The sequence below is a fragment of the Lacinutrix gracilariae genome (genome assembly GCF_042684485.1).
Taxonomy (GTDB): domain Bacteria; phylum Bacteroidota; class Bacteroidia; order Flavobacteriales; family Flavobacteriaceae; genus Oceanihabitans; species Oceanihabitans gracilariae.
Genome location: NZ_JBHULM010000009.1, coordinates 1 through 115,343, shown reverse-complemented (window position 1 = coordinate 115,343; position 115,343 = coordinate 1). Strand labels below are relative to the sequence as shown.

Annotated in this window: 93 protein-coding genes and 2 tRNA genes (1 of these 95 running past the window's edge); 39 read left to right on the top strand and 56 right to left on the bottom strand. The window is 31.8% G+C overall.

Annotated elements, in window-relative coordinates; genetic code table 11:
- The 4 genes from secA to ACFSSB_RS06690 form a co-directional block, all read left to right on the top strand.
- On the top strand, positions 1-2,968 hold the 3' portion of the coding sequence (gene secA / locus ACFSSB_RS06705) for a preprotein translocase subunit SecA (protein WP_379902332.1). It extends 383 nt beyond the left edge of the window; only the last 2,968 of its 3,351 coding nucleotides appear in the window; the start codon falls outside the window, past its left edge; it ends in the stop codon at positions 2,966-2,968.
- A gap of 655 nt (positions 2,969-3,623) precedes the next feature.
- On the top strand, positions 3,624-4,028 hold the full coding sequence (locus tag ACFSSB_RS06700; protein ID WP_379902330.1) for a hypothetical protein: 405 nt from the start codon (positions 3,624-3,626) through the stop codon (positions 4,026-4,028).
- A 234-nt stretch (positions 4,029-4,262) separates the two neighbouring features.
- Positions 4,263-10,346 (top strand): HYR domain-containing protein, encoded by a 6,084-nt coding sequence (locus ACFSSB_RS06695; protein ID WP_379902328.1) that lies wholly within the window; start codon positions 4,263-4,265, stop codon positions 10,344-10,346.
- Between the two features lie 10 nt (positions 10,347-10,356).
- Entirely contained in the window at positions 10,357-11,130 is a 774-nt protein-coding gene (locus ACFSSB_RS06690) for a T9SS type A sorting domain-containing protein (RefSeq protein ID WP_379902326.1), read from the top strand.
- Here ACFSSB_RS06690 and ACFSSB_RS06685 read toward each other — a convergent pair.
- From ACFSSB_RS06685 to ACFSSB_RS06670, 4 genes are all read right to left on the bottom strand, one after another.
- Positions 11,108-11,815, bottom strand: coding sequence for a peptidoglycan DD-metalloendopeptidase family protein (locus ACFSSB_RS06685; protein ID WP_379902324.1), 708 nt, complete (start codon positions 11,813-11,815; stop codon positions 11,108-11,110). The two genes, ACFSSB_RS06690 and ACFSSB_RS06685, sit on opposite strands and share 23 nt — an antisense overlap.
- 79 nt (positions 11,816-11,894) lie before the next feature.
- Complete coding sequence (locus ACFSSB_RS06680; protein WP_379902322.1) at positions 11,895-13,355, bottom strand: hypothetical protein; 1,461 nt, start codon at positions 13,353-13,355, stop codon at positions 11,895-11,897.
- Positions 13,356-13,368: 13 nt separating this feature from the next.
- Positions 13,369-13,935: a hypothetical protein gene (locus tag ACFSSB_RS06675; RefSeq protein ID WP_379902320.1), complete on the bottom strand. Its 567-nt coding sequence runs from the start codon at positions 13,933-13,935 to the stop codon at positions 13,369-13,371.
- Positions 13,919-14,470 (bottom strand): RNA polymerase sigma factor, encoded by a 552-nt coding sequence (locus tag ACFSSB_RS06670; RefSeq protein WP_379902318.1) that lies wholly within the window; start codon positions 14,468-14,470, stop codon positions 13,919-13,921. Before ACFSSB_RS06670 ends, ACFSSB_RS06675 begins: the two co-directional genes overlap by 17 nt.
- Positions 14,471-14,649: 179 nt before the next feature.
- On the opposite strand from ACFSSB_RS06670, the gene ACFSSB_RS06665 reads away from it, so the two are divergent.
- From ACFSSB_RS06665 to ACFSSB_RS06650, 4 genes are all read left to right on the top strand, one after another.
- Positions 14,650-15,204: a DUF2911 domain-containing protein gene (locus ACFSSB_RS06665; RefSeq protein ID WP_379902316.1), complete on the top strand. Its 555-nt coding sequence runs from the start codon at positions 14,650-14,652 to the stop codon at positions 15,202-15,204.
- Between the two features lie 98 nt (positions 15,205-15,302).
- Positions 15,303-16,376: a methylmalonyl Co-A mutase-associated GTPase MeaB gene (gene meaB, locus ACFSSB_RS06660; RefSeq protein WP_379902314.1), complete on the top strand. Its 1,074-nt coding sequence runs from the start codon at positions 15,303-15,305 to the stop codon at positions 16,374-16,376.
- Positions 16,377-16,601: 225 nt separating this feature from the next.
- The gene (locus ACFSSB_RS06655; RefSeq protein ID WP_379902312.1) at positions 16,602-17,561 is read left to right on the top strand and encodes a nucleoside hydrolase; all 960 of its coding nucleotides are present in this window, start codon (positions 16,602-16,604) and stop codon (positions 17,559-17,561) included.
- 12 nt (positions 17,562-17,573) lie between these two features.
- A complete protein-coding gene (locus ACFSSB_RS06650) occupies positions 17,574-18,572 on the top strand; it encodes a phosphotransferase (RefSeq protein WP_379902310.1) in 999 nt (332 codons plus the stop codon).
- A gap of 113 nt (positions 18,573-18,685) precedes the next feature.
- Here ACFSSB_RS06650 and ACFSSB_RS06645 read toward each other — a convergent pair whose 3' ends face one another.
- On the bottom strand, positions 18,686-19,627 hold the full coding sequence (locus ACFSSB_RS06645; RefSeq protein WP_379902307.1) for an NAD-dependent epimerase/dehydratase family protein: 942 nt from the start codon (positions 19,625-19,627) through the stop codon (positions 18,686-18,688).
- A 95-nt stretch (positions 19,628-19,722) separates the two neighbouring features.
- Here ACFSSB_RS06645 and ACFSSB_RS06640 point away from each other — a divergent pair, with 95 nt between their 5' ends.
- From ACFSSB_RS06640 to ACFSSB_RS06630, 3 genes are read left to right on the top strand one after another with little or no spacing between them, the layout of a single operon-like run.
- Positions 19,723-20,436 carry a glycosyltransferase family 2 protein gene (locus ACFSSB_RS06640; protein ID WP_379902305.1) on the top strand — a complete coding sequence of 238 codons (714 nt, stop codon included), beginning with the start codon at positions 19,723-19,725 and terminating at the stop codon, positions 20,434-20,436.
- Positions 20,436-21,068: a lipid-A-disaccharide synthase N-terminal domain-containing protein gene (locus tag ACFSSB_RS06635; protein ID WP_379902303.1), complete on the top strand. Its 633-nt coding sequence runs from the start codon at positions 20,436-20,438 to the stop codon at positions 21,066-21,068. The genes ACFSSB_RS06640 and ACFSSB_RS06635 overlap by 1 nt, the downstream gene beginning before the upstream one ends.
- Entirely contained in the window at positions 21,052-22,683 is a 1,632-nt protein-coding gene (locus ACFSSB_RS06630; RefSeq protein WP_379902301.1) for an ArnT family glycosyltransferase, read from the top strand. Before ACFSSB_RS06635 ends, ACFSSB_RS06630 begins: the two co-directional genes overlap by 17 nt.
- A 92-nt stretch (positions 22,684-22,775) precedes the next feature.
- On the opposite strand, the gene ACFSSB_RS06625 is transcribed toward ACFSSB_RS06630, so the two are convergent.
- The 15 genes from ACFSSB_RS06625 to bshC form a co-directional block, all read right to left on the bottom strand.
- Positions 22,776-23,198 (bottom strand): response regulator, encoded by a 423-nt coding sequence (locus tag ACFSSB_RS06625; protein ID WP_379902299.1) that lies wholly within the window; start codon positions 23,196-23,198, stop codon positions 22,776-22,778.
- 2 nt (positions 23,199-23,200) lie between these two features.
- Positions 23,201-25,069 (bottom strand): PAS domain-containing sensor histidine kinase, encoded by a 1,869-nt coding sequence (locus tag ACFSSB_RS06620; protein ID WP_379902297.1) that lies wholly within the window; start codon positions 25,067-25,069, stop codon positions 23,201-23,203.
- A 308-nt stretch (positions 25,070-25,377) separates the two neighbouring features.
- Entirely contained in the window at positions 25,378-25,956 is a 579-nt protein-coding gene (locus ACFSSB_RS06615; protein WP_379902295.1) for a phosphatase PAP2 family protein, read from the bottom strand.
- Positions 25,957-26,113: 157 nt separating this feature from the next.
- On the bottom strand, positions 26,114-26,341 hold the full coding sequence (locus tag ACFSSB_RS06610) for a hypothetical protein (RefSeq protein WP_379902293.1): 228 nt from the start codon (positions 26,339-26,341) through the stop codon (positions 26,114-26,116).
- Positions 26,328-27,713, bottom strand: coding sequence for an MATE family efflux transporter (locus ACFSSB_RS06605; protein WP_379902290.1), 1,386 nt, complete (start codon positions 27,711-27,713; stop codon positions 26,328-26,330). The genes ACFSSB_RS06610 and ACFSSB_RS06605 overlap by 14 nt, the downstream gene beginning before the upstream one ends.
- A gap of 48 nt (positions 27,714-27,761) precedes the next feature.
- Positions 27,762-28,724, bottom strand: coding sequence for an NAD(P)H-dependent flavin oxidoreductase (locus ACFSSB_RS06600; protein WP_379902553.1), 963 nt, complete (start codon positions 28,722-28,724; stop codon positions 27,762-27,764).
- 134 nt (positions 28,725-28,858) lie between these two features.
- Entirely contained in the window at positions 28,859-30,046 is a 1,188-nt protein-coding gene (mnmA, locus tag ACFSSB_RS06595) for a tRNA 2-thiouridine(34) synthase MnmA (protein WP_379902287.1), read from the bottom strand.
- 330 nt (positions 30,047-30,376) lie between these two features.
- A complete protein-coding gene (locus ACFSSB_RS06590; protein WP_379902285.1) occupies positions 30,377-31,075 on the bottom strand; it encodes a toxin-antitoxin system YwqK family antitoxin in 699 nt (232 codons plus the stop codon).
- 98 nt (positions 31,076-31,173) lie between these two features.
- Entirely contained in the window at positions 31,174-33,075 is a 1,902-nt protein-coding gene (gene yidC / locus ACFSSB_RS06585; RefSeq protein WP_379902283.1) for a membrane protein insertase YidC, read from the bottom strand.
- A gap of 101 nt (positions 33,076-33,176) precedes the next feature.
- Positions 33,177-34,793 (bottom strand): CTP synthase, encoded by a 1,617-nt coding sequence (locus ACFSSB_RS06580; RefSeq protein WP_379902280.1) that lies wholly within the window; start codon positions 34,791-34,793, stop codon positions 33,177-33,179.
- Positions 34,794-35,179: 386 nt separating this feature from the next.
- Entirely contained in the window at positions 35,180-35,413 is a 234-nt protein-coding gene (locus ACFSSB_RS06575; RefSeq protein ID WP_379902278.1) for a DUF3820 family protein, read from the bottom strand.
- Between the two features lie 2 nt (positions 35,414-35,415).
- Positions 35,416-35,952 carry a DUF922 domain-containing protein gene (locus ACFSSB_RS06570; RefSeq protein WP_379902276.1) on the bottom strand — a complete coding sequence of 179 codons (537 nt, stop codon included), beginning with the start codon at positions 35,950-35,952 and terminating at the stop codon, positions 35,416-35,418.
- 1 nt (position 35,953) lies between these two features.
- Positions 35,954-37,891, bottom strand: a complete 1,938-nt coding sequence (locus ACFSSB_RS06565; RefSeq protein ID WP_379902274.1) for an amino acid ABC transporter substrate-binding protein — start codon at positions 37,889-37,891, stop codon at positions 35,954-35,956.
- 228 nt (positions 37,892-38,119) lie between these two features.
- The gene (gene guaA, locus ACFSSB_RS06560; RefSeq protein WP_379902272.1) at positions 38,120-39,655 is read right to left on the bottom strand and encodes a glutamine-hydrolyzing GMP synthase; all 1,536 of its coding nucleotides are present in this window, start codon (positions 39,653-39,655) and stop codon (positions 38,120-38,122) included.
- A 203-nt stretch (positions 39,656-39,858) separates the two neighbouring features.
- Positions 39,859-41,466, bottom strand: coding sequence for a bacillithiol biosynthesis cysteine-adding enzyme BshC (bshC, locus tag ACFSSB_RS06555; protein ID WP_379902270.1), 1,608 nt, complete (start codon positions 41,464-41,466; stop codon positions 39,859-39,861).
- Between the two features lie 158 nt (positions 41,467-41,624).
- Between bshC and ACFSSB_RS06550 the strand changes: the two genes are divergently transcribed.
- Positions 41,625-42,380, top strand: a complete 756-nt coding sequence (locus ACFSSB_RS06550; RefSeq protein ID WP_379902268.1) for an SGNH/GDSL hydrolase family protein — start codon at positions 41,625-41,627, stop codon at positions 42,378-42,380.
- 1 nt (position 42,381) lies between these two features.
- Here the strand turns inward: ACFSSB_RS06550 and rimO are convergent, their stop codons facing one another.
- The gene (gene rimO / locus ACFSSB_RS06545) at positions 42,382-43,683 is read right to left on the bottom strand and encodes a 30S ribosomal protein S12 methylthiotransferase RimO (RefSeq protein WP_379902266.1); all 1,302 of its coding nucleotides are present in this window, start codon (positions 43,681-43,683) and stop codon (positions 42,382-42,384) included.
- A 130-nt stretch (positions 43,684-43,813) separates the two neighbouring features.
- Here rimO and ACFSSB_RS06540 point away from each other — a divergent pair, with 130 nt between their 5' ends.
- Positions 43,814-44,890, top strand: a complete 1,077-nt coding sequence (locus tag ACFSSB_RS06540; protein ID WP_379902264.1) for a serine hydrolase domain-containing protein — start codon at positions 43,814-43,816, stop codon at positions 44,888-44,890.
- Positions 44,891-44,986: 96 nt separating this feature from the next.
- On the opposite strand, the gene ftsY is transcribed toward ACFSSB_RS06540, so the two are convergent.
- The 8 genes from ftsY to ACFSSB_RS06500 all read right to left on the bottom strand — a co-directional run bounded on the left by ftsY (position 44,987) and on the right by ACFSSB_RS06500 (position 50,154).
- Entirely contained in the window at positions 44,987-45,961 is a 975-nt protein-coding gene (ftsY, locus tag ACFSSB_RS06535) for a signal recognition particle-docking protein FtsY (protein ID WP_379902261.1), read from the bottom strand.
- Positions 45,962-46,257: 296 nt separating this feature from the next.
- Positions 46,258-46,410 carry a DUF4295 domain-containing protein gene (locus ACFSSB_RS06530; protein WP_215967106.1) on the bottom strand — a complete coding sequence of 51 codons (153 nt, stop codon included), beginning with the start codon at positions 46,408-46,410 and terminating at the stop codon, positions 46,258-46,260.
- A 38-nt stretch (positions 46,411-46,448) separates the two neighbouring features.
- A complete protein-coding gene (gene rpmG / locus ACFSSB_RS06525) occupies positions 46,449-46,631 on the bottom strand; it encodes a 50S ribosomal protein L33 (RefSeq protein ID WP_379902258.1) in 183 nt (60 codons plus the stop codon).
- Positions 46,632-46,656: 25 nt separating this feature from the next.
- Positions 46,657-46,893: a 50S ribosomal protein L28 gene (gene rpmB, locus ACFSSB_RS06520; protein WP_072351244.1), complete on the bottom strand. Its 237-nt coding sequence runs from the start codon at positions 46,891-46,893 to the stop codon at positions 46,657-46,659.
- 75 nt (positions 46,894-46,968) lie between these two features.
- A complete protein-coding gene (locus tag ACFSSB_RS06515) occupies positions 46,969-48,222 on the bottom strand; it encodes a competence/damage-inducible protein A (protein WP_379902255.1) in 1,254 nt (417 codons plus the stop codon).
- A complete protein-coding gene (locus ACFSSB_RS06510; protein WP_379902253.1) occupies positions 48,222-48,563 on the bottom strand; it encodes an Hpt domain-containing protein in 342 nt (113 codons plus the stop codon). The genes ACFSSB_RS06515 and ACFSSB_RS06510 overlap by 1 nt, the downstream gene beginning before the upstream one ends.
- Positions 48,564-49,175 carry a fumarylacetoacetate hydrolase family protein gene (locus ACFSSB_RS06505; protein WP_379902251.1) on the bottom strand — a complete coding sequence of 204 codons (612 nt, stop codon included), beginning with the start codon at positions 49,173-49,175 and terminating at the stop codon, positions 48,564-48,566. It abuts the gene before it with no gap.
- A 202-nt stretch (positions 49,176-49,377) separates the two neighbouring features.
- A complete protein-coding gene (locus ACFSSB_RS06500; RefSeq protein WP_379902249.1) occupies positions 49,378-50,154 on the bottom strand; it encodes an exonuclease domain-containing protein in 777 nt (258 codons plus the stop codon).
- 69 nt (positions 50,155-50,223) lie between these two features.
- Between ACFSSB_RS06500 and ACFSSB_RS06495 the strand changes: the two genes are divergently transcribed.
- The gene (locus ACFSSB_RS06495; RefSeq protein ID WP_379902247.1) at positions 50,224-50,841 is read left to right on the top strand and encodes a glutaredoxin family protein; all 618 of its coding nucleotides are present in this window, start codon (positions 50,224-50,226) and stop codon (positions 50,839-50,841) included.
- 338 nt (positions 50,842-51,179) lie between these two features.
- Here the strand turns inward: ACFSSB_RS06495 and ACFSSB_RS06490 are convergent, their stop codons facing one another.
- From ACFSSB_RS06490 to recR, 3 genes are all read right to left on the bottom strand, one after another.
- Complete coding sequence (locus tag ACFSSB_RS06490; RefSeq protein WP_379902245.1) at positions 51,180-52,505, bottom strand: dihydrolipoamide acetyltransferase family protein; 1,326 nt, start codon at positions 52,503-52,505, stop codon at positions 51,180-51,182.
- 102 nt (positions 52,506-52,607) lie between these two features.
- A complete protein-coding gene (locus ACFSSB_RS06485; RefSeq protein ID WP_379902243.1) occupies positions 52,608-53,705 on the bottom strand; it encodes a glycosyltransferase family 2 protein in 1,098 nt (365 codons plus the stop codon).
- Between the two features lie 8 nt (positions 53,706-53,713).
- The gene (gene recR, locus ACFSSB_RS06480) at positions 53,714-54,331 is read right to left on the bottom strand and encodes a recombination mediator RecR (RefSeq protein ID WP_379902241.1); all 618 of its coding nucleotides are present in this window, start codon (positions 54,329-54,331) and stop codon (positions 53,714-53,716) included.
- Between the two features lie 83 nt (positions 54,332-54,414).
- On the opposite strand from recR, the gene ACFSSB_RS06475 reads away from it, so the two are divergent.
- The gene (locus ACFSSB_RS06475; protein ID WP_379902239.1) at positions 54,415-55,851 is read left to right on the top strand and encodes a sodium:solute symporter; all 1,437 of its coding nucleotides are present in this window, start codon (positions 54,415-54,417) and stop codon (positions 55,849-55,851) included.
- A gap of 21 nt (positions 55,852-55,872) precedes the next feature.
- On the opposite strand, the gene ACFSSB_RS06470 is transcribed toward ACFSSB_RS06475, so the two are convergent.
- A complete protein-coding gene (locus ACFSSB_RS06470) occupies positions 55,873-56,235 on the bottom strand; it encodes a CoA-binding protein (protein ID WP_379902237.1) in 363 nt (120 codons plus the stop codon).
- A 517-nt stretch (positions 56,236-56,752) separates the two neighbouring features.
- Entirely contained in the window at positions 56,753-57,763 is a 1,011-nt protein-coding gene (locus tag ACFSSB_RS06465; RefSeq protein WP_379902235.1) for a 3-oxoacyl-ACP synthase III family protein, read from the bottom strand.
- Between the two features lie 215 nt (positions 57,764-57,978).
- On the opposite strand from ACFSSB_RS06465, the gene htpG reads away from it, so the two are divergent.
- From htpG to ACFSSB_RS06400, 13 genes are all read left to right on the top strand, one after another.
- The gene (htpG, locus tag ACFSSB_RS06460) at positions 57,979-59,889 is read left to right on the top strand and encodes a molecular chaperone HtpG (RefSeq protein WP_379902233.1); all 1,911 of its coding nucleotides are present in this window, start codon (positions 57,979-57,981) and stop codon (positions 59,887-59,889) included.
- Positions 59,890-60,122: 233 nt separating this feature from the next.
- A complete protein-coding gene (locus ACFSSB_RS06455) occupies positions 60,123-62,351 on the top strand; it encodes an ATP-binding response regulator (RefSeq protein WP_379902231.1) in 2,229 nt (742 codons plus the stop codon).
- A 97-nt stretch (positions 62,352-62,448) separates the two neighbouring features.
- Positions 62,449-63,396 (top strand): tRNA dihydrouridine synthase, encoded by a 948-nt coding sequence (locus tag ACFSSB_RS06450; RefSeq protein WP_379902229.1) that lies wholly within the window; start codon positions 62,449-62,451, stop codon positions 63,394-63,396.
- A 245-nt stretch (positions 63,397-63,641) separates the two neighbouring features.
- Positions 63,642-64,703: a hypothetical protein gene (locus ACFSSB_RS06445; protein ID WP_379902227.1), complete on the top strand. Its 1,062-nt coding sequence runs from the start codon at positions 63,642-63,644 to the stop codon at positions 64,701-64,703.
- A 103-nt stretch (positions 64,704-64,806) separates the two neighbouring features.
- Positions 64,807-68,259, top strand: a complete 3,453-nt coding sequence (locus tag ACFSSB_RS06440) for a pyruvate carboxylase (protein WP_379902550.1) — start codon at positions 64,807-64,809, stop codon at positions 68,257-68,259.
- Between the two features lie 211 nt (positions 68,260-68,470).
- Positions 68,471-70,303, top strand: a complete 1,833-nt coding sequence (locus ACFSSB_RS06435; RefSeq protein WP_379902225.1) for a Xaa-Pro dipeptidyl-peptidase — start codon at positions 68,471-68,473, stop codon at positions 70,301-70,303.
- 1 nt (position 70,304) lies between these two features.
- Positions 70,305-70,886 (top strand): tRNA-(ms[2]io[6]A)-hydroxylase, encoded by a 582-nt coding sequence (gene miaE / locus ACFSSB_RS06430; protein WP_379902223.1) that lies wholly within the window; start codon positions 70,305-70,307, stop codon positions 70,884-70,886.
- Positions 70,887-70,909: 23 nt separating this feature from the next.
- On the top strand, positions 70,910-71,470 hold the full coding sequence (locus tag ACFSSB_RS06425) for a hypothetical protein (RefSeq protein ID WP_379902221.1): 561 nt from the start codon (positions 70,910-70,912) through the stop codon (positions 71,468-71,470).
- A 117-nt stretch (positions 71,471-71,587) separates the two neighbouring features.
- On the top strand, positions 71,588-72,265 hold the full coding sequence (locus ACFSSB_RS06420; RefSeq protein ID WP_379902219.1) for a carboxypeptidase-like regulatory domain-containing protein: 678 nt from the start codon (positions 71,588-71,590) through the stop codon (positions 72,263-72,265).
- 15 nt (positions 72,266-72,280) lie between these two features.
- The gene (locus ACFSSB_RS06415) at positions 72,281-73,288 is read left to right on the top strand and encodes a transglutaminase domain-containing protein (protein WP_379902217.1); all 1,008 of its coding nucleotides are present in this window, start codon (positions 72,281-72,283) and stop codon (positions 73,286-73,288) included.
- A 75-nt stretch (positions 73,289-73,363) separates the two neighbouring features.
- A complete protein-coding gene (locus tag ACFSSB_RS06410) occupies positions 73,364-75,622 on the top strand; it encodes an FUSC family protein (protein ID WP_379902214.1) in 2,259 nt (752 codons plus the stop codon).
- A gap of 109 nt (positions 75,623-75,731) precedes the next feature.
- Positions 75,732-76,973 carry a DEAD/DEAH box helicase gene (locus ACFSSB_RS06405; protein WP_379902212.1) on the top strand — a complete coding sequence of 414 codons (1,242 nt, stop codon included), beginning with the start codon at positions 75,732-75,734 and terminating at the stop codon, positions 76,971-76,973.
- A 154-nt stretch (positions 76,974-77,127) separates the two neighbouring features.
- Positions 77,128-78,114 carry a hypothetical protein gene (locus ACFSSB_RS06400; protein WP_379902210.1) on the top strand — a complete coding sequence of 329 codons (987 nt, stop codon included), beginning with the start codon at positions 77,128-77,130 and terminating at the stop codon, positions 78,112-78,114.
- A gap of 1 nt (position 78,115) precedes the next feature.
- On the opposite strand, the gene ACFSSB_RS06395 is transcribed toward ACFSSB_RS06400, so the two are convergent.
- The gene (locus tag ACFSSB_RS06395; RefSeq protein ID WP_379902208.1) at positions 78,116-78,781 is read right to left on the bottom strand and encodes a M15 family metallopeptidase; all 666 of its coding nucleotides are present in this window, start codon (positions 78,779-78,781) and stop codon (positions 78,116-78,118) included.
- A 59-nt stretch (positions 78,782-78,840) separates the two neighbouring features.
- On the opposite strand from ACFSSB_RS06395, the gene ACFSSB_RS06390 reads away from it, so the two are divergent.
- From ACFSSB_RS06390 to ACFSSB_RS06375, 4 genes are all read left to right on the top strand, one after another.
- Positions 78,841-79,434, top strand: a complete 594-nt coding sequence (locus tag ACFSSB_RS06390) for an alpha-ketoglutarate-dependent dioxygenase AlkB family protein (protein ID WP_379902206.1) — start codon at positions 78,841-78,843, stop codon at positions 79,432-79,434.
- Positions 79,435-79,804: 370 nt separating this feature from the next.
- Positions 79,805-80,728, top strand: a complete 924-nt coding sequence (locus tag ACFSSB_RS06385; protein ID WP_379902204.1) for an alpha/beta hydrolase — start codon at positions 79,805-79,807, stop codon at positions 80,726-80,728.
- A 280-nt stretch (positions 80,729-81,008) separates the two neighbouring features.
- Positions 81,009-82,319 carry a DUF819 family protein gene (locus ACFSSB_RS06380; RefSeq protein WP_379902202.1) on the top strand — a complete coding sequence of 437 codons (1,311 nt, stop codon included), beginning with the start codon at positions 81,009-81,011 and terminating at the stop codon, positions 82,317-82,319.
- A 98-nt stretch (positions 82,320-82,417) separates the two neighbouring features.
- Positions 82,418-83,110 carry a DUF4369 domain-containing protein gene (locus ACFSSB_RS06375; protein WP_348305174.1) on the top strand — a complete coding sequence of 231 codons (693 nt, stop codon included), beginning with the start codon at positions 82,418-82,420 and terminating at the stop codon, positions 83,108-83,110.
- Between the two features lie 327 nt (positions 83,111-83,437).
- On the opposite strand, the gene ACFSSB_RS06370 is transcribed toward ACFSSB_RS06375, so the two are convergent.
- The 13 genes from ACFSSB_RS06370 to ACFSSB_RS06310 all read right to left on the bottom strand — a co-directional run bounded on the left by ACFSSB_RS06370 (position 83,438) and on the right by ACFSSB_RS06310 (position 92,414).
- Positions 83,438-83,511: transfer RNA gene (locus ACFSSB_RS06370), tRNA-Thr, on the bottom strand.
- A 58-nt stretch (positions 83,512-83,569) separates the two neighbouring features.
- The gene (locus tag ACFSSB_RS06365; protein ID WP_215967074.1) at positions 83,570-83,839 is read right to left on the bottom strand and encodes a hypothetical protein; all 270 of its coding nucleotides are present in this window, start codon (positions 83,837-83,839) and stop codon (positions 83,570-83,572) included.
- A 27-nt stretch (positions 83,840-83,866) separates the two neighbouring features.
- Positions 83,867-84,832: a type I phosphomannose isomerase catalytic subunit gene (locus ACFSSB_RS06360; RefSeq protein WP_379902199.1), complete on the bottom strand. Its 966-nt coding sequence runs from the start codon at positions 84,830-84,832 to the stop codon at positions 83,867-83,869.
- A gap of 9 nt (positions 84,833-84,841) precedes the next feature.
- Entirely contained in the window at positions 84,842-85,252 is a 411-nt protein-coding gene (locus tag ACFSSB_RS06355) for a 6-pyruvoyl trahydropterin synthase family protein (RefSeq protein ID WP_348305170.1), read from the bottom strand.
- 1 nt (position 85,253) lies between these two features.
- The gene (gene idi, locus ACFSSB_RS06350; protein ID WP_348305168.1) at positions 85,254-85,775 is read right to left on the bottom strand and encodes an isopentenyl-diphosphate Delta-isomerase; all 522 of its coding nucleotides are present in this window, start codon (positions 85,773-85,775) and stop codon (positions 85,254-85,256) included.
- Positions 85,776-85,834: 59 nt separating this feature from the next.
- Positions 85,835-86,110, bottom strand: a complete 276-nt coding sequence (locus ACFSSB_RS06345) for an ATP-dependent Clp protease adaptor ClpS (protein WP_348305166.1) — start codon at positions 86,108-86,110, stop codon at positions 85,835-85,837.
- A 54-nt stretch (positions 86,111-86,164) separates the two neighbouring features.
- The gene (prmA, locus tag ACFSSB_RS06340; RefSeq protein ID WP_379902196.1) at positions 86,165-87,001 is read right to left on the bottom strand and encodes a 50S ribosomal protein L11 methyltransferase; all 837 of its coding nucleotides are present in this window, start codon (positions 86,999-87,001) and stop codon (positions 86,165-86,167) included.
- A 46-nt stretch (positions 87,002-87,047) separates the two neighbouring features.
- Entirely contained in the window at positions 87,048-87,848 is an 801-nt protein-coding gene (locus tag ACFSSB_RS06335; protein ID WP_379902194.1) for a class I SAM-dependent methyltransferase, read from the bottom strand.
- On the bottom strand, positions 87,849-88,598 hold the full coding sequence (gene tpiA / locus ACFSSB_RS06330; RefSeq protein ID WP_379902192.1) for a triose-phosphate isomerase: 750 nt from the start codon (positions 88,596-88,598) through the stop codon (positions 87,849-87,851).
- Positions 88,599-88,715: 117 nt separating this feature from the next.
- Complete coding sequence (locus ACFSSB_RS06325; RefSeq protein ID WP_379902190.1) at positions 88,716-89,207, bottom strand: TlpA family protein disulfide reductase; 492 nt, start codon at positions 89,205-89,207, stop codon at positions 88,716-88,718.
- Between the two features lie 86 nt (positions 89,208-89,293).
- On the bottom strand, positions 89,294-90,370 hold the full coding sequence (locus tag ACFSSB_RS06320; protein WP_379902548.1) for an ABC transporter permease: 1,077 nt from the start codon (positions 90,368-90,370) through the stop codon (positions 89,294-89,296).
- A gap of 96 nt (positions 90,371-90,466) precedes the next feature.
- Positions 90,467-91,789: a BT_3928 family protein gene (locus ACFSSB_RS06315; protein ID WP_379902188.1), complete on the bottom strand. Its 1,323-nt coding sequence runs from the start codon at positions 91,787-91,789 to the stop codon at positions 90,467-90,469.
- A gap of 88 nt (positions 91,790-91,877) precedes the next feature.
- Positions 91,878-92,414: a DUF1599 domain-containing protein gene (locus ACFSSB_RS06310; protein ID WP_379902186.1), complete on the bottom strand. Its 537-nt coding sequence runs from the start codon at positions 92,412-92,414 to the stop codon at positions 91,878-91,880.
- Between the two features lie 106 nt (positions 92,415-92,520).
- On the opposite strand from ACFSSB_RS06310, the gene folP reads away from it, so the two are divergent.
- Genes folP through ACFSSB_RS06295 form a run of 3 tightly spaced genes read left to right on the top strand, consistent with a single transcriptional unit; the run spans position 92,521 to position 94,861 of the window.
- Positions 92,521-93,342, top strand: a complete 822-nt coding sequence (gene folP / locus ACFSSB_RS06305) for a dihydropteroate synthase (protein WP_379902184.1) — start codon at positions 92,521-92,523, stop codon at positions 93,340-93,342.
- A gap of 2 nt (positions 93,343-93,344) precedes the next feature.
- The gene (locus ACFSSB_RS06300) at positions 93,345-94,040 is read left to right on the top strand and encodes a hypothetical protein (protein WP_379902182.1); all 696 of its coding nucleotides are present in this window, start codon (positions 93,345-93,347) and stop codon (positions 94,038-94,040) included.
- 35 nt (positions 94,041-94,075) lie between these two features.
- The gene (locus ACFSSB_RS06295; RefSeq protein ID WP_379902180.1) at positions 94,076-94,861 is read left to right on the top strand and encodes a diadenylate cyclase; all 786 of its coding nucleotides are present in this window, start codon (positions 94,076-94,078) and stop codon (positions 94,859-94,861) included.
- 80 nt (positions 94,862-94,941) lie between these two features.
- Here ACFSSB_RS06295 and ACFSSB_RS06290 read toward each other — a convergent pair whose 3' ends face one another.
- Positions 94,942-96,711 (bottom strand): ABC transporter ATP-binding protein, encoded by a 1,770-nt coding sequence (locus ACFSSB_RS06290; RefSeq protein WP_379902178.1) that lies wholly within the window; start codon positions 96,709-96,711, stop codon positions 94,942-94,944.
- On the bottom strand, positions 96,701-97,450 hold the full coding sequence (gene truA, locus ACFSSB_RS06285) for a tRNA pseudouridine(38-40) synthase TruA (protein ID WP_379902176.1): 750 nt from the start codon (positions 97,448-97,450) through the stop codon (positions 96,701-96,703). Before truA ends, ACFSSB_RS06290 begins: the two co-directional genes overlap by 11 nt.
- 143 nt (positions 97,451-97,593) lie before the next feature.
- On the opposite strand from truA, the gene ACFSSB_RS06280 reads away from it, so the two are divergent.
- Positions 97,594-98,085: a metallophosphoesterase family protein gene (locus ACFSSB_RS06280; RefSeq protein ID WP_379902174.1), complete on the top strand. Its 492-nt coding sequence runs from the start codon at positions 97,594-97,596 to the stop codon at positions 98,083-98,085.
- A gap of 53 nt (positions 98,086-98,138) precedes the next feature.
- Here ACFSSB_RS06280 and ACFSSB_RS06275 read toward each other — a convergent pair whose 3' ends face one another.
- Positions 98,139-98,549, bottom strand: a complete 411-nt coding sequence (locus tag ACFSSB_RS06275; protein WP_379902172.1) for a DUF4293 domain-containing protein — start codon at positions 98,547-98,549, stop codon at positions 98,139-98,141.
- Between the two features lie 197 nt (positions 98,550-98,746).
- Here ACFSSB_RS06275 and rho point away from each other — a divergent pair, with 197 nt between their 5' ends.
- Entirely contained in the window at positions 98,747-100,402 is a 1,656-nt protein-coding gene (gene rho, locus ACFSSB_RS06270) for a transcription termination factor Rho (protein WP_379902170.1), read from the top strand.
- A 548-nt stretch (positions 100,403-100,950) separates the two neighbouring features.
- Here rho and rpsT read toward each other — a convergent pair.
- The 3 genes from rpsT to proS all read right to left on the bottom strand — a co-directional run bounded on the left by rpsT (position 100,951) and on the right by proS (position 102,961).
- Positions 100,951-101,202 (bottom strand): 30S ribosomal protein S20, encoded by a 252-nt coding sequence (gene rpsT / locus ACFSSB_RS06265; RefSeq protein ID WP_379902168.1) that lies wholly within the window; start codon positions 101,200-101,202, stop codon positions 100,951-100,953.
- A 32-nt stretch (positions 101,203-101,234) separates the two neighbouring features.
- Positions 101,235-101,306: transfer RNA gene (locus ACFSSB_RS06260), tRNA-Glu, on the bottom strand.
- Between the two features lie 176 nt (positions 101,307-101,482).
- Positions 101,483-102,961, bottom strand: coding sequence for a proline--tRNA ligase (proS, locus tag ACFSSB_RS06255; protein WP_379902166.1), 1,479 nt, complete (start codon positions 102,959-102,961; stop codon positions 101,483-101,485).
- Positions 102,962-103,062: 101 nt separating this feature from the next.
- Here proS and ACFSSB_RS06250 point away from each other — a divergent pair, with 101 nt between their 5' ends.
- Positions 103,063-104,046 carry a hypothetical protein gene (locus ACFSSB_RS06250; RefSeq protein WP_379902164.1) on the top strand — a complete coding sequence of 328 codons (984 nt, stop codon included), beginning with the start codon at positions 103,063-103,065 and terminating at the stop codon, positions 104,044-104,046.
- A 90-nt stretch (positions 104,047-104,136) separates the two neighbouring features.
- A complete protein-coding gene (locus ACFSSB_RS06245; RefSeq protein ID WP_379902162.1) occupies positions 104,137-105,675 on the top strand; it encodes an OmpP1/FadL family transporter in 1,539 nt (512 codons plus the stop codon).
- 81 nt (positions 105,676-105,756) lie between these two features.
- Here the strand turns inward: ACFSSB_RS06245 and ACFSSB_RS06240 are convergent, their stop codons facing one another.
- On the bottom strand, positions 105,757-111,204 hold the full coding sequence (locus ACFSSB_RS06240) for a T9SS type B sorting domain-containing protein (RefSeq protein ID WP_379902160.1): 5,448 nt from the start codon (positions 111,202-111,204) through the stop codon (positions 105,757-105,759).
- Positions 111,205-111,453: 249 nt separating this feature from the next.
- Positions 111,454-115,343 (bottom strand): T9SS type B sorting domain-containing protein (locus tag ACFSSB_RS06235; protein WP_379902158.1); only part of this gene is annotated, 3,890 nt, incomplete at its 5' end.

Below are 115,343 nucleotides of genomic sequence, written 5' to 3'. Positions count from 1 at the left end.
TATTACGGTTACGGCAAATGAATTTGATAGAGTAATTTCTGGAGAGCATGATTATGTTACCCTTGAAGGAGACCAAGCTACTTGGGCAAACTCTTGGGATGCTGCAGGAAAACCTATTACTTGGGACATGATTCATTATGATGTACAATTAATTGGTGGTATTGCTATGCATCAAGGTAAAATTGCCGAAATGCAAACCGGTGAAGGTAAAACATTAGTAGCTACGCTTCCTGTATACCTTAATGCCTTAGCTGGTCGTGGTGTACACTTAGTAACTGTAAATGACTACTTAGCAAAAAGAGATAGCGCATGGATGGCACCTCTTTTTGAGTTTCACGGTTTAAGCGTAGACTGTATTGATTATCACCAACCTAATTCTGCAGCACGTAAAAAAGCGTATAATGCAGATATCACTTATGGTACCAATAACGAGTTTGGTTTTGACTACCTACGTGATAACATGGCACACAATCCTAATGATTTAGTGCAACGTCCGCACCACTACGCTATTGTAGATGAGGTTGACTCGGTATTAGTAGATGATGCAAGAACCCCTTTAATTATTTCTGGTCCTATACCTAAAGGAGACCAACATGAGTTTGACGCCTTAAAACCTAAGGTAGATGATATTGTTTCGGTACAACGTAAATACCTAACTGGTGTATTAGCAGAAGCTAAAAAGTTAATCGCTTCTGGCGATGAAAAAGAAGGAGGTTTTCAATTACTACGTGTATATAGAGGTATTCCTAAAAACAAAGCATTAATTAAGTTTTTAAGTGAAGAAGGCGTAAAACAACTGCTTCAAAAAACAGAAAACTATTACATGCAAGACAACAACAGGGAAATGCCTAAGGTAGATGCCGAGCTGTACTATGTAATTGAAGAAAAAAACAACCAAATAGAACTTACAGATAAAGGTATTGAATACCTTTCTGGAAAAGATAGTCCTGACTTTTTTATAATGCCAGAAATTGGTGTTGAAATTGCTAAAATTGAAGCCAAAGGATTAAGCAAAGAAGAAGAAGCAGAAGAAAAAGAAGAATTATTCCGTGACTTCGGAATCAAATCGGAACGTATACATACCCTTAACCAATTACTAAAAGCTTATGCTCTTTTTGAAAAAGATGTACAGTATGTAGTCATGGATAACAAGGTAATGATTGTAGACGAGCAAACGGGTCGTATTATGGATGGTCGTCGTTATTCTGACGGTTTACACCAAGCCATTGAAGCTAAAGAAAATGTAAAAATTGAAGACGCAACGCAAACTTTTGCAACGGTAACGCTTCAAAATTACTTTAGAATGTACAGAAAGCTTTCTGGTATGACAGGTACTGCTGTTACAGAAGCTGGTGAGTTCTGGGAAATATACAAATTAGATGTTGTAGAAATTCCTACTAACAAACCTATTGCACGTGATGACAGACAAGATTTAGTGTACAAAACCAAACGTGAAAAATACAATGCGGTTATTGATGAAGTAACCAAACTATCAAAAGCAGGAAGACCTGTTTTAATTGGTACTACTAATGTTGAAATTTCTGAGCTATTAGGAAAAATGCTTTCTATACGTAAAGTACCTCACAATGTATTAAATGCGAAGCAGCATAAAAAAGAAGCAGAAATTGTAGATGAAGCAGGTAGAAGCGGACAAGTAACTATTGCAACCAATATGGCTGGTCGTGGTACAGATATTAAATTAACAGACGAGGTAAAAGCCGCTGGTGGTTTAGCAATTATAGGTACAGAACGTCATGATTCTCGTCGTGTAGACAGACAGTTACGTGGTCGTGCTGGTAGACAAGGGGATGTTGGTAGCTCACAATTTTATGTGTCTTTAGAAGATAATTTAATGCGTCTTTTTGGTAGTGAACGTATTGCCAAAATGATGGATAGAATGGGATTAGAAGAAGGAGAAGTTATACAACACTCTATGATTTCTAAATCTATTGAAAGAGCACAGAAAAAAGTAGAAGAAAACAACTTTGGTGTACGTAAACGTTTATTAGAGTATGATGACGTTATGAACTCACAACGTGAAGTAGTTTACAAACGTAGACACCATGCTTTATTTGGAGAGCGTCTTCGTGTGGATATTGCCAATATGGTTTATGATACTTCTGAAAATATAGCAGAAAGCAATAAAGCGGCTAGCGATTATAAAAATTTCGAGTTTGAATTAATTCGTTATTTCTCTATGAGCTCACCAATTACAGAAGCTGAATTTGCTAAACTTTCTGTACAAGATATTGCACAACGTGTATATAAAGCAGCTTTTGATCACTATAGAGCTAAAATGGAACGCAATGCAGAAGTTGCTTTTCCTATTATTAAAAATGTATACGAAACCCAACGCGATAAATTTAAAAGAATTGTAGTGCCTTTTACAGATGGTGTAAAATCTCTACAAGTAGTTACAGACCTTGAAAAAGCATACGAATCTCAAGGAAAGCAACTTATTACAGATTTTGAAAAAAATATTACGCTAGCTATTATTGATGATGCTTGGAAAACACATCTTCGTAAAATGGATGAGTTAAAACAATCTGTACAATTAGCAGTTCATGAACAAAAAGATCCTTTATTAATTTATAAATTTGAAGCTTTTGAGTTATTTAAAGCTACTATAGACCAAGTTAATAAAGATGTAATTTCTTTCTTATTTAAAGGAGAATTACCAACGCAGGAATCTAATATTCAAGAAGCAAAAGAAACGCGTAAAAAAGAAAACTTACAAACGCAAAAAGAAGAGATTCCTAATCTTGATGAACGTTCTGCTCAAAACAGAGCCGCTAGTAATACGCAACGTCAACCAGAAGTAGTAGAAACTATTGTACGTGATAAACCAAAAATTGGACGTAATGATAAAGTTACTATTAAACACGTAATGAGTGGCGAAAACAAAACCGTTAAATACAAACAAGCAGAACCTTTAATTGCTAAAGGAGAATGGGTTTTAGTAGAATAAAACGGCTTTGAAATAGATGCTAAATACATAGTAATTACAAGTCTAAGCATAGACATTGAATATATAAATAAAATCCTGATGTTAACCTATCAGGATTTTTTTTATGTATACGTGAGCGTTTTCATTAATAAACTTAAAACTCTTTATCTTATGAAAAACTTAGTATCCATTGTAGCTTTTATTGTAAGCATCAAAGTATCTGCGGAAACTACCTGAAAGAATGCAACCTTCCATACTATTCCTTTTGATGCAAACAACACGTTATTCTTTTAATTTTAGGTTTACAAACCTAGACATTTTTTTTCAGCAATACTTTCTTTACTAGAAAACTACGGCAAAAAAGAAAAACTTATTTTATTTAAAGGACCTATAGACGAACAAGCAAACCATTTTAAATTCTATAGCAGAAGAAAATAAGTAAAGACTCTAAAAGACAAATAACACCTGTAATTAGTCTATCTGCAAACTTTATTTATTTAAATACCAGCATGGTAACACTAGATCTTTCATGGAATAAAACCTTACGCTCTATTTCTATAAGCATTAAATACATTTTATTTACGCTTAGGCCATTAAGAGATGAAAATTAAAATATCACAATTTTTTAACAACATTTTTTTTGTATATTTAAAAAACCCTAACCAAAATTGAAGATATGAAAAATGTATTTGCCGTTACTGTTGGTCTTGTTGTTGCTGGATTAGTAGTGTTTTTATTATATATTTTAGGACCACAGTTTTTTACTTTTCCGCAAGGAGCTAATCCTATGGACCCAGAATCTATTAAGCAAAATATGCACTTAATACCTAAAGGAGCAATGATTTTAGTTATTGTTGCACATTGTTTTGGTATTGTTGGTGGTATGATAGCATCTACAGCTGTTTCAGAAAACTCATTAATTCCTGCGTATATTGTTTCAGGAATTATCATTTTAGGTACTATAGGTGGCTCTTTAGCAATGTCGCATCCTACTTGGTCTATCATTTCAGGGATCCTTTCTGTTATTGCTGCATTTTTTATTGGCAGATTAGCTGCCATTCATAAATTAAACGAAGAATAAAAACATATTTTCTTACCTTATTAACTATCGTTTTACAAAACACCCCTTTTTTTTTCCATTTCAACGAAAAAACCACCACTACCCACTTATTCTAAGCATTATTATTTATTTTTAATACATTGCTAACAAGCAACTTACATCCTATTTCTTTTTTTTTGATTAATAGCACTTAATAAAACAAAAAAAAAACAAAAAAAAATGATGCAGCTTTACTTTACAATAAAGCGAAATTTTGTGCTATGTCTCTTAATTTCTACCTTACACTTTACTTTAAACACCAATGCCCAAACTATTAGCTTTGGAGCTTCTAGCTTGGTTGGTGAATCTGTGCTTAACCCTACTTCGTTAGAATTTGGGCCAGACAACAGACTATATGTTGCCCAACAAGATGGTAAAATATGGGCATATACCATAAGCCGAGATGCCGCAACATCAGGAAACGGTACCTATACCATTACAGGTACAGAAGCAATTACCACCATACAAACAGGTATTGTAAATCATGATGATTCTGGTATTTCTAATCCCACACAACAACGTTTAATTACAGGAATTGTTACTGCAGGTACGCCAACCAATCCTATTTTATACGTTACCTCATCAGACTTTTTATTTGGTGGTGGTGGTGCTGGTAGTGATACCAACCTAGATACCAATTCTGGTATTCTATCTAAATTAGAATGGAATGGTACTTCTTGGGATAAAGTAGACCTTATTAGAGGTTTACCTCGATGTGAAGAAAATCATGCTATTAATGGTATGGATACCTTTGAACGCGCAGGAAACAAATATTTATTAATTGTACAAGGTGGTAATACAAACAAAGGCGCACCAAGTAATAACTTTGCAGGTACGCCAGAATATTTTCTTTCTGCTTCTATGCTTATTGTAGATTTAACCCAGTTAGAAGGTATGCCTACCTATACAGACCCAAGAAATAATACCGATTACGTATATGATTTGCCTACGCTTAATGATCCTACAAGATTAGACATAGACAAAACACATCCCGATTTTCCGTATCCTGTTGGTCATCCTTTACGAGATGCAACAATAGATGTTAATGATCCCTTTGGTGGAAACAATAGTTTAAACCAAGCTTTTCCGGAAGCAGGAGGTCCAATACAACTATTTGCTCCTGGTTTTAGAAACGCTTATGATGTTGTGGTTACTGACAACGGAAGAATCTATACTTCAGATAATGGTCCGAACTCCCTTTGGGGAGGAGTTCCTAAAATTTATGATAGCGCTACAGATGCCTTTTTAGGAGATGAAAGTACTGTTACTTATGATCCATTGAATCATTATATAAAAAATGAAATGAATGAATCTGGAAGTAGTTTAATTGGAGACCCTCTACACTTTGTAGGTACCATAAACGACCCAAATAAAACGTATTATGGAGGACACCCAATTCCTATTAACGCATTTCCTTCTCGTGCTGAAGTAATTGCTTATAAAAAAATTAATGGTTCTTGGGTTGCTACTAATACCAACACCTTACAATCTTTATTAACGGGAACTTCCGGGTATTTTAATACTTCTTTTAGTATTAGTGATTTTCCTGACGATCCTCGTTTTGGAGAATATCTTGTTGACGAACCTGTTGGTAGTACTAAAGTAAATATTTTAGATGTAAGACCTTCTTCAACCAATGGTATACTAGAATATAAAGCAACCAACTTTAGTGGTATTATGCAAGGGAATATCTTAACCGCTTCTTTTAATGGAGACATTAATAGATACGTACTAAATGCTGCTGGAGATACTGTTTTAGAACAAGAAATTATATTTAGTGGTTTTGGCGCTTTACCATTAGATATTACAGCCCAAGGAGACTCTGATATCTTTCCTGGTACTATTTGGGCTGCAACCTATGGCGCCAATAACATTACTATTTTTGAGCCTTCTGATTTAGATTGTGCACAACCTGGAGAACCTGGTTACGATCCGCTTGCAGATAATGATGGAGATGGCTTTTCTAACCAAGATGAAATTGATAATGGTACCAATATTTGCTCTCAAGGAAGCAAGCCTAATGATAATGATGGTGATTTTATCTCCGATTTAAATGATCCAGATGATGACAATGATACTATACTAGATGTTAATGACGCATTTGCTCTAGATGCTAACAATGGTTTAAACACGAATCTTCCGGTTCATTTTGCTTTTTGGAATAACGATCCAGGCACTGGTTTTTTTGGCTTAGGTTTTACAGGCTTAATGCTAGATCCTTCTGGTACCACAGACTACTTAACCCAATTTGATGAAGCAGACCTCTCTTTTGGTGGTGCTGCAGGTAAGGCTACTGTAGATTATGTAACTATTGGTGATGCCACAACAAATAATCAAGATAATGGCTTTCAGTTTGGTGTAAATGTAGATACCAACTCTAACCCCTTTACTATTCAAACTAAAGTAGAATCACCTTATTTTGGTATTAATGGTTCGCAAACACAACCTGTAGATTTTCAATCTTGCGGAATTAGTTTTGGTAATGGAGATCAAGACAACTACTTAAAACTTGTTTTAATGAATGGCGTTAGTAATTCCGATTCTGTTAACGGCTTACAAGTAGTACTAGAAAGTAATGGTGTTACAACCATAGACAACAGCTATGATGTTCCTAATATTTTAGATGCTGGTTCTGTAAACCTATATTTTAGTATAGATCCTTCTGCAAATACTGCACAACCCTTTTACTCTATTGATGACGGACAAACATTAATTGTTTTAGGAAGTCCGATAACATTACCTCTAAATTTCTTAGATGCTACAGACAATAAAGGTTTAGCCATTGGCATCATCTCTACTGCTAGAGATGCTAGTTCCTCTTCAAACCCTTTTACTGCTACTTGGGATTATATTGAGGTTTATGAAAACCAAAATGGCATATTGGCAGCTACTCCTACTCCTTTAGATTTTGGATTAACTCCTACCACAAACTCTTTAAGAACAAAACAGCTTAATGTTAGTAATGCTGGAGGACCAACAGATGATGCCATAACCATAACAGCTCTTAATTTTACTGGGGCAGATGCAGCTATGTTTACTACAGATATAACTTTACCACTTACCATTAATGCAGGTACTAATGAAGATATTCCTATACATTTTATTTCTAACAGTAGTGTAGGTATTAAAAATGCTTCTTTAGAAATTGTACATTCTGGAAACAATTCTCCTATTCCAGTAAATCTTACTGGTGAAATTACAGATTCCTATTCGCCTTTAGTTAGAATAAATGCAGGAGGACCTTTAATAACAGCTTCTGATGCTGGCCCAGATTGGGAAGCAAACGATACCAACGGAACATTTACAGGTACATCTTATGCCGTTTCTTCTGGATCTAAATACGCAATTACTACACTAGACTACACTGGTAAAGATGCATCTATACCTTCGTATATAGACCAAACCACTTATGAGACTGTTATGAATTCGCAACGTAGTATTAGCGAAACTTCCATTCCTATGATCTTTTCTATTCCTGTACCAAACGGAGATTATATAGTTAATTTTTATGTCGCTAATTTATACAATGGTACTTCAGATCCTGGAGAAAGAATTTACAGTGTAGATATTGAAAATCAACGTTTTTTACAAAACTTTGACTCTTCAGAAACCTATGGACATCGTGTTGCTGGTATGATACAACAAAATGTACTTGTTTTAGATGGTATTTTAGAAATTGAGTTTTTTAGAGATATTGAAAACCCAATGGTAAATGCTATTGAAATTTTAGCGTTACAAGGTTCTGATATTATTATAGATCCTATTGCAGATATTACAAGTTGTGCCTCCGAAATCTCTGATTTTTCAGCTATTGCTAATGGTGGAGATCCTAATGAAAATTTCACTTATGCTATTAGTGGGCAACCTAGCGGATTACAAATTGAACCAACTAACGGACTTATTTTTGGTACCATTAACCCTAGTGCTATTACTGGTGGTTTAAATAGTGATGGTGTACACCAAGTAACTGTTACGGTTTCAAAAACAGGAAGTACAGATGCTATTGAAACTTTTATATGGACTGTTATTGAAGATACAGAAGTACCTGTAATTACATGTCCTGCAAACATCACGCAAGCAGCAGACACAGGAATTTGTGAAGCTACAGTAACGATAATAGAAGCAACTGCTACAGATGATTGTTCGGCAGGTATTACCTATTCTGGTGTTCGTGATGATGCTTTATTATTAACCGATCCTTATCCTGTTGGTGTTACAACCATTACCTGGACAGCAACAGATGCTGCAGGAAATGACTCTATTACTTGTGACCAGACCATAACTATTACGGAGGATGAAATCCCTGTAATTACATGTCCTGAAAATATAACACAAGCAGCAGACACAGGAATTTGTGAAGCTACAGTAACGATAACAGAACCAACTGCTACTGACAATTGTTCTACAGGAATCACCTATTCTGGTGTTCGTGATGATGCCTTATTATTAACAGACCCTTATCCTGTTGGTGTTACAACCATTACGTGGACTGCTACAGATGCTTCTGGTAATGATTCCGTTACTTGTGAGCAGACTGTAACTATTACAGAAGATGAAGTACCTGTAATTACATGTCCTGAAAACATAACGCAAGCAACAGACACAGGAATATGCGAAGCTACAGTAACAATAATAGAACCAACAGCTACTGATAATTGTTCTGCAGGAATTACCTATTCTGGTGTTCGTGATGATGCTTTATTATTAACCGATCCTTACCCTGTTGGTGATACAACTATTACTTGGACTGCTACAGATGCTTCTGGTAATGATTCCGTTACTTGTGAGCAGACTGTAACTATTACAGATGATGAAGTACCTGTAATTGTATGTCCTGAAAACATCACGCAAGCCACAGACACAGGAATTTGTGAAGCTACAGTAACAATAATAGAACCAACTGCTACTGATAATTGCTCTACAGGAATTACCTATTCTGGTGTTCGTGATGATGCTTTATTATTAACCGATCCTTATCCTGTTGGTGTTACAACCATTACTTGGACTGCTACAGATGCTTCTGGGAATGATTCCGTTACTTGTGACCAAACCATAACTATTACAGATGATGAAGTCCCTGTAATTACATGTCCTGAAAATATAACACAAGCAGCAGACACAGGAATTTGTGAAGCTACAGTAACGATAACAGAACCAACTGCTACTGATAATTGCTCTACAGGAATTACCTATTCTGGTGTTCGTGATGATGCCTTATTAATAACAGATCCTTATCCTATTGGTGTTACAACCATTACTTGGACTGCTACAGATGCTTCTGGTAATGATTCCGTTACTTGTGAGCAGACCGTAACTATTACAGAAGATGAAGTACCTGTAATTACATGTCCGGAAAACATAACGCAAACAGCAGACTCTGGTTATTGTGATGCTATTATAACAATTATAGAACCAACAGCAACCGATAATTGTTCGGCAGGAATTACCTATTTTGGTGTTCGTGATGATGCTTTATTATTAACAGCTCCTTATCCTGTTGGTGTTACAACCATTACGTGGACTGCTACAGATGCTTCTGGTAATGATTCTGTTACTTGCGAACAGACCATTACAGTAACGGATGATGAGATTCCTGTAATAACTTGTCCTACAGATATTGTTGAAGCCATACCAAATGGCACAACAGAGGCTTCTATAACCATTATAGAACCTACAGCTACAGAAAATTGTACAGGAATAATTACATATACAGGTGTTCGAGACGATGCTTTATTACTTACAGATCCATATCCTTTAGGAGATACCATTATAACTTGGACTACTACAGATGCTTACGGAAACGTATCTGCTTCCTGCGATCAAACTATAACAGTAAAATCTACTTATAGCTTACACTTAAATGTTTCGCTACAAGGAAGAACAGATTATACAGGTAATTATACGGTTATTATTTATGATGAAAATGACTTAGTAAATCCTGCCTACAGTTTAAATGCTACAGCTAATCCTGTTGGAGCACTAATTTTAGGCACAGAAATTCTGCCTGGGAATTATAAAGTATTAGTAAAACACCCTATGTATTTACAAGGTCTTTTAAATGTAAGTTTAACAGGAAATCAAACAGAAACAGTAAACACCTTGTTAGCTGGAGATGTTAATAACGATAACACGGTTACCTTTTTAGACTATGGTATATTAGCTAGCACTTACGGATTAAATTCTTCACAAACGGGCTACGACAGTCGTGCCGATTTTGATAATAATTTAACTATCAACTTTTTAGACTATGCGATAGTTGCTGGTAACTATGGACTATCTGGTGAAACACAAAACGATTAAAACTATAATTATGAAAAACATTCTAAAACTCAAACAAAAAATAGTATTCATACTAGGATTATTTATTTGCTCCTTCAACTCATTTTCACAAACCGTTGACGTAGTTGCAAATGTAGATGCTGTTCCTCCTTTAGAGGTTGGTGAAACTTTTTCTTATACACTTCAAGCTGTTGCAGGAACGACACCTTACAGAGTGGTACAAGTATATTTAAACTACAATACTTCTGCTATACAATTAAACAGTTTTACACCTGATAATACTGATTTAGATGCAATACAAACTATTACTTCTGAACCTGGAGTAATAAAATATTCTGCTGGTTCTTTAACCAATGACGTAACAGGAACTACCACTGTATTTACTGTTATTTTTGAAGTGGTTGGAACTGCAGAAAACATAATGATTACTCATGACATAGCATCTAACGGAAACCCTAATGGTACTGGAGTAGGAAACACTAGTGGTCAAGATATTTTAGGAACAGCAAATGACATTATATTAGCTACACTTGCTACAGAAGAAAACACTTTTAACACCAATATTTCAGTATTTCCAAACCCTGTAAGTGATGTGATGTATATAAAAACGAATACCGTTTCTAATATTAAAGACATAAAAATACACACACTAGATGGTAAACTTATACAACAAATTAAAAACAAGCATATGGAAGGCAATCAAATAGCTATTCCTATAAAGCATTTAGAAGAAGCTTTATATTTTGTGACTATTACCTCTACGCAAAATGAAATTGCTAGATTTAAAGTATTAATCCAGAATTAAGCTTCAGCAAAGTATTAGGATCTGGGCAGTTTGTTTTCAATCTGTCCAGATTTTTTTTGCTACAAACACCAGGATAATCGCCTACATTATTTTGTAAATCTCTAATAATTTGAAAGTGTAGATGCGGTGCATAATCTCCATTAACAGAAGCATCTCCTAAAGTTGCAATATCCTCTCCTGCTTTAAAAGTCTGTCTTACTTGCAATTGTTGTATAGATGCTGTACTTAAATGCCCATAAAGGGTAAAAAATTCTTCTCCTTTAATTCTATGTTTTAAAATTATGGTTGGTCCATAATCACCAAAATTGGTATTGTTTTTAAAGCTATGTACTGTTGCATCTAAAGGAGTATATATTTTAGTTCCTGCTGCTATCCATAAATCAAGCCCTAAATGTATATTTCGCTCTTCTTCTATATTTTTCTGATTAAAATACTCGCTGCGTTTATAAATATTTCGCTGTTCTAAATACCCTCCAAAAGCTACTTTTTTTTGATGCTTTTTAAGGTAGCTATTTATATATTCTTGCCATGCTTGCGAAGAGGCAGTATTAAAATTTTGTAAGTCGGAATTATTTTCACTTAGATCTATAGGAATATATTCAGAATCTGAAAAAGAGGAACGCAATACACGAAGTGGTTGCTTTGAAATATTATTTAGAAATAGGAGAAATTCTTCAGAATGCATTTTATACAAAACTATGTGTTTTCAAAAGTACGTATAAATGAATAATATTTTTAATAAAAATCAAGTCCAATTTAAAGGTTTATTTTTTGACAATAACATTACTATATTTTGCATTAATAACAATGGTTTTATTGCTATCACTACTTATTGTTTTACTAGATGCACTTTCATTATTATATAAAGATTTTGTGCCTTTATAAAACAAGTTATAATCCCCTTGAGGCAATTTTACATTAGCTTCACTATTTTCAAGAACAAGATTTATATTTTTAAAATCATTAGAGATATTTCCAATAACCAAATCCCCAAAACTTCCATCAATCATGGCATTACTTTCTATATTTTTAATAGATACGTTAGATGAATTTGCACTTAAAATTAGACTTTTAGCCTTTTCTACTCTAGCATGATCTACATAATTAAGTTGCAATTCTCCAGCCATCCAGTTGTTAATTTTTACTGGAGAATAAGACACATTGATGGAAGAATTGCTTCCATCAATGGTGTTTGCTGTAAAATTAGAATGTGAAATATCTGCTTTAACATTATGAATAGTAGTTGCTAAAATTAATTCGCCATGTCTTACATTCATTTTTAGTTTTCCTTTTTTTGGCATTTTAATTTTAATGGTCTTTTTGACTTTAAGGTTTGATTTTTTAGAAATAGACAATAAATCATCCGAAGTATCCTTATGGTTATTTTCTTCACCAAAAGCTCTTTCTAAAGAAGCCTCAATACGTTTACCAAATGCTTCTCCCCATGCTTCCATATTTTCTTCAAAGTCACTTTCTTCTATTGATCTTTCTAAATCTTCACCCCATTTTTCCATTCTTTTTTCAAATTCTTTCCCAAAATTCTCTTCAAAATTATTGCCGAAATTTTCTCCCCAAGCTTCCATTTTCTTTTCATATTCTTTCCAGTCTTTTTCTTCAAAATTCTTAGCCCAATTTTCCATTTTATCCGAATATTCCTTGCCATATTTCTCTTCATATTCTTTGCTCCATTTTTCTAAATAAGCCTCTCCTTCTTCTTGATATTTTTCATAATCAAAATTTGAAGTATTCATTCCATCTGGCAAATTAGGAAGATTAGGCATTTTTGGCATGTCTTGCATATTTAAAGATTCCATTAAATTTTCAACCAAAGGCATTACAGGTAAATCTGCTAATTTAAATTCTAATTCTTTAAGCGCATCTAATGCGTTATCATCAAAAACAGCTATACTTTCTTCATTCCATGCGTGCGAAGCATCTTCTGTTATAATAGAAATTAATGATTTAGAAGTTTCTACTTGTACTTGCCAAGCATCATACATTTTCTGTAGTTCTTCTTTAGATAAAATATCACTTTCTATAGAAGCTTCAATTTCAACAATATCTTTGTTCCATGTTTCCACCTCTATATTAGTGTAACTTGTATTTAATACCAGCTCAACGTCATTATCCACATTTATAGATTGTGATATTTTTTCTAATTTTTGTTGTGCCATACTACTAATGGTAACAAAAAGCAGGAGTATTGTTATTTTTAAATTTTTCATTTTAGTATTTTTTTTAAATGACCTCTTGATTTTTAGATTCAAGTGTACTTAATGTTTTTAATTGTTCTTTTAAACGGTGTAATAAGTTTAACCTAAATTTTAAATTATCTATAAGTGCATTAACGGTTTGCTCATTGGGCCCAATTTGCGTTAGCTCTACAGATAGCTTACTGTATTCCTTCTTTAAATCTTCTAAGCGTTGTATATAACCATCAAACATTTCTTTATTTTCTGGAGTAAGTTTAACTTTAGAAAGTTCTAGATTAATATTCGCTAAATAATAATCTTCTACCTTTTTTAAATCTGGTGAAACATCTCCTAATGTTTTGGTATTAACCACTGTATTTTTACTATTATCTTTAGGTATTACAGGAGAATTAAAATAGGTGTAGGTACCAAAACTTAAACCTACAAACAAAGCTATACTTGCAGCAATCTGCAACCAATTAAATCTTGGTTTTTGCTTTTCTGGCAATGCTTTGTTAAGCTTATCAAGAAATCTAGCTTCATGATTTTCTGGCATTTTTTTATTTTGCTCTTGCAAATCTTGTTTTAATAAATCTCTAATGTCTTGTGCCATTTTTTCTATGTTTTAATAATTCTTGCAATTTTTGTTTCCCTCTAGATAATTGCGTTCTAGATGCAACTTGAGTAATATTTAAAATTTCTGAAATCTCTTGATGATCATAGCCTTCCATTAAAAAAAGCATCACTACATACTTGTATTTTTCTGGTAATGTGTTTATTGCATTTTTAACTTCTAAACATGTTATTTTTTCATCTACTAACCACTTGTCATCATTAGCAGCATCAACTACTTTTAAGTGCACTTCTTCTAATGCAACTACTTGTTGCTTTTTAGATTTTAAATAATCGATACTTTTATTAACAACAATTCGTTTTAACCAAGCACCAAAAGTAACTTCCCCTTTATATTGATGTAGTTTTTGAAATGCTTTAATAAAAGCTTCTTGTACTACATCTTCTGCTTCTGCTGCATCCTTAACAAATCGATTAGCAACAATATACATACCATTGCAATACTGGTTGTACAACTGCATTTGTGCTAGTCGGTTGTTTTGTTTGCATTTTTCAATTATATCGGTTTGAAACACGCTTTTTCGTTTTGGTTTTTGGTTCGTTCACTTTAAAGACGATGAAAAAAAAATAGTGTTGCAAAAAAGGTTATTTTTTTTTAAAATCTTGGTAAGATTTTTGTGCAACATTATTAAAGATGCTTAGTTTAAAGTATCTTTACATTTTTAAATTTAGATATAAAAAAAACAGAAAAAAAATGAATAGGTTTTTAAAGTGGCTTATAGGGATATTAACTATTGCTTTAGTTGCAATTTCTATATATTCATATAAAAACGATGGTTTATTTAGCGAAAAATTAAGCCCTGAAAAGACAGTAAGTTTTCAGGTAGAAGATATTAAACTACGTGTATTTTACAACCGACCATCTAAAAGAGATCGTGAAATTTTTGGCGCACTAGTACCTTATGATCAAGTTTGGCGTACAGGAGCCAATGAAGCGACTACCTTTGAAACCAATAAATCTTTAAGAATTGGTAAAGATTCTCTTCCTGCAGGAAAATATACAGTTTGGACCATACCTCATGACTCTACTTGGAATGTGATGTTTAATTCTAAACAATATCCTTGGGGAGTAGATATGGAAATGAATCCTATGCGTGTTCCTGAATTTGACGTGGTTAACATTAGCGTTCCTGTAAAAAAGATAGACACTACTGTGGAACAGTTTACTATTGGATTTGATAATTCTACAGACAACCTATCTTTAACAATGGCTTGGGATGACACCATGGTTGTGGTACCATTGAAATAAGTATTCTGTAGCAGTTTTGATATGTCCTTTTAATAATTAGTTATACATTTATAGAACTTCTACAGCATTTAAGTTTAGCGTTTTAAAATAACAAGTTCGTGACCAAACAAAAAAAATCTGCATTAAAAGAACAAGAAGGAGTTTCAGCTAGTGAAATTACCAACATTTCTTCTATTCAAAAAATTAAACAAAAACGAAAAGCACAACCTAGTGCTGCAGATTTAGTTTCGCAAATTTTAAACGGAAACATTACCGCATTAAGTAGAGCAATTACTTTAGTAGAGAGTAAAAACACAGCACATTTAAAGAAAGCTAACACTATAATTAAAGCCTGTTTACCACATGCTAATAAATCTATTCGCGTTGGTATTACAGGAGTTCCTGGTGTTGGCAAAAGCACCTTTATTGAAGCCTTTGGATCTTATTTAACTGGACAAGGAAAAAAAGTTGCTGTATTAGCAATTGACCCAAGTAGCTCACTAACCAAAGGAAGTATTCTTGGAGACAAAACGAGAATGGAAGACTTGGTAAAAGACAAAAACGCTTTTATAAGACCCTCTCCTTCTGGTGAATCTCTTGGTGGTGTTGCTAGAAAAACACGCGAAACTATTATTCTTTGTGAAGCCGCTGGTTTTGACACTATTATTATTGAAACGGTTGGTGTTGGCCAAAGCGAAACTGCTGTACACAGTATGGTAGATTTCTTTTTACTATTAAAACTTGCAGGTGCTGGAGATGAGTTACAAGGTATAAAACGAGGTATTATTGAAATGGCAGATGCTATTGCTATTAATAAAGCAGATGGTGAAAATGCCAAAAGTGCAAAGCTTGCTAAAGTAGAATTTAACAGAGCACTACACCTCTATCCTGAAAAAGATTCTGCTTGGAAACCCAAAGTTACTTTATGCAGTGCTTTACACAACCAAGGAATTGATACTATTTGGCAAATAATTCAAGACTATATTAAAATTACTACCAAAAACAACTACTTAAAGCACAACCGAAACGAACAAAATAAGTTTTGGCTCATTCAAACTATTGAAATGCGTTTGAAATCGAATTTCTTCAACAATGAAAAGATAAAAAAAGAACTCAAAAATCAATTACAACTTATTGAGGAAAATAAAACCACTCCTTTTGCTGCTGCAGATTACTTATTGGCCTTAAAATAAAACCACTTACTACAGGTTTAAAACTTCTATTTACCTTCAAGCAGTAGTTTTTATAAAAAAACACCCCTTAATTAGTAATATACTGTAGTTTTTACGACTCATACTCCTAATGTGCTTTTACTACCAATTTTACAGATAGTAACTACAAGTAGTATATAGTATATTGCTAGCTAAAGACACATCCCTTTTAATGAAGCAACAACATAAAAGCAATACGACCTTTTTATGAATTTTTACAAGTATTTAAACCTAAACAGACGCACAAAAAAAGCTAGATTTTATTTATTACCTGTTCTTTTGCTTTTTTGTTTTCTTTCTATACAAGCACAAGATACTAACAAATTAAATTTAATTATTGATGCAGATACTGCTAATGAAGTAGATGATTTATATGCTATTGTTAGTGCTATTTTAGAACCTACCTTTAACCTACTAGCAATAAATTCAGCACAATTTCACACCTCTCCATTAGCTTCTGAAAACACAGTACTTGAAAGCCAAAAAATTAATGAAGAGATTATAGAATTGATGCATGTTAAAGGAATTGCCCTTCCTTTAGGAAGTAATATGCCTTTAAAAGAATATGGCAAACCAATGCCTTCTGAAGCTTCTCGATATATCATTGAGACAGCTCATAAAATGAAAAACAATCAAAAGTTACATGTGGTTATTTTAGGCTCATGCACAAATGTAGCTTCTGCTATTTTAGAAGATCCTTCTATACTTTCTAAAATAAAAGTACATTATCTTGGCTTTTGGCACACTCCAGATACCAATGTGTATAATAAAAAAGAATTCAATTCTGGCAATGATGCTATTGCTGTAGAAGTTTTACTGAACACCAAAAACTTGGATCTAAATGTCATGACAGCGACTACCAGTCAGCATTTAGTATTTACAAAACAAGAAGTAGATAGCCATTTAAAAAACAAAAAAGGGATTGCTAATTATTTAGTAAATAGATGGGAAACGTATACGCGTTGGTGGACTAAAGAAGATCCTGAAAAAGAAAAATGGATTATGTGGGATGTAGCTATTATTGAAGCCTTAGCGCATCCTGAATTAACTACTATACAATATTTTTTAACACCTCCTGAAAATACACAACGTACCATTGGTATACATACTAAAATAGATGTACATACAATGAAAACTCATTTTTGGAATACTTTAAAAAACCTTTAACCACAAGCTTTTATGTTTATTGACTTGCAAACTCCTAAGGAGGATATTCAAAAATTATTACAAGAAATTGACTTTTTTAAAACTACTAATGAACACATAACAAATGTTACCAAACCAGGAGAAGGTAATATGAATGTGGTTTTGCGTATTGAAACCAATATGCGTTCTTTTATTGTAAAACAATCACGTCCTTTTGTTCAAAAATACAAGGATATTGAAGCACCAATACAACGTATTGATGTAGAATATCAGTTTTATAAAACCATTGCAAACAATAGCTTACTGTGCCAACATTTTCCTAAGGTTTTAAAATATAATGCCAAAAACCACCTGCTCCTTTTAGAAGATTTAGGTCATTGTGAAGACATGACATACTTGTACCAAACCCATACAATAACACCACAACAAATAGAGTTACTTGTTGGTATAGTTGCTAATATTCACAATTCAAAAGTAACTAGCAATTACCCTAAAAACAAAGAATTACGTGTATTAAATTACCAGCATATTTTTGAACTTCCTTTTATAGAAAACAACGGTTTTTCGTTAAATGAAATACAAGAAGGATTACAAACACTTTCGTTACCTTATAAAAAAGACGCAGCACTTAAACAGAAAATCAAAGAAATAGGAAGTCTGTATCTATCTGACGGAACTACCTTAATACATGGTGACTTTTATCCTGGTAGCTGGATGACAAAAAACAATCAAATTTATAGTATTGATCCTGAGTTTAGTTTTTTAGGCTTTAAAGAATTTGATCTTGGTGTTCTTGCTGCGCATTCTATATTAATATTACAGAATAAAAGTGCTCTTGCCATTATTGAAAAAAACTACCCAAATACCATAAACACTACACTTTTAGAACAAGTTACAGGTATTGAAATAATGCGTCGTTTAATTGGTTTGGCACAACTACCAATTACATTATCCTTAAAAGAAAAAGAAGATTTACTGCAATTAGCTTATGGTTTAATAATGAACTTAGACACTAACACCATTGCAAATTAGCCTTAAACGCTATTATTACATTTTAAATAAAAAAAGCACAGTCATTACACTGTGCTTTTTTATTTTTTAAAAGGTAAAACCTTTATATAGTAGTTTGTTTTGTATACTAAAGCCTATAAAAAATTCTCTTTATACCAATTTACTTGTGCTTCTACACCTTCTAACAAAGTAGTTTGCGGATTGTAATTTAATAAGGTTTTTGCCTTTTCTATATTTGCTTTTGTACGTAATTGGTCTCCTACTCTAGCTTCAACATGATCTATCTTGATAGATTTTCCTATTACTTTTTCAACAGCTTCAATACCTTCTTGTGTAGTATGTTCTACTTCTGTACCAAGATTAATAATTTCGCCATCTACTTTTTCTTCCTTGCTAACAACAGCTACAACACCATCTACAATATCACCAACATAGGTAAAGCTACGCAAGTGACTAGCACTACCACTGTATAAAGGAAAAGCATCTTCTTTATACGCACAAGCAATTAACTTGGTGTACATTTTTTCTGGTCTTTCACGAGGTCCAATTACAGAGTACAAACGCAAAGAACATGCTTTAAACACTTTTTCTCTACTTTTTTGAAGCACTAACTGCTCTGCTGTTAATTTAGTAACTCCGTAATGCGAAGCTGGTTTTGGTGCTACATCTTCAGGAAAAGTAGCTTCTAATCCGTAAATAGAAGAAGTTCCTATATTTACAAACAACTCTAAATCAGTTAAAGTAAGTGCATAATCTATCAGGTTTTTAGTTGCAATTATATTGTTACTAAAATAATCTTCAAACGTAGATGTTTTAGATATTCCTGGTTGTGCTGCGTAATGAAAGATATAGTTAATGTCTTTTGGTAAAACTTCTGCTAAATCCGTTTCACGTAAATCTTTATTTATTATTGTAATACCTTTTTCTGCAAGGGCTTTTTCATTTAACCTTTTTAGTTCTAAACTGTAGTATGGCGAAAAATTATCTACACCAATAACTTCATGTCCTAGATCCTTTAAACGTTCTGCTGTATGTGAGCCGATAAAACCTGCTGCTCCTGTTATTAAAATTTTCATATAAAAGTATTATACTACAAAGAAACAGATTTTTTTTTACAAAGAATTTCTATTGACAAAAAAAGAATACATTTGCACTAATAAGTTTCCATGATATGAATTTTGTATTTACCATAGTTGTTCCTGTTTATAATGAAGAAGATAATTTATTACGCGTAGAAAAAGAATTACTCGCCTATACCAAAATTGCTATAAAACCTACAAAAATTCTATTTGTTAATGATGGCTCTAAAGACAAAAGTCAAGAGATTATTGAAACCATTTGCAACAGAAACACCGAATTTTCTTTTATTTCTTTTAAAGAAAATCGAGGCTTAAGTGCTGCTATTAAAGCTGGTTTTGATTATACTAACACAGAGCTAGTTGGTTATATAGATAGTGATTTACAAACTGCACCAGAAGATTTTAATTTGCTTTTAGAACATATTGGCACTTATGATTTAGTTACAGGTGTACGCGCTAACCGTAAAGATAGTCTGGTAAAAAACATGTCTTCTAAAATAGCAAACGGAATTAGAAGAAGTTTTACTCATGATGGTATGGATGATACTGGTTGCCCTTTAAAGGTTATAAAAACCGAATATGCCCAACGCATACCAATGTTTAGAGGTTTACACCGATTTTTACCTGCTATGATATTATTACAAGAAGGTAAAATAATACAAATTCCGGTTCAACATTTTCCTAGAATTGCTGGTCAAGCAAAATTTGGTGTGTGGAATAGATTACTTGGTCCTTTAGCAGATTGTTTTGCTTATTTATGGATGAAGAAAAAATACATTAATTACACCGTTTCAAAACAAGGATAATGAGTAATTGGATAATATATAGTATTGGGTTTGCTGCACAAATATTATTTTCATCCAGACTAATTATACAATGGATAACTAGTGAAAAACAAAAAAAGGTAATTACACCAACCTTATTTTGGACACTTAGCCTATTTGCCTCTTTTTTACTATTTGTATATGGTTATTTACGTGACGACTTTGCCATTATGCTTGGGCAAGGACTTACCTATTTTATTTATATAAGAAATTTACAACTACAAAACCAATGGCAAAAATTTCCTAAAGCTTTTCGTTGGTTCTTACTTTTTGTTCCTGTTTTTATTTCTATTTTTTATTTTAATAATAACACCATAGATGTAGAACGTTTATTTAAAAACGATGCTATTCCGTTTTGGTTATTGCTTTTAGGTATTGTATCGCAAATAGTTTTCACCTTGCGCTTTGTGTTTCAATGGTTATATTCTGAGAAACAAAAAGAATCTTCATTACCATTCGGTTTTTGGCTTTTAAGCTTAATTGGTTCTTCCTTAATTTTAATTTACGCGATTATTAGAAAAGATCCTGTTTTATTTATAGGTCATGTTTTAGGTGCTATTATTTACAGCCGAAATTTAATATTATTAAAAAAAGACCATGCTAAAAACACTTGAAAAACACCCAATAATTAGCATTTGTATTTTGGTTGCTTTCATGCTTTTACCAAATTTAGATGCTATTCCTGTTTCTATTATGGAAGCGCGTAACTTTATTACTGCGCGTGAAATGGTGCAAGATAACCATTGGTTATTAACTACCATGAATGGAGAAGCTCGTTATCAAAAACCACCTCTACCAACATGGCTAGCCGCTATTTCTAGCTTTGTTTTTGGAATTAAAAGTGTTTTTGGTTTGCGTTTTCCTGCTGTACTTATGGTTATGCTTATTGGTAGCTTTATTTATAAACTTTCGCAATTAACACTTAAAAGCAAAACGCATTCTTTAATTAATGCACTAATTACAGTAAGCTCTTTTTATGTAATAGGAATAATTATTGAAGCACCTTGGGATATTTTTACGCATGGCTTTATGCTAATAGCCATTTACCATTTATTCTTACTATTTACTAAAGAAAAAAACTACTGGAAAAACACCATACTTGCAGGTGTATTTATTGGTTTATCTTTTATGTGCAAAGGACCTGTATCTATGTACGCATTAATGCTTCCTTTTTTAATTGCTTTTGGTATAACCTACAAATACAGTAATTTTAAAAGAAAAGCATTTTCTTATTTTAGTATTTTACTACTTGCTTTATCTATTGGCTCTTGGTGGTTTATATATGTACGCTTACAAGATCCTGCTACATTTGAAGCTATCACTAAAAAAGAAACAGGCAATTGGTCTAGCTATAACGTAAGACCTTTTTACTACTATTGGAGCTTTTTTACACAAAGTGGTTTATGGACAATTCCTGCTTTTATTAGTTTATTATATCCTTATTTAAAAAATAAAGTAAGCAATAAAAAAGCATATAGATTTTCTTTTTTATGGACAATTCTAGCGGTTATTTTACTATCTATAATCCCAGAAAAGAAATCGCGATACCTAATGCCTGTATTAATTCCGTTATCTATAAATATTGGTTTTTATATAGAATACATCCTTAGAAAATTTAAAGACTTAAAAGATAAAAAAGAAACCATTCCTGTGTATTTTAACTTTGGTCTTATAGGTTGTATAGGAATTATATTTCCTGTAGTTGCTTATCTATTTTTAAAAGAAAACATAGCAGGTTACTGGTTTTGGTACCTAGCAGCTTCTGCTATTTTAGTAACACTTGGTGTTTCAATTATAATACAATTAAAAAAGAAAAACCTACAACAGGTTTTTATATATACAGTACTTTTCTTTGCTTCGGTTTTACTTACCGTTTCTCCTTTAAGCAAAGCACTAACGAGTAGTAATTATAAACCTATTTTTAATTTATATAAAGAAGCATCTGCAAAACAAATGCAAGTTTATGGTTTTAATTATGTTGCTCCAGAAATGATATGGCAGTTTGGTAATAAAGTACCTGAAATTAAAAAAGACGATACTTTTCATTTTCCTAAAGAAAACACCTTTGGTATGTTAGCTAATGGAATAAACCCAGATGATCAAGCTGTGTTGAGTAGCTTATATACAATTGAAAAAGTTGCTACCTATGATTTAAATACAGCATCAAAAGATGCTAGAAAGTATAATGGTAGGCTTATGTGTAATTATTATGTATTGACTAAAAAATAAAAAACTTTAATTTTGTTTTTACTGATAACAAAAGCTAAATTTTAAGGCTAATAAAAAACCTCACAAGTATATTCTTTGTGAGGTTTTTTATTTTACTCTGTTTCTTCTTTATCATTAAGATATACCTCAATGATAGATTTTATTTTGCCTTGTTTAATAGGCTTAATAATATAATCTGATATTTCACTTATTTGATGCGCTTTTTTAATATCTGTTTCATCTACAGATGAAGACGCCATATAAATGGTTATTTTTTTACTTAATTTAGGTTTAATCTTTATGAATTCATCCATAAACTGAAACCCATCCATAATTGGCATATTTATGTCTAATAAAATAATATCAGGAAGATCTTCTTCATTAGAAATATTATCCATCATAAACTGCAAAGCTTCTTCACCATCAGAAAAGGCAAGCACACTTTTTGCATAGTTTAAAGATTGTATAGTTTTTTTTATAGTAAATTGATAGATATCATCATCATCAACAATACAAAAATTAAAATTTTTCTTCATTCTTATTCTTTAAAATTAACACTGAAAGTAGAACCTACATTAACTTCACTTTCAACAGTAATTGTACCTCCAAGAGATTCAATCTGTACTTTTGTCATAAACAAACCTACTCCGTTTGCATCAGGATGTCTATGAAAAACTTTATTTAAACCAAATAGCTTATGGCCATGTCGCTCTAAATCAATACCTAAACCGTTATCTTTAAACTTAAGCTTTACAGCTCCATCTTCTAAAACGGAATAAACGTAAATTTCCGGATCCTTATCTTCAGATTTATATTTTATAGCATTACTCAATAAATTAAGAAAAATACTTTCTAAATACGCCTTATTATAGTTAATATTTGTGACATTCTCAAAATTACTACTTATTTTAGTATTTGTACTAATTATTTGACCAGAAAGAATTTGAACTGTTTTATTTAAAATTTCATTAAAATCAAGCTTTTCAACAGGTATTGAAGTTCTATTTTTTGCTTTTAATGCTTCAATTAGAGTATTTAGCGTATCTGTAAGATGATGTATAACAATTTCAAATTTTTCAAAGGCAAGAATTTTCTCTTCTTCGGTTTCTGCCATTTTATAAAATCCCATTAAGGAATTTAAATTACTCACAGGAGCGCGTAGATTATGAGAGGTTATCTGTGCAAAATCTGCTAATTGTGTATTTTGATCGGTAAGTTTATTGGCTAAAACTTCTAACCTTTCATTAGCTTCTAATATTTTATTTTCTGCCTTTTTTTGAACAGTAATATCTCTAATTGCTGCAGATACTAGTAAGCCTTCTTCGGTTTTAAGCGGACTTAAACTTATTTGTATAGGTATTTCTTTTCCAGCTTTATTAATTCCATAAAGCTCTCTTCCCTCTCCCATTTTTCTAGCTATAGGTGCACTAAAAAACAAATCACGATGCGTACTATGTTTATCCTTATATCTATTTGGTATTAATAATTCTACAGGTTTATTAATTAATTCTTCAGAGGTGTAACCAAATAATTTTTCGGCTTGCTTATTGATTAGTTGAATAATTCCAAAATCATTTACAATAACCATAGCATCAGGAGCAGACTCTAGTAAACCTCTAAACTTAATCTCTGCCATTCTTTGTTCTGTAACATCTTGACAGGTTCCTATTAGTTCTATTACTTCTCCAGTATCTTCATCTAAAACAACTTCACCAAGTAATTGTATGGTTTTCGTTTTTCCGCTTTTTAGTTTAATACGATGCAGAAGATCATAAAACTTTTTATCTTTTATAGATTTCTCAAAAGATATACTCACTTTTTCCTTGTCTTCAGGATGCACAAAGCTAAAATAGGTCTCGAAGTTTAAATTTTCTTTAGGATCCACTCCAAAAATATTAAATAAGTTACTAGACCATTCGACCTTATTTATAACAGTATCCCATTGCCAATTACCCATCATGGTAATTTTTTCTGCAGCATTTAAAACTTGGTTTTTTCTTAACAGGTCGTTTTCTATTTTTTTTAGATCTGTTATATTTTTTAATATTCGCATAAAACCAACATTTTCTCCCTTATCACTTTTTAAAGGAATTAATGTGGAGTGTGCTATAAATCTAGTACCATCTTTTTTAACAATAGTCCATTCACGCGCATCATAATCATCATTTTGGGCTAATATTTTATACGGATTGAAATCGGAAGTTTTTATTTTGTACTTAGAAGCAATATCTTTTTTAAATTTTTCATACTCTTCATCTAGAATAAAAAAATTAGACTTTTTTTTCCCTAGTAATTCAGAAGCAGAATAGCCTAATAGTTTTTCGGCACCTTCATTAAATTGATAAATAACATTATCATTATTTATTGCTATTATAGCTATAGTTACAGGATTTAAATTCGCTTTCATAAGACTCAAATAATAAACACATTTGCTTTAATAGCAATAAAAATCACATAAAGAAGTGTTAGCAATTATGCTAAGTTAACTTAATTTTAACGAACTTTTTAGTACTTATACATTAAAAAAACAACAATATAAGCAACAAATAACCACTTCTATTGTAGTTTACTAAATACTAAGTAATTATCATTTTGGAGTTTTCTTACAAAAAAGAACTCGTGCTCAAAATAAAACAACAGTGGAACAAAAAAATATAAAAGTACCGTTTAGTACAGTAGTGTTTTAAGTTATAATGTACAAGCAACACCAATACATTAATGGCTTTTTTCTAGAACATAACGCTTAATTACGTAGCGTAATATTTTGTAAAACATAAAGCCAGAAAGTGCGCCAAAGGTCATACCACAAACAACATCTAAAGGATAATGTACACCAACATAAATCCTGCTATACGCTACTATAACACTCCAAAAAAGTAAAATAAAAATAAGGTTTTTGTAATACGGTTTTAGTAATAAACCAGCAAAAACTGCAGCTGCCATAGTATTAGATGCATGCCCAGAAAAGAAACCATACTTACCACAGCGCACTGCAATAAAACGCATTTTTTCCATAACGCCTTCTTGTCTGCAAGGTCTTGCTCGTTGAAAACCATCTTTAAAAAGGTTGGTAATTTGGTCTGTAAAAGTTACCATAAGCACAATTAGAAGTACAGAAAACGCAAGGGTTTTCAGCCCAAATTTCTTATAAATAAAAAATAACAACAAGGCATATAAAGGAATAAAAGTAAGCTTATTGGTAATTAACAACCAAAAAGCGTCCCAAGTTGGTGTTCCTAAATTATTTAAAAACAAGAAAAGCTCCTGATCGTTTAGTATAAGTTGGTCTATCATTTTTTATTTTTTGGGTGTTACTTTTTGCGTATTGTATATAATTAGACACCCAAACAAGTTGAGTACAAAGCTTGTAGTACAGCAAAAAGTCAGGCTTTACATTACAATCTTTTTTATGAAAAATAAAAAAGGATTTTCATTGCAATCCTTAACACAATTACTCTTCATAACGAGCCACTTCTCTATCGTAAAAAGCAGTAGCCTCTTTAATTAAATTTTCTGTTTCTAGTTCTAATTCTTTTTGGTCATGTTGGTCAAAATCTTCAAACCATTCTACTTCATCATCTTCTAGATTAATAATAAATCTAGGAAAATCTGTATGTATAACAAAAATAGCATTAGGATGATCTGTATTGTCACCAAGAATAAATTTAGGTAGCGTCATGTTTTGAATGAATTAATTTTTTAGTCAAATAATTAAAGCGAATATACAATAAAATGGCTGCTGTTGTTAGTCCTGCTAGAAGTCCTAACCAAATACCAAAGCTAGCATAAGCCTCTTCTTTACCTAAAAACCAACTTACAGGAAAACCTACTAACCAATAAGAAACAAAGGTAATAATTGTTGGAATTTTTACGTCTTGTAAACCACGTAAAGCTCCTAAAACTACTACTTGAATACTATCACTTATTTGAAAAACTGCTGCTGCAAGCATTAATTTAGAAGCTATAGCAACTACTTCTGTATTATCTATAAGGTTTTCTGCATCATCAAAATCTACATATAATTTAGGTAACTCACTATGAAATACAAAAAAGAGCAATGCAAAGCAAGTTGCAAAAATAGTACCTAATAAAAACAATGAAAACGCAATGCGACGTAGCTCTATATAATTTTGTAATCCTTTTTGGTTACCAACACGTACCATAGATGCTACACTTAAACCCATAGCTACCATAAAGGTCATAGAGCTCAAGTTTAAGGCTATTTGGTTTGCTGCCTGCGGATTTTTACCTAACAAACCGCTTAACCATATTGCAGCAGTAAAAATAGCTACTTCAAAAAACATTTGCATAGCACTTGGTGCACCTAAACCTATTAGTTTTTTTAACATGCTACGTTCTAGCACAAAAAACTTGATATTAGTTACATAGTTTTTAGATTTTTCTTTCCCTTTTAATAACCACCAAATATAAAGTACCATAACTATACGTGAAGCTAGTGTACCATAGGCTGCACCAATAATACCTAATTCTGGAAAGCCCAACTTCCCGAAAATTAGCAAGTAGTTTAAAACCACATTGATAACATTGGCTAAAATAGTAGCATACATTGGGTATTTAGTCATAGACAAACCATCACTAAACTGTTTAAAAGCCTGAAAAATAATTAAAGGAATTAATGAAAAAGCTACTAAATCTAAATACGGAATAGCAAAGGCAACCACTTCTTCTGGCTGTTGCATTAAGTACATAAGTGGTTTAGCAAAATACACCATAAAGAAAAGTGAAATTCCTAAAACAGTACACAAAAACAAGCCATGTTTAAAGGCTAGCTTTCCTTGTTTAAAATCATTAGCAGCATCTGCTTCTGCTACTAAAGGCGTAATTGCAGTACTAAAACCAATACCTAAAGACATAGCAATAAAAATAAAGCTATTACCAAGAGAAACTGCAGCTAATTCTGCAGTACCTAATTGGCCAACCATAATATTATCTATAAACTGAACAAAGGTATGCCCTAGCATACCAAGCATAACTGGAGCTGCTAGCCTCCAGTTATATTTAAATTCTTTAGTGTAATCACTTAAAACCATTTGGCAAAAGTAATATTTCGGTTGTTGTTATGCGAATAATACGTTAAATTAAAAACTAGAAACTTTTGTCTTTGCTTCTTCAAACTCTTGCATCATATCTTTTACAATTTGTGCTGTTGGTTTTATGTCATGTATAAGTCCTGCTATTTGACCAATTTCTAATTCTCCATCTTCTAAATCGCCTTCAAACATACCACGTTTTGCTCTTGCTCTACCTAATAGTTCTTTAAGTTGTTCTGGCGTTGGTGCTGTTTTATATAATTCTTGTAATTGGTTATAGAATTTATTTTTTACTAAGCGTACAGGAGCTAATTCTTTTAAAGTAAGTTGCGTATCTCCTTCTTTAGCATCTACTACTATTTTTTTAAATGCTTGATGTGCTGAGCTTTCTTCACTAGCCACAAATCTGCTTCCTACTTGTACAGCATCTGCACCTAAAACCATAACTGCTAACATGGCTTGTCCTGTTGCAATACCTCCTGCTGCAATTAGTGGTATTTGTAACTGCTCTTTAACCATTGGTAGTAATGTTAATGTTGTGGTTTCATCTCTACCATTATGTCCTCCTGCTTCAAAACCTTCGGCAACTATAGCATCTACACCTGCATCTTGGGCTTTTAATGCAAATTTTACACTACTCACTACGTGCACTACAGTAATTCCTTTTTCTTGTAACCATTTGGTCCATGTTTTAGGGTTTCCTGCAGAAGTGAATACAATTTTTACACCTTCGTCTACAATAATATTCATGATTTCTTCAATGTTAGGATATAACATTGGTACGTTAACACCAAAAGGCTTGTCTGTAGCTTTTTTACATTTCTGTATGTGCTCACGTAAAACATCAGGATACATACTTCCTGCACCAATAAGTCCTAAAATTCCAGCATTACTTGCTGCAGATGCTAGTTTCCATCCTGAATTCCAGATCATTCCTGCTTGAATGATTGGATATTGAATATTGAATAATTTTGTGATTCTATTTGCCATAAAAAGTTTCTGTTTTAAAATGGTAATTTAAGAATTTGATTACACTCTACCAATAGAAACTTACAGAGGACACAAAAGGTTTCTATTTTAAAATGTTTCCATAAAAAAAGCCTTTCTTCTATTGAAAAAAGGCTTTAAACATATAGTATTTTTATCTATGAAATTACTCCAGAACCTAAAAGTTCTTCGTCTTGATACCAAGCAACAAATTGTCCTTCTTGTATTGCAGATTGTGGTTTTTCAAACTCTACATACATACCAAAATCAACTTGGTGTAAGGTAGCTTTTTGTAATTCTTGACGATATCTTATTCTTGCCGATACTTCCATACTTTGGTCTACTTGTAATGCTAAGTCTTCACGAATCCAATGTACTTCTTCATTAGCTACAAAAAGTGCTTTTTTATACAAACCTGGATGATTTTTACCTTGTCCTGTATAAATTACATTTTCGGTAACATCTGTATCTATAACAAATAAGGGTTCTATTGTACCACCAACAGCTAGCCCTTTACGTTGTCCTTTAGTAAAATAATGTGCTCCTTGATGTTTACCTACTACCTTACCATCTGTTAAAGCGTAATTTGATTTTTCTGCTAGGTATGCCAATTCTTCTTTTTTAGTAGAAAAAGCAGGTGTTGTTTTATGATAAGCTTGATTGCTTTCTGGAACTTCTACAATAACACCTTCTTTAGGCTTTAATTGTTGTTGTAAAAATTCTGGAAGACGTACTTTACCAATAAAACACAACCCTTGAGAGTCTTTTTTATCTGCAGTAATTAAATCTTGTTCAGCTGCTATTTTTCTAACTTCTGGTTTTTGTAATTCGCCTACAGGAAATAATGCTTTTGCCAATTGTTCTTGTGATAATTGACATAAAAAATAAGATTGATCTTTATTATCATCTGCTCCTGCAAGTAATTGATAGGTTTCCTTTCCGTTCTTTTCAATAGTTCCTTTTCTGCAATAGTGTCCTGTTGCAACATAATCTGCACCTAGCTCTAAGGCTATTTTCATGAATACATCAAACTTTATCTCTCTATTACAAAGTACATCTGGATTAGGAGTTCTTCCTTTTTCATATTCATTAAACATATAGTCTACAATACGTTCTTTATATTGCTCGCTTAAGTCTACGGTTTGAAAAGGGATTCCTAGTTTATCTGCTACAAGCATAGCGTCATTACTATCATCTAACCAAGGACATTCATCAGAAATGGTTACAGAATCATCGTGCCAATTTTTCATAAATAAGCCAATAACTTCATAGCCTTGCTCTTTTAATAAATATGCAGCAACACTTGAATCTACTCCTCCTGAAAGTCCTACTATTACTCTTTTCATCTCAATTTATTGTTTTTATTTTGGGGACAGAAGTAATTTATAAAAAAATGCATTAGAATGCATGCTTTTAAGCTCCCTTTTTAAAGTGCAAAATTACAAATAAAAAATATGGAAAGCAGTTAAAAATATAATGCTTTGTTAAAAAAACATGCACTTCATCGAATAAGTTATGTAAAACCTTTTCTGTCTTTAAAATTATTTTAATTTAGCTACCATAATTTAGGTACCCCTTTCATTTAGATTGATTAATAGCTTATTCATAAAAAAATGATTACCTAAAACAAACTCCTTACCTTGGTAAGGAGTTTTATATTTTAAAGCAGTTTGTAATTAATTTTTATAAGGATTTTTACTTTTTCTAGTAAAGTCTTTTTCTTTTACAAGCTTTCCGTTTTCATAATATTTCCAGACACCATGCTTTTTATCGTTTTTATATTGTCCTTGTAAAATGATCGTTCCGTTTTTATCATAAAAGGTTGCTGGACCATGTAATTCGCCTTGATTATATACGTACTCTTTTACCACAACACTTTTTTGAGTGTACCATACAGAAGGACCATGAAGCTTTCCGTTTACGTAGGTTTCGGTTTGCGCTAAAACTCCATCGTCATAATACACGAAACGTTCTCCATGCAATTCGCCTTGATCATTATAAGTATCTTTACTTAAAATATTTTTGGTTTTGTTCTGGTAGTAAATCCAAGTACCAATAAACAATTTTCCATTCATTTGTCCTTCACTAATTAGCTTTCCTGTTGACGAATAAAAAGAAACTTGTGCAATATTATTTTCTTTATTGAATTGCTTATTGGCAGCTAAAACAGCTTTACCATTTACATTTTTATAAAATTTAAAAACACCTATTTCTTTACCATGAAAAAACTCTCCTTGGTAACGTAAAACATCTGTGTTTTCATAATTCTTTTTCCATATACCATGACGTTTACCTTCTGCATCTAATTGATTAACTTCTTGAGCAGAAGCCATAAATGGTAGAAATAAAACAAATAGTAATACTATATTTTTCATAATGTAATAACGTAATTAATTAACCCAAATTGTAATAACAAAAAAGCTGCCAAAGTTTTAAAAACAAATAGCAGCTTTTTAATTTATAAGAAGAAATATTACTTCTTTTTTTGTTGTGCTTGTTTTTGTTTTTCAGCTTGCTCCATCATTTCAGCCATTTTCTTCTGGAACTTATTTTCTTTTTTAGGCTTCTTTTTATTTTCTTGAATTTTAGCATGTATTTTCTCTTCATCAAGAATATAGTTTTTAATAACTAACATGATACCAATACTAATAACATTAGAAATAAAGTAATATAAACTTAATCCTGAGGCATAGTTATTAAAGAAAAACAACATCATTAATGGCGAAAAGTAAATCATATACTTCATCATTTTTGCCATATCAGGCATACCTTCTTGCGTAGGTTGCGTAGCCATTTGTTGTCCTGTAGTCATTTTCATGTAGAAGAAAATTGCTATAGATGCTAATATTGGAAACAAACTTACGTGATCTCCATAAAAAGGAATATGAAAAGGAAGTTCTGCAATTACATCATAAGACGATAAATCATCTGCCCAAAGGAAACTTTTTTGTCTTAAATCAAAAGCCGAAGGGAAAAATTGAAATAAAGCATAAAACACAGGAAGCTGTATTAAAGCTGGTAAACATCCACTTAATGGACTAGCACCTGCTTTAGTTTGCAAGGCCATAGTTTCCTGTTGAATTTTCATTTTATTGTCTTTGTACTTTTCTTTTATAGCATCTAACTCAGGCTTAATAATTTTAAGCTTTGCTTGCGATAAAAATTGCTTGTACTGTACAAAAGATAATAGTAATTTAATTAATACAGTCATTACTACAATTGCTATTCCGTATGGTAAAAACGAACTTAGCATAGAGAATAATGGAATAAATAAGAAACGATTTATCCATCCAAAAATTCCCCATCCAAAAGGAATACTGTCTTCTAAACCAATATCGTATTTTTTTAATGTATTATTATCTGTTGGACCAAAATAAAACTTTAATGGTTGGCTAAACTCACCTGCTTGAAGTTCTAATGGTATTCTTGAAGTAAATATTTTTGTAGAAACCGTATCTATTTCTTCGTCTAAAACTAAATTTTTAGATGTAATATCTACTTTTTTCAAAGGGTTCTCTGATACTAATATAGAACTAAAAAAGTGTTGTCTGTACGATAACCAGCTTACATCTTCTATAGCGTCATCATCATCACCTGAAGGACTTAATTTATCAATTTTATCCTCTTCATGTTGGTAGGTTAATCGCGTATATCTATTTTCATAAGAGATACTTTTATCGTGTCTAAACGTTTTTAGTTTCCAGTCTAAATTAATTGCTTGCGAACCGTTAACTACAGAGCTTAACCCTTGTGATTTTATGGTAAAATCTACCATATAATCGTTAGGTTTTAATTCATATCTGTACTCTAAAAATTGTGTAGGAGAAACTTTAAGTTTCATAGAAACTATTGTGTTTTCTCCATTTTTAGTTACACTAGGCTCAAAAAATAAATCTTGTGTATTTAAGTTTCTATTGTCTGCTGTATTAAAACTAATATTAAAATTAGTATTTCCTTCTTTAATTAAATAAATAGGAATAGAGTCATAATCAACAAACTCTTTTAATTTAACCTCACTAAGATAACCACCTTTATTACTAAACTTTAAAGAAAACTTTTCGGTTTCTACTACTGTTTCTTTATTGGTTGCAGAAGGTAAAGTAGATGCATAAGCAAAAGCACCTAGTTTATTTTTTAAAGCTACTAATTGTAAAGAATCTGTTGTAGAAGTTACTGAGTAATCTTCTGCAGTTGTTACCAAAGTACTTTCTTGGTTTTCTACTTCTTTTGTAGCTTCCACCTGTTCTTGTTTTGCTTTTTCTTGCGCTTCAAGTTCTTCTGGTGTTGGTTGGTTGGTGTACATCATGTACACTAAAATCCCGAATATTAGGATGAATCCTATTATTGAATTAAGGTCTAATTTTTTTTCTTCCATATTTAATTAATTAAGCCTAGAAGGTGTTAAAAACTTTTCTAGACTAGAAAGCAGATTACTCAAAAAGCAATCCAATCTTACTTTTGTGCCATAGTGACACTTTACTTACTTTTTTTATGCTTTAATGCAGCTTTTATAAATGCTACAAATAAAGGATGCGGATTAGAAACGGTACTTTTATATTCTGGATGATATTGCACACCAACAAACCAAGGGTGTTCTGGTATTTCAACAATTTCTACCAAATTAGTTTCTGGGTTTAATCCTGTTGCTAGCATTCCTGCTGCTTCTATCTGATCTTTATATTCGCTATTAAACTCATAACGATGTCTATGTCTTTCTTTAATCGCTTCGGTTTTGTACACATTAGCAACAATACTGTCTTTTTTAAGGTTACAATCCCAAGCTCCTAAACGCATAGTTCCTCCTTTATCTGTAATGGTTTTTTGTTCTTCCATTAAGCTAATAACAGGATGTTTACAAGTTTCATCCATTTCAAAGGAATTAGCATCTTCTAATTTTAGTACATTTCTAGCAAATTCAATAACTGCCATTTGCATACCTAAACAAATACCAAAAAATGGTATATTATTTTCACGTACAAATTTAACTGCAGCTATTTTACCATCTATACCACGCTCTCCAAAACCTGGAGCTACTAACACACCATCTAGATGCGAAAGTTTCATTTTTACATTATCTTCTTTTAAATACTCAGAATGTATAGACTCTATATTTACTTTTACTTCATTTTCTGCTCCTGCATGAATAAAGGCCTCTAAAATAGATTTATACGAATCTTGTAACTCTACATATTTACCAATTAAACCAACAGTTACTTCGGTTTTAGGGTTTTTATGACGTTGTAAAAACTTATTCCATTGCGTTAAATCTGGAGTATGGTTTTCTAAAGCTAATTTTTTTAAGACTACTTTATCTAAGCCTTGCTCTAGCATAAGGTTTGGCACATCATAAATAGTAGAAGCATCAATAGATTGTATTACAGCTTCTTCTCTAACGTTACAAAACTTTGCTAATTTACTACGTAAATCTGTTGGTAGCTCGTGTTCTGTTCTGCAAACTAAAATGTCTGCCATTACACCACTTTCCATCAGCGTTTTTACACTGTGTTGTGTTGGTTTTGTTTTTAATTCACCTGCAGCAGATAAAAATGGCACTAATGTTAAATGAATAACGATGGCGTTATTATCTCCTAAATCCCATTTAAGTTGACGTACAGCTTCTACATAAGGTAGTGATTCTATATCACCTACAGTTCCTCCTATTTCGGTAATTACAACATCAAAATCACCAGAATTACCAAGAATTTGAATTCTGTTTTTAATTTCGTCTGTAATATGCGGAATTACTTGAACGGTTTTACCTAAAAACTCACCTCTACGTTCTTTTTCTATTACACTTTGGTAAATACGACCTGTAGTAACATTATTTGCTTGACTAGTAGGTACGTTTAAAAAACGCTCGTAGTGTCCTAAATCTAAATCGGTTTCTGCTCCATCATCAGTAACATAACATTCGCCATGTTCATACGGATTTAATGTTCCTGGATCTACGTTGATGTAAGGATCTAATTTTTGAATTGTAGTTCTGTAACCTTGTACTTGTAAGAGTTTAGCTAATGATGCAGCTATAATGCCTTTTCCAAGCGAAGATGTTACTCCTCCTGTTACAAATATGTATTTTGTTGTAGTTGTCATATTGCGGTGTTAAACGCGAGCAAATTTACAATTTTAAGTTTGAAAGTTTAAGTGTTTGGGTGTTTATTTTTAGAGGAATTAACACCTCGTTTTTGTTAATATTTAGACTGTAATTATAAAAAAATCAAACTAAATTAGGTTAACGCTTGCTATAAATACAACAGACCAACATGATTGAACAATAAAAACGAATAGTAAAATGGTATATACTGAAAAAAGAACTGTGCATTACACAAAATTATACCTTGAAAATTCTTTAAAACACTTTACCCTAAATACAAAAAAACAACAACGCACCATACAGAGCATTTACAAACTATAAACAACTAGTTTTTTTTTAGAAAAGGTTAGTTAACTAAAGACTTATAGTAGTTACTTATACAAGACTATTTTTCAGGAAAATTCTTTTGTATGTTTCGTATTAAGTTTTCTAAACCATTTAGTTTTAAGGTGTAAACGGTTTCTAGCATTTCGCCAAGTTTTCCTTTAGGAAAGCCTTTATTGTGATACCATACCACATAGTGTTCTGGCAACTCAATTAAATACCTACCTTCATACTTACCAAAAGGCATTTTTGTATGTGCTAATTTTATAAGAAACTCTTTATCTGGCTGCAACATACTTATAATTTGTATTTATCTAGTTTGGCTAATTCTTCTTCAATATGGTTTTGCCATTGCAATTGAAGCTTTTTATTTCTTGAATAATCGGTTTCTGCATCATACAGTTCTTGGTAATCTGCAAGCTCTTGATTTATTTCTTGATGTATGGTATCTAGTGCTACACTTACATTTGGAGACACTTGTAATTGTGCTACTCTTTGTCTAAACTTTCTTGCAAACAATTCTGTAATATTAAAATGAAATTGCTCATGTGCTAATATATGGTTGTCTGCTTGTTCTATTTTAACCCAGGATTTATTAGGATAAAAATGAGCTTCTATTTTAGTATGAAAACCCACTACTTCATCATTCCTTTTTTTTATAGAATAGCCAAAGGTAATACCAGAAGCAGTAATTGCTACAGCTTTTGAATCTGTTTCTACTGCTGCTTTAAAATCTGTCCATGAAAGTGTATTAGACGCACTCCAATTTATACTTGGCTCCTTTTTTTGAAGCGGAAGTATACTTATGCAAATAAGAAAGATTCTTAAAAACATGTTATTGCGCGTCTACTATTTGTAAATCCTTATATTTTACAACGTAAACCGTATTATTATAATATCCTCCAAATAGGTTTTTATGGTAAGCAAATTTGTTTTCTAAATACTCGGTTAACGGAAACTCGTTTACCGAATTATACATGCTTTCTGAAGCGGAAAGACGTAAAACAACATCTAGCATTAAATCAAAACCTCTAACTGCTGTTTTGTTTGGTGTATCACCATATTTTTTCTTGTATTCTTTAACAAAACCATTACTATTCTCTTCGTTATAGGTTTTTGAAACACTAGGAAAATGAAAGTTTAGGTTAGACAAGTGGTAGTTAGAAATTTCATCATTTTCAAAAGCACTATTCATATCTGTTGTGGCTAACACAATTTTATTCTCGTCACTGTTTAACGAGTTTAAAATACTAGTAACGTTAGATACAAAAGTATAGTTTTGGGTTTCTAAAAAGATGATGTTTTTTCCAGGTTTTAGTTTACCTTCAATATCATCTTTTAATACATAATACGAATCTTTTCCGTCTTTATCTTTTCTAGAATGTATTTGTGATGCTGTAGTAAACACTCTTTTTAAACCATTACTTGTTGCAGCATTTTTAGCATCTGCAATAATAATTACATGACTTTTTGTGCTATCAGACTTTACAAAATCAATCATTTTTGTTTTTAATAATGCCGAAGAAGGCATCGATTGAAAAACGTTTTCTGATAATTTTAAATCTTTTAAATTAGGAGAAATTACAGGAACATTATTTTCTTCTAGCTGAGAAGCTACGTATTCAAAGTTTTTAGGCATTAGTGGCCCAATTACTGCATCTGCATTTTCTAAATTTTTAGAACGTACTAAATTAGAAACTTCGCTTAATTGGTTTTTGGTATCATACACATCTAACTTTAAAGAAACGCCTAGCTTTTGTAAAGAATCTACAGCCAATAAAACTCCTGAGTAAAAATCTAATGAAGTACTTAAAAAACGATCACTTTGCATTTGCTTTTTAGCATCATATACAGAATCTGCATTTACTCTATTTAATCTAAAAGGTAATAGTATGGCAATATTTTTGGTTTCAAAGTTTCTAATATTGTTCACTAAACTTGAAGTAGCTACAGTAGTTGTAATACTAGCACTAGTTACTTCTCCTGTTTCTGTTGTAGTATTAGAATATGGTATTTTTAAAACCATACCAGATTTTAAACCCGTTTCTTTAAGTGAAGGATTAAGAGCTTCTAGTTCTTCTTGTTCTAATTTTAGTTTTAATTTTAAACGATAAAACCCTTCTTTTGGTAAAACAGTATAATACGAATATCTATCATCTATTTGTTTTACTTCTGTGGTTTTTAGATTAGGTACTTGTATTACTTGCCCAACATTAAGTGTTGCTGGCATATTTGGGTTTAATGCTTCTAGCTCTTCTACAGTAATACCATATTTATAAGCTATTCGCCATTTTCCTTCTTTTGGTAAAACAGTATAGTCACTTGTTGTTTTTACAGTTTCAACAACTGTTTTTGTTTTATAAACAGGAATTTTAATTTTATCTCCTTTACGCAAGTTGTTTGCGTATAATGAAGGATTATGTTTTTTAATTTCGTCCTGCTCTACATTGTATTTTTTTGATAAACTGTAAAGGGTTTCTTTACGTTTTACTTTATGCTCTATAAAACGTTGAAACTCTTTAACTGTAGTGCTTGTAGTTTGTGGTGTTGCTATTTTAGACTTAGGAATAATAAGAACTGCATTTTCTTTTAGTTCTTTTTTAGCATCTGGATTTAAACTATAAATATCATAAGGAGTTACGCTGTATTGCTTTGCAATGCTTTCAATAGTTTCTCCTGATTTTACTCTATGTGTATCATAGTTTTGTGCTTGTGCTTTTGTTACACAACTGAATACTAAAACTAAACTAAATATGTATATTAAATTCTTCATATATTACTTATACGTTCTTAATTGCGTTAAGGATTGCAGTGTAAATCCTTTTTTATTTTTCTTAAAAAAGATTGCAACGTAAAGCCTGACTTTTTGTGCTTCTGTAAGGTTTTTTAACCTTGTAGAAGCACAAAAAGGAACGCCCAAATAAGCATAACCCTTATTGAACGTGGCTCATTTTTAGATACATTTTTTGTAGTTTAAAAAAACACTAAAAATATTTCTTTTTTATTCCCACTCAATGGTTGCTGGCGGCTTGCTACTAATATCGTACACTACTCTATTAACGCCTTTTACTTTATTTATTATTTCGTTGGAGGTTTTTTGTAAAAAATCATACGGTAAATTTACCCAATCTGCGGTCATACCATCTGTACTTTCTACTGCACGAAGCGCTACACATTTTTCATAGGTACGCTCATCTCCCATAACTCCCACACTATTTACTGGTAGCAAGATTGCTCCTGCTTGCCAAACGCTATCATATAGATTCCATTTTTTTAAGTTGTCTATAAAAACAGCATCTACTTCTTGTAAAATGCGTACTTTTTCTGGAGTAATATCTCCTAAAATACGTATTGCTAGTCCTGGTCCTGGAAATGGATGACGACCTAATAAGGCTTTGTCCATATGCATAGATGCACCTACACGACGTACTTCATCTTTAAACAATGCTTTTAGTGGCTCTACAATTTTAAGTTTCATAAAGTCTGGTAAACCACCTACATTATGATGACTTTTTATAGTAGCACTTGGTCCTCCTGTTGCAGAAACACTCTCAATAACATCTGGATAAATGGTACCTTGTGCTAACCATTTTACGTCTTCTATTTGGTGTGCTTCATCATCAAAAACCTCAATGAACACGCGACCTATTGCTTTACGTTTTTTCTCTGGATCGCTTTCTCCTGCAAGTGCATCCAAAAAGCGTGCCGAAGCGTCAACTCCTTTTACATTTAAGCCCATGCCTTGGTATTGGTCTAATACACTTTGGTATTCGTTTTTACGTAATAAACCATTATTAACAAAGATGCAGTATAGGTTTTTACCTATTGCTTTATGTAGTAACATTGCTGCTACAGATGAGTCTACTCCTCCTGATAAACCTAAGACTACTTTATCGTCTTTTAATTGGTCTTTTAAGTCTTGAACCGTTTCTTCTACAAAAGAATCTGGTGTCCAGTCTTGATCAAGATTGGCTATATTTACTAAGAAATTTTCTAATAATTGTTTTCCGTCTGTAGAGTGATATACTTCTGGGTGAAATTGTATAGCGTAGGTTTGCTCGCCTTCTATTTTATAGGCTGCATTTTCTACATCATGTGTACTTGCTAAAAGCACTGCATTTGTTGGCAATGTTTTAATAGTATCACTATGACTCATCCAAACTTGACTTCCTTTAGAGATGATACCAAAAAAAGGATCGTTTTCTTTTACATAGCTTAAATTGGCTCTACCATACTCTCTAGTATTTGAAGGAGCAACCTCACCACCAGAAAAATGTGCTAAGTATTGTGCACCATAACATACTGCTAATAATGGTTTTTTACCTCTTATTTTAGATAAATCTGGATGTAAAACATCTTCTCCTCTTACAGAGTTTGGACTACCAGAAAGAATTACTGCTTTGTAATCTTCTACGTTTGACGGAATTTTGTTGAATGGATGTATTTCGGATAAGATGTTAAGCTCTCTAACTCTTCGCGCAATAAGCTGTGTGTATTGCGATCCGAAATCTAATATAAGTACCTTGTTGTGTTGCATGCGCAAAAATAGCAATTGATTTTTGAATGACGAATTACCATTTAGTATTTTTTAAAAAATTTTTTAAAAATCTAATTTTTAGAAAATGAAAGGGATGTTTTTAAAAATTGCAGTCCCTTTTTTTACTAGTAATGTTGTAAATTACAACACCAATATTATTCTTTTTTTGTTTAAAAACTATAAGTCTGCAACTTACAATACCTTTACATGGTTAATATGGTAAAATCGCCTTGTAATGGGTTTAATTCTGCAATTAGTTTTGGTACTAGTTGCTCACCAAATTCTAAATACAACTCTGAAAAATTAGTGTTACGTTCTTGCAAGCTAGCATTAGGAAACAGCTGATTTTGTAATTCTGTCATACGTGCTACCTGATCTTTTAATTTGCGTTTTTGTGCAGTAAGCAATCGTTTCTCTAAATGTTGTAAACCGTTTATTTGTTTTTTTTCTTGTGCTGCAACTGCACCTATAAATGATTTGTCTGTTTGCTCGGCCAATTGGTATAAGTCTTTAAATTGTTCTTGCAGTTGTTTTAACTGTTCAGAAAAATCAATATCGATATTTGATATTTGTCTTACTTTTTTATTTATAAATGTATCGCGCTTTAAAAAGAGATCTTGATTTGTAATTTGTAGCTTATTTAGTTTTTCGGCCTGTTTTTGTGTTTTTATTAAAACAGAATTACGTAATAACAACATAGGAAAAGGAACCTGTACTGCTTTAAAATTATCTTTTAATTGCAACCAATAGGCTAACTCTCCTCCTCCACCTATATAACAAAGGTTTGGCAAAAGAACCTCTTGATACAAAGGTCTCAAGATTACATTTGGGCTAAAACGCTCTGGATGTTCTTTTACTTCTTTTATTATTTCTTCTTTACTAAAAGAAATGTTGGTGTTAAGCACTTTATACGCTTGGTCTTCAAAAACAATACGTTCACGAAGGTTTTTAGTTAAATAAAATAAATTTATTTCTCTTGGGTTAACTTGTATCTTGCTAACACTTGCTAACTGGCTTAACTTTTCATTGGTTTTAGATACTACATTAAATGAAGTTTGTTTTACTAATTCTTCTTCTATATAAGGAACAAATAATTGTTTTAAATTTTTATTATTCGCTTCAACTATTACCAAGCCATAGCTTGCAAATAATGCATTTGCTAAATACAAAGTAGCATCAGCAAGATTATTGTTTTTTAAATATGCCGATTGAAATAAATCTCTTAGTGTATCTGCATTTTTTCCTGCACCTAATTCTTTGGTAAAAACATCAAACACTTTGTCTAAACCTTGCGTAGAAAGTTCTCCTACTGCTCCAGAGGCCTCTCTATTCCATTGTACTTTTTTACCTTTAAAGTTGAAATAATTTATTTCATCAAAATCATGATCTTCGGTTGCCATCCAATAGATTGGCACAAAATTACAGTCTGGATATTCTTGTTTTAATTGCGAAGCTAAATTTATAGTAGAAACAATTTTGTATAAAAAATACAAAGGACCTGTAAAAAGATTTAGTTGATGTCCTGTGGTTATGGTAAAGGTATTTTCTAATTTTAAATCTTCAATATTTTGAAGCGTTTTTGAAGAAGCTTCCACATTTTTGTATTGTTCTTTTAAGGCTTGTACTAAAATGTTTCGGTTTTGTACAGAAACCGTTTTAGATGCACGTTTTTCTTCTATCTGTGCTTTAAAATTTTCAAGCTTAGGAAAGTTATTATAAAACGGTTGTAGTTCTTTTTTTTCCTCTAAATAATCGCAGATTAAGGCTGAAAAATAATTCGTTTTTTTAAAAGTAATACATTCTGTTGGCATAGCTACCTTCAATATTTTTATGTAAAGATACAGTGATTAATTATTTGTTTATAGATATTCTATCTTCACTTTTACATTTTTTTAATCAAAATAAAAAGTAAATACCTTATCTTTAGTCTTTTATAAACCCTAAAAACTGTTATAGCAAAATATTTTTCATGAAAAAAACAGCAATTCTTTTCCCTTTTCTTTTTTTAGCAACAGTATTGGCTTTACAAGATTGTAACAAAAGTGATGAAAAATCTAATACTTTTATACAAAATAATGTTAATACTAATACAATAACCATTTTACCTTTAGGAGATTCTAGAGTAGAAGGTGCTACAAGCAACTCTGTAAGCTATAGGTATGATTTATGGAAAAACTTAATATCTAATCAATGGAATTTTGATTATATAGGTACACAAAACGACAATACGACTTACCCTTTACTATTAGGAAAATCTTTTGATCCTGATCACGAAGGTATTGGAGGCTCTGAAACCGAAGACATACTAGAAAACATAGATGAAGTTCTTGAAAGCTCAGGAACACCAGATGTGGTATTATTAGGTATTGGCGGAAATGATTTAGTTAGAAATACTCCTGTTACAGAAATAGTAGACAACCTTAATCAAATTATAGATATTTTACAGAATGACAATACTAATGTTACTATTTTTTTAGAACGTATTGCTCCTGGAAGATCTAATGTCATGACAGATGAAGCCACAGAAAGCTATAATTTATTTTTAGAAAACCTAGCTGTTTTATCTTTAGAACAAAGCAATGAAACCTCTAAAGTCATTCTTGTAGATATGGCTAGCAATTGGACAGATGCTTATATGGCAGATAATTTACACTACAACCAATTAGGCGCAAAAGAAATTGCAGACCGATATTTTCAAGCTATTGTTAACTATTTAGAAAAGTAACTTAAATCACCTCACCATAAAGGTCAAAGTCTTCTGCTTCTGTAATTTTTACAGTTACAAACTCTGCTGTTTTTAAATAGGTTTTACTTGCGTCTATAAGCACTTCATTATCTACATCTGGACTATCAAACTCGGTTCTACCAACAAAATAGTTTCCTTCTTTTCTATCGATAACTACTTTAAATTCTTCGCCTATTTTTTGTTGATTCAATTCCCAAGAAATTTGCGATTGAATTTCCATAATTTGGTTGGCACGATCTATTTTCACTTCTTCTGGTACATCATCTTCTAAATTAAAAGCATGTGTATTTTCTTCATGCGAATAGGTAAAACAACCCAAACGCTCAAAACGCATGTCTTTGACCCATTGTTTTAATTCTTGAAAATTTTCTTCGGTTTCACCAGGATAACCAACAATTAAGGTAGTTCTTATGGTCATATTTGGTACAGCTTCTCTAAACTGTCCAATAAGTTTTGTGGTTTTTTCTTTAGTAGTACCACGACGCATACTTTTAAGAATATTGTCTGAAATATGTTGCAACGGAATATCTAAATAGTTACAAATTTTTGGCTCACGATTCATAACATCTAGCACGTCTAACGGAAATCCTGTTGGAAATGCATAATGTAAACGTATCCACTCTATACCTTCTACTTTTACTAAAGCTTCAAGAAGTTCAGCAAGGTTACGTTTTTTATATAAATCTAAACCATAATACGTTAAATCTTGTGCTATAAGAATAAGTTCTTTAACACCACTTGCTGCTAATTTTTCTGCTTCAGTAACAAGATCTTCAATAGGTGTACTTTTATGTTTTCCGCGCATTAAAGGAATGGCACAAAAACTACAAGGTCTATCACAACCTTCGGCTATTTTTAAATAGGCATAGTTTTTTGGTGTAGTTGTTAAACGTTCACCAATTAGTTCATGCTTATAATCTGCGCCTAAAGCTTTTAACAATTGAGGTAACTCTGTAGTACCAAAGTACTCATCTACATTAGGAATTTCTTTTTGCAAGTCTGGCTTATACCTTTCAGAAAGACAACCAGTAACAAATACCTTATCTACCTCTCCTGCTTCCTTTTTTTGCATGAAATCTAGAATGGTATTTACACTTTCTTCTTTTGCATTATTAATAAAACCACAAGTATTAATTACAACAACATTTCCTTCTTCTTCATGTACAACTTCTTTGCCACTAGCTTTAAGTTGTCCCATTAACACTTCACTATCATAGACGTTTTTACTACATCCTAAAGTAACCACGTTGATTTTATTTTTTTTAAGCGACTTTGTTCTCATATATACCTTCAAGAAAATGTTCCCGAAATTATGGGATCATTAATTATACTTCTTCTAAAATTCAGGCTGCAAAGATACAACCTTAATTAAACCTTTTATATATTTAAGCATCTTAAATTAAAACAAGCGTATGAAAACTAAAGGATATTTATTATTATTTACACTATTTGGTCTTTTTGCTTGTGCTACATCAGACGAAGTTGTAGAAGAAGATAATAACGATGTGGCTTCTATTTACTTTCCACCTATAGCATCTAATACTTGGGAAACCACTTCTATTTCTGAAATTGGTTGGAATGAAAACAAACTACAAGAGCTACTACAATTTTTAGAAGAAAAAAATACCAAAGGTTTTATCATGCTTTACAACGGAAGAATTGTTGTTGAAGAATATATGAATGACCACACAGCTACTTCTTCTTGGTATTGGGCTAGTGCAGGAAAAACATTAACAGCAACACTAACAGGTATTGCAGCAGATGAAGGTTTGCTAGACATAAACAATAAAGTATCTGATTATTTAGGTATTGGTTGGACGAGTGCTACTACCGAAAAAGAAAATTTAATTACCAACAAACACCTGTTATCTATGAATTCTGGATTAGATGATAGCTTAGGAGACAATGTTGCACCAGAAAACCTACAATACATTGCAGATGCTGGACAACGTTGGGCTTACCATAATGTATATGTAAAACTGCAAGATGTGGTTGCACAAGCAAGCAACCAAACATGGGCTTCTTATTTTAACCAAAAATTAAAGGATAGAATTGGCATGTCTGGAAGCTGGTTACCATTAGCAGACTTAAATGTGTACTGGAGCAACACAAGAAGCATGGCACGTTTTGGTTTACTTATTTCTGCTAACGGAAAATGGAATGACACAGAAATAGTATCGCAAAACTTTTTACAAGAAGCTACCAACACATCACAAAACATCAATAAGGCTTATGGTTATTTATGGTGGCTCAACGGAAAAACAAGTTTTCATTTGCCATCTACACAATTAGAGTTTACAGGTTCTTTAATACCAAATGCACCAAATGATATGTTTGCGGCTTTAGGTAAAAACGATCAAAAAATATATGTAGTACCTAGTAAAAAACTAGTGGTTATTAGAATGGGAGAAGCTGCAGACGACTCTAATTTTGCTCTTTCAAATTTTGATAATGAACTTTGGGAAAAGATAAACGAAGTAACCAATTAAGTTTACATCTACCTTTTATAAACATCTATGAAATAAACACAAAAAAGCCTCAAGAAATTCTTAAGGCTTTTTATTATATCTATTTTAAGTATCTTTTTATTTGAAGAAAGAATCTACAAATTCAAATTTATTAAAGACTTGTAAATCTTCAATACCTTCACCAACACCAATATATTTTACAGGAATTTGAAATTGATCAGAAATACCAATAACCACTCCACCTTTTGCAGTACCATCTAATTTAGTTACTGCTAAACTTGTTACCTCTGTAGCTGCTGTAAACTGTTTTGCTTGCTCAAAAGCATTTTGTCCTGTAGAGCCATCTAATACTAAAAGCACGTCATGAGGAGCATCTCCTACAACTTTTTGCATGACACGTTTTACTTTAGTAAGCTCATTCATTAAGTTAATTTTGTTGTGTAAACGTCCTGCAGTATCTATAATAATAACATCTGCATCTTGATTAACACCAGACTCTAAAGCATCAAAAGCAACAGAAGCAGGATCACTACCCATTTCTTGACGTATCATTGGTACATCTACACGATCTGCCCAAACTTGTAACTGGTCTATTGCTGCTGCTCTAAAAGTATCTGCAGCACCTAAAACAACTTTTAGTCCTTGCTTTTTAAATTGGTAAGCCAATTTACCTATGGTTGTAGTTTTACCAACTCCGTTAACACCAACTACCATTAATACGTATGGTGTTTTACGACCATTTTCTTGTTTTGGTAATTGCGGAATTACGTATTCTGTTTCTTCTCCAGAATTAGTTTCACTTAATAATGCAGCAATTTCTTCACGAAGAATTCTATTTAGCTCATCTGTACCTAAATATTTATCTTTTGCTACTCTTGCCTCTATACGTTCTATAACTTTTAATGTAGTATTTACACCTACATCACTAGAGACTAATACTTCTTCAAGATTATCTAACACAGCATCATCTACTTTAGATTTTCCTGCTACTGCTTTACTTAGTTTACCTAAAAAGCTTGTGCTAGATTTTTCTAAACCTTTGTCTAGAGTTTCTTTTTTATCTGAAGAAAATATTTTTTTAAAAAAGCTCATACCTATTTTATTGTTTGTTATTTAGTTATGAAGTTGTTACTTCATCTATTTCTGCGTTAAGGGTTACTGCCATTCAACTATACTTCCATAGTCTTCCTTTATACTTTTTCTATAAAAGGATATAGCGGAAAGCCTGACTTCTCGATGGTAATCAAGAATATAACGCCATAATTATTATAACAATAGTCGCGCCTTTTTTAGGTTACTGAAAAATTGTCATTATTATGAAATGTAAATATAAAACAAAAGCCGCTTTCTTTATGAAAGCAGCTTTAAAATATCTTTTTAAAGTAAACTTATTTTTTTGCTAAAAAATCGTTTACTAAATCTGGTGCCATTACAGACTCAACAAACATGTAAGCTCCTGTTTTTGGAGACTTAACCATCTTTATTGCTTTTGTTAATCTTTTAGATCCTGTTTGTAATGATGCTACGGATTTCTTTGCCATGACTTAATGCTTTTATAAGATTTATAAAAAATCTTTAATTATTTAATCTCTTTATGAACAGTCATTCTCTTTAAGATAGGATTGAATTTTTTAATTTCCATTCTATCCGGAGTGTTCTTTTTATTTTTTGTTGTAATGTAACGAGAAGTTCCTGGTTTACCAGACTCCTTGTGCTCTGTACACTCTAAAATTACCTGTACTCTATTGCCTTTTCTTGCCATTTTCTTAAACTTTTAAATGAGGCTATTATTTAATAAAACCTTTGGTTCTTGCTTCTTTTAATGCAGCAGATATACCTATTTTATTAATAGTTTTTAATGCTGATGTAGATATCTTTAATGTAATCCACTTATCTTCTTCAGGAATAAAGAAACGTTTTTTGATTAAATTAGCATCAAACGTGCGTTTAGTTTTATTCATTGCGTGAGACACGTTGTTTCCAACCATTGCCTTCTTCCCTGTAAGTTCACAAACTCTTGACATTGTTCTAAATGTATTATTGTTATTTCAAAACGAGGTGCAAATATACAAAATCTTTACGTTTAGACAATCATATTTTTATCTATTTTTAAAAATTTCTTTTTTTAACAGCTCTAAAGCCTTATTCACGGCTCTATTTATCACCTTTTCTCTAGGTTTACCAAATGTAAATTTTTGAGAATAAACGGTATTTTTTGTTGCAATTGCAATAAAAACAGTCCCAATTTCTTCTTTGGTATTGTCTTTTGTTGGTCCTGCATTTCCTGTTGTTGCTATAGCAAAATCTGTATTAAAAATTTGTAAAACATTTCTTGCCATAGTTTCTGCTACTTCTGCACTTACTACGGAATGTTTTGCTATAAGCGTTTCTGGCACCTTTAAAACGTTTATTTTTATTTCTTCGGTATAACTAACTATACTTCCTTTAAAGTACGAGGAAGCACCTGCATGCGCTGTAATGTTTTCTGCTATTTTTCCGCCAGTACAACTTTCTGCTGTTGCCAATGTTAGCTTAGCTGCACTTAATTTTTTAGCTATTAAAGCTTCAAGAGATTCTTCTTGATCTTCATAACCTGTAAAATACTCTTGTATTTGCGGAAGTAGTAAATTAATTTGATGGTCTACTTCTTTTGTTATTTCTTCTTTTACATTTCCTTTTGCTGAAAGACGCAAGCGCACTTTTCCTAAATTAGGTAAATACGCTAATTTTATATGTTTTGGTAAATTATCTTCCCAAGTTTCTATTTTTTCAGCTAAATTACTTTCTCCTATTCCGTAGGTAAGTAAGGTTTTATGAAGAATATACGGAAACTTATATTTTTTACGAAGTCTTGGTATTACCTCTTCCTGTATTAAGGCTTTCATTTCAAAAGGTACTCCAGGAAGCGAGATAAACGTTTTATTTTCTTTTTCTAGCCACATTCCTGGTGCACTACCCACTTTATTCATTAAAGCTGTAGCCTTGCTTGGTATTAAGGCTTGATCAATATTAAGCTGCGAAAGTGGTTGTTTTATATAGTTTTTCCAGAGGGTTTCTATATTTTTTAAAACCGATGCGTCTTGCACTAGTGTATCTTGAAAATAAGTAGCAATGGTATTTTTTGTAATATCATCTTTTGTAGGACCCAATCCTCCTGTAAGGATAATGATATCAGCGTTTTCTTCTGCTTCTTTTAATGATTTTAAAATATGCGCTGTATCATCTTGTACCGAAGTTATTTGGTATACAGATACTCCTATTTTATTTAATTGTTGCGCTATAAATGCCGAATTAGAGTCTACAATTTGGCCAATTAGGATTTCATCTCCTATGGTTATTATTTCTGCTTGCATTATAAATTAAAATCAGAACGAATTTCATTAGAAGCCTGCTCAATGGCTGCAAGAACTATTTCTAGTTTAGGAATTATATTTATTTCCTTTTTCTCATATTTTCCCCAATCTTGAACTTCTATTAAATCTTCAAGCACACCTAACTCAAACATATCAATGGTTGGTTTCATTTTGTGTGCGGTTTGATAGGTTGCTAGGTGATTGTTATTTTCAACAGCCTCTTTTAATATTTTTGCATCAGCAGGAACTTCTTCTAAAAAAGTTTGTGCTAGTACATTAATAAAATCCTGATCTCCGTCTGCTAATTCACGAACTCTAAATAATTTGTAATGTTGTTCCATTTATTTTACTGTTATTGAAAACATTTGCGTGTTTTCTATACATCCTATAAGTTTATCATTTGCATCAACCTTGCCAACACCTGCTGGTGTTCCCGTAAATATAATATCTCCTATCTTTAAAGTGAAATATTTTGATACATATTCTATAATTTCGTCAATTTTCCATAGCATATGGCTTGTATTCCCTTTTTGCACTATAGTTTCATTTTTTTGAAGCGAGAAATTTAAATTATCTACATCTTGAAACTGTGTTTTACCTAACCAATCTCCTATTACTGCAGCACCATCAAAAGCTTTTGCTTTTTCCCAAGGAAGTCCTTTTTCTTTTAATTGCTTTTGTAAGTCTCTTGCTGTAAAATCAATTCCTAGTCCTATTTGGTCGTAATACTTATGTGCAAACTTTTTTTGAATGTGTTTACCTACTTTATTAATTTTTACAAGAATTTCTACTTCATGATGTACATCATTAGAGAAATCTGGAATAAAAAACGGTTGTTTTTTCAACAATATAGCTGTATCTGGCTTTAAAAACACAACAGGATCTGTTGGTTTTTCGTTTTCTAATTCTTTTATATGCTCTGTGTAGTTTCTACCTATGCAGATTAATTTCATTGAAAATATTTAATTTTCATTTCCGCTGTAACGGAAATCTTATTTATTTTTATTTATAAATCTAGAATAACAAAACGTATGCTATTACTAGCTTACCATCTTATTCTTTCATCTACACCTAATTTTTAACCTCTATTTACATGGTTTTACCATATGCAAATGATACTTTAATAAGCTTGTTAAAAAAAAGAAAAACTAAACTCTAGCTTAGTTTATTATTAAAAGTACTTAGTTTAATGGCTGTAAGTACTTTTTTAGTGTATAAAGGAAAATCTGCATTTAACAACCAACCAAAATATCCTGGCTCATCATTTAACACGTCTAAAACACGTTTGTTTTTATGTTTTCCAAAGGAAAAACACTCTTCTCCATTTTTGTTAAATATAAGAAATCCTGCAAAGTCTGCAAACTTTTTTCGTGAGCTAAAATCTGCTAAAAATTTGGTGTCATTTTCTAAGCTATCGTATTTTTCTATTTGTGCTTTTAGCACTTCAAATGTAGCATTAGTATCTGCAGCTGCGCTATGTGCATCTGTTAAATCTTTATTGCAGTAAAACTTATATGCAGCAACTAATGTACGTTGTTCCATTTTATGAAAAATAGTTTGTACATCTACAGAAACTCTATTTTTCATATCAAAATCTACTTCTGCTCGAAGCATTTCTTCTGCTAAAAGAGGTATATCAAAACGGTTAGAATTAAATCCGCCTAAATCTGCATCTTTAATAACATTATTAATTTCTTTAGCTAGCTCTTTAAAGGTAGGTTTATCTGCTACATCTTTATCTGAAATACCATGAATTGCTGTAACCTCAGCAGGTATTGGCATTTCTGGATTTACTAACCAGGTTTTACTTTCTTCTTTTCCGTCTGGATACACTTTTAATATAGCTATTTCAACTATTCTATCTTTAGATATATTTACGCCTGTTGTTTCTAAATCGAAAAAACAAATTGGTTTTGTTAAGTTTAAATTCATTTCATTAATATGCTTTATACAAATATACTTTTAATTATATTTATCTTATTTTTTAATTGACACCAAATAATGAAAAATTTTACATTTTGCTATTTATTCTTTTTTATATCTGTATTAAGTTTTGCTCAAAACAACCACACACATATTTCTATTGAAAAAAAAGAGTCTAAAAAAAAAGTAGAAGTATTCGCTGTTAATTCTAGTAGCACTGACTATGAGCTTTTTTTAAAAATTAACGCTACAGGCTTTAGAAAAATAGCCAATAACACTTTTACCAAAGTAATACCTGCCAACTCTAAAGTACAAATGGTTACGCTTTTAAAGATTTCTGAAGTAAACAACATCAGTTTTGGTATGATTGTAAGTGAAATAGAACAAGAAAAACAAGCCAATGCTATTACTTTTACTTTTGCAGAAGACAAAAAAAACAAACCCGTTATTCTTTTTGTTAAAGATTATTGCGATTTATGTGAAAACACCATTAAATTATTTAGCGATAATAATATAATACACACTATTTATAATATTGACGAAGACCTAGAGTACTATCAAAAAGTTCAACAAGAACTTTTAAACCGTAAAAACGACAAGACCTCACTAGTACCTATTATAGAAATTGAAGATTCTATTTACAACAGATTAACAGATAGAAATAAATTAATACAAGCACTAAAAAATCACTACTAGTTTGAAACATTTACGACTCTGCATATATACCTTATTATTTAGCATCTGCACTTAAGCACAAAAGGATCATAAATTTGTTAGTATACAAGAGAAAGTCTCTAGAAAACGTGTAGACCTTTTTGCGGTAAATACTAATGATATTTCTTATGATGTTTTTTTTAAAGTGAAAGCAATAGGATACCGAAGAAGTAGCGCTAGACCAATAATAAGATTAGCTATCGAGAAATAAAAATTAATCAGGATTTTACTTATTTATTGCATTTATTAAAAGAATTTAAAAACAAAAAGCGCAATTTAAATTGCGCTTTTTTTTATTTTATTCTACTTGTAGTAATAAACTATATCTCTCTATTGCTATCCCAATCTTCAAGATAATCTTTAACAGCTTTTATAAATTGTCCTCCTAATGCTCCGTTAACAACTCTATGATCATAAGAGTGTGACATTATCATTTTGTAGCGTATACCAATAAAATCTCCTTCAGGTGTTTCAATAACCGCAGGCATTTTACGTATAGCACCTAATGCTAGAATACCAACTTGTGGTTGATTAATTATAGGAGTTCCCATGATACTTCCAAAAGTACCAACATTAGTAACTGTATAAGTTCCGCCTTGTATATCGTCTGGTTTTAAGTTGTTTGTACGCGCTTTGTTAGCTAAGCTATTAACTTGTTTTGTCATACCAACAAGATTTAATTGATCTGCATTTTTAATTACAGGAACAATTAAATTACCATCTGGTAAAGCAGCAGCCATACCAAGGTTAATATTTTTCTTTTTAACAATAGTATCTCCTTGAATAGAAATATTAAGCATCGGGAAATCACGAAGCGCTTTAGCTACAGCCTCCATAAAAATTGGCGTAAAAGTTAAATTTTCGCCTTCACGTTTCATGAAACCATCTTTTACTTTCTTTCTCCAGTTCCATATTTTAGTTACATCTGCTTCAATAAAACTTTGCACGTGTGCACTTTTTTGAACAGACTCTACCATATGATGTGCAATAATTTTGCCCATTCTTGTCATTTCAATAATTTCATCTTCACCATTTGAAATAACAGGAGCTGTCGCTGCTTTTGCAGGTTTATTTTTAACAGGAGCTACACCATTAGCTGCTGCTGGAGCAACTGCTTTATTAGGTTGTGCACCTCTAGTATCTAAATAAGATAAAATATCATTTTTAGTAACACGTCCTTCTTTTCCTGTTCCAGGAATGGCATCTAGCTCTGCTTGAGCAATACCTTCTTTTTTTGCAATGTTTTTAACTAAAGGAGAATAAAAACGTTCACCACTAGTTATTACAGGAGCTGCTGTTTCTTGAGCAGCAACAACTGTTTGTGCTACTTCTGCTGCTACTTGCGCAGGAGCTTCTTCTTTTTTTGTTTCTTGTTTTGGAGCTGCAGTTGTAGTAGAAGCATCTGCTTCTGTTTCTATAATAGCAATAGTTTGCCCAACCTGCACAACATCATCAACATTAAATAGTATTTCAACCAAAACACCATCTACTTCACTAGGCACTTCGCTATCTACTTTATCTGTAGCAATTTCTAATATTGCCTCATCTTCTTCAATAGTATCTCCAACTTGTTTTAACCATGAGGTAATTGTTGCTTCTGCAACACTCTCTCCCATTTTAGGTAATTTTAGTTCAAATTTTGCCATATTTATAATCTAAGCCTTAGTTTTTATTTGTGTTTTGCAAAATTAATAAAAAACGAACGAATTCATTCAATATTCATTAACTTTTAACAATCCTTTATTGTATTAAAAATGAAGAATTTCTCCACGATTTTGTGAATCGTTGCTTCCGATGATAAAATTAGAGCTTTTCGGAATAATTTTAAAAGTATGTGTATTATTTTTTTGTAATTGTAAAAAATACCCAATAATTTCTTTATAACTCAAGGTGTTAGCATCAAAAACAACTTCAGCATTTGGTTTTATATTTTTTACATCGTTTACTTTATACGCTTGAAAAGGTAGTTTTTTTATAAAACTAAGATCTTCATTATAGGTAAAAACAGCATAATTATTTATTGTTTTTAGTTCTATAGTGGACGCTTTTCTAAATCGTATAGCAAACTCAATACCTAACCACACTAAAGTATCAAAAACAACATTACTTTTAAAATGTTTCATGTAAAAAATCTGCATAGCTCCATAAAACCTTTTTGCATACTCAGCATCTTTTAAGGTGCTTTCTCCTTTGTAATGTATAATGGTAGTTTCTCCAAAATAAAAATTTTGATATCCTGCCTTTAATATTTTATAAGATAAATCTACATCTTCACCATACATAAAATAATCTTCATCAAAACCATTGACTTCATTATACACCTCTTTTTTTAAAAACATAAAGGCACCAACAAGAATGTCTGTTTCACCAACTTCTTCTTCTTGTAAATTATTATTATAATAATTTTTAGCATAACCAATCATTTTTTGAATGGCTACCTTTACCACAGGTATATTACGTTTACTTTCTGGAAGATAATTTCCGCTACCATCAATTAACCTGCAAGCTACTGCACCTAACTGTTCTTGTTGCTCTGCAAATTTTAAAATTTTAGAAAAAGTATCTTCTGCTACTACCACATCTGGATTTAAAATACAAATGTATTCGCCTTTAGCTTGAGCTACACCAATATTATTTCCTTTTGAAAATCCTGAATTTTCTTTATTTTCAATAAGTTTTACATTTGGATACTTTTGCTTTACCATTGCACAACTATCATCTGCCGATAGATTATCTACTACAATAATTTCTGCATCTAAATTTGTAATGGCTGCTTGCACACTTTGTAGACATAGATCTAAAAAATAGCGAACGTTATAGTTTAATATGATTATGGAGAGTTTCAAATAAATAGTTACGATTTTAAAGAAGCTTCAAACGGAATTCTGTTAATAATACTTCTTCCTAGCGTTATTTCATCTGCATATTCTAACTCATCACCTACAGAAATTCCTCGTGCTATTGTAGATGTTAGCACATTATAGTCTTTAATTTGTTTAAAAATATAAAAATTGGTAGTATCGCCTTCCATAGTAGAACTTAAAGCAAAAATAAGTTCTTTTACCTGTCCTGATTTTACTTTTTCTACTAAAGATACTACGTTTAAATCATGAGGACCAATACCATCCATAGGTGAAATTTTTCCGCCTAAAACATGATATAAACCTCTAAAAGAACTTGTGTTTTCTATAGCCATAACGTCTTTAACATCTTCTACAACACAAATTAATTCTTGATTTCTGTGTGGATTTGCGCAAATTTCGCATAAATCTACATCACTAATATTATGGCAAGATTTACAAAACTTAATTTGAGTACGCATATTCTCTAATGCTTTAGAAAGTTTTAGTGTCTGTTCTTCAGGCTGTCTCAACAGATGTAAAACCAAACGTAAAGCCGTACGCTTACCAATACCTGGTAATTGCGACATTTCATTTACTGCGTTTTCTAATAGTTTTGATGAAAATTCCATGGTTGCGAATTTAATATTTATTATCTAGTTGTTTAAGAATCTTTTTAAGTAATTTGTATTTTGCCCTCTTTTAAATAACATTTATGTCTGCTACTCAAATCATTTTACTCATAGCATCCTATTTTGGTGTGCTTATTTTAATCTCTTATTTAACAGGAAAAAAAACTGGTAACGACGCCTTTTTTAAAGGCAATAAACAATCTCCTTGGTATGTAGTTGCTTTTGGTATGATTGGAGCATCACTTTCTGGTGTAACGTTTATTTCTGTTCCTGGTTGGATTGAAGCTTCGCAGTTTAGCTACATGCAAGTAGTTTTAGGATACATTGTTGGGTATTTGGTTATTGGTACAGTTTTGCTTCCTTTATATTACAAATTAAACCTCACCTCTATTTACACCTATTTAGAAGAACGTTTTGGTAATTACTCATATAAAACTGGCGCTTCCTTTTTTATAATATCTAGAATAGTTGGTGCGAGTTTTAGGTTGTTTTTAGTAGCTAACGTATTACAAATTATATTATTTGATGAACTAGGCATAGAATTTTGGCAAACCGTTACCATAACAGTACTTTTAATTTGGCTTTACACCTTTAAATCTGGTATAAAAACAATAGTATGGACAGACACCTTACAAACCTTATTTATGCTTATTGCTGTAGGAGTTACCATCTATTTTGTAAGTGATGCCTTAGGTTTAAGTGGAAATAATATTCTTGGTTTTGTATTAGATAGCGATTTAAGTAAAACCTTTTATTTTGACGATTTTAAATCTGGAACCTATTTTTGGAAACAATTTATTTCTGGAGCATTTATAGCTATTGTAATGACAGGTTTAGACCAAGATATGATGCAAAAAAACCTAACCTGCAGAACCTTAAAAGATGCACAAAAAAACATGTTTTGGTTTACTATTGTGTTAACTGTTGTAAACTTTATCTTTTTAAGTTTAGGACTACTTTTAACAGTATATGCACAACAAAACGGAATTGATGCACATAAAGATGACCTCTTTCCTTTGCTTGCAAAAAACCATTTAGGATTTGGTGTTTTTATATTTTTCTTATTAGGATTAATTGCTGCGGCTTACAGTAGTGCAGACTCTGCATTAACCTCACTAACTACTTCATTTAGTATTGATATTTTAGATATTGAAAAAAAACATAGCCCAGAAAAACAAGTACGTATTAGAAAACGTATTCATGTTTTAATTTCTATTATTTTAATTTTAGTAATAATCTCTTTTAAATATGTAATTAAAGATGCTAGTGTTATTGCTAAACTATTTGTATTTGCAGGCTATACTTATGGTCCTCTTTTAGGTCTTTACGCCTTTGGTTTATTTACAAAATGGAACATAAAAGATAAGTTTGTGCCTATAATAGCCATTCTATCTCCTATTGTATCTTATATCATTAGTGTGAATAGCTTAAAATGGTTTGGATTTGAATTTGGATTCTTTATCTTAATTATAAACGGTTTATTAACCTTTTTAGGATTAGTATTAATTAAGAAAAAATAAGTTCTACTATTGGCTTTCGGTTTAATATTGATTGGTAGAAAGCAACACCAAAGTACAAGAAGCTTCAAAAGCTATATTGTTTTCTTTTAACAGAGTATAAAATTCAGGATTTTCGGTGCCTGGATTAAATATAACGCGCTTAGGTTTTAAAGAAATTATATAATTATAATACGCTTTTTGTCTTTCAGGATTTACATACAAGGTAACCGTATGTATATCTTTATAATCTTTTAATTCTGTATCTATTTGCACCTTGGCTTCTTCTCCTTCTTTTAAGCCAAACGCAACAGTATCTTGTTTGTAGTTTACTAATTTACGTAATGCCATATTAGAGTATCGATTTGGTTTTAATGATGCTCCAAATACTAATGTTTTTTTATTCATGTGTTAAAATGCTGTTAAGTACAATTAATAAAGTAACAAATCTAAAAAATAGTCGTCTATACTAGTACAAACTAACAAGTTTAAAAAAGAGGTTACAAAGTAAACAAATACATTTAATAACCTTCATAATAGTAAATGGTTAGTGTTAATATGTGGTTATTAAATAAGAAAACCCAAGGTGTCATCACCTTGGGTTTTTGTTTTTTCTTACAACAACTGTTAAATTTTGTTAAATACTGAAAATCAACACAATAAACAACAATAATTACGTTTTAAATATACAACTACCAACTATTATATTTTGTTTGAATTAGTCTTTTAATAATATTTAATTGAAGTGGTTGTTACTTATTTTAACAACAAGAAAAAATCCGAATTTGCTAAGTATTCGGATTTTTTTATAACTGCGTTTATAAAGCAAAGTAAAATAGTTTGCTATTTTAAATTACTTCAATAACAAACCTCAACTTATACATCAAGGTTTGTTATTAAATATGTTTTCTACTTTGGTAGTTATTTACCATTTTAAAATAACACTTCCCCAAGTAAAACCACTACCAAAAGCGGCTAACACAACGGTGTCTCCTTCTTTTACTTTTCCTTCTTCCCAAGCTTCGGTTAAAGCAATAGGTATAGATGCTGCAGTAGTGTTTCCGTATTTTTGAATATTATTAAATACCTGGTCATCACTTAAACCAAACTTTTTCTGAATAAACTGTGCTATTCGTAAGTTTGCCTGATGTGGTATTAACATATCTATAGCTTCTTTATCTAAATTGTTTTTTGCCAAGCCTTCCATAATCACTTCACTAAATCGAACTACTGCATTTTTAAATACAAATTGTCCGTTCATATGCGGAAAATAGCTTTCATCATCAGCATCATTATCTGCTAAAATATCAGTTACCCAACGTTTTCCCATTCCTGGTGCAACAAGCACCAACTCTTCTGCATGTTCTCCTTGACTATGTAAATGCGTAGACAAAATACCTTTGGTAGTATCTTCTTCTCTAGTTAAAACAGCAGCTCCTGCTCCATCACCAAAAATTACAGATACACCTCTTCCTCTTGTAGTTTTATCTAAACCATGAGAATGTACTTCACTACCAATAACAAGAACATTTTTATACATTCCTGTTTTAATAAAATTATCTGCAACAGCAATAGCATATACAAATCCTGAGCATTGGTTTCTTACATCTAGAGCTCCAACGGTTTTAATATCTAAAGCATGTTGTACTTGCACTCCTGGTCCAGGAAAATACATATCAGGACTTAAGGTTGCAAAAACAATAAAATCGATATCATCCTTATCTATGCCTGCTCTTTCTATTGCAATTTTAGCAGCTTTCACTCCCATAGTTGCTGTGGTATCACCAGATCCTGGTTTTACCCAACGTCTTTCTTTTATTCCTGTTCTTTCGGTTATCCAGGCATCATTAGTATCCATCATTGTAGACAAATCTTCATTTGTAACCACATTGTCTGGCACGTATTTACCTAAACCTATTATTTTTGAATTGTACATATAGTGCTATTAATTTTACGGTGCGCAATTTAACCATTTACAACTAACAAATTTTTAAACGCAATCGTATTCGTTATGCATGCATAGTATAATAACAAATGTCACTTTGTCACTTTTATAGTATTGGCATTTTTGTTGCCTTGCTTTGTTTAACATTATAAATATCAAATTAATCAGATTCCTGTATTTACTGGAATAAAAAAATAATTTAAATTATGTCAAAAGGAAAAATTAATGTTTCGGTAGAAAACATCTTCCCTTTAATCAAGAAATTTTTATATAGTGATCACGAAATCTTTTTACGTGAGCTAATTAGTAATGGTACAGATGCTACTTTAAAGCTGAAACACTTAACAAGCATTGGAGAATCTAAATCTGAGTACGGAAATCCTAAAATTGAAGTAAAAATCGATAAAGAAGGTAAAAAGCTTCATATTATAGATCAAGGTTTAGGAATGACAGCTGAAGAAGTTGAAAAATACATCAACCAAGTTGCTTTTTCTGGAGCTGAAGAATTTTTAGATAAATACAAAGACTCTGCAAAAGATTCTGGTATTATTGGACATTTCGGATTAGGTTTTTACTCGGCATTTATGGTTGCTGAAAAAGTAGAAATCATTACTAAATCACATAAAGACGAACCTGCTGCACATTGGACATGTGATGGTTCTCCTGAGTTTACTTTAGAAGCTTCAGACAAAACAGACAGAGGTACAGAAATTATACTACATATTGCAGATGACTCTACTGAGTTTTTAGAAGAAGCACGTATTGGTAGCTTACTTTCTAAGTATAACAAGTTTATGCCTATTCCTATTAAATTTGGAACTAAAGAAATTGACGATCCAGACCATACACCTGCTACAACTAAAGATGCGGAAGGAAAAGAAACTACAGAACCTCAGAAAAAAATTACTGTAGACAACATTATTAATAATCCTAATCCAGCTTGGACCAAACAACCTTCTGAATTAGAAGATGCAGACTACAAGAATTTTTACAGAGAGTTGTATCCTGCACAATTTGAAGAACCTTTATTCAACATTCATTTAAATGTAGACTATCCGTTTAACCTTACAGGAATCTTGTATTTCCCTAAGATGACTAATGATTTAAACGTACAAAAAGATAAAATTCAACTATACCAAAACCAAGTATTTGTTACAGATAATGTAGAAGGTATTGTACCAGAATTTTTAACGATGTTACGTGGTGTAATTGACTCTCCAGATATTCCGTTAAACGTATCTCGTTCTTATTTACAAGCAGATGGTGCTGTAAAAAAGATTTCGTCTTACATTACTAGAAAAGTTGCAGATAAATTAAAGTCCTTATTTAACGCAAATCGTGAAGATTTTGAAGCAAAATGGGATGATATTAAAATTGTAATTGAATACGGAATGCTTTCTGAAGAAAAATTCTTTGAAAAAGCAGATGCATTTGCATTATATCCAACAGTAGATGGTAAACATTATACATACGAAGAGTTATTCAATAAAATAAAAGCTAAACAAACCGATAAAGATGACAAACTTGTTATTCTTTACGCTTCAAATAAAGACGAACAACACAGTTATATTGAAGCAGCAAAAGCTAAAGGTTATGAAGTTTTATTACTAGACTCTCCTATTGTTTCGCATTTAATTCAGAAATTAGAAAGCACTAAAGAAAACATTTCTTTTGCTCGTGTAGATGGAGATCATATCGATAACTTAATCAAGAAAGAAGATACTACCATTTCTAAATTAAGCGAAGATGAAACCAAAGCTTTAGATGAATTATTAAAAGAAGTAATTCCTGCTGAAAAATTTTCAGTACAATTAGAAGCTATGGATAGCACAGCATCTCCATTTATGATTACGCAACCAGAATTTATGCGTAGAATGAAAGAAATGCAACAAACTGGTGGAGGCGGAATGAACATGTTTGGTAACATGCCAGAAATGTACAACCTTATTGTAAACACAAATTCTGAATTGGTTGGTGAAATTTTAAGTACTAAAACCAAAAAGAAACAAGAACGTTTAATTACTCAAAGTTTAGACTTAGCAAGACTTTCTCAAGGATTATTAAAAGGAGAAGAGCTAACTAACTTTATTAAACGTAGTTACGAAATGATCAAGTAAGCTATACACAAGTCTCTTAAACAAAAGAGTACTTTATACTTATCACCCATAAAAACCACCTTAAAAGGTGGTTTTTTTTTGTTTCTAACTTATGCTTTTTTAAAAGCATAAGAACATGTAAATCATTGAATATAAATCAAAAAAGGCAAAGATTTATTAAATATATCTCACTCCTTTAAACAAATAACTTTCTATTTTTTTCATTATTTTTGCTGTCCCTAATATAATTTCTTATGGCTAACCTACACCTACATGAAAAAGTAAATTTACTTTTAAATAGCGCATACTCTAAACGATCTAATAATATACAACAAAGTATTGCTTTAGCCCAAAACGCTTTGCAATTAAGCAAAGAGTTAAATGATACTTCTTTAATAGTAAAAAGTTTAGAGCAACTTTCCTTTTTTTATATGATTATTAGCGACTTTGTAAATTCTAAAAAGCACGCTAAAGAAGCTATAATTCATTACACAGCTATTAATAACGAGCTTGGTATTGCTAATACTAAATACACTATTGCAAGCATACACTACAAAACAGACAATTACCATAAAGGTTTAATTTACTTAATTGAAGCGCTAAAGATTTATAAAAAACATAACAAGTTTAAAAACATCTCTAAAGTAGAGAAAGCTATAGGCACAGCCTATGAGTTTATTGGCGACTATTCTAATGCTTTTACCTATTATAAACACGCTGTTAGAAATGCGCAAAAGGCAAAATGCATAAGTCTTGAAGCCAATGCTTTAAACAACCTCTCTGGTTTATTAGTAAAAAATAAAAAATATAATGCTGCCATGAAAATGATAACGCATTCTATGAAACTAAAAAAACAATCTGGAGATGCTAGAGGTTATGGTTTTGCTATTTATGGTCGCGGAAAAGTGCACTTAGCATTAGGAGACTATAAAAACAGTGAAATAGATTTTTTACAAGCTATTGATACTTTTAACCAAGTTATTGAGGTTATTGGTGCTTGCATGGTCTATAACAAACTAGGTAGATTATATTATAAAATTAATGATTTACAAAAATCGAAAGAAACAGTACAAAAAGGCTTAGAGTTATCGGTTGCTTACAACCTTTCTATGACCAAAGTAAAAGGATACCATTTATTATATAAAATTTATAAAAGGAAAAATAAAATAAAAAAATCTTTTAAATACTTAGAACTATACCTTAGTGAAAAGGAAGCTACAATGAATACACAAACAAAACATGTTATGGAAAACTATAACATGATTAATAAAATGAATGTATTAGAAAAAGAAGCCTTACACCAAAGAGAAAAACAAAAGATTATTGATAAAAAGAACAAAGGAGAACAGCAAGCTCTTAAATTAAAACAAGAATTTTTATCTGTAATGAGTCATGAAATAAGAACTCCTTTAAATGCCATGACTACTATTGCTTCCATTCTAGAAGATCAAGTTGTAGGAGAAAACAAAAAACTTTTAAAAAGTCTTCAATTTGCTTCTAACAATTTAATTAATATAGTAAATAACGTTTTAGACTTTACCAAACTAGACGCTAAAAAGACCGTTCTTGAAGAAGATAATACCAATCTTAATAATTTGTGTAATTATATAGTAAACCTACATAGCAATGTTGCCAAACAAAAGGGGCTAGAATTGGTTTTAATAAATACAATTCCTAAAACTAGAAATTACCTTTTAGACGAAACCAAATTAACACAGATTATTAGTAACCTTATTAGTAATGCTATTAAATTTACTGAAAAAGGAAAAGTAATTCTGACGTTAAAACTTAAAAAGGAAGAAGAAAAACAAGACACCATTTTAATAAGCATAAAAGATACAGGTGAAGGTATCTCTAAAGAAAACTGCAAAAAAATATTTACTAGTTTCTCTCAAATAAAACCAGTAATGACAAGAAAACAAGGAGGCACAGGTCTTGGCTTGGCTATTGTAAAAAAACTTGTAAAATTGCATCAAAGTAAAATTTATGTAAAAAGTAAAGAACATGAAGGTTCAGAATTTTATTTTACACTTGAGTTAGAAAAAACAACACCAACTCCTGCCGCAAACAAACCTATTTTTGAACAACTAAAAGACAAAAAAGTATTATTAGCTGAAGACACAATAATGAATGCTATTTTAATAAAAAAAGTTCTTTTAAAATGGGGAGTTACCACAGAGCATGTAGCAAATGGAAAAATAGCTGTAGAATATGCTAAAGTTAAAAAGTATGATTTTATTTTAATGGATTTACACATGCCTGAAATAAATGGCATTGATGCTACTAAACTAATTAAATCTAATAAAGATAATATTAATAGTAACACACCAATATTTGCCATTACAGCAGATGTAATGACCACACAAAACAAAGAATATACAGGGCTTTTTAATGCTATTCTATGGAAACCTTTAGATATTGAAAAACTATACAAAGCATTAACTACTAATAAAACCTTACAATTAGAAAGTACTCTAGTGTAATGTTAAAAAAACCAAAAGCCCATAACAACTAAAAAACTTCAAAAACTTCACCCATAAAAACAAAACAATTCGTTTATATTTGTGCCAAGTTTAAACCATGAGTATCAAACTACTTTCTTCGTCTTTACAAGGTTTTACCGATTTTAGGTTTCGTAACGCATTTCATCACTATTTTGGTGGTATCGATACTTTTTACGCACCTTATATTAGGCTAAACGGAAAGTTAAAAATCAAACAATCTTACCAATTAGATTTATTACCTGAAAACAATAGCACTTTAGAGGTGATACCACAAGTAATGACCAATGATGCTGAAGAGTTTTTGTTTGTTATTAAATATGTACAAAGCTTAGGTTACAAAGAACTAAACTGGAATTTAGGCTGTCCGTATCCTATGGTTACAAAATCAGGAATGGGTTCTGGCTTAATTTGCAATCCTACTAAAATTGATGAAGTTTTAAAAAGAGCGCATGATGAAACAGACATAACCGTTTCTATGAAAATGCGCATGGGTTATGAGCATGCTGCAGAAATTTTAGACACCTTCCCTATTCTAGATAAATACCCTCTTAAAAATATTGCTATTCATGCTAGAATAGGTAAACAACTATACAAAGGACCTGTAGATTTAGATGCTTTTCAAAAATGTATAGATGCTGCAAAACATACACTATACTATAATGGCGATATTACTAGCGTAGAAGCTTTTAATAAAATAGAAACGCGTTTTCCTAGCATAGATCATTTTATGATTGGTCGAGGCTTAATTGCAGATCCATTTTTACCAAGTATGATTAAAAACAACACTACAGAATATCCTAAGAATAGATGGGAAATTTTCTCCGAATTTCATGATACTATATACCATCAGTATGACGAGTATCTTTCTGGACCAACACCAATAAAAATGAAAATGTTAGGTTTTTGGGAATTCTTTTCACAGTCTTTTTCTAATCCTAAAAAAACATACAAAGCCATTAAAAAAGCTAGTAATCCTATAAAATACAAACAAGCAGTAAAAGAAATTTTAAATAAAGAACAATAAAAGCACTTCTAAATAGAAGTGCTTTTTTTTTAAACAAATACTATATCAATAATAGCTTTCATAGCGTTTAATTATTTACAAGGTGTATAATTTAATAAGTGTTCTTCTTGTTAACGTTTAACAATTACATAAAAACAACAGTAAAGATCCTACAACAAAACCTTTTTAAGTAAACATAAAAAAAAGCTATGCACGCATGGTATTACCACAATAAAAAATTACCTTATAGGCTTTAAACTATTTCAATGAATAAGAAGTTAATATCTAAGAAAAAACCTGTATTTCCTATTACAAAAGAACTGTCAGAATATCTTGCAGAAGAAGGGAGAAACATTCAAATTCCTATTTCCTATGATGATTTACTACGTTTTCAAGGAGCTGTTGAAATATTTGACAATAACGGAGATGATACCCTTTGGATAGATTGTTATTATGCAGAATACGAACGTGATGAAATAGAACACAGCCTAAAACAATTGTATTCTATTCTTCATTCTAGTGGTGATGACAGTATTTTACCATACCTAAATATTGACAGTATTGCCTATTGTACCTTTGGTAATACAAAGCCTTTTAGAATAAAAGTAAGAAATATAATAAATGATATTTACACGTATCTTTATATAAAAAAAGCAGATGCTTCTAGAATTTACGGTTTAGAGTTAGAACATTTACTCTCTCCAAACCATATTAATTTTCTAGTTCATAAAGACACGCTAATAGAAGAACATATTTCAGGAATACCTGGAGACACTTATGTTAATGAGCATCTTGATACTATTACAGAACAAGATAAGAGAGCTTTAGCAAAAGAATTTGTTAAATTTAATGAACGCTGCTTTGTAAGACTATTAGGAGATATGCGTTCTTACAATTACGTAATTGTAATTACCTATGATTTTGACCGTAAACAATACAGAATTCGTGCAGTAGATTTTGACCAACAAAGCTACGAAGGAAATGCAAAAGTATATAAACCACAATTTTTAAAAGAAAACTATCCGTTTGTTCACATGAGCTTAAAGGTTTTAACTAAAGAGTCTATTGAGCAATACAAAAACGAAGAACGTTCACTACTTGCTAAACGTGCAAAGAGTGAACAAAAACGTTTAAGAAACTTGATAGAATGTATGAGACACGATAATATTTCAACACTAGAAAAAATTAAGGAATTAAAAACAGGTCTCTTTAAACTTACTGGTGATGTTAAATTTAAAAAATCAGAAAACATGGGAGATGTATTATACAATGCCTTAGATTTTATTGTTAGAAATTACGAAACAAATAATCCGTATTTATATAAATAACAACAACAACAACAACAACAACAACAACAACAACAACAACAACAACAACAACAACAACAACAACAACAACAACAACAACAACAACAACAACAACAACAACATAATGAAAATTAAAAAAGTTCTTGTAGCCAACAGAGGCGAAATTGCTATTAGAGTACTTCGTGCATGCTCAGAATTAAACATTACAACTGTAGCTGTGTTTACCTATGAAGACAGATACTCGCAACACAGAAACAAAGCAGATGAGTCTTACCAAATAGGAGAAGACAACCAACCTTTAAAACCTTATTTAGATATTGAGGCATTAATAGATTTAGCTAAATCTAAAAATGTAGATGCCATTCATCCTGGTTATGGTTTTTTATCTGAAAATTCAGAATTTGCAAGGCAATGTGCTGCAAACGATATTATTTTTATTGGTCCAGATCCTGAAGTTATGGATGCTTTAGGCGATAAAATTACAGCTAAAAAAGTTGCTGTAAAATGTAATGTGCCTATTATTGAAAGCAATAAAAAGAAACTAACTTCTCTAAAAGTTGCTTTATCTGAAGCAGAAACTATTGGCTATCCTTTAATGCTAAAAGCCGCTTCTGGTGGTGGAGGTCGTGGTATGCGTATTATTAGAAAAGACGAAGACTTAGAGGCTAACTTTAACTCTGCTAGAAACGAAGCGCTTAATGCTTTTGGTGATGACACCATGTTTTTAGAAAAATATGTGGAAGACCCAAAACATATTGAAGTACAAATTGTTGCAGATAACCATGGTAATATTCGCCATTTGTTTGAAAGAGATTGCTCTGTACAACGTCGTCACCAAAAAGTAGTAGAAATTGCACCTTCACATAATGTTAGTGATACTGTAAAACAAAATCTATACAAATATGCCGTTGCCATTGCCAAAGAAGTAAATTACAACAACATTGGTACTGTAGAATTCTTGGTAGACAAAGAAGATAACATTTATTTTATTGAAGTAAACCCAAGAATTCAAGTAGAACATACAGTTACCGAAATGGTAACAGGAATAGACCTTGTAAAAACACAAATTTTTATTGCAGGAAACTACCCTTTAAACAGCCAGCAAATTAAAATTAACGAACAAGAATCTATAACAACGCATGGTTTTGCATTACAATGTAGATTAACAACCGAAGACCCTTCTAACAATTTCACTCCAGATTATGGTAATGTAACCACCTACAGAAGTGCGTCTGGAATGGGAATTCGTTTAGATGCTGGAAGCATTTACCAAGGTTATCAGGTTAGTCCGTTTTTTGATTCCATGCTTGTAAAAGTATCTTCGCATGGTAGAACTTTAGATGGAGCAACACGTAAAATGGTTCGTGCTTTAAAAGAATTTAGAATTCGAGGTGTTAAAACAAACATCCATTTTCTACAAAATGTAATTCAGCATCCTACCTTTAAAGACGGAAAAGTAACTGTTAATTTTATTCAGAATACGCCTTCCCTATTTAAAATAAAACTACCACAAGACAGAACTTCTAAAGTCGTTAAATTTTTAGCCGAAATTAGTGTAAACGGAAATCCAGACGTTAAAAATATAGAAGAAAATAAAATTTTTAGAACACCAAAAGTTCCAAAGTTTCGTGCATCAGAAACACATCCAAAAGGAACAAAAGACCTGCTAACAGAACTTGGTCCTGAAAAATTCTGTGCATGGTTAAAAGACGAGAAAAAAATTCATTTTACAGATACCACAATGCGTGATGCGCATCAGTCACTATTAGCAACCAGAATGCGAAGTTTTGATATGCTAAAAGTTGCCGAAAGTTTTGCAAAAAACCATCCTAACACCTTTAGCATGGAAGTTTGGGGAGGAGCAACTTTTGATGTATGCTTGCGTTTCTTGCATGAAAGCCCATGGACACGCTTACGCGAACTGCGTAAAGCAATACCAAACATCTTATTTCAAATGCTTTTACGTGGTTCTAATGGTGTTGGTTACAAAGCATATCCAGATAATGTAATTGAAAAATTTGTTGAAAAATCTTGGGAAAATGGAGTGGATATTTTTAGAATTTTCGACTCGCTAAACTGGGTAAAAGCTATGGAACCAAGTATTAATTATGTTCGTAATAAAACAGGCGGAATTGCAGAAGCAGCATTAAGCTACACAGGAGATATTTTAGATGTTAACCAAACCAAGTACAATTTAAAATACTACACACAGCTTGCTAAAGATTTAGAAAATGCAGGAGCACATATGATTGCCATAAAAGATATGGCAGGATTATTAAAGCCATACGCAGCAACAGAATTGGTTACAGCATTAAAAGATACTGTAAACGTACCTATTCACCTACACACACACGATACCTCATCACTACAAACTGCTAGTTATTTAAAAGCTATTGAAGCAGGAGTTGATGTAGTAGATGTAGCATTAAGTGGTTTAAGTGGTTTAACTTCTCAACCTAGCTTTAATGCTGTGGTAGAAATGATGAAAAACCAACCTAGAGCACATGAGTTTGATATGCCAAAATTAAATCAGTTTTCTAATTTTTGGGAAGATACTCGCGAGTTATACTATCCATTTGAATCTGGTTTAAAAGCAGGAACTGCTGAAATTTACCAACATGAAATTCCTGGCGGACAATATTCTAATTTGCGTCCGCAAGCTACAGCTTTAGGTTTAGCTGATAGATTTGATGAGGTAAAAAAAATGTACGCAGACGTAAACAAACTATTTGGAAACTTAATAAAAGTAACACCTAGCTCGAAAGTAGTTGGTGATATGGCTATTTTTATGGTAACCAATAATCTTACTACAGAAGATGTAATGGAGCGTGGTGAAGAAATTTCGTTTCCAGATTCTGTAATTAGTTTCTTTATGGGAGATTTAGGACAGCCAACTGGTGGTTTCCCTAAAAAACTTCAAAAGATAATTCTTAAAAACAGAAAACCATATACCAACAGACCAAATGCACATTTACAACCTGTTGATTTTGATTTAGAATACCAAGCCTTTAAAAAGAAATTTCAAAAAGGCTTTACTCGTGCTATCGAAATGGAAGATTTCTTATCGTATACCTTATACCCAAAAGTATTTGAGCAAGCGCATGAAAACTATAAAGCGTATGGTAATTTAGCATTAGTACCTACTAAAAATTTCTTCTATGGTATGAAATTACGTGAAGAAATATTAATAGAATTAGAGCCAGGAAAAACAGTAATTATCAAATTACTTTCTATTGGTATTCCTAATGAAGTTGGTATGCGTACCGTATTTTTTAAAGTAAATGGTGAAAATAGATTTGTTGAAATTTTAGACAAATCTTTAAATATTAAAATAGAACAGAATAAAAAAATAGATCCTGCAGTTGACAACCAAATAGGAGCACCTTTACAAGGTTCATTATACAAGGTGTTGGTAAAAAGAGGACAAGAAGTACAAGAAAACGATCCTTTATTTATCATAGAAGCCATGAAAATGGAAACTACTGTTGCAGCTTTTAAATCTGGTAAAATTAAATCTATTAGTTTAAAAGAAGGTAGCATGGTAAAACAAGATGATTTAGTAATTACAATGGAGTAGTTATTATATACATGTTTTTCTGACTACTAACAGCAGATACTAGAAAATTAAAAACCACCTTTTTGGTGGTTTTTTTTATACAATATTTTAAAGTATACTAAGGCTTTTCTTATACAGATAACAAAATATTTACAATTCCCTTAACATTTTGCTATCACTCCCTTCGCAAAAAAATAGCTACATTGTACCTTTAAATAAATTAGCAATTATTATGAGAAAAAAGCATTCTATTTTCCAATTATTTAGCCTCTTCTTTTTAGTGGCTTCCTTTAGTTATGCACAAGAAAAAACCGTTCCTGTATTTAAAGATGGTGAAGCACAAATTGTAGAAGGTTTTAAAGATTACAAAGAGTGGATACGTCATGACCTTTGGGTAGAAACTACCTTTAATACAGATGGTGATGACACTTTAGACAGAATGCACGTTTCTGTTACTAGACCAAAACAAACAGAAACAGAAGGTTTAAAATTACCTGTTATATATGTTAGTAGTCCATATTTTGCAGGAGTTGCTCCAGATGTTGATGGTATTATGTGGAATGTAGAACATGAACTAGGTGAACCAGCAACACAAGAACGTGTGCATCCTCAAGTAATACGAAAAGGAAAAAGACCAATAATATCTAATTCTCACATTCGTAAATGGGTTCCTCGTGGTTATATTGTTGTACACTCCTCTTCACCAGGAACTGGATTATCTCAAGGTTCTCCTACTGTTGGTGGTATTAACGAATCTCTAGCACCTAAAGCTGTAATTGACTGGCTTAATGGTCGTGCTAAAGGATACACTACTCCTTACGGAAACGAAGAAGTAAAAGCTACTTGGTCTACAGGTAAAGTAGGTATGACAGGAACTTCATATAACGGAACCATTCCGCTTGCTGCTGCTACCACAGGAGTAGATGGTTTAGAAGCTATTATACCAATTGCACCAAATACAGCTTATTATAATTATTACAGATCTAACGGATTAGTTCGTTCTCCTGGAGGATATTTAGGAGAAGATATTGATGTGCTTTTCGATTTTATTCATAGTGGAGACGAAAGCAAACGTCCTTACAACAACAAAACCGTTAGAGATACCGAAATGAAAAATGGTATGGATAGAATTACTGGTGATTATAATGATTTTTGGGCTGGTCGTGATTATTTAAATCAGATGGAAGATATGAAAGCAGCTTTACTTATGTCACATGGTTTTAACGATTGGAATGTGATGCCAGAGCATAGTTACCGTATTTTTAACCAAGCAAAAAAACAAGGTATTCCTTCACAAATATATTACCACCAAAACGGACATGGAGGACCACCACCAATAACAATGATGAATCGTTGGTTTACTCATTATCTACATGGTATTGATAATGGTGTTGAAAACGATGCGGAAGCATGGATAGTTAGAGAAAAAGACAGCAGAGAAAACCCTACTGCATATAAAGCATATCCTAATCCAGAAGCTAAAGACGTTACGCTTTACCTAAATAAAGGCGGAAATACTGCTGGCACCTTAACTTTACAAAAAGAGAAAGATCAAAAAACAGAAACTTTAGTTGACGATTTTAATATCTCTGGTAAAGAGCATGCACTTGCTAAAGAATCTAACAACAGATTATTATATGTTACTCCAGAGCTAAAATCGGATCTGCATATTTCTGGACTAAGTGAAATTACTATTAGTGTTGCTAGTAACAAACCTGCTGTAAACTTATCGGTTTGGTTAGTATCTCTTCCTTATGATGAAACCTCTAAACTAATTACAGATAATATTATTACTCGTGGTTGGGCAGATCCTCAAAACTATAAATCTCTTAGAGAAAGCGAAGATTTAATACCTGGAAAGTTCTACGATTTAAAATTCACATTACAACCAGACGATCAAGTTATTGCTGCAGGACAACAAATTGGGTTAATGATTTTTTCTAGTGATAAAGAGTTTACTTTACACCCAAAACCAGGAACAGAATTAACTGTAGACTTAGATAAAACAAACATTTCTTTACCAATTGTAGGTGGCGAAGAAGCATTAAAAAAAGCAACAAATTAATATGTTAGGGCTTAAATTAGAAACCGATCCTCGTTGGGCAAATATTGCAGAATCTAACTTAGAAGAAATTTTAACCGATCATGCATGGTGTGAGCAAAAGGCAGCAACCAATGCTATTAAATTAATTTCACTAAACTCAGAACATGTAGATTTGGTAACCGAACTTCTTGTAATTGCTCAAGAAGAATTAGAGCACTTTCAAATGGTGCATAATATCATTAAAGAGCGTGGTTACACTTTGGGTCCAGAACGTAAAGACAGCTATGTAAACGAGCTGTTTAAATTTATTATTAAAGGCGGAAACAAGCACCAACAACTGGTAGACAGATTGCTATTTTCGGCAATGATAGAAGCCAGAAGTTGCGAACGTTTTAAACTGTTATCTACAACTATAAAAGACCAAGAACTCGCCAAGTTTTATCATGAACTTATGGTTAGTGAAGCTGGACACTATACTACCTTTATTTCTTTTGCAAGACAATATGGTAAAGGCGTAGATGTAGAAAAACGCTGGGAAGATTTTTTACTTTTTGAAGGCGAACTCATTAAAAGCTATGGTAAAAATGAAACCATTCATGGATAACTTAGTTGTAAGTAATTAAACTTGTGAAACTTCCTTTTTCCGACAGAAAAAAATTTATACTATTAGCCCTAAAACAACATTTAGGGCTTTTTGGTATTTGGTTGGTTTTTGTTTTATTTGGTAGTGCTTTTATGTATTTAGGAAGCAACGTAGAGGAAAACAAATACGGCTTCATGCTTTTTGGTTTTGTCTTTATATTATTACCAACAGCCTTTATGTTATACACACTTCCTTCAAGCATACTATATTACTACAACCAAGCACTTACTAAAAAATACGGAAGCTATACTATTGCAAAAGTAACCAACAAAAGAGTAGATAACTATTCACATACCACAAGTAGCTTTAATGGAGGAACAGCTAAAAACATAGAAGAATTTCTTTATGTTATTTGTTTTGAATTTACCTACTTAGGTAAAACATATACAAGCGAAGCTTTTTTTGAACACAAAACTACTTTTGAAGCCATAACATCAAAAACAGAGCTTCCTATTCAGTTTTTAAAAACCAATCCAAATAAAATTACGTTACGAAGACGCAAGCTTGCAAACAACTTAGGCATAAAACCCAATTTATGTAATTAGGCTAACTAGCCAAAAAGCATACTTCACGTATTAAAAAGTAGTCTTTACTAATTAACGGTTTTAAAACAGCTATACAATATATAGGTTTGATTTATATTAACATTAAAACCATATATTATGAAAAATCAAATCCATTTAAACATTAAAACTCCTTGTTCTGAAGATTTCAATCAATTTTCATCAACTGCAAAAGGAGGTTTTTGTGGCTCTTGTCAAAAAGAAGTGATTGACTTTACCACAATGAATACTCAAGAAATTAGTGCTTTTTTTAAAAACAAAAGTTCTAATAACACGTGTGGTAGATTTAAAAGCAACCAATTAAAAACCTACAAGCAACAAGCCCCAAAAAGTAGCATACGAAGTATTATTAGCGGAATTGGTTTAGCTTGCTTATCCATTTTTAGCATAACTTCTGCACAAGCACAAGACATTAAAAAAGTGGAAGCTTCAGGAAATTCTTCAGAAATTAATACAGCAGACCAACAACAAGAAATAGAAGTAAAAGGAACTATTGTAGACGAAAATGGTATAGCGCTACCAAGTGCAACAGTTATTTTACAGAATTCTACCATTGGTACAACTACAGATTTTGATGGCTATTTTGAGTTTCCTAAAAAACTTAAAAAAGGAGATGTTTTATTGTTTAGTTACGTTGGCTACCAAACAAAAAAAGTAGTCATTACAGAAGAAAACACAACTTCTAAAATCAACCTACAAGTAGGCATGAATATGGACACCTGTATCATCATGGGAAAAGTTGCTTCTAAAAAAGTATATGCTTCAAAAAGAAACTAAAACCCAAAAGACTTTATGAAAAATAGATTCTTTTATATTATCATTTTCTTTATACATAGTGCTATTGCGCAAGTATCCGATTTTAAAGACATCGACTTTACTATTGCAGATAATACTGCAATGCTTTACCAAGGCAGCAGTTTAGAAAATCTTCCGTTACTTGCGCATCATCTTACGCATAAACTACCAACAGATGTTGAAAAATTTAGAGCTATTTATACTTGGGTTTGTAAAAACATAAAAGGAGATGCTAGTCAAGACAACAAGGTTATCAAGAAAAGAAAAAAATTAAAAAACGATAGTTTCGCTTATATAAAATGGAATAATACATACAAGAAAACAGCTTTTAAAAAACTCTTAAGAAATAAGAAAACCATGTGTACTGGTTATGCTTATTTAATTAAAGAACTATGCTTTATAGCAAATATAGAGTGTAAAATTATTAATGGTTACGGAAGATCTACAGAAGCTAATATTAGCAAGCTAGAGCTAGCCAACCATTCTTGGAATGCCGTAAAACTGAACAACAAATGGTATTTATGTGATGCTACTTGGTCTAGTGGTTATGTAGTAAATTATTCGTTATTTCTACCAGATTATAATGATGGCTACTTTTTAACAGATCCTGTTTTGTTTGCTCAAAACCATTATCCTTCAGAAAAAAAATGGTTACTAGACAATGCTTTAATTGCTTCAGAATTTGTTGCTTCTCCTCTAGTGTATGGAGAAACGTTTAAGCACAAAATAATTACTACAAGTCCAAAAAAAATGCAAGTAGATTATAAAACAAATGAAACCATTGTATTTCGGTTTAGAGCATTACAAGCAGTAAAAACCAATTCCGTAAAACTTATTACTTATTCTGGAATGCAAGAAAAAGCTTTTAAAATTGAGAATCTAAAAAATGAAAACGGACTTGTTACTTTTAGCTATGCATTTAAACGTAAAGGACAGTATGATGTACATTTAAAATTAGAAGATGCCATTGTTGCAACCTACACAATTCACGTTTCTAAAAGTTAAATAGTAAAATTTATTCTGTTATAATTAACATAAGGTTTACATGGCTTAAAACAATTAAACTACCTTTGCATCTACATGCAAAAAAAGCTAAAAAACTACTTCATAACCACAGAACTGTTTCTTAAAGGCTCCAGCTTTTACAGAGGTGTTGTACTTACTGTTGCTGTTGTTTTTCCTTTAGCTTTTTTTAGTGCTTTAGATTTATTTCAATTTGCTCCTGCTCTTGCTCTTGGTTCTTTTTTAAATGCTCCAAGTGATATTCCTGGTAGTTTAAGACGTAAAATTAACGGTATACTCATCAGTATAGCATTAACTTTACTAGTCACTTTTATTATACTTATAACCAAACCTGTTTTTATTTTATTACTCCTTGCAATTGCTATTTTAAGTTTTGCTATAAGTTTAATTTCGGTCTATGGTTTTAGAGCTTCTTTAATTTCCTTTTCTGGTTTACTTGCCATTGTATTGGCTTTAGCTATTGAAAAAACAGATGTAAAAGCTATTCTTATACATGTTGGTTTATTAGGTATTGGTGGTATTTGGTATTTAATAATATCCTTACTTTCAAACTGGTTATTTCCTAAAAAAGATGATGACCAATTACTTTCAGACACCTTATCGCTTACTGGTAAGTACCTAAAAGTAAGAGCCAAGTTACTTACTAAACAGAATAAACGCGAAAAATTCTCAAAAAAAGCACTCGTTTTACAAAACCAAATAAGCGAAAAACACGAAACCTTACGAGAGTCGCTTTTAGAAGGTAGAAAACGTTCTGGTAGGTCTTTTTCTAGTGAGCGACGACTACTAATATTTATCTCTTTAATAGATATTTTTGAACTAGCAGAAGCAAACGCTCTAGACTACTCTAAAATAGATTCCTTATTTGGTGCACATAAAACCCATTTAAATGCTTTTAAAAAAATGAATAAAGTAATGGGTAATCACCTTATTACTTTGTCTGAATTATTAATAAAAAAAGGAAAGCTACCAGATATTAACGCATTAAACAAAAGCTATAACAAAACAGATATTGCTATAGAAGAATATGTTGCACTAGTACGCTTACCAAAAGCTCGTGAAGGCGCAATAACGCTTAGAAACATTCAAGACTACCAAAAGCAATTACTACAAGAAGTAAAAGCTATTAGACGTGTTTTAAAGAAAGTAAAAGACAACACTAAAGCTTCTTTAAAAGCACAAGAATCTAAACAGTTTTTAACTTCTCAAGATTATAGTTTTAATATTTTATTACAGCATTTTAGTTTAAAATCTCCAATGTTAAGACATGCTTTAAGACTGTCTTTTGCAATTGTTTTCGCATTTTTATTAGGTAGTTTTTTAGATTTAAAAAATGCCTATTGGATTGTGTTAACCATTATTGTTATTATGCGTCCTAATTATGGCTTAACAAAAGAACGTTCTAAAAAACGTATTATAGGTACTATTATTGGAGCATTAATAGCTACAAGCATTATTTTAATTACTAAAAACACAGCGGTTTATATTACACTAGCTATTGTATCTTTAACTTTTGCTTTTTCCTTAATACAACAGAGTTATAAAATAGGTGCTGCATTTATAACACTTCATATTGTATTTGTGTATGCTTTAATAGATCCTAATGCCTTTTTGGTGGTTCAATATCGTGTTATAGATACTATAATTGGAGCGTTTATTGCTGTTTTGGTTAATTATTTACTTTTCCCAAGTTGGGAATATAAAAATCTAGATACAGTTATTGTTAATGTAATTACATCTAACAGTAACTACCTAGAAGCTACCAAAAAATTATACCATGATAAAGAAGCTAATAGTTTAGAATATAAACTATCAAGAAAAGAAGCTTTTTTAGCTATGAGTAATTTAAATGCAGCGTTTCAAAGGTTAACACAAGACCCAAGATCAAAACAAAAAGAATCTGCTTTAATTTATGATATGGTAACTTTAAACCATACCATACTTTCTGCCATAGCAGCTATTGGAAGCTATATTTTAAATCATAAAACAACTTCGGCTTCAAGAGAATTTGACACCATTATTGATAATATTTCTAGTTCTTTAAACCATACTGCTTCAAAATTAGAAAGTAAAAAATCAGCACATTTTACAGAAGAAAAAGAGATAGATCAAGCGCATAAAAAATTACAAGAACGTTATCATCATTTATCAGAAAAAAGAGATATTGCTATAAAAGCAGGACAAACACAAATTGATACTAAATCTCTTTTAAACCTTCAAGAAGCGCATTTAATAAGTAACCAGTTGCAATGGTTAGAAACCTTATCTGTTAATTTAACAAATGTTACAGTAAAGTATAAAGCCGTTTTTAATTAAATGCATTTGTTTTCTTATTTTTACTTATAACCTATTAAAAAAAAGGGTTTCTTTTATATCTAAACAACAATAACTTTTAAGTTATCTTTGCACCAAACTTTTTAATTTTATGTCATTTAAAGACTTACAACTTAACAAACCTTTACTACGTGCTATTGCAGAAACAGGTTACGACAACCCAACATTAGTACAAGAAAAAACAATTCCTTTTGTATTAGACAAAAAAGATGTTATCTGTTCTGCACAAACAGGAACAGGAAAAACAGCAGCCTTTGCATTACCTATTTTACAATTATTGTATGACAAGCAAGAAGGATCTAAAAAAGGAAAAAAAATTCGCGCAGTAATTGTAAGTCCAACAAGAGAATTAGCAGCACAAATACAAGAAAACTTTAAAACTTATGCTAAAAACACCAATTTAACAAGTACTGTTATTTATGGAGGAACAAGTATAGAGCCACAAAAAGACATATTAAAAAAAGGAGTAGATATTTTAATTGCAACTCCTGGTCGTTTACTAGATTTACATAAACAAGATTGCATCAATCTAGATTATGTAGAAACTTTAGTTTTAGACGAAGCAGATCTTATGCTTGACATGGGATTTATTGATGATGTAAAAAAAATAGAACGCCTTTGTCCTGAAGGAAAACAAATTTTATTGTTCTCTGCAACCATACCTTTTAAAGTAGAACAACTTGCTAATACTATTTTAAAAACTCCAGAACGTGTAGAAGTTACACCTACCTCTTCTGCTGCAAAAAATGTAAGTCAGGTATTGTATTACGTACCTAAAAAGGATAAAATAGAATTGTGTTTACACTTACTACGCAATACCATAAAAGGAAATATTCTAATTTTTAGACGTACCAAATTTGGTGTAGATAAATTAGAAAAAACACTTTTAAAAAATGACTTTAAAGTAGAAACTATTCATGGTGACAAAGCCCAAAACTTACGTCAGGATGCCCTAAAAAAGTTTAAAAACGGTTATGTAAATATTTTAATTGCTACAGATGTTGCTGCTCGTGGAATTGACATTAACGAACTAGATGCAGTTATTAATTTTGATTTACCAAACATACCAGAAACTTACGTACATAGAATAGGTAGAACAGGTCGTGCAGGAAACTTTGGTAATGCTTACGCTTTATGTTCTGCAGATGAAAAAGCATATATTAAAAGTATTCAGCAACTAATAAATGTGCAAATTCCTGTAGAAGAAGAACATCCTTTTCCTTTAGACCCTAAAGCAAAACCTATTAGACATACTTCTAAAAAAACAGGAAGTAAACATAAAAAAGGAAGAAAGAGCGAAGCTTCTAAAAAGAAAAAGAAACGTTGGTATTAAAAAAATAGATACTAGCTAGCGCCTAATTAATGTGTCACCTCAAATGATTGATAAAAAACACACCAATTGTAACAATTAACACTAGCATTTCTATTTTTTTTTGGATGCTATCAAGAAGCGCTGTATTTTGTAAAACAGGAGTAAAACAATAAAAATGACAAAATACACCATTCTATTAATAGCCTTTTTAGTCAGCAGCATCAGCTTAGCTCAAACTACTATTTTAGATAAAGAAAATAAAAACCCTGTTTCTTATGCTACTATTTCGTTTGGTAACGGAAACGGAATCTTTGCTGATGACGAAGGAACATTTATTTTCACAAAAAAACTATATGCAGATATAGACACTCTATATATTTCGGCCTTAGGATATGAAAATTTTAAAATAGCAACAACCAACCTTAGCAAGCAGATAGAATTAACCCCTTTTCAAGATGCTTTAGATGAAGTTCTTTTAAATTATTTTCCAAAAGGAAAATCTAAAACCGAAACTTTAAAACCAACCGTTCATGATGACTATTACAAATGTTGGCTACCAACTATAGAAAGTGAAATTGCTGTATATTTTAAAAATGATAATCCTTCTAAACCAAAAAAAATAAACACGCTCCTTTTGCCTATAAAAGTTGAAGCTAAAGATTGGAGTAAACGCAAAACAAAAACCTCTAATAAAATACCATTTTCAACCTTATTTAGAGTGCAGTTTTACAAAAACAACAATGGACTTCCTGGAGATGTGCTAACCTATGACAAAATAGTTTTTAGAGTCACCGAAGCTAGCGAAAGTATTTTTGAAGTAAATGTTACCAACAATGATATTTTTATGCCAAAAGACGGTTTATTTGTTTCACTTCAAGTTTTAGGTTATACAGATAAAGCTGGAAAACTATTACCAAATAAAAAGTATAGAGAAGTAAAAACGAGTAAAGGAATTGTAAAAATCTCAACAACTTTTAGACCTCTATTGCCTTTTACAGATAAAATAAAAACACCAAAAACTTTTGTAAAGCGTGTATTTTTAAATGATAACCAATGGGTTTTATTTGATAAAAAAAACATTGAAGACTCTAACCTTTTAAAGGCTGGCTTAAATAATTACGCTATAGGTTTAGGTTTACAAGTGTTTAAAGAGCAAGAATAAATTACTCCACAGGAAAATTAAAATACTGATTTTTAAAAGGCTCACCTCTTAAAGTAAAATGCCACCACTCTTTTGGGTAATGTCTAAACCCATAAGTGCTCATTACATTATGCAATAAGGCTCTATTTTCTTTTTGTTTTTCAGTTAAATCATCATGTAAATACCACGAAGCTTTACCAAAATAATCAAAAGGAGTTCCCATATCTAGCTCTTTTCCTGTTTTTAAATCTACAATAGTAAGATCTACAGTACTACCACTACTATGTCTAGAACGTGAAGCAATATAACCATCTCTAAATAAATTACGCTTATCTACTTCAGGATAATACTGCTGTTTCATTAAAGTATCATTTACATTTTTTGCCCATTCAGAAAAATTATTAACCGCTTCTTGTGGTCTATAGGCATCAAAGATTTTTAAAGACAAACTATCTTTTTTAAGTGCCTCTTGCACCTTTTTTAAAGCATTTGCTGCTTGTGCTGTAAGTATACAAACCTCAGCATGATAACCAGCTACAGGTTCACCAACAAAATTATTATTTAAACAATAACGTAACTCGAATTGTATGTCTGGAATAACATCATCTACATATACAAAACCCTCTGGTAATTGTGCAAACACAGTGCTTTGTAATAAAAAAAGTAAAAAAGCTAGTTTCATTTTCATATTAGAATCTTTAATTGCTAATTTAGGAAAAATATAAATGTATTCCTGAGCTATAAATTATGTTATTTAACGAAGCTATAAATTTACAATTAGAAGATGGAGAGGCAATCTATTATCCAGCATGTTTCGATAAAACAGAAGCTGATGCATATTTTAAAAGCTTATTAAAAAACATTGCTTGGCAACAAGATTCTATAAGCCTTTTTGGAAAAACACATCTACAACCAAGACTTACAGCGTTATATGCCAACAATAATAAAGCCTACTCCTACTCTAACATTACTATGTATCCTAATGCATTTACCAATGAACTTTTAAGTATTAAACAGCGTATAGAAACTATATGTAACACAAATTTCACTACTTGTTTGGCAAATTTATATCGAGATGGTAAAGACAGTAATGGTTGGCATGCTGATAATGAAAAAGAATTAGGAAATCAGCCTATTATAGCTTCGGTTAGTTTTGGTGCAGAAAGACGATTTCATTTAAAACATAAAACAAAAAAAGAGCACAGCTTAAAACTAACATTACAACATGGTAGCTTACTAATTATGAAAGGAAAAACTCAAGAAAATTGGTTACACCAAATACCAAAAACTAAAAAAAAGATTGCAGAAAGAATAAATTTAACTTTTAGAATTATTGCATAAAAAAAACAGAGGTCCCTCAACCTCTGTTCTTATAATTTGCATATTTAAATATGGTATGATTTAGGGTTACTAGTATCAACAACATAATGCAAATATCAATTAATTAATCCATTAAACTAAAAGTATGTCTTTAGCATATAGCAAAAGTATAAATATATTTAAGTAATCACGTTAAAAAACATTTATTTTCGATGAAATGCATATATTTTTAACATTTATCGATAAAAACACACATACTACCGATTAAAAGCACGTTCTAAAAACATAAAAACAATTCTTTTTTTTTCGTTCTGTAAATTATTTTCTTCTAATTTTACGTTATAAATACATTGGTAATTATTTAATAGTACAAATCCTTAAAAGTTACGTTATGAAAATTAAATTCTTAATTCTTTCTCTACTATTCAGTTGCATAACTATTGCACAAGAAAAAACATTTATTGCTGAAGAAGTTGCTGTTAATAATTTAATAGATGGTACCTTATTAACACCAAAAGACAATAGTAAATCTGTTTTAGCAATTATAATAGCTGGTTCAGGACCTACAAATAGAGATGGAAATCAGAATTTTTTAAAAAATAACTCCTTAAAAAAACTAGCCGAAGGCTTAACTAACCAAGGTATTTCTACCTTTAGATATGATAAACGCATTGTAAAGCAAATACGAAAAGGAAAAGTAGATAAAGATATTATGTTTGATGATTTTGTAACAGATGCTATTTCTGTTATAGATTATTTTAAAGAAAAGAATATATATTCTAAAATATACTTTATTGGTCATAGCCAAGGAAGCTTAGTAGGTATGCTTGCTGCAAAAGACAAAGCAGATGGTTTTATTTCACTGGCTGGAGCAGGAAAAAGCATAGACCTAGTAATACAAGAACAAATTGAAAAAACAGCACCAATGTTTACCGAAGACACAAAAAAAACCTTTGCTGTTTTAAAAGAAAACAAAACCACTACAGACTATCCTCCTGCACTAGCTTCTATTTTTGATATAAGCCTACAACCCTTTATGAGTAATTGGATACAATATGATCCTTCAGAGAAAATTAAAGAGCTACAAATACCTATTCTTATTATTAATGGAACTAAAGATTTGCAAGTAACTACTACTGAAGCTACGCTTTTAAAAGAAGCCAACCCAAATGCCCAAATTAAAATAATAGAAAACATGAACCACATTCTGTTTACCATTGAAGGAGATAGTTTAGAAAACTCAAAATCTTATAATGAAATTACAAGAAAAATTAATCCTGAAGTAATTGAGAGTATTGTAGCTTTTATAAAATAATCTATTTGCTTTTCTTATAAAAACAGGAAGCTACAAAGCTTATACTAAAATTAAACAGCATAAGTAGTTGTCCTTAACCTATTGGCATAAAAAAAGAAAAGCACTCCAAAGAATGCTTTTCTTAACTAACCAACCAAAAATTAGTCACTACACTTTAATTATAAAGTAACCACACTCTAAAAAAGCTTCTTGTAGTAACTGTAAAGTATATTTCAAATCTCATGCCAAACTTTTAAAATTCACAATTAATTTGGTATTTTGCGTGTATAAACTAACTAATATGGAAAACACACCACTAATTACCAATGACGCAATTGTCTTTGGCTTTTTAATGCTAGCACTAGGCTTTGTATTTTATACAGAAAATATAAAAACCGGATTTTGGTCTAAATTTTATAAAATAGTTCCAGGGCTTTTTATGGCATATATGGTTCCTGCAGTACTGACATCTATAGGCTTAATTGCTCCAGAATGGCAGACAGTAGACCAAGTTGGTGAAATAGTGAGTCATAAAACAAGTATCTATCATGTAGCTAGTCGTTATTTACTTCCTGCAGCATTAGTTTTAATGACGCTAAGTATCGATTTAAAAGCTGTTTTTAATTTAGGATGGAAAGCCTTAATTATGTTTTTTACAGGAACAGTAGGTATCATCATTGGTGGTCCTATTGCTATTTTACTTATTTCAACAGTATCTCCAGAAACAGTAGGTGGTTCTGGTTTTGATGCTGTTTGGAGAGGTTTATCTACACTAGCAGGAAGCTGGATTGGTGGTGGTGCAAACCAAACTGCCATGTTAGAAATTTACCAATACAACCAAAAACTATATGGAGGTATGGTATTTGTCGATATTGTAGTTGCTAACGTTTGGATGGCAATCATTCTTATTGGTATTGGAAAACGTGACCGAATTAACAAATGGTTAAAAGCAGACACCTCTTCTATTGAAGCTCTTAAAGAAAAAGTATCTACTTTTACAGAAAGTGTAAAAAGAAACCCAAGCTTAACAGATTACATGTTAATACTTGCCATTGCATTTGGAGCTGTAAGTTTTGCACATTTAATCTCAGGTTTCTTAGCACCATTTTTTGAAAATGCAGTATCAGGAATAGCCTCTGCAACCACAAGAAACATGCTTACCTTTTTAGGTTCTTCTTTTTTCTGGATGATAAGCATTGCAACACTAATTGCCATAATACTATCTTTTACTAAAGCAAAAAACTACGAAGGTGCTGGAGCAAGTAAAATAGGAAGCATTTTTATTTACATATTAGTAGCTTCTATTGGTATGAAAATGGATTTAACCATGATTTTTGATAATCTCGGACTAATAGCAATTGGTTTTGTATGGATGACAATTCACGCTTTACTACTCATTTTTGTAGCAAAACTTATAAAAGCACCTTACTTCTTTTTAGCAGTTGGTAGCCAAGCAAATGTTGGTGGCGCAGCCTCTGCTCCTATTGTAGCTTCTGCTTTTCATCCATCACTTGCAACCGTTGGAGTATTGCTTGCTGTATTTGGTTATGCTGTAGGAACCATTGCTGCAATAGGCTGTACTATTTTAATGCAATTAGCAGCAGCTAGCTAGTATTTAAAAAATATTTATAGCATATTTGCGCAACTTAAAAATAACCATAAATAGATTTTCGTTTACACGGAAAGCTCTCTGAAATAAATTTATCTTAAATGAAAAAAACAATATTTGTACTAGCATTAGCTGTTCTTTTTTCTTGCGGAAAAGAAAAAGATTTAACCGTAAAAGTGAACATTAAAGGATTAAAAAAAGGAACCGTTTATCTTAAAAAAGTACAAGATTCTACTGTTATAACATTAGATTCAATAGTAGTGAAAGGCGAAGCTCCTATTACTTTTAAAAGCGATTTAGAAACTCCAGAAATGTATTTTTTACAACTAAACAAAAATACTAGCGACGATGAAACCATTTCGTTTTTTGCTAATAAAGGAGTTACAGAAATAAATACTAGTGTGAAAAATTTTGGCTTAGATGCTAAAATTAAAGGATCTAAAGAACAAAAAGCTTTAGAAGAATATCTATTAGTTATGTCAAGATTTAACAACAGAAATCTTAACCTAATAAAAGAAGAGTTTGATGCAAAAGTTGCTAAGGATACTGCTAAAATTATTGCCAATGCAAAAGCGTATAATAGCTTAATAAAAAGCAAGTACTTATATACTGTAAACTTTGCTATAGCAAATAAAGACAATGAAATTGCTCCTTACTTAGCTATATCTGAAATTTCTGATGCACAAACAAAATGGTTAGACACCATAAATAAGGTATTAACACCAAAAGTAAAAGCTTCTAAATATGGTAAAGAATTAGAAGCGCTTATAGCAGAGAGAAAAAAGAACAATTAACCTTATTCGCTTTTTAAAGCCAGAGTGCTGCAAATAGGTCTAAAAAGCAGAAATAAGAGTAAAAACAAAAAAATCCCAAACAACAATGTTTGGGATTTTTTTATTGCATTTATTTTACCGCGTAAAAGAAATAAATAACGCAATTTAAATAGGCTTTTATACAATTTGCTAGAGTTTACCTCTCTTAAACTTTATAGCATAAAAACAGCTCTAAAAACAAGAAGAGAGTGTATAAATAATAGATTCTTTATCTACACTTAAAAGAACTTTAAATCTAAAGTTTATTGCATAAAAAAACCTCTCAAAAAATTGAGAGGTTTTTTAAAGAGCCGATGGAGGGACTCGAACCCACGACCTGCTGATTACAAATCAGCTGCTCTAGCCAGCTGAGCTACATCGGCAAAAACGAATGCAAATATAATATTGAAAATGATATCTGCAAATGTTTTTACTAGAAATTTATCCTAGTTTATTAATCTTTTCAATTAACGCTAAACCTTTAGCTTCTAGCTCTTGGTTAATTGCCTTAAAATGAGCTTTTTTATCTTCTACGCTTCTATCATTAACTTTTGCAATTAATTCATCAAATGTAGCAATTGCTTCATCAATTATTTCTTCGCTTCCTTTAGTGTCTTTATCTGAATTTGCATATTCCCAAACATAAACTGCTTCAATAATATCTCCTAACACATAGTTTATGTCTTTTTTTAGGATTCTTTTATTTGCCATAATATAAAATTTTAATTTGCTGCAAAATTAAACATAAACTTCTAATAGTTTCGCATTTTTAGAAGAAATTTGAAACGTTTTTATTGCAGCAGGAATTAATACGGTTTCTCCTTTTATAATTCGCTCTGTTGCATTGGCAGTTTCTATTTCTACTTCTCCAGAAACACACATATAAATAATAAAAGAATCTACTTTATTTTCTTTTTTTATAGTATTGGTTATTTCTAAATAATTAGTGGTAAAATAAGGACAGTCTACCATTTCATTTACCTTATTAATGCTTTTAGAATAGTTTACTTTATAATCATTTTCTAAATTAAAATCTATGGCATCTATTGCTAAATCATTATGTAATTCTCTTTCGTTTCCGTTAGCATCTACTCTATCCCAATCGTATACGCGATACGTAATATCACTAGTTTGTTGTATTTCGGCAAGCATCACTCCTGCTCCTATAGCATGCACTCGTCCTACTTCTATAAAATAGCAGTCTCCTTCTTTTACAGGTTCAAAATTTAAAATTTCTGGTAGCGTTTTTGCTTTTAGATGCTTTAAATAGGTCTCTGAATTCATTTCTTGATTAAAGCCTACTATTAAGTTTGCTTCTTTTTCTGCTTGCAAAACATACCACATTTCTGTTTTACCAAAAGAATTATGACGTTTAGCTGCTAATGCATCATTAGGATGTAACTGTATAGATAAATCTTTTTCTGCATCTATAAACTTAATTAATAAAGGAAATTTGTTACCAAAAACTTTATAATTCTTATCACCTATCAATGCTGCTTTATAAGTATTTAAAAGATCTTTTAAAGTTTTTCCTTTTAAAGCTCCATTATTTACAACAGAAACACCATTATCGATATCGCTTATTTCCCAGCTTTCACCAATATTAGTTAAATCACTTTCTTTATTTAAAAGGCTTTTAAGTTTTTGTCCTCCCCAGATTTTCTCTTTTAAAATGGGGTCAAATTTTATAGGGTATGTTAACATATTCAACATCTATATTCCTGAGTAGCTTACAAAATTTCTAGGTGTTTCATATAAAACCACCTCTAATGTTAAATGTGCTGCTAGTTTATTTTTAATTTTATTGTAGATGACAACTACTATATTTTCTGCTGTAGGGTTTAGTTCTTTAAATTCTGGCACTTCTATATTTAAGTTTTTATGATCAAAGGCGTCTTCTATTTCTGTTTTAATAATATCTTTTAAAACTTTAATATCTATTACATAGCCTGTTTCTGGATCAATTTCTCCTGTTACACTTGCTATAAGTTCATAATTATGACCATGAAAGTTAGGGTTACTACATTTATCAAAAATTTCGGCATTTTTTTCATTGCTCCAATCTTTTCTATACAGTCTATGTGCTGCGTTAAAATGTGCTTTTCTACTAACCGTTACTTTCATTTTATGTAATGTTTATGTGTTGGTAGAATTTATCAAAAATAATTTTAAACCAAGCTGTATAAACTTCAGGTTGGTCTGCTATATCTTGTTTTACAGCTTCTAAAGACATCCATTTCCAATCGGCAACTTCTTCAGGGTTAACACAAGGTTTTTCATTGTATTTACCTATTAAAATATGGTCATATTCATGTTCTGTTAAACCATTATCAAAAGGTGCTTTATAAATAAAAGAGATTGATTCTTCAAGTTCTGTTACAAACCCCATTTCTTCTTGCAATCTTCTTTTTCCTGCTTGTATATTGTTTTCTCCTTCTCTTTGGTGGCTACAACAAGTGTTGGTCCACAGTGCAGGAGAATGGTATTTACCTAAAGCGCGTTGTTGCAACATTAGCTCTTTGGCATCATTAAATACAAATACAGAAAAAGCACGATGCAATAATGCCTTTTCATGTGCTTCTAGCTTTGGCATTAAACCAATTTGCTCGTTTTTTTCGTTTACAAGAATTACTTGTTCTTCCATCATATTGCAAAAGTACGAGTAAATTTTAGAATCTTCTAATTTGATTATGTATTTGGAAAATTTTAAACAATCTCTGCACTTAAACCTGCATCTAAAAGCATAGTACAACGAGGTTCTAGCTCATCATAAACTCCTGTTTTTACAGTACATTGTCCTTTATAATGCACAAGAATAGAGCATTGTTCTGCCTGTTCTGGAGTATGATCACATGCATAAATAAGTGTATCTATAACATGATCAAAAGTATTTACATCGTCATTATACAACACTATTTCATTAAGGTGTTGCGTTTTAGTATCTACTTGAACTTGTTCTTGTATTTTTTCTTTTGTACTCATCTCCCAATTATCTTTAAGGTATTTTTTCTAAGGAAAAAAGGCATTATTGCTTTACTAATTTATGAATTTTAAAGATACCCATTTATTTTTTTCTAATTTTTCGACTAATTTTAACATATGCTTATTACAAACTTCTTCTATAATAGGAATGTCATTATTATAAAATCCGCTTAAAAAAAGCATTCCGTTTTTATTCAAAGCTGCTGCATAGGTTTCCATATCGTTTAACAAGATATTTCTGTTAATGTTGGCTATAATTATATCATAGCTTTTTCCTTTTAATAAGCTTGCATCTCCTTCAAAAACCGAAATTTTATGACAATCATTGCGCTCTACATTTTCAATACTATTTAAATAGCACCAATTATCAATATCTATAGCGTCTAATTTTGTTGCTCCTTTTTTTTCGGCAAGAATTGCTAAAACTCCTGTACCACAGCCCATATCTAGAACTGTTTTACCATTAAAATCGTTTTGAAGAATATGTTGTAACATCATGTGTGTGGTTTCATGATGTCCTGTTCCAAAACTCATTTTAGGCTCTATAACAATATCAAATTTAGTATTTAGTTTTTCATGAAAAGGTGCACGAACAGAACATAAATCATCAACCACTATTGGGCTAAAATTTTTCTCCCATTCTTCATTCCAATTGGTTTGTTCTATTTCATCAAAAGTATAGCTAATGTCAAACTCGTCTGAGTTTAATATTTGAATATCATTTAAAATATCTTCTTGCCATTCTTCTTTTTGAATGTATGCAGTAACACCTTCTTCGGTTTCTACAAAACTTTCAAAACCTGCATAACCTAGTTCTGCAATTAAAATTTCTGTTCCTGGTTGAATAGGTTCTACTTTAAAGTAGTAGCCAATATATATTGTATTTGACATGTTTTTTTAATGTATCTTTTAAATATTAATTAAGGAGCCTTTAGTTTTAGACTTTTTTAATAACCCAAGTGTCTTGAGCTATTCCCCAATTTTCTTTATTTCCTTTAATATGCTCAACAATTTCAAATTTTTCTTGAAACTGTTTTTTCATCCATTTAGGAGGATGATATGCTGCATAGGTTCTATGTCCTTCTAGTGTATTTGCTTCTACAACTAGTTGATTTGCTTCAAATTTAAGCTGGTCTTTTTTTACTAACCTCTCTTTAAAAGCTTCGCCATGTGTTGTAATTATTAATATGGCATTTTTATTTGCTATTCGGTACAACTCATTAACCCAATTGTTATGGTTTTCTTCGGATAAATGGGTAAAAATAGATAGGCCATAAATAGCATCAAAAGTGTTTTCTTTAAAATCTGTTGGTGGATTTATAGCATTATTATGAAACTGTACATTTTGAATATTCTCTTTGTTCCAAGAAATACTTTTTTTATTATAATCTGTACCAAAAAACTGTGTATTTGGCAACAAATCAGGAAAATGCCTAATAACTCTTGCTGGACCACAACCCCAATCTAGCACCTTTTTATTATTTAAATTGATGTGTTTTTCTAATAATTGCTTTAAGTTTTTAGCATCTATAATTCCATTTTTTATATACTCTTGATAGTTTAAAAGATGGGACTCATACAACAAATAATCTGGCGGTAATTTAACCGTAGGGTTTTCTTTTATAAACTTACTATTTTTAGTTTTATTTTTAAATTTAACTATTAAATACCTAAGATTATCAACAATTTTAATGATTCCTAAATTTCTTAATAGCTCTTTTACTGAAGCTTTGTCCATTTAAAAGGCATTTACTATAGCGTAAAAATCTTCGGCTTTTAAAGCTGCTCCTCCAATTAATCCTCCATCTACATCTGGTTTAGAGAAAATTTCTTTAGCATTTGCTGGTTTAACACTTCCTCCATAAAGAATAGAAACATTATTTGCTGTTTCTGCTCCATATTTATTGTTTAATGTTTCTCTTATAAAGGCATGCATATCTTGTGCTTGCTCAGGACTTGCAGTTTCTCCTGTACCAATTGCCCAAACAGGCTCATAGGCTAAAACAATATTTTTAAAAGCTGCTGCGTCTAAATGAAATAAAGCATTTTTTATTTGTGATGCTACTACGTTTTCATGGTTATTAGCTTTTCTATCTGCCAATTCTTCTCCAAAACAAAAGATAACACGCATGTTATTTGCCAATGCTGCATCTACTTTTTTTGCTAATAGTTCATCGGTTTCATTAAAGTATGCACGACGTTCTGAGTGTCCTAAGATCACAGTTTCTACACCAATACTTTTTAACATTGCAGCACTAATTTCACCAGTATATGCACCATTTTCTGCAAAATGCATGTTTTGTGCTATTACTTCAATATTAGATTGTCTTAAAGCATCAAAAGCAGGCCAAAGATTAGTAAATGTTGGCGCAATCATTACTTCTGCTGTAGATGTTTGCGTTTGTTTTTTTAAGTTAGTTATTAAGGTTTCTGTTTGTGAAAGATCATTATTCATCTTCCAGTTTCCTGCTACTATATTTTTTCTCATATCTTTTATCCTCTAAAGCGAAAATCTTTTTTTAAGTTAAACTAATTTATTACTACCTACTACCAAAGTTTCATCATAGAAACCTTGCTATTAAATATAGGTAAAAAACAAAAGTAACTAATTTAATGCTTTTAATAACTCACTATCATCAGCTTTTATAGCTTTATATAGTTTTATGTTTCCTTGTGCGTCAATAATTAGGTATCTAGGAATCCAGTCTAAGTCAATAGATTTACTAAAAATACTTTTCATTCCTTTTGGCATAAAATAATGTTCTCCTTTTACTTGATACTTATTTATACCTTTTTTCCAGCTAGTGATAGATTTGTCTGCAGAAAGAAACAAAAATACCATTTCTGTATTGGTTTCTTGAAGTACTTTTACTTTTGGCATGCCTTGTATACAGTCACCACACCAAGATGCCCAAACATCTATTAAAATAGTGCTGCCTTTGTGTTTTTCTAAAATTTGCTTAAAGGAAATGTTTTCTCCTTCAAAAGAAATAAAAGTATCATTTAATGCTTCTTGAGTAAATTGTGTTGGTGTTTCTTGTGCTTTACAGCTTATAAATAAAATACTGAAGCATACTACTAATAGGTGTTTTTTCATGATTTACATGCAGTTACTATGTATAAACCATGTGCAAAAAATGGTTTATTGATTATTAAAATAATTGTAATTTTCTGATAATGACATTATTTCAATGTCACTTTTGGGTCTAACCACGTGTAGATTATGTCGACAAAAATATTAATAATTACAAAAAGGGTTGCTATAATTAAAACAGAACCCATAATTACTGGTAAGTCTAAAGTATTTAATGCGTTTACTATTTCTTTTCCTAAACCATTCCAACCAAAAATATATTCTACAAAAACAGCTCCTGCAAGCATAGATGCAAACCATCCAGAAATTGCGGTAACCACAGGATTTAGTGCATTTTTTATGGCATGTTTTTTTATAATTTGAAACTCACTCAAGCCCTTAGCTCTTGCTGTACGTATATAATCTTGATTAAAAACCTCTAATAAAGAGTTACGCATTAACTGAATAATTACAGCTAGCGGACGAATACCCAAAACAACAGCAGGAAGTATTAAGTTTTTCCATTGTATGTGAAGTTTTTCGCCATAATCATCTAATTCATAAAGGCTACCTGTCATTTCTAAATTGGTGTATTTATGCAAAACATAACCAAATAACCAAGCAAACAATATAGCCGAAAAAAACGAAGGCACAGACATACCAACTGTACTAAATATTTGAATGGCTTTATCTAAAAAACTATCTTTTTTTAATGCTGAAACCACTCCTAAAAAAACACCTAAAAGCATCGCTATTACTATTGCTGAAACTGCCAAAACAAACGTATTTGGTAATGTTTCTGCAAGTACTTGACTAACTTTTTTACCTTGTTTAGTAAAAGACTCTCTTAAATATGGAAACTTTAAAACTGCTATGGTATTACCTACAGAAAACAGCTTGGTAGCTGTATATTTACTTGTACTTAAATAGGTGTAGTTATTTTTGTTTTTAGAATGAAATGAAATAGGAGACAAATCATTTAAATAGTATACATATTGTGTACTTATAGGCTTATCAAAACCATACTTTTGTTTTACTAATGCTAGCTGCTCGCTATCTTCATTTTGACCAAGCATCATTTGTGCAGGATCTCCAGGAAGCACGTTAAATAAAAAGAATATAACGGTTACTACACCAAATAAAGTGAGTAATGCATAACCGGTTTTATTTACTAAGTAGCTTATCAGTGGTACGTAATTTTCTGGTTTTCTTTTTAGCTTTTCCTACTTTTTAACTCCTCTAGCAAATCTTTATTAATACTTAGAAGTGTTTTGGTATCGCTTTTATTTTTTTAATGTTATTTCTACTAACGACTCAAAAGAAGTATTGTTTGCTACATTAATAGAATCTAAAAGGTCACCTTCTGTTCTTTCTTTTACCACATTAACCGCTTCTATAGTTTCTGAGTCAAGAGCATCTGCTGCTTCTTTGGTTGCTATTTCGTTATCGATTAAAAATAATACCGAAGCGAAGTCTTCTTCCTTTTTAGGTTCTAGTTTTCTTTCTACTACTGGTAATTTTAAATCATCAATATCATTCCAGTGTACTTTTTGAGTAACCGTTCCTTGGTGTAATTTCACCACTCCTGGATTAGCACGAACTACTGTTTTTAATGCTTTTTCATCGCATAAATACCAATTAAAGTCTAATGCATAATCGGCATTTATTTTTAATTTTTCATCGGTTCCAGAAGCTGTTAAACCAATAACTTTGTAACCGTTTTTAATTGCTTTGTCTGTTACTGTTTTTAACGCCTGCAAACCTTGAGTTTCTGCAGTATCTAAATTATAAGAGATAACCATAATAAGGTTTTCTTCATTTAAAAACTGTTCTGTTAAATCTTCGTCATCACTTTCAATAGAAAAATCTTTTATTGGAGGATCATAGCCTTCATCTATAATTTTAGTTTCTACTCCTATATATTCTCCATCTACAGTTGGGTAACTTCCGTCGGTTACAAATTCTTTTTCTTCGCCATTTACTTTAAATGTCCATGTGTATTCTTGCACAGCCTTTGGTGCATCTTCTGGAGTAGACATTCCTTCAAGAATATTTGCTCCTACTTTATACGCTCTAAAATCCCAAGTTGGTAAATGCATTAACACGTGGTAGCCAAACCAAAGACTTCCTAAAAAGCCTAAAAGAGCTAATAAGGTAGTAGGAAACTTTCCTAATATAGGTTTTATATGTTTTAAACCTATTAGTAAAACAACTATTAAGCCTAGTAAGATTAAGTCTTTAATAAAACTTTCTATTGGTTTCATTGGTAAGAAATCACCAAAACAACCACAATCTTTTACCTTATCAAAATACCATGCATAAAAGGTAAGGAAAGTGAAAAATACAATCATTGCAAAAAGGCTTCGTACTGTAAATTTTGGTTTATAGCCAATAAGTAAAAAAATACCTAAAACAACTTCTAACACCACCACAAAAACCGAAATAGCCAAAGCATAAGGTTCTAAAAACGGAAGGTTTAAAACGTCTTCACTAAAATATTCTTGTAATTTATAAGAAAAACCTAATGGATCATTTAACTTTATTAATCCTGAAAAAATGAATAATCCTCCTACAAGGATTCTACAAAGGTGTGTGATGTATTTCATAAATATTTTTGTAATTCCTGAAAAACAGGAAACGTTTTAATTTAAATTCTATTTTTATTATGCATCCTACTTTAGCAGGAAGTTTTTTTTATTCTTTTAAATGAATCATAGCAAAAATGGCATAATTAATCATGTCTTGATAATTAGCATCAATGCCTTCGCTAACAATAGTTTTTCCTGCATTATCTTCAATTTGCTTTACGCGAAGTAATTTTTGTAAAATTAAATCGGTTAAGCTACTCACACGCATATCACGCCAAGCTTCACCATAATCATGGTTTTTATCTTCCATAAGTTTTTTGGTAACGGCTACTTTTTCATCATAAAGAACAGTTGCTTCTTCCGTAGTCAAATCTGGTTGGTCTACAACCCCTTTTTCTAACTGAATTAAAGCCATAATACTATAATTAATAATACCTATAAACTCACTAACTTCACCTTCATCTACTTTTCTAACATGGTTTTGTTGTAGACTTCTAATACGTTGTGCTTTTATAAAAATTTGGTCTGTAAGTGATGGCAAACGTAATATTCTCCACGCGCTTCCGTAATCAGACATTTTATTAATAAATAAGCTTCTGCATGTGTTTACAACAGCGTCATATTGTTTTGAAGTATCTTGCATAAATTAAAATCTATTTTGCGTAAATTTCGCATAAATAATTTTAAAGTTCAAAGTTTAGCGTTTAAAGTTTTGTATACTTTAACAAACAACCATTTACAAAGCACGAATGACAATTAATTGCAAAGGAAAACTCATAGATTTAACCACTCCTAAAGTCATGGGAATATTAAATCTTACTCCAGACTCATTTTATGATGGCGGAAAATATAAAAATGAAAGTCAAATTTTAACACAAGTAGAAACGATGTTAAAAAACGAAGCTACTTTTATAGATATTGGCGCCTACAGTTCTAGACCAAATGCGCAGCATATTAGTGAAACCGAAGAATTAAAACGCTCGCTTCCTATTATTAACTTACTAACCAACACTTTTCCTGAAATAATACTATCTGTAGATACTTTTAGAAGCGAAGTTGCCAAGCAAGCTATTGAACATGGAGCCGCTTTAGTTAATGATATTTCTGCAGGAATGTTAGATAAAAACATGATGCAAACAGTTGCTAATTTGCAAGTACCATATATTATGATGCACATGAAAGGTACACCACAAAATATGCAAGAACATACTACATATAAAAACATCATGAAAGCCCTTATTTTTTATTTTTCGGAAAGAATTGCCGAAGCAAAAAAACTAGGTATTAATGATATGATTATAGATCCTGGCTTTGGATTTGCTAAAAACACAGCTCAAAATTTTGAAGTATTAAAGCATTTAGAGCTTTTAAAAATAGTAGATTTACCAATACTTGCTGGAGTTTCTAGAAAATCTATGATATACAAAACTTTAGAAAACACAGCTAAAGATGCATTAAACGGAACCACTGTTTTAAATACTATTGCTTTACAAAAAGGAGCAAAAATTTTACGCGTTCACGATGTTAAAGAAGCAACAGAAACCATTAAACTAACAGCACAACTTAATTAATAATGAAACATTTTTTTTACCTAGTACTTTTAATTTTTATTACCTCTTGTGGCAATGAAAAAACCATTCAGTTAGCAGAAATTTCACATTCTGAAATTCATGAAGTACTAGACATTTCTCCTGGCTATATTTTTTATGACGAAACCAAACCAGATAGTTTAGAGCTAAACAGAAAGAATTTAATTAGTACTACCAACTGGTTGATTAATGTAGACAAACGTTTAAAGCTACATCAAGCAATTCCGCAGATAATCTTTTTACAAGAAAAAAAGAAAAACTCTAATCATAAAAAAGAAGGTGTAAAAAACTACTTTACCTGTAATGATACCAGCATTAAAAATTTGGGATTTATTGATTTTACCGATATTATTTACCAAACCCAAGCCAATGAAATAGACTCTAAGAAAGATACATCTATTTTTGTTTTAACGCTTAGTGTTAATAGTATGAATGACATATTAATAAACTCTTATTTACAAGAAACAGCGCATAACAGCACTACTGTAATTAAAGATTTATTTTCTACAATTGAAACTATAAAAAATTCAAATAATTTAGAATTAGATGCTAGCGATTTTAAGGTAAACTTACATTTTAACAAAAACCTAAGCTTTCAAGAATACATACATATTAAATCTATGTGTAATGATTTAAATACCGAAGGACTTAGTGTTTCTAATATTGAATATATTTATTAATCATATTTTAGTACATTTACAAAAACACCCAAACTTTGGAAATATTTGATGACCTTTTAAAATTCACTATTTTAGATATAATAGATGTTATTTTGGTAGCACTATTGCTCTACTACGTATACAAACTAGTTAAAGGTACAGTTGCAATTAACATATTTATAGGTATTGTAATTATTTATATTATTTGGAAAATTACACAAGCATTACAAATGCAACTTTTAAGTAATATTCTTGGTGGTTTTATTAGTGTTGGTATGTTTGCGCTTATTGTTGTTTTTCAACAAGAAATAAGAAAATTTCTTTTAATGATTGGTTCTACCAATTTTGGAAGCAGAAAAAAATTCTTTAAACAACTTAAGTTTTTACAAACCGAAACCAGCAACGCAACAAATATTGAGGTAATTATTGCTGCTTGTACCAAAATGGGAACCACAAAAACAGGAGCTTTAATAGTTTTAGAACATAACAATAGCCTAGATTTTTTAAAAGATACAGGAGACGCCATGAATATTGAGGTTACACAACCAATAATTGAAAGTATCTTTTTTAAAAATAGCCCATTACACGATGGAGCCATTATTATAGAAAACAATATTGTAAAAGCTACACGAGTAATTTTACCAGTAAATAACGAAAAAACCTTACCACAACGATTTGGTTTACGTCATAGAGCAGCTGTTGGTATTACAGAAAAAACAGATGCTTTGGCAATTGCTGTAAGTGAAGAAACAGGACAACTATCTTATTTTAAAGGCGGAAAATTTGTTATGTTTAAAGACACAGAAGAGCTTATAGAAATAATAAAGAAAGATTTAGCTTAATACTATACTGCAAACAAAAAAAGAATTTTCAGTATTTGATTTTCTATATGCTAAACCGTTTATGATTTAACAAAAAGAGATTAAACTTCTGCAGTTTGCATAAACTGTACTTCGTATAAATTTTTATAATAACCACCTTGCTTTTTAAGCAACTCTTGATGCGTACCTTCTTCAACAATTTCACCTGCATCCATAACTATAATTTTGTCTGCTTTTTTAATAGTAGCCAATCTATGCGCTATAACAATAGAGGTTCTTCCTTTGGTAATTTTATCGGTTGCATTTTGTATCAGCTGTTCTGAGTAAGAATCTACAGAAGAAGTAGCTTCATCTAACACCAAAATACTAGGATTGGTAACATAAGCTCTTAAAAACGAGATTAATTGTCGTTGTCCAGAAGAAAGCATTGCTCCTCTTTCTTTTACATTATAATGATAACCTTCAGGAAGACTCATAATAAATTCATGAATTCCTATATCTTTTGCTGCCTGTTGTACTTGTGCTTCGGTTATATCTGGATTATTTAAAGTAATATTATTTAAAATAGTATCTGCAAATAAAAATACATCTTGTAACACTACAGCTATTTTAGCACGTAAAGAACCTAAGGTTAATTGTTTAATATCTATATTATCTATAGTAATGGTACCTTTATTAATTTCGTAAAAACGATTTAATAAATTAATAATAGTAGACTTTCCTGCTCCTGTTGCTCCCACAATTGCTATGGTTTCTCCTGCTTTTACGTTAAAAGAAATTCCTTTTAGCACTTCTTCATCTTCCACATAACTAAAGTGTACTTTTTTAAAGGCTATATTTCCGTTAAAAACAGAAACCTCTTGAGTTCCAGTATCTGTAATTTGCGAAGTGGTATCTAAAACCTTAAACACTCTATTTGCAGCTACCATTCCCATTTGCAGTGTATTAAACTTATCTGCAATTTGACGTAATGGTCTAAACAGCATAGGAATAAACATAATAAAAGCAATTAAATCTCCTTGCGAAACCGTATTATCTAGCACAGCATTTAACCCTCCATACCAAACAACTAAACCTATAGTAATAGAAGAAGAAAGTTCTGCAATAGGAAAGAAAATAGAATTATACCAAACGGTTTTTAACCATCCTTTTTTATGTCTATTGTTTATTGTTTTAAATTTTTTATACTCCGTATCTTCTCTTGTAAAAAGTTGAAGAATTTTCATTCCTGTAACGCGTTCTTGAACAAAAGAGTTTAGATTAGAAATTTCGGTTCGCACTTCTTCAAAAGCACGTTTCATATATTTCTGAAAAATTCTAGTAGCAACCAATACTAAAGGTAAAAGAGCAAAAACAATAAGGCTTAATTTCCAATTCATAAAAATCATGACACCAGAAACCACAATCATGGTTAATACGTCTCTAAAAATCATGAATAAACCTTCGCCAAAAATATCAGCAATACGCTCCATATCTGTTACAGCACGAGTAATAAGTACACCTACCGAAGAATTATCATAATACTTCATTTTAAATTTAAGCATATGATTAAAAAGCTTGACACGTATATCTTTTACCACATTTTGACCTAGCCAACCTGCATAATAAATAAAAAACAGCTGAAAAAAGGTCTGTGCTAACAGCAAACCAAGCATGATTACTACAAAAAATAAAAAGCCTTCTGCATCTTGTTTTGCTATATTATTATCTACTACATATTGTGTTAAATAAGGCACAGCAGAACTTAAAGCTGCCAATAATACGACTGCTAAAAACACACCAATAAAAACCCATTTATATGGTTTTACATAAAATGAAAGTCGTGTTAAAAGACTAAAGTCTAAAATTTTATCTTGCTTTTTATTTGTCATATTTTATAGACTCTGGGTATTCTACTTTTGTTAAGTAAAGCGCATGTGCAGGAACAGAAAAACCTGCTTCACATCTACTTTTAGATTTAATTATTTTGTGCATGTTTGCAACTTCCATTTTACCTAATCCTATATTTACTAAAGTACCAACAATAGCTCTTACCATATTACGTAAAAAACGATCTGCTTTAATGGTAAAATGTAATTCATCATTTACTACTTGCCAATGAGCATACATTAAATCGCAATTATATGTTTTTACATCTGTATTGCTTTTAGAAAAACATTGAAAATCTTTATACTGCAATAAAATTTGCGCAGCCTCATTCATCTTTTCAACATCTAGTTTAGGCTTAACATAAAAAGTTTGATCTTTTTGAAAAACATCTTTTTTAACAGAAATTCTATACAAATATGCTCTACTTACTGCATGAAACCTTGCATGCGCATCTTCTTTTACTCTAAAGACATCTTGAATAGCAATATCTTTTGGTAATAACGCATTTAGCCTATACACAAGATCTTGTTTATTAAAATCTATTTCAGTTTCAAAATGCGCAAACATTTGTACTGCATGTACTCCTGCATCTGTACGTCCTGCTCCTAGAATTGGCGTTTCTTCTTTTAGTAAGATAGCCAAGTTTTTTTCTATAACCTCTTGTACAGAAATAGCGTTAGGCTGTTTTTGCCAACCATGATATGCTGCACCATTATAAGAAAGTTGTAAAAAATATTTCAAGTTAAAATCGTATTTTTGTAAAAGGCAAAGATAGAACTTTAATCTATCTTTAAATTTCAAATAAACGTTAATTAATTAAAGAGATTTTCGCTTTTTAAAATTAACTATAAAAACTAAAATTCCCGATCTACAGGGAAATGATAATGAAAAAAATCCTCTTACTTTCAGACACACATAGTTATATCGATGAAGCCATTTTAAAATATGTAAAACAAGCAGATGAAGTATGGCATGCTGGAGACATTGGCGATTTAAAAGTTACAGATACCATAAAACAATTAAAACCACTTCGTGCTGTTTATGGCAATATTGATGATGCCAAAGCAAGGGTAGAATTTCCTGAAAACAATAGATTTATGTGTGAAGATGTAGATGTTTGGATTACACATATAGGTGGATATCCAAATAGATATGATGTACGAATAAGAGAAGCTATTAAAAAAAATCCGCCAAAACTATTTATTTCTGGGCACTCACATATTTTAAAGGTTATGCCAGACAAAAAACTAAACCTATTACATATGAATCCTGGTGCTGTAGGAAAACATGGTTTTCAAAAAGTAAGAACTATGCTTCGCTTTGTTATTGAAGGAGAAACTATAAAAGATTTAGAAGTTATTGAGTTTAAAAAATAAAAAAGCCCAAGATCTTCACCTTGGGCTCACGCACTAATACTAAGATGATAGGTTTATCGTAATCTATCCACAGATTTTACAAGATCTTCATCCTTCTTAATGGCCTTATTAGCTAACACTAATAACACGATAGAAATAATAGGAAGAAAAATCCCAATACCTTTCTCAGAAACATTTGTTTCTCCAGATACGTTTAGTGATTGATACACAAATAATCCTAGTAAAATAAAGTTTAATATGATGTTAAGTCGTCCCAACATAAATTGCGACTTCCTATTTTTAAACAAAAATATAGATATTAAAGATAAGGCTGCAGAGCCTAAAAACAATCCAAAATACAGCATATTATCTTTTGCAAAAACTATTGTATCATTTACAGTAGTCCATAAATTAAAAACAAAAGTTAAACCAGCAGACACTCCTGCAGCCAATAAAAGATAAACACTTTGTATACGTTGAATCATAAATTTTTTAAATATTGACCACAAAAATAACAGTTTCTTTTATAAAAATACGGTAAAAACTTAAAATAAAGTTGTATAATTGCAGTAACAAGATGTAACATACACGGTTATACCTTGTTAATACTTCAGAATAAGATCAATATCTCTTCGGAATAATTCAAATTCTATATCTAACACAAAATATTCAATTCAACATAATGTTTGAAATCACACAATTAAAAGAAATGAAGCTTCCTGAGTTACAGGAAATAGCTAAAACTTTAAAGGTATCTAAATATCGTACTTTAAAGAAATTAGATTTAGTGTACCAAATACTAGATCATCAAGCAGCAAACCCTAAAGCTGTTGAAGCAGTTGCTAAACCGGTTGAAAAAGCAGTTGAAAAAACAGAGGTAAAAAAACCTAGACAACGAGTACAAAGAACAGCAGCAAAAAAACCTGCTACTAAAACTACTCCTAAAAAAGAGGAAACTACAACTACAGAAACTAAAGTAGAAAACAAGCCTAAACACCAACCAAAGGCTGCTGCTAAACCTCAAGCAAAAAGAGAACCTCAAAAATCTCAAAAAGAAAAGTCTCAAAAAGAAAAACCTGCAACAAACGATAAAACAGATAGAGCAGAAAAATCTAGAGACAATAATCAAAATAAAAAACCACAACATAAAAATCAAAACAAAAACTCTGGAAACAACGGAAACAAAGACACAAGAAACCGTTACAAAGAACCAGATTTTGAATTTGATGCTATTATAGAGAGTGAAGGTGTTTTAGACATCATGCAAGATGGATATGGTTTTTTACGTTCTTCAGACTACAATTATTTATCATCTCCAGATGACATATATGTTTCGCAATCTCAAATTCGTTTATTTGGTTTAAAAACAGGAGATACTGTTTTAGGTCATGTTAGACCTCCTAAAGAAGGTGAAAAATATTTCCCTTTAATTAAAGTTAGCAAAATAAACGGTCAAGACCCAAATGTAGTAAGAGATAGAGTTGCTTTTGAGCACTTAACGCCATTGTTTCCGCAAGAAAAATTTAATATTGCAGAAAAACAAGCGACTATTTCTACACGTATTATGGATCTATTTGCTCCTATTGGTAAAGGGCAACGTGGTATGATTGTGTCACAACCAAAAACAGGTAAAACCATGTTACTTAAAGATGTTGCAAATGCTATTGCTGCAAACCATCCTGAGGTATACCAAATGATTTTACTTATAGATGAAAGACCTGAAGAAGTTACAGACATGCAACGTAATGTTCGTGGTGAAGTGGTTGCTTCTACTTTTGATAAAGAAGCACATGAACACGTAAAAATTGCTAATATTGTTTTAGAAAAAGCAAAACGTTTGGTAGAATGTGGTCATGATGTAGTGATTCTTTTAGATTCTATTACAAGACTTGCTAGAGCATACAATACTGTACAACCTGCTTCAGGAAAAATACTTTCTGGTGGTGTAGATGCAAATGCATTACATAAGCCAAAACGTTTCTTTGGTGCTGCTCGTAATATAGAAAATGGAGGTTCCTTAACTATTATTGCTACGGCATTAACAGAAACAGGATCTAAAATGGACGAAGTTATTTTTGAAGAATTTAAAGGTACTGGTAATATGGAACTACAATTAGATAGAAAAATATCTAACCGTAGAATTTTCCCTGCTATTGATCTTACCTCATCAAGCACACGTCGTGATGATATATTATTAGACGAAACTACAATACAAAGAATGTGGGTGATGCGTAAATATCTTGCTGATATGAACCCTGTAGAAGCTATGGAGTTTATTAACGAAAGATTTAAACAAACAAGAAACAACGAAGAGTTTTTAATCTCTATGAACGGTTAATACCACTCTACTCGTATTTATAAAAAAAGCCTTGAGAAATTCTCAAGGCTTTTTTTTGTTTTAGTTTACTATATAAGTGCTAAAACAATAATACTTTGTATTAAAAACTCTATTATCAAATATACCATTATAAATAGCAACAGTAAATGTTTCAATAAATGAGCTTATTTCATTTACACCATCGTCATTAGCATTACTACTACAAGGAAAAGAATAATATCATTGTTAATATTAAAAAGAAGTCAACTTCTCTTTTAAAATCACGCTTACTTATTATTATAGCTTATTGCAGTAATTCAAGACTTATACTTTATAAATACGCATAACAGATAAACTACAATTGCCTTATATAAACGTTCTAACACGTTAAAAAAATGAGCCATACATAATCCTCACTTTCTTCTACAAAGGCTTATACTATGCACTTTACAAGAAGTTTACTTGTAGTTATAAATGAATCTGATTACCTATTAACAAAAAACATATAACAAACAAAAAAGCCTTTCCGATTGGAAAGGCTTTTAAATTTCTTTTTAAGAAGTTACTCCTTATAGAGCAGCTACGTGCTTAGCTAAACCAGATTTAAGGTTAGCAGCTTTATTAGCGTGTATAATGTTTTTCTTTGCTAGTTTATCTAACATTGAAACAACAGAAGGAAATAAAGCATCAGCTTCTTTCTTATCAGTTAACTCACGTAATTTTTTGATAGCATTACGAGTAGTTTTGTGCTGATATTTATTTCTTAAACGCTTAGCTTCGTTACTTCTAATTCTTTTTAGCGCTGACTTATGATTTGCCATTTGTTTCTTTTTTTCTTTCTTATTAAAAAATGTAGCCCGTAGGGGAATCGAACCCCTCTTACCAGGATGAAAACCTGGCGTCCTAGCCGATAGACGAACGGGCCATTTTGCTTTTGAGACTGCAAAGATAAATAAACTTTTTAATTCTGCAATTAATTTTTATTTTTTTTTGCAATTTTATTTTTCAAAAAACTTACAACGTTTCCATTGCGGGTGCAAAAATACAACTATTTTTAAATGTTGCAACACTAAATCAATATTTTTTTAAAAAAAATTAAAACTAATATGCCTTTGCAAACAATACTCTTCCTTTAGAAGGGTTCCCTGTAAACACGCACTTCCCTTCTTCTTTTTCAGAATCTACTGGCATACAGCGTATTGTTGCTTTTGTTATTTCTTTTATCTTATCTTCGGTTTCTATTGTACCATCCCAGTGTGCAGAAATAAATCCTCCTTTATTATTTAAAGTTTCTTTAAATTCTTCAAAATTTTCCACTTTTGTGATATGTGAATCTCTATAATCTAGTGCTTTTTTGTACAGATTATTCTGGATATCTTCTAAAAGAGTTTCTACAGTACTCGTTAAATTATCTAGAGCAATAACTTCTTTTGTCTTAGTATCACGTCTCGCTATTTCTACTGTACCTTTTTCTAGATCTTTTGGACCTATTGCAATACGTAATGGTACACCTTGTAATTCATGCTGTGCAAATTTAGCTCCTGGTCTATAGGTATCTCTATCATCATATTTAACAGAAATATTTTTAGCATACAGATCACTCTTTATAAGGTTAGCTATTTTACTAATTTCTTCAAATTGTTCATCTGTTTTATAAATAGGAACAATTACCACTTGATTTGGCGCTAAACTAGGAGGCAGAACCAAACCTTCATCATCACTATGTGTCATAATTAAAGCTCCCATTAAACGTGTAGAAACTCCCCATGACGTTGCCCAAACATAATCTTGCTTTCCTTCTTTAGAGGTAAACTTTACATCAAAGGCTTTTGCAAAATTTTGTCCTAAAAAGTGCGAAGTTCCTGCTTGTAGCGCTTTACCATCTTGCATTAATGCTTCTATACAATAGGTTTCATCTGCTCCAGCAAAACGTTCGCTTTCTGTTTTCACTCCTTTAACAACAGGAATAGCCATAAAGTTTTCTGCAAAATTGGCATAAACGTTATTCATTAGCTCTGCTTCCTTTAAAGCTTCTGCTTTGGTGGCATGAGCAGTATGCCCTTCTTGCCATAAAAATTCTGCGGTTCTAAGAAATAAACGTGTACGCATTTCCCAACGTACAACATTTGCCCATTGGTTTATTAATAATGGCAAATCTCTATACGATTGGATCCATCCTTTATATGTATTCCAAATAATAGCTTCACTAGTTGGTCTTACTACTAGTTCTTCTTCTAATTTTGCTGCAGGATCTACACGAAGTTTTCCTGGTTTATCTGGATCATTTTGTAATCTATAATGGGTAACAACTGCACATTCTTTTGCAAATCCTTCCGCATTTTTTTCTTCAGCTTCAAATAAGCTTTTAGGTACGAAAAGAGGAAAATAAGCATTTTGATGTCCTGTTTCTTTAAACATTTTATCTAATTCTGCTTGCATTTTTTCCCAGATAGCATATCCATATGGTTTAATTACCATACAACCACGAACTGCGGAGTTCTCAGCTAAATCTGCTTTGACAACCAATTCGTTATACCATTTTGAGTAGTCTTCTGCTCTACTTGTAAGTTTTTTGCTCATATACAGGGTTTTGGCACAAATATTGTGACTATGTTAAATAATGAAATAGTTCAGCAAAACTAACTATTTTTGTATTGTTCAACAATAAAATCTTAAGAGATATGCAATTTAAAAAATACATAAAAGCACAAATGCCATTTTTAGCACTATTAGCTATTGCATTTGTGATGAGCTCCTGTGGTTCATCGCAATATGTAAACCAAGATAATGATGGTATTTATGGCTCTTCACAAAGTCCTGAGGTACAAAATGATGTAGCCAATAATAATTCTTATTATAAAAATTATTTTCAAGAACAATCTTCAGAATACGACTATATTACAGAAGAAGAGGATGCTGTTTTTACAGATATAGATTCGTATGAAGGTGACTATAACGAACAAGAGAACACAGAAGAAGAATCTTATGCTGGTTGGGGACAAGACAACAGTGATGTAACTATAAATGTATACTCAAACAATATGGGTTATGGTTATAACAACTGGTACAGACCTTTTGGATATGGTTATGGTTACGGATATTCTTATTGGAATATGGGATGGGGTTATTCTGGGTTTTATGATCCATTTTGGTTTTCTCCTTATTATGGATATGGAGGTTATTACCACTCTCCTTATTGGAACAACTATGGCTATTACAACAATTACTACGGAGGAAACCGTGTTGCATATCACAACTCTAGACGCAGCAACAGCTTTTATAGATCTAGTGCCATATACGGAAGAAACAATACCAATACCACCATTAGAAGAAGTACTAGTACTAGATCTAATGCAACAACAACACCTAGAAGAAACAGTAACACCACTACTAGCCCTAGAACTAATAATACTACAAGAACTAGAGTGAATACTACTAGAAATAGCAACTCTTCAGGAACTAATAATTCTACAAGAACTAGAGTAAACACCACTAGAACTAGAACAAGTACATCAACAACACAACCAAGATCGAATTCATCGTATTCAACTAGTCCTAGAACAAACTCTTATTCTTCTCCTAGCTCTTCTACAAGAAGTAGCTCTTCTACAAGATCTTCATCTAGTCGAAGTAGCTCTTCAAGCAGAAGCAGTAGTAGACGATAAAATTAAATTGCTAAATCACAAACGAGCTAACTATCTATATTAATTTAATGGTGTTAGCTCGTTTTATTTATACTAATTAAAAATTTATACATGAAAAAAGGAATCTTACTATGCATAGGTTTTATATCTATGTCACTAACTCAAGCGCAAGACATTACAGATGCACTGCGTTATTCAAAAGATGATATACAAGGAACTGCTAGATACAGAGCACTAAGCGGAGCTTTTGGAGCACTAGGAGGAGACATGAGTGCTGTTGCCATTAATCCAGCAGGATCTTCTGTTTTTAATGATAGCCATATTTCATTTTCATTAACCAATCAAAATAACAAAACAGATACAAAGTATTTTAATGGAAGTAATAATGCTACAGAATCTACTATAGATTTAAACCAAATTGGAGCTGCATTTGTTTTTGATATTAATAGTAAGACTTCTAATTGGAAAAAATTCACCTTAGGAGTTACCTATAATAAAATTGAAGATTATAATAACGATTGGTTTGCTTATGGCACAAACAATAACAACTCTATAGGTTCTTATTTTTTAGAAAATGCTAACGGTTTACGATTAGATGAAATTTCTCGTTTTCAAGGAGAAACTTACGCAGATGCATATAGTGATATTGGGTATTTTTATGGAAATCAAAACCAACAAGCGTTTTTAGGTTATGAATCTTATATTTTAGAACCATTAACAGATAGTGACGATAACACACTTTACACCTCTAATATTGCCGACGGAGACTTTTACCAAGAACACACATATGCCGCAACGGGTTATAACGGAAAATTTACTATTAACGCTTCTACACAATATGGTGAAAATCTATATTTTGGTTTAAATGTTAATACGCATTTTATTAATTACGAACGCTCTACCTATTTATTTGAAGGAAACAATAATTCAGGTTCTTTAATTAACGAAGTAGGGTTTCAAAACAACCTTAAAACAATAGGTTCTGGTGTTTCTTTTCAGTTTGGTGGAATTTTAAAAATTGAAAAACAACTTAGAGTAGGTTTAACGTATGATACACCAACTTGGTACACTATTGAAGACGAAACAAGTCAGTCTATAAAAACATTAAGTTATGATGGTATTGCTCTAGAAAACGGAAGCACTTTTTATGACATAAACATAAACCCAAGAGTAATTAATGTATATGAACAATACAATTTAAAAACACCAGGAAAGTTAACAGGAAGCTTAGCTTATGTTTTTGGAACTAATGGATTGATTAGCATTGATTATTCTATTAAAGATTACGGAAACACTAAATTTAAACCTGCATCAGACACCTATTTTTCGTATCAAAACAATATTATTAGCGAAAGTTTAACCACTGCTTCTACCTTTAAAATTGGTGGTGAATATAAAATTAAACAGGTTAGTTTAAGAGGTGGTTATAGATTTGAAGAAAGTCCTTATAAAGACGAAGAAACTGTTGGCGATTTAAATGGTTACTCTTTTGGTTTAGGATACAATTTTGGTAACCTAAAATTAGACCTAACCTTTGACCATTACAAAAGAGAAACCAATTACCAACTATATCAAATTGGCTTAACAGACGCTGCTAATTTAGATAGCAAAAACTCAAATGTAACATTGTCTTTAAGTTTTAATTTATAATCCACAAGAAAACATAATACATAAAAAAACCTGAACAATAATTGTTCAGGTTTTTTTATACTATAATTCGAAGTTAAGCTTTTACCTTTTTAAAGTAAAGTGAGCTCTAAACTCTTTTCTACTTAAGTCTCCTAAATTATTAGGATCTCTAAATTCTAAAGAGAACCAATAATCACTTGAAGGTAAAGGGTAACCATTTAAGGTTCCATCCCATCCTGCTCCACTAGGACTTAATTGCTTTAATAACTTTCCATATCTATCAAATATATAAATAGTAGCATCTAACTGATTACTAATACCTACTATTTGCCAAGTATCATTATGTCCATCATCATTTGGCGTAAAGAATTTAGGATAATCTATTACCAATACAGTAGTGCTATCATCTCCACAGCCATCAGCATCTCTAACGGTTACTACGTGCTCTCCTGCAGAAACATTATTAAAAGTATATACATTTGTTCCGTTACTTTCAAAAGGACCTCCATCTATACTAAATTCATAATCTGCTCCTGGTACACTATCTACACTAGCTTGAATAACATTATTATTTGCAAATGTTTCAGAAACAACTGTAGCAGTTAAGCCTGTTGGCGGAATACTATTAGTAACAACAGATAATGTATTAGGAGAACCTAAAACAGTAGAACAACCTGTACTTATATTGGTTACAAATACACTATAAGTTCCTGCTACAATAGGCTCATAAGATGAATCTGTACCTAAAACAACTGTTGGGTTGCTAGTTTCTGTCCATTCAAAAGTATAATCTAGTATGGATAATCCTGTTTCTATAATAGGTCCATTTACAAGATTTCCATCATTATCAAAACATAATATAAAAGTATCTACAAGATCTACATCTGGTATTGGGTGTACTGTAAATGACTCCACTTGAGAATCCATACAAGTTCCTCCTGTAGTATATAACACAGAATAAGTAGCTCCTGAAATAGCATTAAATACTTCTCCTGTAACACTATCAATAATAGAACCATCTCCTGGTTCAACATCAAAAGTAAACACACCTCCTGAAGTTCCTGTTACAAAAGCAGTTGCTCCATCACAATTAGGATTCATTGTAAAAGAAGCATCATCTGCAATAAAAACAGTTACGTTTTGCGTAGAACTTACAGCACAAGGTCCTGATGTAGTGTATTCTACAGTATATGTTGCTCCTGATGTTCCGCTGGTAACCTCTCCTGTTGTTGCATTTATAGTCGCGCCATCTGTTGGTGCAGGATTAAATGTAAATACTCCACCTGTATCTCCTGTTATAGTTGCAGTACCTCCATCACAATTAGGATTCATTGAAAACGTTGCATCTTCTTGTGGATATACCGTTACAGATTCTATACTACTTGACGGACAAGTTCCAGAGGTTGTATACTCTATACTGTAAGTTGCTCCAGACACTCCATTAGTTACCTCTCCTGTAGCTGCATTAATTATTGCTCCATCAGTTACTCCTGGATTAAAAGCAAATGTTCCACCAGCATCTCCTGTTACTACTGCTGTTGCTCCAGCACATGTTGGTGTCAATGCAAATGAAGGATCGTCTGTTATTAATACGGTTAAAACTTGAGTGTCACTTGCTGGACAAGCTCCGCTTGTTGTATATTCAATAGTATAACTTGCTCCTGAAGTAGCATTTGTTACTTCTCCTGTTGTTGCATTAATAGTCGCTCCATCTGTTGCAGATGGGTTAAAAGCAAAAGTTCCTCCTGTTGTACCTGAAACAGAAGCTGTTCCTCCATCACAATTTGCTGTCATACTAAAAGCAGGATTGTCTGTAGTAAGTACTGTAATATTTTGTGTTGTACTTACAGAACAAGGTCCTGAAGTAGTATATTCTACAGTATATGTTGCTGCTGATGTACCATTAGTAACCTCTCCTGTTGTTGCATTAATAGTCGCTCCATCTGTTGGTGCAGGATTAAATGTAAATACTCCTCCTGCATCTCCTGTTACAGTTGCAGTACCTCCATCACATGTGGCACTCATAGTAAACGTAGCATCTTCTTGAGGATATACGGTTACAGACTCTATAGTACTTGAAGGACAAACACCAGCTGTAGTATATTCAATAGTATAAGTTACTCCAGAAACAGCGTTAGTTACTTCTCCTGTATTTACATCAATTGTTGCTCCGTCAGTTACTGCTGGATTAAAAGCAAATGTTCCACCTGTATCTCCTGTTATAGTTGCTGTACCTCCATCACATGTTGGTGACATAGTAAACGAAGAATCATCTGTAGTTAATACTGTTAACACTTGAGAAGCTGTAGCTGGACAAGTTCCGCCTGTTGTATACTCTACAGTATAAGTAGATGCAGAAGTAGCTCCTGTTACTAACCCTGTATTAACATCTATTGTAGTGCCATCTGTTGGTGCTGGTACAATAGCAAACGTACCTCCTGTTGTTCCTGTTATGGTTGCTGAACCTCCATCACATGTAGCTGTCATATTAAAAGAAGGGTCATCTGTAACTAATACAGTTACATTTTGTGTTGAACTTACTGAACAAGGTCCTGATGTAGTATACTCTACTACATATGTTGCTCCCGAAGCTCCGTTACTTACCTCTCCAGTGTTTGTATCAATTACAGCTCCATCTGTTGGCACAGGGTTGAAAGCAAAAACACCTCCTGTATCTCCAAGAATAGTCATTGTTCCTCCTTCACAGTTTTCAAAAACAGAAAATGAAGCATCTTCAGTAGGCAAAACAGTTACTGTTTCCGTACTACTTGCTGCACAAGATCCTGTTGTAGCATATTCTATAGTATAAGTTGTACCAGGAATACCGTTAGTTACTTCTCCTGTAGCTGCATTAATTAATGCACCATCTGATGGTACTGGATTAAATACGAAGCTACCTCCTGTTGTTCCTGTAATGGTTGCTGTACCTCCATCACATGTAGCTGTCATATTAAAGGATGCATCTCCTGTGGTTAAAACAGTCACTGTTTGTGTACTAGTAGAAGGACAAGCTCCTGAAGTTGTATATTCTATAGTATAAGTAGCTCCTGATGTACCGTTTGTTACTTCTCCTGATGTTGCATTAATAGTTGCTCCATCTGTTGGTGCTGGATTAAATGCAAAAGTTCCGCCTACATCTCCTGTAATAGTAGCAGTACCACCATCACAATTAGGGTTTGTTACAAAAGAAGCATCATCTGTAGTTAAAACGGTTACAGTCTGTGTTTCTGTTTCAGGACAAGGTCCTGCTGTTGTATATTCAATAGTATATGTAGCTCCAGATGTACCATTTGTTATTTCTCCTGTTGCTGCATTAATAGTTGCTCCATCTGTAGGTGCAGGATTAAATACAAAGCTTCCTCCAGCATCCCCTGTTATATTAGCAGTTGCTCCTCCACATGTTCCTGTCATTGTAAACGAAGCATCTTCTGCAGGTAAAACCGTTACTGATTCTGTACTGTTAGCAGCACAAGCTCCTGTAGTTGCATATTCTATGGTGTATGTTGCTCCAGGTGTTCCGTTAGTTACTTCTCCTGTAGCTGCATCAATATTCGCACCATCTGTTGGTACTGGATTAAATACGAAGCTTCCTCCTGTTGACCCAAGAATAGTTGCTGTTGCTCCATCACAAGTAGCTGTAAGATTAAAAGAAGCGTCACCTGTAGCTAAAACTGTAACTGTTTGCGTGCTAGTTTCTGGACAAACTCCTGATGTAGTATATTCTATAGTATAAGTTGTTCCAGATGTACCACCTGTTACTTCTCCAGATACAGTATCTATAGTTGCTCCATCTGTAGGCACTGGATTAAAGGCAAAAGTTCCTCCTGCATCTCCAGTAATTGTCGCTGTTCCTCCTTCACAATTTGCATTCATTGTAAATGAAGCATCATCTGCAGCTAAAACAGTAACTGTTTGGGTTTCTGTTTCAGGACAAGCTCCTGCTGTGGTATATTCAATAGTATATACAGCTTCAGGTGTTCCGTTTGTTACTTCTCCTGTTCCTGCATTAATAGTTGCACCATCTGTTGGCACTGGGTTAAATGTAAATGTTCCTCCTGCATCTCCTGTAATAGTTGCTGTACCTCCATCACAAGTAGCTGTCATGGTAAACGAAGCATCTTCTGCAGCTGCAACTGTAACTGTTTCTGTACTACTAGCAGCACAAGCTCCTGTTGTTGCGTATTCTATGGTATATGTAGCTCCTGTAACTCCTCCTGTTACAGTTCCTGTTGCTGTATCAATTACAGCACCATCTGTTGGCACTGGGTTGAAAGAAAAACTACCTCCTGTATCTCCTGTTATTGTTGCTGTACCTCCATCACAATTAGGTGTCATGGTAAATGAAGCGTCTCCTGTAGATAAAACGGTAAAACTTTCTGTTGTTGTTGCAGCACAAGCTCCAGATGTTGTATACTCTACAGTGTAGGTTTCTCCTGTAACTCCATTAGTTACTTCTCCTGTTGCTGGATTAATTGTAGCTCCATCTGTTGGCACAGGATTAAATGAAAAGACACCACCTGTATCTCCTGTTATTGTTGCAGTAGCTCCATCACAAGTAGGTGTCATATAAAAAGACGCATCTCCTGCAGTTGACAAAGTAACTGTAACTGTATCAGAATCTGTAAATACGGTGTTATCGCAGTTAGTATATTCTACTTCTGCAGTATAAGTTTCATCTGCACTTGGGCAAACATTAATTGTTGTATCATGACTTATAAAGTTTCCGCTTCCATCATACCAAGATAACTCATAATTAGGTGCTCCATTTGGAGTAAAACGCCATGCTTCAATAGAAGCAGACCAGCTACCTGTATTTCTTCCTGGTGGTGTATAGGCTATTGTTCCTGCAGGATTTTGAATACCAATAACTGCATTTCCATTATTCCAAGTAGCACAAGTTGGTTTATCTAATATATATACATCAATAGCATTAGTACCTTCATACAACACTATTTGTTGTGATGTTTTTAAATCATTACAAGAAGAAGAAAAATGCGCTACATTAAAATAACTAATTACAAAAGTTCTACATGGTGCGGTTCCTTTAATTTCCCATGCAATATCATGCGTACCATTACTAGCAGCAGGATCTATATCGTGAACTGCTCCAAAAATATTAACATCTGCAAGGGTAATGTTTGTACCACTGTAGGGTAATGGATCATCAAAAGACCAACCATTAGTGGTTCCTGCATTACTAACATCAAAACTAATACCTCCATTTGCTCCTACAATTAATTGGTCATAAACTCCGCCAAAAAAACAAAAATTAAAAGGTAAATCTACTACACCACTCCATATATCATCTCCATTAACAAATAAAGAATTTGCCAATCCTACAAAATTTTCTGGCGGATTAAATGGTATTGAAGAAACCTCGTAAGAGTTTGTGTCTCCTGTTTCTAAAAAAGTTGCAGTTAAATCTGTACATGTTTCTGTACAATCTAAATTTACTTGTGTAGGTCCTGCATCAACATTAGCACAACCTGGTCCTTGAGCATAAGCAAGTTGAACTAGAAATAAGCTTAAAATAGCTATCGATCTTTTCATTAAAAGAGATTTTTTATTAATAATTTGATAACAAAAACCCAATTAATGTTATCAAATATTTAACTTAGTTTTAAATAGATTCGAAAATTAAGAAAATTTTAGCGAAAATTTAGTTAAATTTAACTGAAATAATAAGCAGAAAACGATATGCTAGTAATGAATGAATCCTCCTTTTGATTTAGCATTCAAAACTTGAAAACACAATCTCACTGAATTTGAAACACATAGCTTTGTAAAAAAACATATTATTTACCTTTTTAAAGTAAAGTGTGCTGTAAAAACTTTTTTAGTACTTGTAGTTGCATTAGGATTTTTATATTCTAAATAAAACCAATAATCACTAGATGGTAATGGTTTTCCATTTAAGGTTCCATCCCAACCTAAACCATTAGTACTTATTTGTTTTAACAGTTTACCATATCTATCAAAAATATAAACCTTTGCATCTGGTTGATTACTTAATCCTACAATTTGCCAAGTATCATTATAACCATCATTATTTGGTGTAAAGTACAAAGGGTAATCTACTATATATATAGGTACACTATCTTCTCCACATCCTTCTTTATCTCTAACAGCAACCATATGTGCTCCTGCGGAAACATTATAATAGATATAGGTATTAGTACCATTAGAAACAAAAAAGTCACCATCAAGACTAAATTCATACGTAACACCTGGTTGCTCATCAACACTTACTTCTACAATATTCTCATCTGCAAATGTTTCTGAAACAACAATAGCATTTAAACCTTCAGGAACAATACTACTTGTTACAATGGTTTGCGTATGCACGTCTCCTAAAACGGTTGAACAACCTGTACTATTATTAGTTACTAAAACAGAATAAACACCTACTTGTTCTGGTTCATAATAAGAATCTATTCCTAATACAGCTAATGGATTATTTATTTCTGTCCATTGAAAAGAATAATCTACACTAGATAATCCTGTTTCTATTCTTGGTTGACTTATATTATTTCCTTCGGAATCTAAACACAATACATACTCTTCTTCTAAATCAACAGTAGGCGAAGAAAAAACAGTAAAAGATTCTATTTGGGAAACTGTATTACATATTCCTGAAACCGAATATTCAATAAAATAGGAAGAATCTGGAACAGCATTAATCACTTCTCCAGTAACAACATCAATTGTTGCTCCATCGGAAGGAACAGGGTTAAATGAAAAAACACCTCCTGATGTACCAAGTACTGAAGCAGTTGCTCCATTACAATTAGGATGCATTACAAAAGCACTATTAACCAACGGAATAACATTTACCGTTTGTGTTTGCCCTAACAAACCTGAACAACCTATATTAGAATCTAATACCTGCTCTAATACAATGGTTTGATTATTCATTACACCTGTAATATTAATATCTATCTCTCCTGAACTACCAATAACTGTTTGCTGTAACAACCCTCCATTAATAGTGTAAGAAAGCTCATTTCCAGGAGTTCCAGTAACAGTAAATACAACTGTATCGCCTTCACAAACTTCTAAATTACTTGATAATGATGTTATAGAAGGATTTACATGCACAATAACAGTTTCTGTAGTATTTAATGTTCCTGAGCAACCTGTTGTTGGATTGGTAACATTGGTTAATGTTATGGTTTGATCTGTGGTGACTCCTACTACTGTGATTATTGCTGTTCCGGAAGCATCTAATGTGACAGGACTTGCTGGTGAACCTACTATCCCTGTATAATCTACAATATCTCCTGCTGTTCCGTTGATGGTAAAAACTGCATTTCCTCCAAAACAGGTAGACATATTACTACTTAGTGTCACTGTTGGTGTCGCACTTATGATTACAGTTTCTGTTTCACTTAATGTTCCTGAGCAACTTGTTGTTGGATTGGTAACACTGGTTAGTGTTAATGTTTGGTCTGTGGTAACTCCTACTACTGTGATTACTGCTGTTCCCGAAGCATCTAATATGACAGGGCTTGCTGGTGAACCTACTATTCCTGTGTAATCTACTATATCGCCTGCTGTTCCGTTAATGGTAAACAATGCATTTCCTCCAGAACAGGCTGTAGAACTACTACTTAGTGTGACTGTTGGTGTAGCACTAATGCTTACAGTTTCTGTATTGTTTAATGTTCCTGAGCAACTTGTTGTTGGATTGGTAACATTGGTTAATGTTATTGTTTGGTCTGTAGTGACTCCTGCCACTGTAATTACTGCTGTTCCGGAAGCATCTAATGTAACAGGACTTGCTGGCAAACCTACTATCCCTGTATAATCTACAATATCACCTGCTGTTCCATTGATGGTAAATACTGCGTTTCCTCCAGGACAGGTTGTAGAATTACTACTTAGCGTTACTGTTGGTGTCGCACTTATGGTTACAGTTTCCGTGTTGTTTAATGTTCCTGAGCAACTTGTTGTTGGGTTGGTAACATTGGTTAATGTTATTGTTTGGTCTGTAATGATTCCTGTTACTGTGATTACTGCTGCTCCAGAAGCGTCTAATGTGACAGGACTTACTGGAGAACCTACTATTCCTGTATAATCTACAATATCTCCTGCTGTTCCATTAATCGTAAATACTGCGTCTCCTCCAGAACAGGTGGATATGTTACTACTTAGTGTAACTGTTGGTGTCACACTAATGGTAACGGTTTCGGTAGCACTTAATGTTCCCGAACAACCTGTTGTTGGATTGGTAACATTGGTTACTATTATTGTTTGGTCTGTGGTGACTCCAACTACTGTAATTACTGCTGTTCCAGAAGCATCTAAAGTGACAGGACTTGTTGGCGAACCTGCTACTCCTGTGTAATCTACAATATCGCCTGCTGTTCCATTGATGGTAAATACTGCGTCTCCTCCAGAACATGTAGACATATTACTACTTAATGTTACTGTTGGTGCAGCGTTTATAACAACAGTTTCTGTGTTGTTTAATGTTGCCAAACAACTTGTTGTTGGATTGGTAATATTTGTTAATGTTATTGTTTGGTCTGTGGTGACTCCAACTACTGTAATTACTGCTGTTCCGGAAGCATCTAAAGTGACAGGACTTGCTGGTGAACCTACTATTCCTGCGTAATCTACTATATCGCCTGCTGTTCCGTTAATGGTGAATACTGCGTTTCCTCCAGAACAGGTTGAAGAATTACTACTTAGTGTGACTGTTGGTGTCGCACTTATCGTTACAGTTTCCGTGTTGTTTAATGTTCCTGAGCAATTTGTTGTTGTATTGCTAACACTGGTTAGTGTTATCGTTTGATCTGTAGTGACTCCTGAGACTGTGATTACTGCTGTTCCGGAAGCATCTAAAGTAACAGGACTTGCTGGCGAACCTACTACTCCTGTGTAATCTACAATATCGCCTGCTGTTCCGTTGATGGTAAATACTGCGTTTCCTCCAAAACATGTAGACATATTACTACTTAATGTTACTGTTGGTGTAGCGTTTATAACAACAGTTTCTGTATTGTTTAATATTCCTGAGCAACTTGTTGTTGGATTAGTAATATTGGTTAGTGTTATTGTTTGATCTGTAGTGATTCCTACTACTGTGATTACTGCTGTTCCGGAAGCATCTAATGTAACAGGGCTTGTTGGTGAACCTACTATTCCTGTGTAATCTACTATATCGCCTGCTGTTCCGTTGATAGTAAATACTGCGTTTCCTCCAGAACATGTGGATATATTACTACTTAGTGTGACTGTTGATGTAGCGTTTATAACAACAGTTTCTGTATTGTTTAATATTCCTGAGCAACCTGTTGTTGGATTGGTAACATTGGTTAGTGTTATTGTTTGGTCTGTAGTGACTCCTATTACTGTGATTAATGCTGTTCCGGAAGCATCTAGAGTTACAGGGCTTGCTAGCGAACCTACTACTCCTGTGTAATCTACAATATCACCTGCTGTTCCGTTAATCGTGAATACTGCGTTTCCTCCAGAACAGGTTGTAGAATTACTGCTTAGTGTTACTGTTGGTATCGCGCTTATGATTACAGTTTCCGTGTTGTTTAATGTTCCTGAACAACCTGTTGTTGGATTGGTAACATTGGTTAGTGTTATTGTTTGGTCTGTAGTGACTCCTATTACTGTGATTAATGCTGTTCCGGAAGCATCTAGAGTTACAGGGCTTGCTAGCGAACCTACTACTC

What these genes read in the sequence shown, in the direction of transcription:
- ACFSSB_RS06700 (WP_379902330.1), top strand. Translation starts at nt 3,624, where the DNA reads ATGAAAAATGTATTTGCCGTTACTGTTGGTCTTGTTGTTGCTGGATTA.
- ACFSSB_RS06690 (WP_379902326.1), top strand. Translation starts at nt 10,357, where the DNA reads ATGAAAAACATTCTAAAACTCAAACAAAAAATAGTATTCATACTAGGA.
- ACFSSB_RS06685 (WP_379902324.1), bottom strand. Translation starts at nt 11,815, where the DNA reads ATGCATTCTGAAGAATTTCTCCTATTTCTAAATAATATTTCAAAGCAA.
- ACFSSB_RS06680 (WP_379902322.1), bottom strand. Translation starts at nt 13,355, where the DNA reads ATGAAAAATTTAAAAATAACAATACTCCTGCTTTTTGTTACCATTAGT.
- ACFSSB_RS06675 (WP_379902320.1), bottom strand. Translation starts at nt 13,935, where the DNA reads ATGGCACAAGACATTAGAGATTTATTAAAACAAGATTTGCAAGAGCAA.
- ACFSSB_RS06665 (WP_379902316.1), top strand. Translation starts at nt 14,650, where the DNA reads ATGAATAGGTTTTTAAAGTGGCTTATAGGGATATTAACTATTGCTTTA.
- ACFSSB_RS06655 (WP_379902312.1), top strand. Translation starts at nt 16,602, where the DNA reads ATGAATTTTTACAAGTATTTAAACCTAAACAGACGCACAAAAAAAGCT.
- ACFSSB_RS06650 (WP_379902310.1), top strand. Translation starts at nt 17,574, where the DNA reads ATGTTTATTGACTTGCAAACTCCTAAGGAGGATATTCAAAAATTATTA.
- ACFSSB_RS06645 (WP_379902307.1), bottom strand. Translation starts at nt 19,627, where the DNA reads ATGAAAATTTTAATAACAGGAGCAGCAGGTTTTATCGGCTCACATACA.
- ACFSSB_RS06640 (WP_379902305.1), top strand. Translation starts at nt 19,723, where the DNA reads ATGAATTTTGTATTTACCATAGTTGTTCCTGTTTATAATGAAGAAGAT.
- ACFSSB_RS06635 (WP_379902303.1), top strand. Translation starts at nt 20,436, where the DNA reads ATGAGTAATTGGATAATATATAGTATTGGGTTTGCTGCACAAATATTA.
- ACFSSB_RS06630 (WP_379902301.1), top strand. Translation starts at nt 21,052, where the DNA reads ATGCTAAAAACACTTGAAAAACACCCAATAATTAGCATTTGTATTTTG.
- ACFSSB_RS06625 (WP_379902299.1), bottom strand. Translation starts at nt 23,198, where the DNA reads ATGAAGAAAAATTTTAATTTTTGTATTGTTGATGATGATGATATCTAT.
- ACFSSB_RS06620 (WP_379902297.1), bottom strand. Translation starts at nt 25,069, where the DNA reads ATGAAAGCGAATTTAAATCCTGTAACTATAGCTATAATAGCAATAAAT.
- ACFSSB_RS06615 (WP_379902295.1), bottom strand. Translation starts at nt 25,956, where the DNA reads ATGATAGACCAACTTATACTAAACGATCAGGAGCTTTTCTTGTTTTTA.
- ACFSSB_RS06610 (WP_379902293.1), bottom strand. Translation starts at nt 26,341, where the DNA reads ATGACGCTACCTAAATTTATTCTTGGTGACAATACAGATCATCCTAAT.
- ACFSSB_RS06605 (WP_379902290.1), bottom strand. Translation starts at nt 27,713, where the DNA reads ATGGTTTTAAGTGATTACACTAAAGAATTTAAATATAACTGGAGGCTA.
- mnmA (WP_379902287.1), bottom strand. Translation starts at nt 30,046, where the DNA reads ATGAAAAGAGTAATAGTAGGACTTTCAGGAGGAGTAGATTCAAGTGTT.
- ACFSSB_RS06590 (WP_379902285.1), bottom strand. Translation starts at nt 31,075, where the DNA reads ATGAAAAATATAGTATTACTATTTGTTTTATTTCTACCATTTATGGCT.
- yidC (WP_379902283.1), bottom strand. Translation starts at nt 33,075, where the DNA reads ATGGAAGAAAAAAAATTAGACCTTAATTCAATAATAGGATTCATCCTA.
- ACFSSB_RS06580 (WP_379902280.1), bottom strand. Translation starts at nt 34,793, where the DNA reads ATGACAACTACAACAAAATACATATTTGTAACAGGAGGAGTAACATCT.
- ACFSSB_RS06575 (WP_379902278.1), bottom strand. Translation starts at nt 35,413, where the DNA reads ATGTTGCAGCCAGATAAAGAGTTTCTTATAAAATTAGCACATACAAAA.
- ACFSSB_RS06570 (WP_379902276.1), bottom strand. Translation starts at nt 35,952, where the DNA reads ATGTTTTTAAGAATCTTTCTTATTTGCATAAGTATACTTCCGCTTCAA.
- ACFSSB_RS06565 (WP_379902274.1), bottom strand. Translation starts at nt 37,891, where the DNA reads ATGAAGAATTTAATATACATATTTAGTTTAGTTTTAGTATTCAGTTGT.
- guaA (WP_379902272.1), bottom strand. Translation starts at nt 39,655, where the DNA reads ATGCAACACAACAAGGTACTTATATTAGATTTCGGATCGCAATACACA.
- bshC (WP_379902270.1), bottom strand. Translation starts at nt 41,466, where the DNA reads ATGCCAACAGAATGTATTACTTTTAAAAAAACGAATTATTTTTCAGCC.
- ACFSSB_RS06550 (WP_379902268.1), top strand. Translation starts at nt 41,625, where the DNA reads ATGAAAAAAACAGCAATTCTTTTCCCTTTTCTTTTTTTAGCAACAGTA.
- rimO (WP_379902266.1), bottom strand. Translation starts at nt 43,683, where the DNA reads ATGAGAACAAAGTCGCTTAAAAAAAATAAAATCAACGTGGTTACTTTA.
- ACFSSB_RS06540 (WP_379902264.1), top strand. Translation starts at nt 43,814, where the DNA reads ATGAAAACTAAAGGATATTTATTATTATTTACACTATTTGGTCTTTTT.
- ftsY (WP_379902261.1), bottom strand. Translation starts at nt 45,961, where the DNA reads ATGAGCTTTTTTAAAAAAATATTTTCTTCAGATAAAAAAGAAACTCTA.
- ACFSSB_RS06530 (WP_215967106.1), bottom strand. Translation starts at nt 46,410, where the DNA reads ATGGCAAAGAAATCCGTAGCATCATTACAAACAGGATCTAAAAGATTA.
- rpmG (WP_379902258.1), bottom strand. Translation starts at nt 46,631, where the DNA reads ATGGCAAGAAAAGGCAATAGAGTACAGGTAATTTTAGAGTGTACAGAG.
- rpmB (WP_072351244.1), bottom strand. Translation starts at nt 46,893, where the DNA reads ATGTCAAGAGTTTGTGAACTTACAGGGAAGAAGGCAATGGTTGGAAAC.
- ACFSSB_RS06515 (WP_379902255.1), bottom strand. Translation starts at nt 48,222, where the DNA reads ATGCAAGCAGAAATAATAACCATAGGAGATGAAATCCTAATTGGCCAA.
- ACFSSB_RS06510 (WP_379902253.1), bottom strand. Translation starts at nt 48,563, where the DNA reads ATGGAACAACATTACAAATTATTTAGAGTTCGTGAATTAGCAGACGGA.
- ACFSSB_RS06505 (WP_379902251.1), bottom strand. Translation starts at nt 49,175, where the DNA reads ATGAAATTAATCTGCATAGGTAGAAACTACACAGAGCATATAAAAGAA.
- ACFSSB_RS06500 (WP_379902249.1), bottom strand. Translation starts at nt 50,154, where the DNA reads ATGAATTTAAACTTAACAAAACCAATTTGTTTTTTCGATTTAGAAACA.
- ACFSSB_RS06495 (WP_379902247.1), top strand. Translation starts at nt 50,224, where the DNA reads ATGAAAAATTTTACATTTTGCTATTTATTCTTTTTTATATCTGTATTA.
- ACFSSB_RS06490 (WP_379902245.1), bottom strand. Translation starts at nt 52,505, where the DNA reads ATGGCAAAATTTGAACTAAAATTACCTAAAATGGGAGAGAGTGTTGCA.
- recR (WP_379902241.1), bottom strand. Translation starts at nt 54,331, where the DNA reads ATGGAATTTTCATCAAAACTATTAGAAAACGCAGTAAATGAAATGTCG.
- ACFSSB_RS06475 (WP_379902239.1), top strand. Translation starts at nt 54,415, where the DNA reads ATGTCTGCTACTCAAATCATTTTACTCATAGCATCCTATTTTGGTGTG.
- ACFSSB_RS06470 (WP_379902237.1), bottom strand. Translation starts at nt 56,235, where the DNA reads ATGAATAAAAAAACATTAGTATTTGGAGCATCATTAAAACCAAATCGA.
- ACFSSB_RS06465 (WP_379902235.1), bottom strand. Translation starts at nt 57,763, where the DNA reads ATGTACAATTCAAAAATAATAGGTTTAGGTAAATACGTGCCAGACAAT.
- htpG (WP_379902233.1), top strand. Translation starts at nt 57,979, where the DNA reads ATGTCAAAAGGAAAAATTAATGTTTCGGTAGAAAACATCTTCCCTTTA.
- ACFSSB_RS06455 (WP_379902231.1), top strand. Translation starts at nt 60,123, where the DNA reads ATGGCTAACCTACACCTACATGAAAAAGTAAATTTACTTTTAAATAGC.
- ACFSSB_RS06450 (WP_379902229.1), top strand. Translation starts at nt 62,449, where the DNA reads ATGAGTATCAAACTACTTTCTTCGTCTTTACAAGGTTTTACCGATTTT.
- ACFSSB_RS06445 (WP_379902227.1), top strand. Translation starts at nt 63,642, where the DNA reads ATGAATAAGAAGTTAATATCTAAGAAAAAACCTGTATTTCCTATTACA.
- ACFSSB_RS06440 (WP_379902550.1), top strand. Translation starts at nt 64,807, where the DNA reads ATGAAAATTAAAAAAGTTCTTGTAGCCAACAGAGGCGAAATTGCTATT.
- ACFSSB_RS06435 (WP_379902225.1), top strand. Translation starts at nt 68,471, where the DNA reads ATGAGAAAAAAGCATTCTATTTTCCAATTATTTAGCCTCTTCTTTTTA.
- miaE (WP_379902223.1), top strand. Translation starts at nt 70,305, where the DNA reads ATGTTAGGGCTTAAATTAGAAACCGATCCTCGTTGGGCAAATATTGCA.
- ACFSSB_RS06420 (WP_379902219.1), top strand. Translation starts at nt 71,588, where the DNA reads ATGAAAAATCAAATCCATTTAAACATTAAAACTCCTTGTTCTGAAGAT.
- ACFSSB_RS06415 (WP_379902217.1), top strand. Translation starts at nt 72,281, where the DNA reads ATGAAAAATAGATTCTTTTATATTATCATTTTCTTTATACATAGTGCT.
- ACFSSB_RS06410 (WP_379902214.1), top strand. Translation starts at nt 73,364, where the DNA reads ATGCAAAAAAAGCTAAAAAACTACTTCATAACCACAGAACTGTTTCTT.
- ACFSSB_RS06405 (WP_379902212.1), top strand. Translation starts at nt 75,732, where the DNA reads ATGTCATTTAAAGACTTACAACTTAACAAACCTTTACTACGTGCTATT.
- ACFSSB_RS06400 (WP_379902210.1), top strand. Translation starts at nt 77,128, where the DNA reads ATGACAAAATACACCATTCTATTAATAGCCTTTTTAGTCAGCAGCATC.
- ACFSSB_RS06395 (WP_379902208.1), bottom strand. Translation starts at nt 78,781, where the DNA reads ATGAAAATGAAACTAGCTTTTTTACTTTTTTTATTACAAAGCACTGTG.
- ACFSSB_RS06390 (WP_379902206.1), top strand. Translation starts at nt 78,841, where the DNA reads ATGTTATTTAACGAAGCTATAAATTTACAATTAGAAGATGGAGAGGCA.
- ACFSSB_RS06385 (WP_379902204.1), top strand. Translation starts at nt 79,805, where the DNA reads ATGAAAATTAAATTCTTAATTCTTTCTCTACTATTCAGTTGCATAACT.
- ACFSSB_RS06380 (WP_379902202.1), top strand. Translation starts at nt 81,009, where the DNA reads ATGGAAAACACACCACTAATTACCAATGACGCAATTGTCTTTGGCTTT.
- ACFSSB_RS06375 (WP_348305174.1), top strand. Translation starts at nt 82,418, where the DNA reads ATGAAAAAAACAATATTTGTACTAGCATTAGCTGTTCTTTTTTCTTGC.
- ACFSSB_RS06365 (WP_215967074.1), bottom strand. Translation starts at nt 83,839, where the DNA reads ATGGCAAATAAAAGAATCCTAAAAAAAGACATAAACTATGTGTTAGGA.
- ACFSSB_RS06360 (WP_379902199.1), bottom strand. Translation starts at nt 84,832, where the DNA reads ATGTTAACATACCCTATAAAATTTGACCCCATTTTAAAAGAGAAAATC.
- ACFSSB_RS06355 (WP_348305170.1), bottom strand. Translation starts at nt 85,252, where the DNA reads ATGAAAGTAACGGTTAGTAGAAAAGCACATTTTAACGCAGCACATAGA.
- idi (WP_348305168.1), bottom strand. Translation starts at nt 85,775, where the DNA reads ATGATGGAAGAACAAGTAATTCTTGTAAACGAAAAAAACGAGCAAATT.
- ACFSSB_RS06345 (WP_348305166.1), bottom strand. Translation starts at nt 86,110, where the DNA reads ATGAGTACAAAAGAAAAAATACAAGAACAAGTTCAAGTAGATACTAAA.
- prmA (WP_379902196.1), bottom strand. Translation starts at nt 87,001, where the DNA reads ATGTCAAATACAATATATATTGGCTACTACTTTAAAGTAGAACCTATT.
- ACFSSB_RS06335 (WP_379902194.1), bottom strand. Translation starts at nt 87,848, where the DNA reads ATGGACAAAGCTTCAGTAAAAGAGCTATTAAGAAATTTAGGAATCATT.
- tpiA (WP_379902192.1), bottom strand. Translation starts at nt 88,598, where the DNA reads ATGAGAAAAAATATAGTAGCAGGAAACTGGAAGATGAATAATGATCTT.
- ACFSSB_RS06325 (WP_379902190.1), bottom strand. Translation starts at nt 89,207, where the DNA reads ATGAAAAAACACCTATTAGTAGTATGCTTCAGTATTTTATTTATAAGC.
- ACFSSB_RS06315 (WP_379902188.1), bottom strand. Translation starts at nt 91,789, where the DNA reads ATGAAATACATCACACACCTTTGTAGAATCCTTGTAGGAGGATTATTC.
- ACFSSB_RS06310 (WP_379902186.1), bottom strand. Translation starts at nt 92,414, where the DNA reads ATGCAAGATACTTCAAAACAATATGACGCTGTTGTAAACACATGCAGA.
- folP (WP_379902184.1), top strand. Translation starts at nt 92,521, where the DNA reads ATGACAATTAATTGCAAAGGAAAACTCATAGATTTAACCACTCCTAAA.
- ACFSSB_RS06300 (WP_379902182.1), top strand. Translation starts at nt 93,345, where the DNA reads ATGAAACATTTTTTTTACCTAGTACTTTTAATTTTTATTACCTCTTGT.
- ACFSSB_RS06290 (WP_379902178.1), bottom strand. Translation starts at nt 96,711, where the DNA reads ATGACAAATAAAAAGCAAGATAAAATTTTAGACTTTAGTCTTTTAACA.
- ACFSSB_RS06280 (WP_379902174.1), top strand. Translation starts at nt 97,594, where the DNA reads ATGAAAAAAATCCTCTTACTTTCAGACACACATAGTTATATCGATGAA.
- ACFSSB_RS06275 (WP_379902172.1), bottom strand. Translation starts at nt 98,549, where the DNA reads ATGATTCAACGTATACAAAGTGTTTATCTTTTATTGGCTGCAGGAGTG.
- rho (WP_379902170.1), top strand. Translation starts at nt 98,747, where the DNA reads ATGTTTGAAATCACACAATTAAAAGAAATGAAGCTTCCTGAGTTACAG.
- rpsT (WP_379902168.1), bottom strand. Translation starts at nt 101,202, where the DNA reads ATGGCAAATCATAAGTCAGCGCTAAAAAGAATTAGAAGTAACGAAGCT.
- proS (WP_379902166.1), bottom strand. Translation starts at nt 102,961, where the DNA reads ATGAGCAAAAAACTTACAAGTAGAGCAGAAGACTACTCAAAATGGTAT.
- ACFSSB_RS06250 (WP_379902164.1), top strand. Translation starts at nt 103,063, where the DNA reads ATGCAATTTAAAAAATACATAAAAGCACAAATGCCATTTTTAGCACTA.
- ACFSSB_RS06245 (WP_379902162.1), top strand. Translation starts at nt 104,137, where the DNA reads ATGAAAAAAGGAATCTTACTATGCATAGGTTTTATATCTATGTCACTA.
- ACFSSB_RS06240 (WP_379902160.1), bottom strand. Translation starts at nt 111,204, where the DNA reads ATGAAAAGATCGATAGCTATTTTAAGCTTATTTCTAGTTCAACTTGCT.